The 111,209-nt window shown below is 67.1% G+C and carries 109 protein-coding genes and 1 riboswitch (2 of these 110 cut by a window edge); of the genes, 61 read left to right on the top strand and 48 right to left on the bottom strand.

What is annotated here, in order from left to right; genetic code table 11:
• Positions 1-136, bottom strand: partial view of a DNA helicase RecQ gene (gene recQ, locus IEX25_RS07220; protein ID WP_188714625.1) — the beginning only. 1,910 nt of this gene lie to the left of the window's left edge; only the first 136 of its 2,046 coding nucleotides appear in the window; its start codon is at positions 134-136; its stop codon lies beyond the left edge, outside the window.
• Positions 136-540, bottom strand: coding sequence for a YggT family protein (locus IEX25_RS07215; RefSeq protein WP_502243829.1), 405 nt, complete (start codon positions 538-540; stop codon positions 136-138). Before IEX25_RS07215 ends, recQ begins: the two co-directional genes overlap by 1 nt.
• A gap of 27 nt (positions 541-567) precedes the next feature.
• Between IEX25_RS07215 and IEX25_RS07210 the strand changes: the two genes are divergently transcribed.
• The 6 genes from IEX25_RS07210 to IEX25_RS07185 all read left to right on the top strand — a co-directional run bounded on the left by IEX25_RS07210 (position 568) and on the right by IEX25_RS07185 (position 6,186).
• Positions 568-1,128 (top strand): acyl-CoA thioesterase, encoded by a 561-nt coding sequence (locus IEX25_RS07210; RefSeq protein WP_188714624.1) that lies wholly within the window; start codon positions 568-570, stop codon positions 1,126-1,128.
• 44 nt (positions 1,129-1,172) lie between these two features.
• Positions 1,173-2,543 carry an MFS transporter gene (locus IEX25_RS07205; protein ID WP_188714623.1) on the top strand — a complete coding sequence of 457 codons (1,371 nt, stop codon included), beginning with the start codon at positions 1,173-1,175 and terminating at the stop codon, positions 2,541-2,543.
• The gene (gene mepA / locus IEX25_RS07200) at positions 2,540-3,403 is read left to right on the top strand and encodes a penicillin-insensitive murein endopeptidase (protein ID WP_103171943.1); all 864 of its coding nucleotides are present in this window, start codon (positions 2,540-2,542) and stop codon (positions 3,401-3,403) included. Before IEX25_RS07205 ends, mepA begins: the two co-directional genes overlap by 4 nt.
• The gene (locus tag IEX25_RS07195) at positions 3,376-4,269 is read left to right on the top strand and encodes an esterase-like activity of phytase family protein (RefSeq protein WP_188714622.1); all 894 of its coding nucleotides are present in this window, start codon (positions 3,376-3,378) and stop codon (positions 4,267-4,269) included. Before mepA ends, IEX25_RS07195 begins: the two co-directional genes overlap by 28 nt.
• 91 nt (positions 4,270-4,360) lie before the next feature.
• Entirely contained in the window at positions 4,361-4,963 is a 603-nt protein-coding gene (locus IEX25_RS07190; protein WP_188714621.1) for a queuosine precursor transporter, read from the top strand.
• Between the two features lie 320 nt (positions 4,964-5,283).
• Complete coding sequence (locus IEX25_RS07185; RefSeq protein ID WP_229665081.1) at positions 5,284-6,186, top strand: DMT family transporter; 903 nt, start codon at positions 5,284-5,286, stop codon at positions 6,184-6,186.
• Between the two features lies 1 nt (position 6,187).
• Here IEX25_RS07185 and IEX25_RS07180 read toward each other — a convergent pair whose 3' ends face one another.
• Positions 6,188-7,366 carry an acetyl-CoA C-acyltransferase family protein gene (locus IEX25_RS07180; protein WP_188714620.1) on the bottom strand — a complete coding sequence of 393 codons (1,179 nt, stop codon included), beginning with the start codon at positions 7,364-7,366 and terminating at the stop codon, positions 6,188-6,190.
• Between the two features lie 121 nt (positions 7,367-7,487).
• On the opposite strand from IEX25_RS07180, the gene IEX25_RS07175 reads away from it, so the two are divergent.
• The 4 genes from IEX25_RS07175 (at position 7,488) to IEX25_RS07160 (ending at position 10,438) form a co-directional block, all read left to right on the top strand.
• On the top strand, positions 7,488-7,847 hold the full coding sequence (locus IEX25_RS07175; RefSeq protein WP_188714619.1) for a winged helix-turn-helix domain-containing protein: 360 nt from the start codon (positions 7,488-7,490) through the stop codon (positions 7,845-7,847).
• Positions 7,844-9,319, top strand: a complete 1,476-nt coding sequence (gene glpK / locus IEX25_RS07170; RefSeq protein WP_188714618.1) for a glycerol kinase GlpK — start codon at positions 7,844-7,846, stop codon at positions 9,317-9,319. The genes IEX25_RS07175 and glpK overlap by 4 nt, the downstream gene beginning before the upstream one ends.
• Positions 9,320-9,389: 70 nt before the next feature.
• Positions 9,390-9,971 carry a transglycosylase SLT domain-containing protein gene (locus IEX25_RS07165; protein ID WP_103171949.1) on the top strand — a complete coding sequence of 194 codons (582 nt, stop codon included), beginning with the start codon at positions 9,390-9,392 and terminating at the stop codon, positions 9,969-9,971.
• A gap of 56 nt (positions 9,972-10,027) precedes the next feature.
• Positions 10,028-10,438 (top strand): PaaI family thioesterase, encoded by a 411-nt coding sequence (locus tag IEX25_RS07160; RefSeq protein ID WP_103171950.1) that lies wholly within the window; start codon positions 10,028-10,030, stop codon positions 10,436-10,438.
• Between the two features lie 6 nt (positions 10,439-10,444).
• Here the strand turns inward: IEX25_RS07160 and IEX25_RS07155 are convergent, their stop codons facing one another.
• The 6 genes from IEX25_RS07155 to IEX25_RS07130 all read right to left on the bottom strand — a co-directional run bounded on the left by IEX25_RS07155 (position 10,445) and on the right by IEX25_RS07130 (position 16,555).
• On the bottom strand, positions 10,445-10,663 hold the full coding sequence (locus tag IEX25_RS07155; RefSeq protein ID WP_188714617.1) for a hypothetical protein: 219 nt from the start codon (positions 10,661-10,663) through the stop codon (positions 10,445-10,447).
• A gap of 84 nt (positions 10,664-10,747) precedes the next feature.
• Complete coding sequence (locus IEX25_RS07150) at positions 10,748-11,956, bottom strand: BaiN/RdsA family NAD(P)/FAD-dependent oxidoreductase (RefSeq protein WP_188714616.1); 1,209 nt, start codon at positions 11,954-11,956, stop codon at positions 10,748-10,750.
• Positions 11,953-12,978 (bottom strand): DNA polymerase III subunit delta, encoded by a 1,026-nt coding sequence (gene holA / locus IEX25_RS07145; RefSeq protein WP_188714615.1) that lies wholly within the window; start codon positions 12,976-12,978, stop codon positions 11,953-11,955. The genes IEX25_RS07150 and holA overlap by 4 nt, the downstream gene beginning before the upstream one ends.
• Before the next feature lie 7 nt (positions 12,979-12,985).
• Entirely contained in the window at positions 12,986-13,477 is a 492-nt protein-coding gene (gene lptE, locus IEX25_RS07140) for an LPS assembly lipoprotein LptE (protein ID WP_188714614.1), read from the bottom strand.
• Entirely contained in the window at positions 13,464-16,001 is a 2,538-nt protein-coding gene (leuS, locus tag IEX25_RS07135; protein ID WP_188714613.1) for a leucine--tRNA ligase, read from the bottom strand. The genes lptE and leuS overlap by 14 nt, the downstream gene beginning before the upstream one ends.
• An 80-nt stretch (positions 16,002-16,081) precedes the next feature.
• Positions 16,082-16,555, bottom strand: a complete 474-nt coding sequence (locus IEX25_RS07130) for a DUF3576 domain-containing protein (protein WP_188714612.1) — start codon at positions 16,553-16,555, stop codon at positions 16,082-16,084.
• Positions 16,556-16,810: 255 nt separating this feature from the next.
• On the opposite strand from IEX25_RS07130, the gene IEX25_RS07125 reads away from it, so the two are divergent.
• The 7 genes from IEX25_RS07125 to hspQ all read left to right on the top strand — a co-directional run bounded on the left by IEX25_RS07125 (position 16,811) and on the right by hspQ (position 23,197).
• Positions 16,811-17,833 carry a porin gene (locus tag IEX25_RS07125; protein WP_188714611.1) on the top strand — a complete coding sequence of 341 codons (1,023 nt, stop codon included), beginning with the start codon at positions 16,811-16,813 and terminating at the stop codon, positions 17,831-17,833.
• 69 nt (positions 17,834-17,902) lie between these two features.
• Positions 17,903-18,556: a YggS family pyridoxal phosphate-dependent enzyme gene (locus IEX25_RS07120; RefSeq protein WP_188714610.1), complete on the top strand. Its 654-nt coding sequence runs from the start codon at positions 17,903-17,905 to the stop codon at positions 18,554-18,556.
• An 87-nt stretch (positions 18,557-18,643) separates the two neighbouring features.
• A complete protein-coding gene (locus tag IEX25_RS07115) occupies positions 18,644-19,792 on the top strand; it encodes a phosphoserine transaminase (protein ID WP_188714609.1) in 1,149 nt (382 codons plus the stop codon).
• A gap of 108 nt (positions 19,793-19,900) precedes the next feature.
• Positions 19,901-21,490 (top strand): phosphoglycerate dehydrogenase, encoded by a 1,590-nt coding sequence (gene serA, locus IEX25_RS07110; RefSeq protein ID WP_188714608.1) that lies wholly within the window; start codon positions 19,901-19,903, stop codon positions 21,488-21,490.
• Positions 21,491-21,547: 57 nt separating this feature from the next.
• Entirely contained in the window at positions 21,548-22,285 is a 738-nt protein-coding gene (locus IEX25_RS07105) for a metallophosphoesterase (protein WP_188714607.1), read from the top strand.
• A complete protein-coding gene (locus IEX25_RS07100) occupies positions 22,276-22,740 on the top strand; it encodes a CreA family protein (protein WP_188714606.1) in 465 nt (154 codons plus the stop codon). The genes IEX25_RS07105 and IEX25_RS07100 overlap by 10 nt, the downstream gene beginning before the upstream one ends.
• Before the next feature lie 124 nt (positions 22,741-22,864).
• A complete protein-coding gene (hspQ, locus tag IEX25_RS07095) occupies positions 22,865-23,197 on the top strand; it encodes a heat shock protein HspQ (protein WP_103171962.1) in 333 nt (110 codons plus the stop codon).
• Here hspQ and IEX25_RS07090 read toward each other — a convergent pair.
• Entirely contained in the window at positions 23,194-23,679 is a 486-nt protein-coding gene (locus IEX25_RS07090; protein WP_188714605.1) for an ATP-binding protein, read from the bottom strand. The genes hspQ and IEX25_RS07090 overlap by 4 nt on opposite strands.
• 7 nt (positions 23,680-23,686) lie before the next feature.
• Entirely contained in the window at positions 23,687-24,013 is a 327-nt protein-coding gene (locus tag IEX25_RS07085; protein WP_188714604.1) for an STAS domain-containing protein, read from the bottom strand.
• 274 nt (positions 24,014-24,287) lie between these two features.
• Between IEX25_RS07085 and IEX25_RS07080 the strand changes: the two genes are divergently transcribed.
• The 5 genes from IEX25_RS07080 (at position 24,288) to IEX25_RS07060 (ending at position 30,744) form a co-directional block, all read left to right on the top strand.
• Positions 24,288-25,697, top strand: coding sequence for a circularly permuted type 2 ATP-grasp protein (locus IEX25_RS07080; RefSeq protein WP_188714603.1), 1,410 nt, complete (start codon positions 24,288-24,290; stop codon positions 25,695-25,697).
• Positions 25,698-25,710: 13 nt separating this feature from the next.
• Entirely contained in the window at positions 25,711-26,667 is a 957-nt protein-coding gene (locus IEX25_RS07075; RefSeq protein WP_188714602.1) for an alpha-E domain-containing protein, read from the top strand.
• On the top strand, positions 26,667-27,509 hold the full coding sequence (locus IEX25_RS07070) for a transglutaminase family protein (RefSeq protein ID WP_188714601.1): 843 nt from the start codon (positions 26,667-26,669) through the stop codon (positions 27,507-27,509). The genes IEX25_RS07075 and IEX25_RS07070 overlap by 1 nt, the downstream gene beginning before the upstream one ends.
• A gap of 134 nt (positions 27,510-27,643) precedes the next feature.
• On the top strand, positions 27,644-28,369 hold the full coding sequence (locus tag IEX25_RS07065) for an Ntn hydrolase family protein (protein WP_103171968.1): 726 nt from the start codon (positions 27,644-27,646) through the stop codon (positions 28,367-28,369).
• Positions 28,370-28,464: 95 nt separating this feature from the next.
• A complete protein-coding gene (locus tag IEX25_RS07060; RefSeq protein ID WP_188714600.1) occupies positions 28,465-30,744 on the top strand; it encodes an NADP-dependent malic enzyme in 2,280 nt (759 codons plus the stop codon).
• Between the two features lie 6 nt (positions 30,745-30,750).
• On the opposite strand, the gene IEX25_RS07055 is transcribed toward IEX25_RS07060, so the two are convergent.
• Together IEX25_RS07055 and trhO are read right to left on the bottom strand one after the other, a co-directional pair.
• Entirely contained in the window at positions 30,751-31,899 is a 1,149-nt protein-coding gene (locus IEX25_RS07055; RefSeq protein ID WP_188714599.1) for a calcium-binding protein, read from the bottom strand.
• 42 nt (positions 31,900-31,941) lie between these two features.
• Positions 31,942-32,853 carry an oxygen-dependent tRNA uridine(34) hydroxylase TrhO gene (trhO, locus tag IEX25_RS07050; protein ID WP_188714598.1) on the bottom strand — a complete coding sequence of 304 codons (912 nt, stop codon included), beginning with the start codon at positions 32,851-32,853 and terminating at the stop codon, positions 31,942-31,944.
• Between the two features lie 97 nt (positions 32,854-32,950).
• Here trhO and pncA point away from each other — a divergent pair, with 97 nt between their 5' ends.
• Together pncA and pncB are read left to right on the top strand one after the other, a co-directional pair.
• The gene (gene pncA, locus IEX25_RS07045; protein ID WP_103171972.1) at positions 32,951-33,547 is read left to right on the top strand and encodes a bifunctional nicotinamidase/pyrazinamidase; all 597 of its coding nucleotides are present in this window, start codon (positions 32,951-32,953) and stop codon (positions 33,545-33,547) included.
• Between the two features lie 6 nt (positions 33,548-33,553).
• Positions 33,554-34,846, top strand: a complete 1,293-nt coding sequence (gene pncB, locus IEX25_RS07040) for a nicotinate phosphoribosyltransferase (RefSeq protein ID WP_188714597.1) — start codon at positions 33,554-33,556, stop codon at positions 34,844-34,846.
• A gap of 5 nt (positions 34,847-34,851) precedes the next feature.
• Here pncB and IEX25_RS07035 read toward each other — a convergent pair whose 3' ends face one another.
• From IEX25_RS07035 to IEX25_RS07010, 6 genes are all read right to left on the bottom strand, one after another.
• Positions 34,852-36,291, bottom strand: coding sequence for an inorganic phosphate transporter (locus IEX25_RS07035; protein WP_188714596.1), 1,440 nt, complete (start codon positions 36,289-36,291; stop codon positions 34,852-34,854).
• 10 nt (positions 36,292-36,301) lie between these two features.
• On the bottom strand, positions 36,302-36,754 hold the full coding sequence (locus IEX25_RS07030; RefSeq protein ID WP_229665080.1) for an NUDIX hydrolase: 453 nt from the start codon (positions 36,752-36,754) through the stop codon (positions 36,302-36,304).
• A complete protein-coding gene (gene arfB, locus IEX25_RS07025) occupies positions 36,751-37,173 on the bottom strand; it encodes an alternative ribosome rescue aminoacyl-tRNA hydrolase ArfB (protein WP_103172128.1) in 423 nt (140 codons plus the stop codon). The genes IEX25_RS07030 and arfB overlap by 4 nt, the downstream gene beginning before the upstream one ends.
• A 64-nt stretch (positions 37,174-37,237) precedes the next feature.
• Positions 37,238-38,095, bottom strand: a complete 858-nt coding sequence (locus IEX25_RS07020; protein WP_188714595.1) for a carbon-nitrogen hydrolase family protein — start codon at positions 38,093-38,095, stop codon at positions 37,238-37,240.
• Positions 38,092-38,676 carry a GNAT family N-acetyltransferase gene (locus tag IEX25_RS07015; protein WP_103171976.1) on the bottom strand — a complete coding sequence of 195 codons (585 nt, stop codon included), beginning with the start codon at positions 38,674-38,676 and terminating at the stop codon, positions 38,092-38,094. Before IEX25_RS07015 ends, IEX25_RS07020 begins: the two co-directional genes overlap by 4 nt.
• Positions 38,673-39,074, bottom strand: a complete 402-nt coding sequence (locus IEX25_RS07010; RefSeq protein ID WP_188714594.1) for a ketosteroid isomerase-related protein — start codon at positions 39,072-39,074, stop codon at positions 38,673-38,675. The genes IEX25_RS07015 and IEX25_RS07010 overlap by 4 nt, the downstream gene beginning before the upstream one ends.
• Before the next feature lie 139 nt (positions 39,075-39,213).
• On the opposite strand from IEX25_RS07010, the gene IEX25_RS07005 reads away from it, so the two are divergent.
• Positions 39,214-40,602: a phosphohexomutase domain-containing protein gene (locus tag IEX25_RS07005; protein WP_188714593.1), complete on the top strand. Its 1,389-nt coding sequence runs from the start codon at positions 39,214-39,216 to the stop codon at positions 40,600-40,602.
• On the opposite strand, the gene IEX25_RS07000 is transcribed toward IEX25_RS07005, so the two are convergent.
• The 8 genes from IEX25_RS07000 to cysQ all read right to left on the bottom strand — a co-directional run bounded on the left by IEX25_RS07000 (position 40,599) and on the right by cysQ (position 49,516).
• Positions 40,599-41,996 carry a hypothetical protein gene (locus tag IEX25_RS07000; RefSeq protein ID WP_188714592.1) on the bottom strand — a complete coding sequence of 466 codons (1,398 nt, stop codon included), beginning with the start codon at positions 41,994-41,996 and terminating at the stop codon, positions 40,599-40,601. The genes IEX25_RS07005 and IEX25_RS07000 overlap by 4 nt on opposite strands.
• Positions 41,993-43,681 (bottom strand): DUF5927 domain-containing protein, encoded by a 1,689-nt coding sequence (locus IEX25_RS06995; protein ID WP_188714591.1) that lies wholly within the window; start codon positions 43,679-43,681, stop codon positions 41,993-41,995. Before IEX25_RS06995 ends, IEX25_RS07000 begins: the two co-directional genes overlap by 4 nt.
• 53 nt (positions 43,682-43,734) lie before the next feature.
• A complete protein-coding gene (locus IEX25_RS06990; protein ID WP_370463838.1) occupies positions 43,735-44,727 on the bottom strand; it encodes a glycosyltransferase family 2 protein in 993 nt (330 codons plus the stop codon).
• Entirely contained in the window at positions 44,721-45,848 is a 1,128-nt protein-coding gene (locus IEX25_RS06985) for a glycosyltransferase family 2 protein (protein ID WP_188714590.1), read from the bottom strand. Before IEX25_RS06985 ends, IEX25_RS06990 begins: the two co-directional genes overlap by 7 nt.
• The gene (gene galE / locus IEX25_RS06980) at positions 45,845-46,831 is read right to left on the bottom strand and encodes a UDP-glucose 4-epimerase GalE (RefSeq protein ID WP_188714589.1); all 987 of its coding nucleotides are present in this window, start codon (positions 46,829-46,831) and stop codon (positions 45,845-45,847) included. The genes IEX25_RS06985 and galE overlap by 4 nt, the downstream gene beginning before the upstream one ends.
• Before the next feature lie 3 nt (positions 46,832-46,834).
• Entirely contained in the window at positions 46,835-47,731 is an 897-nt protein-coding gene (locus IEX25_RS06975; protein ID WP_103171983.1) for a UTP--glucose-1-phosphate uridylyltransferase, read from the bottom strand.
• 185 nt (positions 47,732-47,916) lie between these two features.
• Entirely contained in the window at positions 47,917-48,717 is an 801-nt protein-coding gene (locus IEX25_RS06970; protein WP_188714588.1) for a 3-deoxy-manno-octulosonate cytidylyltransferase, read from the bottom strand.
• 1 nt (position 48,718) lies between these two features.
• Positions 48,719-49,516: a 3'(2'),5'-bisphosphate nucleotidase CysQ gene (gene cysQ, locus IEX25_RS06965; protein WP_103171985.1), complete on the bottom strand. Its 798-nt coding sequence runs from the start codon at positions 49,514-49,516 to the stop codon at positions 48,719-48,721.
• A gap of 129 nt (positions 49,517-49,645) precedes the next feature.
• Here cysQ and IEX25_RS06960 point away from each other — a divergent pair, with 129 nt between their 5' ends.
• From IEX25_RS06960 to IEX25_RS06925, 8 genes are all read left to right on the top strand, one after another.
• Entirely contained in the window at positions 49,646-50,467 is an 822-nt protein-coding gene (locus tag IEX25_RS06960; protein WP_103171986.1) for an ABC transporter permease, read from the top strand.
• 166 nt (positions 50,468-50,633) lie between these two features.
• Positions 50,634-52,550: a molecular chaperone DnaK gene (gene dnaK / locus IEX25_RS06955; RefSeq protein WP_188714587.1), complete on the top strand. Its 1,917-nt coding sequence runs from the start codon at positions 50,634-50,636 to the stop codon at positions 52,548-52,550.
• Between the two features lie 80 nt (positions 52,551-52,630).
• Positions 52,631-53,788 (top strand): molecular chaperone DnaJ, encoded by a 1,158-nt coding sequence (gene dnaJ, locus IEX25_RS06950; protein ID WP_103171988.1) that lies wholly within the window; start codon positions 52,631-52,633, stop codon positions 53,786-53,788.
• Between the two features lie 48 nt (positions 53,789-53,836).
• Positions 53,837-54,604, top strand: coding sequence for a RadC family protein (radC, locus tag IEX25_RS06945; protein ID WP_188714586.1), 768 nt, complete (start codon positions 53,837-53,839; stop codon positions 54,602-54,604).
• A 274-nt stretch (positions 54,605-54,878) separates the two neighbouring features.
• Positions 54,879-55,439 carry a ubiquinol-cytochrome c reductase iron-sulfur subunit gene (gene petA / locus IEX25_RS06940; RefSeq protein ID WP_103171990.1) on the top strand — a complete coding sequence of 187 codons (561 nt, stop codon included), beginning with the start codon at positions 54,879-54,881 and terminating at the stop codon, positions 55,437-55,439.
• A gap of 12 nt (positions 55,440-55,451) precedes the next feature.
• Positions 55,452-56,774 (top strand): cytochrome b, encoded by a 1,323-nt coding sequence (petB, locus tag IEX25_RS06935; protein WP_103171991.1) that lies wholly within the window; start codon positions 55,452-55,454, stop codon positions 56,772-56,774.
• A gap of 667 nt (positions 56,775-57,441) precedes the next feature.
• The gene (locus tag IEX25_RS20070; RefSeq protein ID WP_229665092.1) at positions 57,442-58,203 is read left to right on the top strand and encodes a cytochrome c1; all 762 of its coding nucleotides are present in this window, start codon (positions 57,442-57,444) and stop codon (positions 58,201-58,203) included.
• A 109-nt stretch (positions 58,204-58,312) separates the two neighbouring features.
• Positions 58,313-59,188, top strand: coding sequence for a ribokinase (locus tag IEX25_RS06925; protein ID WP_188714584.1), 876 nt, complete (start codon positions 58,313-58,315; stop codon positions 59,186-59,188).
• On the opposite strand, the gene phoB is transcribed toward IEX25_RS06925, so the two are convergent.
• From phoB to mutS, 8 genes are all read right to left on the bottom strand, one after another.
• Entirely contained in the window at positions 59,185-59,874 is a 690-nt protein-coding gene (gene phoB / locus IEX25_RS06920; RefSeq protein WP_103171994.1) for a phosphate regulon transcriptional regulator PhoB, read from the bottom strand. The two genes, IEX25_RS06925 and phoB, sit on opposite strands and share 4 nt — an antisense overlap.
• A gap of 5 nt (positions 59,875-59,879) precedes the next feature.
• Complete coding sequence (gene phoU / locus IEX25_RS06915) at positions 59,880-60,602, bottom strand: phosphate signaling complex protein PhoU (RefSeq protein WP_103172129.1); 723 nt, start codon at positions 60,600-60,602, stop codon at positions 59,880-59,882.
• Between the two features lie 19 nt (positions 60,603-60,621).
• Complete coding sequence (pstB, locus tag IEX25_RS06910) at positions 60,622-61,419, bottom strand: phosphate ABC transporter ATP-binding protein PstB (RefSeq protein WP_188714583.1); 798 nt, start codon at positions 61,417-61,419, stop codon at positions 60,622-60,624.
• A 20-nt stretch (positions 61,420-61,439) separates the two neighbouring features.
• On the bottom strand, positions 61,440-62,798 hold the full coding sequence (gene pstA / locus IEX25_RS06905) for a phosphate ABC transporter permease PstA (RefSeq protein ID WP_103171996.1): 1,359 nt from the start codon (positions 62,796-62,798) through the stop codon (positions 61,440-61,442).
• Entirely contained in the window at positions 62,795-64,000 is a 1,206-nt protein-coding gene (gene pstC / locus IEX25_RS06900; RefSeq protein WP_188714582.1) for a phosphate ABC transporter permease subunit PstC, read from the bottom strand. Before pstC ends, pstA begins: the two co-directional genes overlap by 4 nt.
• A 69-nt stretch (positions 64,001-64,069) precedes the next feature.
• Entirely contained in the window at positions 64,070-65,098 is a 1,029-nt protein-coding gene (locus IEX25_RS06895) for a substrate-binding domain-containing protein (RefSeq protein ID WP_188714581.1), read from the bottom strand.
• 124 nt (positions 65,099-65,222) lie between these two features.
• On the bottom strand, positions 65,223-66,338 hold the full coding sequence (gene aroC, locus IEX25_RS06890) for a chorismate synthase (protein WP_188714580.1): 1,116 nt from the start codon (positions 66,336-66,338) through the stop codon (positions 65,223-65,225).
• Positions 66,335-68,971, bottom strand: coding sequence for a DNA mismatch repair protein MutS (mutS, locus tag IEX25_RS06885; protein ID WP_188714579.1), 2,637 nt, complete (start codon positions 68,969-68,971; stop codon positions 66,335-66,337). Before mutS ends, aroC begins: the two co-directional genes overlap by 4 nt.
• A gap of 59 nt (positions 68,972-69,030) precedes the next feature.
• A riboswitch (TPP riboswitch) is annotated at positions 69,031-69,127 on the top strand.
• Positions 69,128-69,158: 31 nt separating this feature from the next.
• Between mutS and IEX25_RS06880 the strand changes: the two genes are divergently transcribed.
• Genes IEX25_RS06880 through thiQ form a run of 3 tightly spaced genes read left to right on the top strand, consistent with a single transcriptional unit; the run spans position 69,159 to position 72,347 of the window.
• Positions 69,159-70,139, top strand: a complete 981-nt coding sequence (locus IEX25_RS06880) for a thiamine ABC transporter substrate-binding protein (RefSeq protein WP_188714578.1) — start codon at positions 69,159-69,161, stop codon at positions 70,137-70,139.
• Complete coding sequence (locus IEX25_RS06875) at positions 70,115-71,662, top strand: thiamine/thiamine pyrophosphate ABC transporter permease ThiP (RefSeq protein ID WP_188714577.1); 1,548 nt, start codon at positions 70,115-70,117, stop codon at positions 71,660-71,662. Before IEX25_RS06880 ends, IEX25_RS06875 begins: the two co-directional genes overlap by 25 nt.
• On the top strand, positions 71,655-72,347 hold the full coding sequence (gene thiQ, locus IEX25_RS06870; protein WP_188714576.1) for a thiamine ABC transporter ATP-binding protein: 693 nt from the start codon (positions 71,655-71,657) through the stop codon (positions 72,345-72,347). The genes IEX25_RS06875 and thiQ overlap by 8 nt, the downstream gene beginning before the upstream one ends.
• Here the strand turns inward: thiQ and truB are convergent.
• The 3 genes from truB to rbfA are packed head-to-tail and all read right to left on the bottom strand — an operon-like array spanning position 72,335 to position 74,449.
• Complete coding sequence (truB, locus tag IEX25_RS06865) at positions 72,335-73,237, bottom strand: tRNA pseudouridine(55) synthase TruB (RefSeq protein WP_188714575.1); 903 nt, start codon at positions 73,235-73,237, stop codon at positions 72,335-72,337. The two genes, thiQ and truB, sit on opposite strands and share 13 nt — an antisense overlap.
• A 53-nt stretch (positions 73,238-73,290) precedes the next feature.
• Entirely contained in the window at positions 73,291-74,046 is a 756-nt protein-coding gene (locus IEX25_RS06860) for a phosphodiester glycosidase family protein (protein WP_188714648.1), read from the bottom strand.
• Complete coding sequence (gene rbfA / locus IEX25_RS06855) at positions 74,036-74,449, bottom strand: 30S ribosome-binding factor RbfA (protein WP_188714574.1); 414 nt, start codon at positions 74,447-74,449, stop codon at positions 74,036-74,038. Before rbfA ends, IEX25_RS06860 begins: the two co-directional genes overlap by 11 nt.
• A gap of 70 nt (positions 74,450-74,519) precedes the next feature.
• Here rbfA and dapB point away from each other — a divergent pair, with 70 nt between their 5' ends.
• Positions 74,520-75,356, top strand: a complete 837-nt coding sequence (gene dapB, locus IEX25_RS06850; protein WP_188714573.1) for a 4-hydroxy-tetrahydrodipicolinate reductase — start codon at positions 74,520-74,522, stop codon at positions 75,354-75,356.
• Positions 75,357-75,383: 27 nt separating this feature from the next.
• On the opposite strand, the gene IEX25_RS06845 is transcribed toward dapB, so the two are convergent.
• The gene (locus tag IEX25_RS06845) at positions 75,384-75,986 is read right to left on the bottom strand and encodes a COG3650 family protein (RefSeq protein WP_188714572.1); all 603 of its coding nucleotides are present in this window, start codon (positions 75,984-75,986) and stop codon (positions 75,384-75,386) included.
• A gap of 102 nt (positions 75,987-76,088) precedes the next feature.
• Here IEX25_RS06845 and tsaE point away from each other — a divergent pair, with 102 nt between their 5' ends.
• The 6 genes from tsaE (at position 76,089) to hslV (ending at position 85,558) form a co-directional block, all read left to right on the top strand.
• Entirely contained in the window at positions 76,089-77,489 is a 1,401-nt protein-coding gene (gene tsaE / locus IEX25_RS06840) for a tRNA (adenosine(37)-N6)-threonylcarbamoyltransferase complex ATPase subunit type 1 TsaE (protein ID WP_188714571.1), read from the top strand.
• Positions 77,477-78,145 (top strand): nucleotidyltransferase family protein, encoded by a 669-nt coding sequence (locus tag IEX25_RS06835; protein WP_229665079.1) that lies wholly within the window; start codon positions 77,477-77,479, stop codon positions 78,143-78,145. The genes tsaE and IEX25_RS06835 overlap by 13 nt, the downstream gene beginning before the upstream one ends.
• Positions 78,138-81,086, top strand: a complete 2,949-nt coding sequence (addB, locus tag IEX25_RS06830; RefSeq protein ID WP_188714570.1) for a double-strand break repair protein AddB — start codon at positions 78,138-78,140, stop codon at positions 81,084-81,086. The genes IEX25_RS06835 and addB overlap by 8 nt, the downstream gene beginning before the upstream one ends.
• Positions 81,073-84,474, top strand: a complete 3,402-nt coding sequence (addA, locus tag IEX25_RS06825) for a double-strand break repair helicase AddA (RefSeq protein WP_188714569.1) — start codon at positions 81,073-81,075, stop codon at positions 84,472-84,474. The genes addB and addA overlap by 14 nt, the downstream gene beginning before the upstream one ends.
• A gap of 59 nt (positions 84,475-84,533) precedes the next feature.
• The gene (trxA, locus tag IEX25_RS06820) at positions 84,534-84,854 is read left to right on the top strand and encodes a thioredoxin (protein ID WP_103172010.1); all 321 of its coding nucleotides are present in this window, start codon (positions 84,534-84,536) and stop codon (positions 84,852-84,854) included.
• 146 nt (positions 84,855-85,000) lie between these two features.
• Positions 85,001-85,558, top strand: a complete 558-nt coding sequence (hslV, locus tag IEX25_RS06815; protein WP_188714568.1) for an ATP-dependent protease subunit HslV — start codon at positions 85,001-85,003, stop codon at positions 85,556-85,558.
• A 78-nt stretch (positions 85,559-85,636) separates the two neighbouring features.
• Here hslV and IEX25_RS06810 read toward each other — a convergent pair whose 3' ends face one another.
• Together IEX25_RS06810 and IEX25_RS06805 are read right to left on the bottom strand one after the other, a co-directional pair.
• On the bottom strand, positions 85,637-86,128 hold the full coding sequence (locus IEX25_RS06810) for a pyridoxamine 5'-phosphate oxidase family protein (RefSeq protein WP_103172012.1): 492 nt from the start codon (positions 86,126-86,128) through the stop codon (positions 85,637-85,639).
• Positions 86,129-86,200: 72 nt separating this feature from the next.
• Positions 86,201-86,731 carry a GNAT family N-acetyltransferase gene (locus tag IEX25_RS06805; protein WP_188714567.1) on the bottom strand — a complete coding sequence of 177 codons (531 nt, stop codon included), beginning with the start codon at positions 86,729-86,731 and terminating at the stop codon, positions 86,201-86,203.
• Positions 86,732-86,845: 114 nt separating this feature from the next.
• Here IEX25_RS06805 and hslU point away from each other — a divergent pair, with 114 nt between their 5' ends.
• The 3 genes from hslU (at position 86,846) to IEX25_RS06790 (ending at position 89,521) form a co-directional block, all read left to right on the top strand.
• Positions 86,846-88,153, top strand: coding sequence for an ATP-dependent protease ATPase subunit HslU (gene hslU / locus IEX25_RS06800; RefSeq protein WP_188714566.1), 1,308 nt, complete (start codon positions 86,846-86,848; stop codon positions 88,151-88,153).
• A 47-nt stretch (positions 88,154-88,200) separates the two neighbouring features.
• On the top strand, positions 88,201-88,386 hold the full coding sequence (locus IEX25_RS06795; protein WP_103172014.1) for a PLD nuclease N-terminal domain-containing protein: 186 nt from the start codon (positions 88,201-88,203) through the stop codon (positions 88,384-88,386).
• Between the two features lie 67 nt (positions 88,387-88,453).
• Positions 88,454-89,521: an alpha/beta hydrolase gene (locus IEX25_RS06790; protein WP_229665078.1), complete on the top strand. Its 1,068-nt coding sequence runs from the start codon at positions 88,454-88,456 to the stop codon at positions 89,519-89,521.
• Positions 89,522-89,541: 20 nt separating this feature from the next.
• On the opposite strand, the gene IEX25_RS06785 is transcribed toward IEX25_RS06790, so the two are convergent.
• Both IEX25_RS06785 and IEX25_RS06780 read right to left on the bottom strand, forming a co-directional pair.
• Positions 89,542-90,123: a Smr/MutS family protein gene (locus IEX25_RS06785; protein WP_188714565.1), complete on the bottom strand. Its 582-nt coding sequence runs from the start codon at positions 90,121-90,123 to the stop codon at positions 89,542-89,544.
• Entirely contained in the window at positions 90,123-90,779 is a 657-nt protein-coding gene (locus IEX25_RS06780; protein ID WP_188714564.1) for a Tim44/TimA family putative adaptor protein, read from the bottom strand. Before IEX25_RS06780 ends, IEX25_RS06785 begins: the two co-directional genes overlap by 1 nt.
• A 110-nt stretch (positions 90,780-90,889) precedes the next feature.
• Between IEX25_RS06780 and IEX25_RS06775 the strand changes: the two genes are divergently transcribed.
• From IEX25_RS06775 to IEX25_RS06765, 3 genes are read left to right on the top strand one after another with little or no spacing between them, the layout of a single operon-like run.
• Positions 90,890-91,426, top strand: coding sequence for an FxsA family protein (locus IEX25_RS06775; protein WP_188714563.1), 537 nt, complete (start codon positions 90,890-90,892; stop codon positions 91,424-91,426).
• Between the two features lie 56 nt (positions 91,427-91,482).
• Entirely contained in the window at positions 91,483-91,998 is a 516-nt protein-coding gene (gene secB / locus IEX25_RS06770) for a protein-export chaperone SecB (protein ID WP_188714562.1), read from the top strand.
• A gap of 6 nt (positions 91,999-92,004) precedes the next feature.
• Complete coding sequence (locus IEX25_RS06765; RefSeq protein WP_188714561.1) at positions 92,005-92,613, top strand: HD domain-containing protein; 609 nt, start codon at positions 92,005-92,007, stop codon at positions 92,611-92,613.
• A 42-nt stretch (positions 92,614-92,655) separates the two neighbouring features.
• Here IEX25_RS06765 and IEX25_RS06760 read toward each other — a convergent pair whose 3' ends face one another.
• The 3 genes from IEX25_RS06760 to IEX25_RS06750 all read right to left on the bottom strand — a co-directional run bounded on the left by IEX25_RS06760 (position 92,656) and on the right by IEX25_RS06750 (position 94,302).
• Complete coding sequence (locus IEX25_RS06760) at positions 92,656-92,967, bottom strand: H-NS histone family protein (RefSeq protein ID WP_188714560.1); 312 nt, start codon at positions 92,965-92,967, stop codon at positions 92,656-92,658.
• Between the two features lie 77 nt (positions 92,968-93,044).
• On the bottom strand, positions 93,045-93,605 hold the full coding sequence (locus IEX25_RS06755; protein ID WP_188714559.1) for an ActR/PrrA/RegA family redox response regulator transcription factor: 561 nt from the start codon (positions 93,603-93,605) through the stop codon (positions 93,045-93,047).
• Between the two features lie 67 nt (positions 93,606-93,672).
• Complete coding sequence (locus IEX25_RS06750) at positions 93,673-94,302, bottom strand: SCO family protein (RefSeq protein WP_188714558.1); 630 nt, start codon at positions 94,300-94,302, stop codon at positions 93,673-93,675.
• An 89-nt stretch (positions 94,303-94,391) separates the two neighbouring features.
• Between IEX25_RS06750 and IEX25_RS06745 the strand changes: the two genes are divergently transcribed.
• Together IEX25_RS06745 and IEX25_RS06740 are read left to right on the top strand one after the other, a co-directional pair.
• Positions 94,392-95,693, top strand: coding sequence for an ActS/PrrB/RegB family redox-sensitive histidine kinase (locus IEX25_RS06745; RefSeq protein ID WP_188714557.1), 1,302 nt, complete (start codon positions 94,392-94,394; stop codon positions 95,691-95,693).
• Positions 95,694-95,754: 61 nt separating this feature from the next.
• Positions 95,755-97,329, top strand: coding sequence for a PAS-domain containing protein (locus tag IEX25_RS06740; protein ID WP_188714556.1), 1,575 nt, complete (start codon positions 95,755-95,757; stop codon positions 97,327-97,329).
• Between the two features lie 3 nt (positions 97,330-97,332).
• Here IEX25_RS06740 and IEX25_RS06735 read toward each other — a convergent pair whose 3' ends face one another.
• Positions 97,333-97,980 carry a GntR family transcriptional regulator gene (locus tag IEX25_RS06735; protein WP_188714555.1) on the bottom strand — a complete coding sequence of 216 codons (648 nt, stop codon included), beginning with the start codon at positions 97,978-97,980 and terminating at the stop codon, positions 97,333-97,335.
• A gap of 267 nt (positions 97,981-98,247) precedes the next feature.
• On the opposite strand from IEX25_RS06735, the gene IEX25_RS06730 reads away from it, so the two are divergent.
• Genes IEX25_RS06730 through IEX25_RS06710 form a run of 5 tightly spaced genes read left to right on the top strand, consistent with a single transcriptional unit; the run spans position 98,248 to position 104,347 of the window.
• The gene (locus IEX25_RS06730) at positions 98,248-99,480 is read left to right on the top strand and encodes an NRAMP family divalent metal transporter (RefSeq protein WP_188714554.1); all 1,233 of its coding nucleotides are present in this window, start codon (positions 98,248-98,250) and stop codon (positions 99,478-99,480) included.
• Between the two features lie 13 nt (positions 99,481-99,493).
• Complete coding sequence (locus tag IEX25_RS06725; protein WP_188714553.1) at positions 99,494-100,261, top strand: LamB/YcsF family protein; 768 nt, start codon at positions 99,494-99,496, stop codon at positions 100,259-100,261.
• Complete coding sequence (locus tag IEX25_RS06720) at positions 100,261-101,043, top strand: putative hydro-lyase (protein WP_188714552.1); 783 nt, start codon at positions 100,261-100,263, stop codon at positions 101,041-101,043. Before IEX25_RS06725 ends, IEX25_RS06720 begins: the two co-directional genes overlap by 1 nt.
• 2 nt (positions 101,044-101,045) lie before the next feature.
• Complete coding sequence (locus tag IEX25_RS06715) at positions 101,046-102,587, top strand: 5-oxoprolinase subunit B/C family protein (protein WP_188714551.1); 1,542 nt, start codon at positions 101,046-101,048, stop codon at positions 102,585-102,587.
• The gene (locus IEX25_RS06710) at positions 102,584-104,347 is read left to right on the top strand and encodes an acetyl/propionyl/methylcrotonyl-CoA carboxylase subunit alpha (protein ID WP_229665077.1); all 1,764 of its coding nucleotides are present in this window, start codon (positions 102,584-102,586) and stop codon (positions 104,345-104,347) included. Before IEX25_RS06715 ends, IEX25_RS06710 begins: the two co-directional genes overlap by 4 nt.
• A 44-nt stretch (positions 104,348-104,391) precedes the next feature.
• Here the strand turns inward: IEX25_RS06710 and IEX25_RS06705 are convergent, their stop codons facing one another.
• Complete coding sequence (locus IEX25_RS06705) at positions 104,392-105,651, bottom strand: Nramp family divalent metal transporter (RefSeq protein ID WP_188714550.1); 1,260 nt, start codon at positions 105,649-105,651, stop codon at positions 104,392-104,394.
• Between the two features lie 279 nt (positions 105,652-105,930).
• Between IEX25_RS06705 and IEX25_RS06700 the strand changes: the two genes are divergently transcribed.
• The 5 genes in view from IEX25_RS06700 to IEX25_RS06680 are tightly spaced (at most 32 nt apart) and all read left to right on the top strand, a layout consistent with a single transcriptional unit that may run on beyond the window.
• Complete coding sequence (locus IEX25_RS06700; protein ID WP_188714549.1) at positions 105,931-107,805, top strand: TRAP transporter large permease; 1,875 nt, start codon at positions 105,931-105,933, stop codon at positions 107,803-107,805.
• 32 nt (positions 107,806-107,837) lie between these two features.
• Complete coding sequence (locus IEX25_RS06695; RefSeq protein WP_103172032.1) at positions 107,838-108,854, top strand: TRAP transporter substrate-binding protein; 1,017 nt, start codon at positions 107,838-107,840, stop codon at positions 108,852-108,854.
• On the top strand, positions 108,854-109,642 hold the full coding sequence (locus IEX25_RS06690; RefSeq protein WP_188714548.1) for an IclR family transcriptional regulator: 789 nt from the start codon (positions 108,854-108,856) through the stop codon (positions 109,640-109,642). The genes IEX25_RS06695 and IEX25_RS06690 overlap by 1 nt, the downstream gene beginning before the upstream one ends.
• Complete coding sequence (locus tag IEX25_RS06685; RefSeq protein ID WP_188714547.1) at positions 109,639-110,808, top strand: acetyl-CoA acetyltransferase; 1,170 nt, start codon at positions 109,639-109,641, stop codon at positions 110,806-110,808. The genes IEX25_RS06690 and IEX25_RS06685 overlap by 4 nt, the downstream gene beginning before the upstream one ends.
• A protein-coding gene (locus tag IEX25_RS06680; protein WP_188714546.1) for an acyl-CoA synthetase crosses the window boundary here: on the top strand, positions 110,805-111,209 show its beginning. 1,173 nt of this gene lie beyond the right edge of the window; only the first 405 of its 1,578 coding nucleotides appear in the window; it begins with the start codon at positions 110,805-110,807; its stop codon lies beyond the right edge, outside the window. The genes IEX25_RS06685 and IEX25_RS06680 overlap by 4 nt, the downstream gene beginning before the upstream one ends.

Raw genomic sequence — 111,209 nt, 5'->3', positions numbered from 1 at the left:
CGCCGCCCGTGGGCATGATCGCCAGCACGTCGCGGCCCTGGGCCACCGCCTCGACGATCTCTTGCTGGCCGGGGCGGAAGCCGTCGAAGCCCCAGACCTGTCGCAGCAGGTCGCCAGATGGATCAGGGGCGGTCATCAGAATCCGTAGAAGAAGCCCGCGTTGTTCGCCAGGGCGCGCTGCAGGATGATGATGATGATGAACAGGACCAGGGGCGCGAGATCCAGCCCGCCGGTGTTCGGCAGCACGCCCCGGATCGGGCGATAGATGGGTTCCAGAAGGCGGTTCAGGCCGTCCCACAGTTGCGCGACAAGCGGCTGGCGCAGGTTCAGCACCTGGAAATTGATCAGCCAGGACATGATGATATGGACGATCATCACGAACCACACCACCTGCAGGATCAGTTGCAAGGCCTCGTAAAGCGTTCCCATCACGTCCCTCTTTTCGTGTTCGGGCTTGTTATGGGGATGCGGGCGGTGCTTCGCAAGCAAGTTGCCGCAGCGTTCCCGGTTGACGATCGCGTGGGCCGGGGCCACGCCCATGGCCCAAGGCAACCCGAAGGATCCGCGATGTATCCCCTGTTCCGCTTCGCCAAGGAGATGGTCAAGTTCCGCAACGCCCCGAAGCTTGGGGTGACGGGGACGCATGTCTCGACCCATGTCTGCTGGCCCTGGGATCTGGACCCGTGGATCGAGCTGAACAACGGCCGCACCCTCACGCTGTTCGACCTGGGCCGCATTCCGATGGCGCAGCGCAGCGGGCTGATCCCGATCCTGCGCGACCGCAAATGGGGCATCACCGTGGCGGGCAGTTCGGTGCGCTATCGCCGCCGGATCCGCGCCTTCGAACGCTTCACGATGATCTCTCGCGTGGTGGGCTGGGACAGCCGCTTCATCTACATGGACCAGTCGATGTGGAAGGGCGGCGACTGCTGCAACCAGGTCCTGATCCGTTCGGCCATCACATCGGCCCAGGGGATCGTGCCCCCGGCCGAGGTCATGGCCGCGCTTGGCGCCCCGTCCGAAAGCCCGCCCCTGCCCGACTGGATCGGCGCCTGGATCGAGGCTGACGGACAGCGGCCCTGGCCGCCCGTGCTTCCCCCTGACGCAAAAGCCCACTTGCCAGCCTGACGCCGCTTCGGCCTTATGGCCGCGAACGGCGCGCGCGAGGGGGGATGGATCGCAAACGGATCTGGGGCTGGTGGTTTTTCGACTGGGCCAGCCAGCCTTTTCATACGCTTCTGCTGACCTTCGTCTTCTCGGTCTATTTCGCCGAGGTCGCGCAGCGCCATTTCCTGCACATCAGCGGCGACCTGCGGGTGGCGGGGGCGCAGGCGCAGGCGCTGTGGGGATACGGGCTTTCCGTCACCGGCATCATCATCGCGATCTGCGCGCCGGTCCTGGGGGCCGTCGCCGACACCTCGGGGCGGCGGATGCCCTGGATCTGGGTCTTCTCGATCCTTTATGTCGCAGGCTCCGCCGGGCTGTGGTTCCTGATGCCGCAGCAGCCGGCCCTGGTGCAGGCGGTGGTGCTGTTCGGCATCGGCCTGATCGGGGTCGAGTTCGCGACGATCTTCACCAACGCCCTTCTGCCCGGCCTTGCCCCGCGGGATGAGATCGGACGCCTGTCGGGATCGGGCTATGCCTTCGGATATCTGGGGGGCGTACTGTCGCTGGCCGTGATGCTGGCGCTGTTCCAGGAAACGCCGGGCGGCAGGACGCTGATCGGAATCAACCCGCTGTTCGGCCTGGACCCCGCGCAACGCGAGGGAACCCGCTTCGTCGGTCCCTTCGTGGCGATCTGGTATGCCCTGTTCATGATCCCCTTCTTCCTTTGGGTCCGCGAACCGCGCGGGCCGCGACAGCCGGTCCGCATCGGCGCCGCGATGGCGGATTTGTGGACGCTGATCCGCAGCCTGCGCCACCGCCACAGCCTGGCGGCCTGGCTGGCATCGTCGATGCTGTCGCGCGACGCGCTGAACGCGCTTTACGGCTTTGGCGGGGTTTATGCGGCGACCGTGCTGGGCTGGCCCGTGTTCCTGGCGGGCGTCTTCGGCGTGGTCAGCGCCATCGCGGCGGCCATCGTCAGCTGGGCGGGCGGGCAGGCCGACCGCGCCTGGGGTCCCAAGCCCGTCATCATCGGCACCATCCTGATCCTGACCGGCGTCTGCATCGTGGTGGTCGGCATGGACCGCCAGACCCTGTTCGGCCTGGCGGTTCCCTCGAACCCTGTCTTCGGGCGATTCTATGTCCCGGACTTGGTCTTCTTCGGATGCGGCGCGCTGATCGGCGGCGCGGGCGGCGCGCTGCAGGCCGCCAGCCGCACGATGATGGTCCGCCACACGACCGAGGCCCGCGCGACCGAAGGCTTCGGCCTTTACGCCCTGTCCGGCAAGGCCACCGCCTTCCTGGCGCCCCTGCTGATCGCCGTCGTCACTGACATCAGCGGGAACCAGCGTTTGGGCATCTCTCCGCTGATCGTGCTGTTTATCCTGTCGCTTGTTCTGCTAGTCTGGGTCAAACCCGAGGGAGAGGTAGAGCAGTGATCCGCAAGTTCCTGACCGCCGCCGCCATCGTGGCCGGCCTTGTCATGCCCGCATCGGCCGACCCGCTGGCCAAGGACGTCTTCGGCAGCTTCCGCAGCGCCTCGCAGGGGCCGGCCGTGTCGATCGGCTTCTATTCCAAAGGCTGCGGCCAGGGATTCGTGCAATTGCCCGAAAGCGGGCCAAGCTGGCAGGCCATGCGCCTGTCGCGCAATCGCAACTGGGGCCACCCTGACCTGGTGAATTTCCTGATCGGCCTGTCGCAGGCCGCCCAGCAGGCAGGCTGGCGCGGGCTTTACATCGGCGACATGAGCCAGCCGCGCGGCGGGCCGATGACATCGGGACATGCCAGCCACCAGCTGGGGCTGGACGCCGATATCTGGATGCTGCCCCCCTCGTCGCTGAATCTGTCGCCCGCGCAGCGCGAAAGCATCTCGTCGGTGTCCATCACCGACCGGCGGGGCGTGGGGCTGACGAATGTCTGGAACGGCGGGCACATGTCGATCATGCGGGCCGCCGCCCGTGATCCGCGCGTGGAACGCATTTTCGTCGATCCGGTCGCCAAGGTCGCCATGTGCCAGATGGAGCGCGGAGACCGGTCCTGGCTGCGCAAAGTGCGGCCCATCAATGCCCATAACTATCACTTCCACGTCCGGATGGCCTGCCCGCGCGGGTCGATCTGCGACCGCCAGGATCCGCCGCCCCCCGGCGACGGCTGCGCCGAGGCCGCCGAATGGATCAAGAACCGCATCGACCCCAGCCGGGTCCAGCCGACGCCGCCCGACCCGGACTATCGCCATCCCCGGACCTTCCGTCTTTCCGAATTGCCCAGCCAATGCCGAACCGTCGCCGGCGCGCCCTAGGCGGGCTGTTATCGCTGTTGCTGATCGCGGCCGGCGCCCCTGCGCCGGCCGCGTCGCTGGAATATGTCGGCACCTTCGTCTGGACCGGCGACGACGACAGCTTCGGCGGCTTTTCGGGAATCGAGATCAGCCCCGACGGCACGGGCTTTCACGCCCTGACCGACCGCGCCCATCTTTACTGGGGCAGCATCGACCGCGATTCGCAGGGCGTGATCCGCGCCATGAACATCGGCGGGCGGGCGCATCTGAAGGATCGCCAGGGCGTTCCCCTCCAGCCCGGCTATCACGGCGACAGCGAGGGGCTGGCCATCGGCGAAGACGGCCGGATCTGGATCAGCTTCGAAGGGCTGAACCGCATCGCGCTTTACGAAGACCCCGATGCGGTGCCCAGCCGCAGGCGCCTGCCGCCCGAACTGCCCTGGATGCGGCTCAATTCCGGGATGGAGGCCATCGCGATCCGCGGCGACACGGTTTTCGCCGTGCCCGAGCAATCCGGACAGGAAGGCGATCCCTTCCCGATCCTGACCTTCCGCGACAACCAGTGGGGACAGGCCGGGGAAATCCGGCGCGACCCGCGCTGGCTGGCGGTCGGGGCTGATTTCGGGCCGGACGGCTGGTTCTATCTTCTGGAACGCGACTTTCGCGGCATCCTGGGTTTCGCCTCGCGCGTGCGGCGGATGCAGTTGACCGACGACGGCCCCGTGAACGAGGAAATCCTGCTGACCACCCGCGCCCTGCAATACGACAACCTGGAAGGGCTGGCGGTCTGGCACGATGGGCAGGGGATCCGGCTGACCATGATCTCGGACGACAATTTCCTGGCCTTGCAGCGCACCGAACTGGTCGAATACCGGCTGCGCGATTGACAAGCCCCCAAGGCTGCGCCTAAGGCCCGCGCTGTCCCGCAAGGCGCGGGGCCGAGTTGTTCCGCGACCTTGTAAAACGGAAAAAGCATAAATGACCCGCTATCTGCCCGGCATCCTTGCCATGGCCATCATCGTCGTGGCCTCGAACATCCTTGTGCAATTCACGGTAGGCCTCTGGCTGACCTGGGGTGCCTTCACCTATCCCTTCGCCTTCCTTGTCACCGAGGTGATGAACCGCGTCTATGGTCCCGCCGCCGCCCGCCGGGTGGTGCTGGCGGGCTTCGTGGTGGGCGTGCTGTGTTCGGTCGTGGCCGCCGGCCTGGACAAGACCACGCTGCGAATCGCGGTGGCGTCGGGCGCGGCCTTCCTAGTCGCGCAGCTTGTCGACATCGTCGTCTTCAACCTGTTGCGCAAACGCCGCTGGTGGGTGGCGCCGCTGACCTCGTCATCGGTCGGATCGGTCCTGGACACCGCCATCTTCTTCACGGTCGCCTTTACCGCGGCCCTGCCCCATGACGCCAATACCGGCTGGGCGAACGAGGCCGTTCCGCTTCTTGGTCAGGGGCCGGTCACTGCCCTGTGGGTTTCCTTGGCAACTGCCGACTGGATGGTCAAGATGGGCCTGGCCATACTGACCCTTGTGCCCTTCCGCATCATCGTGCGCAATTTGTTGCGAAGTGAACGAACAATCTGATTGACTCGCCCCCGATCTGTGGCACGCTTTCCTTATACGGCAACCAATTGAAAGGAGGTGGTCCAGTGTCGAGAGTGATATTGGAGAGAGGTGTCGGAACAGTCAGGGGGGCCGTGGCCTGAGGGCAGCCCCAAGGGTCGTAAACCCTGGTTGGGACCGGATGCTTACCCATCCCTAACCGGACCATCTCCGTGGATCTCGCGGGCCGCCTTGATCTGGGGCGGCCCGTTCCTTTTGATGACCTCCTGCCGCCTCGGCTTGCCTTGGCGGTGCCGATGGGGGACTGCTTGGCCGGTTCGCCGCAGACAAGGTCCCTCCCCATGCCCCATCGCCATTCCCGCCTCGGGCCTGCCTACAACCTGCGGGGCGCCGTCTTCATGGTGCTGTCCATGGCCGGTTTCGCCGTCGAGGATTCGCTGCTGAAGCTTGCGGCCGTCAGCCTGCCGCCGGGGCAGGTGCTGATCACCTTCGGCATCCTGGGCACGGCAACCTTTGCCGCCCTGTCGGTCCTGGCAGGAGAGCCGCCCGTCACCCGCGCCATGCTGGGCCGCGCCATGGTGCTGCGGTCGCTGTCCGAGGTGACGGGCCGGCTGTTCTACATGCTGGCCATCGCGCTGACGCCGCTGTCCACGGCCTCGGCCATCCTGCAGGCGACGCCGCTGGTGGTGATGGTGGGCGCGGCGATGCTGTTCGGGGAACGGATCGGGCCCCGTCGCTGGCTGGCCGTTGTATTGGGTTTCGGGGGCGTGCTGCTGATCCTGCGGCCGGGGACCGAAGGCTTCGGGCCGCTGTCGCTGCTGGCGATCATGGCGATGCTGGGCTTTGCCGGGCGGGACCTGGCGACCCGCGCCGCGCCCGTGTCGCTGTCCTTCCGGCAACTGGGCGTCGCGGGCTTTTCCATGCTGATCGTGGCCGGGCTGATCGTCCTGCCTTTCGGCGGCCCGCCGGTCGCGCCGGATGCCGCCACCTGGGCGGGCCTTGCGGCGGCCTCCGTCACGGGGGTCTGCGCCTATACCTTCCTGACGGTGGCGATGCGGACGGGCCAGGTCGGCGCGGTGACGCCCTTCCGCTATACCCGGCTGATCTTCGCGATGGTGGCGGGGATCGCGCTGTTCGGCGAAAACCCCGACCGCTGGACGATCATCGGCAGCGCCGTGATCATCCTGGCCGGAATCGCCGCCCTGCGCCTGTCGCGGCAACCCGCGACAGTGCAGCCGGCCTAGGTCACATCAATTCGATCGCAAGGGCGATCCCCTGGCCGCCGCCGATGCACATGGTCACCAGCCCGCGCTTGCCGCCGATGCGCTCCAGTTCATACAGCGCCTTGACGGTGATGATCGCGCCGGTCGCGCCGACCGGATGGCCCAGCGCGATGGCGCCGCCGTTGGGATTGACCTTCGCGGGGTCCAGCCCAAGCCCCTTGTTCACCGCCAGCGCCTGGGCCGCAAAGGCCTCGTTCGATTCGATCACGTCGAAGTCGCCCGCCGACAGGCCGGTCCTTTCCAGCAGCTTCTGCACCGCCGGGATCGGGCCGATGCCCATCACCTCGGGCCGCACGCCCGCCACGGCCCAGCCCAGGATCCGCGCGCGGGGCGTCAGGCCCGCCGCCTGCGCCGCATCCGCCCGCGCCAGCACCAGGGCCGCCGCGCCGTCGTTGATGCCGCTGGCATTGCCCGCCGTGACGCTGCCCTCCTTCTTGAAGACCGCCTTCAGCCCCGCCAGCTTGTCCAGGCTGGTTTCCTTGGGATGTTCGTCCGTGTCAAAGGTGACCGGCCCCTTGCGGCCCTTTACTTCGACCGGAACGATCTGGTCGCGAAAATACCCGGCCGCGATGGCCGCCGCCGCGCGGCGCTGCGATTCCATCGCGAATTCGTCCTGCGCCTGCCTGCCGATGTCATGTTCGGCGGCGACGTTTTCCGCCGTGACGCCCATGTGGCCGGTTCCCATCGGGCAGGTCAGCGCGCCGGTCATCATGTCCATCATCTTCTGGTCGCCCATCTTGGCGCCGAACCGGGCCGAGCTGACGGCATAGGGCGAACGGCTCATGCTTTCGGCGCCGCCCGCCACGGCGAAATCGGCATCCCCCAGCATCAGCGCCTGCGCGGCCGACACGATGGCCTGCGCGCCCGAGCCGCAAAGCCGGTTCACGTTCATCGCGGGCGTGGTGTCGGGAATGCCAGCATCCAGCATCGCCACGCGCGACAGATACATGTCCCGGGGTTCGGTGTTGATGACATGGCCGAAGACCACCTGCCCGATCTTCTCGGGGGCGACGCCCGCCCGTTCCATCGCGGCGCGGGTCACGGTGGCGGCAAGCTGGATCGGCGGAATGGCGGCCAGGCTGCCGCCGAAGGTGCCGATCGCGGTGCGCGCGCCGGACAGGATGACGATATCGGTGGACATGACGAACCCTTCCCCTTGGTTGCCCGGACAGCATAGGCCCGGCCCGCCCCTTCGGCCAAGCGCGCCGTGGCGTCGCGCGGATGCTGCGGCTAACCTGCTGCAAAGACAGGAACCGAATCGGATGAACAGGGACGGACCCCGGATCAAGCTGCGGCTGGAATACGACGCGCCGCTGGTGCTGGGTCCGGGCAAGGCGCAGCTTCTGCGGCTGATCGGGCAGCACGGCTCGATCTCGGCCGCAGGGCGGCAGATGGGGATGAGCTACAAGCGCGCCTGGTCCCTGGTCGAGGAAATGAACGCGGCCTTTGTCGCGCCCCTGGTGGACAGCAGCCGGGGCGGGGCGGGCGGCGGCGGCGCGACGGTCACGCCCACCGGCCTTGCGGTGCTGCGCCATTACGAATCGCTGGAACGGCTGCTGACCGACAAGGGCGCGGCGGACCTGGCTGCCATCGGCGCCCTGATGAAAACGGAGGAACCATGACGATACTGGCGATGGATCAGGGGACGACCTCGTCCCGCGCGCTTGTCTTTCGCGACGACCTGACGGTGCAGGCCACGGCCCAGCACGAATTCCCGCAGCATTTCCCGCGCTCGGGCTGGGTGGAACACGAACCGGGCGACATCTGGACCAGCAGCGCCGGAACCGCCCGCGCCGCCATCGAAAAGGCCGGCGCCCCCCGCATCGACGCCATCGGCATCACCAATCAGCGCGAGACTGTGGTGATCTGGGACCGCAACACCGGCGAGCCGATCCACCGCGCCATCGTCTGGCAGGACCGCCGCACCGCCGAGATCTGCGACCGCCTGCGCGACGAAGGGGTCGAGGATCAGGTCACCGACACCACGGGCCTGCTGCTGGACCCCTATTTCAGCGCCACCAAGATCGGCTGGCTGCTGAATCATGTGGACGGCGCGCGGGACCGTGCGCGGGCGGGCGAGCTGGCCTTCGGCACCATCGACAGCTTCCTGATCTGGAAGCTGACCGGCGGACGGTCGCATGTGACGGATGCCACCAATGCCAGCCGCACCCTGCTTTACGACATCCGCAAGGGCGAATGGTCGGACGACATGTGCCGCCTGTTCGGCGTGCCCCGCGAACTGCTGCCCGAGGTCAGGGACAGCGCCGACGATTTCGGCACCACCCGCGCGGATCTGTTCGGCCGGGAAATCCCGATCCTGGGCGTGGCAGGCGACCAGCAGGCCGCGACCGTGGGCCAGGCCTGCTTCCAGCCGGGCATGATGAAATCCACCTATGGCACCGGCTGCTTCGCGCTGCTGAACACGGGCGACCAGGCGGTGCGGTCGCAGAACCGGCTGCTGACCACCATTGCCTACAGGTTGGACGGCAAGACCACCTATGCCCTGGAAGGGTCGATCTTCATCGCAGGCGCCGTGGTGCAATGGCTGCGCGACGGGCTGAAGCTGATCCGAGAGGCGAAGGAAACCCAGGCCCTGTCCGAACAGGCCGATGACAGCCAGCAGGTCGTCATGGTCCCGGCCTTCACCGGCCTTGGCGCGCCCCATTGGTCGCCCAATGCCCGGGGCGCGGTCTTCGGCCTGACCCGCAACACCGGCCCCGCCGAATTCGCCCGCGCCGCGCTGGAAAGCGTGGGTTTCCAGACCCGCGACCTGCTGGAGGCCATGCGGGCCGATTGGCCGCAGGCGGGCGATGCGGTGCTGCGCGTGGATGGCGGCATGACCGCCAGCGAACCGGCGATGCAGTTCCTGTCCGACATCCTGGGCGCCCCCGTGGACAGGCCGAAGAACACGGAAACGACGGCCCAGGGCGCGGCCTGGCTGGCAGGCTATCGCGCCGGTCTTTGTCCCGCGCCCGACGAATATGCCCGCGCCTGGCAGCTTGACCGGCGCTTCGAACCCGCGATGTCCGACAAGGACCGCGACCGGCGTTATTCCGCTTGGCAAAGGGCGGTCCAGGCGGTCCTGTCGGTCTGATCTTCCGGCTTTGTGATTTCACCCGGCCGTGATTTTCCGTAAGATCGCCCGAAAACGACAAGAGGGCAGGATGAGCAGGCTTCTGAAACTCGCGATTGTCGGGCTGGTCGCGTCATGCGGCGGCGGCAATTATTCCGCACCCCGGCAACTGGACAACGCCTGCGCCATCGTGGCGGAACGACCGGCCTATTACCGGGCGATGAAGGCGTCGGAGCGCAAGTGGGGCATCCCGATCCATGTGCAGATGGCCGCGATCCACCAGGAATCGAAGTTCATCGGCGATGCGCGCACACCCCATCAATACGCGCTTGGGGTGATCCCCATCGGCCGCCAGTCCAGCGCCTATGGCTATTCCCAGGCGCTCGACGGCACATGGGAGGAATACCAGAAGGAAACCGGCAACCGCCGCGCCAAGCGCGACAACATCCGCCATGCGACGGATTTCATGGGCTGGTACATGCACAATTCCTCGCGCCGCCTGGGCATCTCGAAATGGGACGCGACAGGGCAATACCTGGCCTATCACGAAGGCCGGTCGGGATTCGCGCGGCAATCCTATCTGGGCAAGCCCTGGCTGGTCCGGGTCGCCAACCAGGTCGGCCAGCGGGCGCAGATGTATCGCGCGCAACTGGTGTCCTGCCGCAAGGCATGACGCTTGCCCTTGCCCCCCTGCCTGGTTGATATGGCCGGGCAGCGGAAGGACATCCCATGGACGAACACATCAGGCGCGAGGCTGACGACCAACCCGAATTCGCCATCCATATCGGCGCCCGGCTGGTCAGCGCCACGCCTGAACGGGTCGAATTCGAAATGCCGGTCACCCAGGCCCTGGCCAACCGCAACGGCGTGCTGCATGGCGGCGCCATCATGGGCCTGGCCGACAATGCCGGCGGCACGGGCACCTTCCTGAACCTGCCCCAGGGCAAGACCACCACCACGCTGGAAAGCAAGACCAACTTCCTGCGCCCGATCCGCCTGGGCGACGTGGCCCGCGCGGTCAGCCTGCCCCTGCATATCGGGCGGACGACGCAGATCTGGCAGACCACGATCACCCGTGGCGACGGCAAGGCCGCGGCCATCGTCACGCAGACGCAGGTGGTGATCGACTGGAAGGACTAGGCCCGGTCAGATCCAGGGGGTGTCGCGGAACCCGGGCACCATGGTCCGGTCACGGATCAGGCCCATGCCAGTCAGTTCGGCCTCGGCCCTTGCCCCCAGCGCCTCGATCTGCGCGGATCGCGCCCGCGCTTCAAGGCAGGCGCTCACGCCTTGGCCACCGCGATTGAAGAAGGCGTCGATGCGGTCGCGCGTCTCGGGCGCGAAATGGGTGATCGTATAGGCCATCGGAAACCCTTTCCATGGCAACGCGTGGCTTCCCCCCTCCGCCAGCATGGATCAGGCGCCCTTGGCCATCCAGCGCCCGAGGGGTCAACCTGCCGACATCGCGGCCAGCCGCGCAGCCGCTGCCCGCCCGGCATGCAGCCCGCTGCCCAGACAGGCGGTCAGAAGATAACCGCCGGTCGGCGCCTCCCAATCCAGCATCTCTCCGGCGACGAAAACACCCGGTATCGCTTGCAGTTCCTGCGCCCCAGTCAGCGAATCCCAGGTCACCCCCCCGGCCGAGGAGATCGCCGTCGCGATCCCCATCGGTCCCTGGTGGCGCAGGGGCAGCGCCTTCGCCAATGCTGCCCAGCCTGCTGCATCCATGGGCAGCGGCCTGCCCCATTCCAGCAGCAAGGCCACCTTGACCGGATCGTCCAGCACGCGGCGCAGCCAATTGCCAAGCGACAGCTTGCCCTTGGGCCTTGCGAATCGTCCCGCCAGGGCACTGCGATCCAGATCCGGCGCCAGATCGACATGGCCTGCCGCGCCGTCCCGCAGCGGGGCCGAGATCTCGTAAACCCCGCCGCCCTCGATCCCGTGGCGGCCGATGATCCATTCGCCCCGGCTGGTCAGATCCCCCGCCCGCAACGCGGTGCCCTTGACCGCCGCGCCGAAATGCCGGGACATCTGCGTCGACCAAGCCACGCGAAACCCCATATTCGCAGGCCGGAACGGCGCGACGCCGACGCCCGCGCCTTCAAGCCACGGAACCCAGGCCGCATCCGATCCCAGGCGCGGCCAGCTTGCCCCGCCAAGCGCAAGAACCGTGACGCCTGGCCGGATCTCGCGCGGTCCTTCGGGGGTCTCGAACCGGAACCTCTCGCCGGTCCACCGCCAGCGGGTCCGCAACTCGACCCCGCCCGCGCGCAACCGCGCCAGCCAGGCTCGCAGCAGCGGAGAGGCCTTCATGCCCACCGGAAACACCCTCCCTGTGGATCCCGTGAACAACTTGATCCCCAAGCCCCGCGCCCAGGCCATGACCTCGGCAGGACCAAAGGCCGCTTCTCTGTTGCCCAAATACCCCGGGGTCCGGGGCAGCGCCCCGGTCCCAAGGCTGAACCTTTGCGCAAAGGCCTCGAACGGCTCGTCCTTGGTCAGGTTCAACCCCGACTTGCCCGCCATCAGGAACTTGCGCGCAGGCGTGGGCATCGCCTCGGCCACCACGACCCTGCGCCCCGGCGCCATCAGCGCCTCGGCCGCCATCAGCCCGGCCGGGCCTGCGCCGATGACCAAGGCCTCGACGGCCTCGCTCACCGCCGTCCCCGCGTCATCGCCAGGCGGATCAGCGCGCGTTCGACCAGCGCCATCTGCGGCGCGCGGGTAGAACTGCGCAGGTTCAGGTCGCAATCCAGCAGCGCGCGGACGGCTTCCTCCAGCGGGCCCATGCCCCAGGCCTGCGCCTGCCGCGCCATGCGGTCGCGCCGGGGACCGAAGACCGGGGGGCGCATCCGCGACAGGGCCACGCCCGGCCCGGCGGGATCGGCGGCAGCCAGGTGGAGGGCGCGGAAATGGCGCAGCGCGGCAATGCACAGCGTGACAGGGCTGACCCCCTGCCCTTCGATCCGGCGCATCATGGCGCCGAATTCGGCTTCGCGGCGTTCGGCGACGATGTGGATCAACTCGTCCAGGTCGGCCTCGATCGTGGCAGGGGCCATCAGCGCGATCTCGTCGCCGGTCAGGGGCGTGTCGTCGCCGTGCTTGTAAAGGCCGATCTTCTCGATCGTCTGGCGCAGGTCGCCCGGATCCAGGGCGCGGGCCAGGACCATCATCTCGCGCATCGCGGGCGGCGGGACTTGGCGCAGCCCGGCCTCGGCCAGCCAGCGCGCAACCTCGTCCTCGCCCGGCGGGTCATCATAGATGGGCGCGGTCACGGCGCTCGGATGCGGCTCGAACAGCTTGCGCAGCGCGGATGCCTTGCCCAGCGCGCCCGCCGTCACCACCATCGCCGCATCGCCTGGCCGCCATTCGGCCAGCGCGGCACGGATGGCATCGGCCGCCGTGTCGGGCGCATCCTCGACCAGCACGACCCGCTGGCCGGGAAAGAAGCCGACCTCCTTGACCGCGTCCAGCAGTTGCGCGGGATCCTTGCGCAGCCCTGCGCCCGACAGGCGGGTCAGGCGCATCTCCTCGTCGGCCTTTTCGCCCACCAGGGCCTTCACGGCCTCGGCCCGCTTCATCGCCACGCGCATGGCATCCTGCCCATAGATCAGCAGCGCCGGGCGCGAGGGATCGGGCCGCGCCAGATAGCGCGCGATTTCCGCGCCCTTGAGAATCATGGCAGGATCATCCGGGCAGTTGGCTTGACGCCGCCAGCAGCCGGGTGACGACCTGATCGGCCAGCATCTCGGCCAGACGGGTCCGGGCATCGCCCTCGGCGGCCAGCGTGGCGATGGTGGTGCCCGTGGTCGAATAGGAGGTGAAGTTGCTGACCCGCCCCTGCGCCAGCACCCGGCCCGCCCGGTCGGTCAGCACGAAATCGGCGGTGCCGTTCAGGGAATAGCGGTTCGTGACCTCGTCCGTGGTGATCGCCTGGGGGACGACGCCCACATTGATGCGATAGTCCAGATCGTAATCCGTCCCCTCGCCGCCCAGGCGTTCGCCAAGCCGGCGGTTGAAGGCGAAATCCTGATAGGTCCGGGGATCGCGCGGGCGGACCTTGCCGAACAGCCGCCGGCCCGCGCCGTTCGGGCCATAGACCGGCGTCAGCCCGCAAGCCCCCAGCGCCAGCAGCCCCAGAAGGGACGCCCGGCGGGAAAGGGGGTCAGGCGACCACATTGACGATCCGCCCCGGCACGACGATCAGCTTCCGGGGGGCTGCGCCTTCCAGGAAACGCTGCACGGTCTCGTCCGCCAGCACCAGGGCCTCGATCTGGTCCTTGGGCGTGTCCTTGGCCACGCTGATCTCAGCCCGGCGCTTGCCGTTGATCTGGATGGGCAGGGTGACGGTGTCATCCTCCAGCATGGCCGGATCTGCCTTGGGCCAGGGCGCATCGACCAGAAGGCCCTGCCCGCCCGCCATGGACCAGACATCCTCGGCCAGGTGCGGCACCATCGGCCCCATCAGCTGCGCCATGATCCGCAGCACCGCCCTGCGCGCTTCGCCCCCGGCCTTCGACTTGCCCACGGCATTCGCCAGTTCATAGATCTTGGCGACCGCCTTGTTGAAGGCGAAACCCTCGATGGCCTTGGTGACATCATTGATCGCGCGATGCGCCGCGCGGGTCAGGTCGGGATCGTCTGCGTCCGCGCCCGCTTCCTCGGCCAGGCGCCAGACGCGGGCCAGGAACTTGTTCGCGGCCTCGGCCCCGGCCGAGGTCCATTCCACGTCGCGTTCGGGCGGGCTGTCGGACAGCATGAACCAGCGCGCGGTATCGGCGCCGAAGGACTGCACAATATTGACCGGATCGACGACGTTCTTCTTGGACTTCGACATCTTGGCCGAGGGGATGACCTCGACCTCGGTGCCGTCGGCCAACCTGCCGTCGGTCACGTCCTCGGGCAGGTGATAGACCGGGCGGCCCCGGTCGTCGGTGGTCTTGTAGATCTCGTGCGTCACCATACCCTGCGTGAACAGCGCGTCGAAGGGTTCCTTGGCGCTTTCCGGCAGGTGCCCCGTCTTGACCATCGCGCGGGCGAAGAAGCGCGAATAAAGCAGGTGCAGGATCGCGTGCTCGATCCCGCCGATATACTGGTCCACATTCATCCAGTAATCGGCGTCGGCCCGGTCGGTGGGCGTCGGCGCATGGGGGCTGGTGAAGCGCGCGTAATACCAGGACGAATCGACGAATGTGTCCATCGTGTCCGTCTCGCGCCGCGCCGCGCCGCCGCATTGGGGGCAGGTCGCCTGCCGCCAGGTCGGGTGGCGGTCCAGCGGGTTGCCCGGCACGTCGAAGGTCACGTCCTGGGGCAGCAGGACAGGCAGGTTTTCCTTGGCCTCGGGGACGGTGCCGCAGGTGTCGCAATGCAGGACCGGGATCGGGCAGCCCCAATAGCGCTGGCGCGAGATGCCCCAGTCGCGCAGGCGGAACTTGGTCACGCCCTCGCCATAGCCATTGGCCTCGGCATGGGCGATGGCGGCGTCCACGGCGGCCTCTCCGGTCTGGTCCGCCGCGCCGCTGAAGCCGCGGACATAGGTGACGGTCTCGGATTTCAGCGGCACATAGGGCGCCTGGGCGACCATGGCATCGGCCTGTTCCAGCGACATGCCGTGTTCGCCAAAGGTCGCGCGGATCGGCAGCCCGTATTTCGTGGCGAATTCGTGGTCGCGCTCGTCATGGGCCGGGCTGCCGAAGATCGCGCCGGTGCCATAGTCCATCAGCACGAAATTGGCGATCCAGATCGGCAGGTGCCAACCTTCGTCCAGCGGATGCTTCACGGTCAGGCCCGTGTCGAAACCCAGCTTGGGCGCGGTCTCGATGGCTTCCTCGGTCGTGCCGATGCGGCGGCATTCCTCGACAAAGGCGGCGACCCTGGGATCGGCGGCGGCCAGATCCTTGATCAGCGGGTGATCGGGCGACAGCGCCACGAAGCTTGCGCCCATCAGCGTGTCGGGGCGGGTGGTATAGACCTCGATCGCGGCAAATTCCTCGGGGGCATCCACGGTTTCGAACCGGAACTGCAGCCCGCGCGACTTGCCGATCCAGTTCGACTGCATCAGCCGCACCTTCTCGGGCCAGCCGGTCAGCCCGTCCAGCGCCGAAAGCAACTCCTCGGAATAATCCGAGATGCGGAAGAACCATTGTGTCAGCTCGCGCCGTTCGACCGCGGCGCCCGACCGCCAGCCCTTACCGTCGATGACCTGTTCATTGGCAAGCACCGTCATGTCCACCGGGTCCCAGTTCACCTGGGCCGACTTGCGGGTGATGAGGCCCGCAGACAGCATGTCCAGGAACATCGCCTGCTGCTGGTGGACATAGTCGTCGTCGCAGGTCGCGAATTCGCGGGACCAGTCGATGGACAGGCCCAGCGGCTTCAGCTGCTCGCGCATGGTGGCGATATTGGCATAGGTCCAGTCGCGCGGATGGCCGCCCTGTTCCATCGCCGCGTTCTCGGCAGGCATCCCGAAGGCGTCCCAGCCCATCGGATGCAGGACGCTGAACCCCTGCGCACGCTTAAAGCGCGCCACCACGTCGCCCATCGTGTAGTTGCGCACATGGCCCATGTGGATGCGCCCCGATGGATAGGGGAACATTTCCAGCACATAGTATTTTGGCCGCTCGTCGCGGGTCGCGGTGAAGCTGCCGGCGTCGGCCCAGGCCTGCTGCCACCGGGATTCGCTGCTAGAGGGATCATAGGGCATGGTGCGGACCTTTGGCGTCATTCGTCGCCGCCGGGTTTATACGGCGCGACTTGGCGGGTCCAGTGGGCGCTGCCCGGCCCCTACAGCCGCCCGTCCTGGATTCGCAGCTGACGTGCGCGGGTCAGGATCGCGTCTTCTACGGCCCGCACGGTGCCCGGCTCGATTGCCGCGCCGCCGGGGCCTTGCAGCGACAGCTTCAGGCTGCGCGCGTCCAGTGCCGGATCGGCGATCTTGATTGTCGCGCGATAGGACCGCCCGCCGCCCGGCGGCGTGCCATATCCGGTCTGGATCACGCCGGTAAAGGGATCGACCGTCTGCACCGGCAGGAAGTTCAGCACTTCCAAGCTGGCGTTCCACAGGTACTTGTTCACGCCGACGGTGGTGTTCGGGTTCTCGGATCCTTCAAAGACATCCCAGATCGTCGTGCGCCGCACCTCGGGGCGCATGTCGGCGCTCTCTTGCGGTCCGGCATTTGGTCCGCCACCCCCACAGGCAGCTAATCCCCCGCAAAGAACCCCTGCGATCACCAGGCGCGCGGCGTGTGCGGTTTTCATGCGGTCCCTCGTTTTTCGCGTCGGGGCCAGCTTTAGCCCGGATCACCCCCGCCCCACAAGCGCCTTGGGCCGGATCCGGCCCGGGCCGCGTTCAGGGGATCACGTAAAGGTGTGGCCCTTGTGCATCACAGAAAGCGCCGTAGCCAGAGCAGGCGCGCGATTCCGTTGCATCATAGGGAAGGACAGGGGAAACAAGCAGCATACCCAAGGCGGTAATGCCGGTTTGGGCATCAGAGAGACAAGAGGGAACTTGACATGAAAAAGGCTCTTATCGCCTCCACCGCACTGGTCCTGACGGCCGGTGCCGCTGCTGCCGACGTGACCATCTCGGGTTACGGCCGGACCGGCATCCAATACTTTGAAAACACCGACGCGCAAGATGCGGCTGGCTTGAACGAAACGCAGATCATCTCGCGCCTGCGTATGAACCTCGACGCCAGCACCTCTTCCGAACAGGGTGTGGACTTCGGCGCTCGATTCCGGTTGCAGTGGGACCAGAACAGCGCCACTCGTGGCAACCAGGGCGAACTGAACGCCGGCAAGCTGTATGTCACCAGCAGCGGCCTGACCGTCGAGGTTGGCAACGTCGACACCGCTTTCGACTCGGTCAACCTGCTTTACGGTTCGGAACTGGGGTCGTATGACCGTGACCTCGTTCGTCGAGGCGCCTTCTTTGCCTATGACTCTGACCGGCTGGCTGGCCAGTTTGTCCAGGCGGACGTAGATGTGGACGGTGACGGCGACGTTGACGGGGACGACCTTGAAGAGCTGTCGACCTACAACGGCATCGCGGCCACCTACGCGATTGAAGGCCTGAAAGCTCGCGTCTCTTATATTGACCCCGACCAGTCTGGCCTGACTTCTGACGACGAAGAACTCGGTTTCTCGGTCGACTACACCTGGAACGAGCGTCTGGAACTGGCTGCGGCTTACGTCATGGACGGGGGCGCAATCGAAGACAACGACATCTTCTTTATCGGCGCCCGCTATGCCGTCATGGAGAACGCTCGCATCGGCCTGAACTATCTGAATGCTAGCAACGACAGCGCCGCTGACGTTGGTGATACCATCACCCTGTATGGTGACTATACTTTGGCCGATGGGCTGACCAACATCGAAGCCTATGTTGCCAACAACAACGACGACGACAACGAAACCGACAACGCGTTCGGTATTGGCGTCAACTACGACCTGGGCGGTGCCCGTCTGGGTGCCTCGCTGCAGCGCGGCAACGACGAGCGCGTGACCGCCGACATGGGCGTGCGCTTCGACTTCTGATCCCCGGATCAGCAGTCAAACTTGAGAGCGGGCCTTGCGCCCGCTCTTTTCTTTTTGTCTTGTCGCCTCATGGGACTGGATGACATCAAGCGCCGCATCAGCGCGGCAGAAGAAAAGGCAGGGCGCGCACCCGGCAGCGTCACGCTGATCGCGGTCAGCAAGGTGCAGCCGGAAGACCGCGTGACCGCCGTGCTGGACGCAGCGCACCGCGTCTTTGGCGAAAACTACGTGCAGGAAGCGCAGGGCAAATGGCCCGGCTGGCGCAGCCGCTGGCCCGGCGTGGATCTGCACATGATCGGGCCGCTTCAATCTAACAAGGCCCGCGCCGCGGTCGAACTGTTCGACGCCATCCACACGCTGGACCGCATGACCCTGGCCCGCAAGCTGGCCCAGCAGATCGAACAGCAGGGCCGCAGTCCGCAGCTGTTCATCCAGGTCAACACCGGGGACGAGCCGCAGAAGGCAGGCATCCTGGCCGACGAACTGCCGGTCTTCCTGTCATCCTGCCGCGACCTTGGCCTGTCGCCCCAGGGATTGATGTGCATCCCTCCCGAAGATCAGGATCCCCTGCCCCATTTCCGCCTGCTGCGCGACTTAGCCGCCGATCACGGGTTGCCGAACCTGTCTATGGGGATGAGCGCGGATTTCGAAACTGCCATTGCCGAGGGCGCCACCCATGTCCGCGTCGGTTCCGCCATCTTCGGCGCGCGCGACTACGGCTGATTTCGTCTTGCGAGATGCAAGTGTCCCGCGTATATCCGGCGGCGGGACACCCTTCCCCAACGAAGGGCTATTAGCTGGAAGGCTGACATGAAGGATCTGACGATCCCGGCTGCGCGCCCGGTCAATCCGCGCTTCTCCTCTGGCCCCTGCGCCAAGATCCCCCATTACACTCTGGACCTGCTGTCGGACGCCCCGCTGGGCCGCTCGCATCGTGCCGCCATCGGCAAGGCGAAGCTGGCGGAAGCCATTGACCTCACGCGCGAGGTCCTGGGCGTTCCTGCCGACTACCGCATCGGCATCGTCCCCGGTTCCGACACCGGCGCGGTCGAGATGGCGATGTGGTCCCTGCTGGGTGCCCGCCCGGTCGAGATGCTGGCCTGGGAAAGCTTTGGCGAAGGCTGGGTCACCGATGCCGTGAAGCAGCTGAAGCTGGACGCGACCGTCCGCAAGGCCGAATACGGCAGGATCGTGGATTTCGCGCAGGTCGATTTCGACAAGGATGTCGTCTTCACCTGGAACGGCACCACCAGCGGCGTGCGCGTCCCGAATGGCAACGCGATCCCGGCCGGTCGCGCGGGCCTGACCATCTGCGACGCGACCAGCGCCGCCTTTGCGATGGACCTGCCTTGGGACAAGCTGGATGTGGTGACCTTCAGCTGGCAGAAGGTGCTGGGCGGCGAGGGCGCGCATGGGATGCTGATCCTGTCGCCGCGCGCGGTCGAACGGCTTGAGAGCTACACCCCCGGCTGGCCCCTACCCAAGATCTTCCGTCTGACCAAGGGCGGCAAGCTGATCGAGGGCATCTTCAAGGGCGAGACGATCAACACCCCCTCGATGCTGGCGGTCGAGGATTATCTGGTCGCGCTGAAATGGGCGCGGTCGCTGGGCGGCGTGAAGGCGCTGATCGCGCGGGCCGATGCCAATGCCAAGGCCGTGCGGGACTTCATCGCCGACAAGGACTGGATTGCCGACCTGGCCGAGGATCCGGCCACGGCATCGAACACCAGTGTCTGCCTGCGCTTCACCGATCCGGCCATCAAGGACGGTGCGGCCTTTGCCAAGGCCGTTGCCAAGCGGCTGGAGAAAGAGGGCGTGGCCCTGGATGCCGGCGCCTATCGCGATGCCCCGGCGGGTCTGCGGATCTGGTGCGGATCGACTGTCGAGACCAGCGATGTCGCGGCGCTGATGCCCTGGATCGAATGGGCCTATCGCGCCGAACTGGCCGCGCAGGCGTAAGAGAAGCCAGGGGACTTTGCGTCCCCCGGACCCCCTGCAGGATATTTCCACACAGAAGATGAACAGCGCCCTGGGGTGAAGGGTGCCGCATGAGAAGGATGAACTGACATGCCGAAGGTTCTCGTGTCCGACAAGCTGTCGGAAACCGCCGTCCAGATCTTCCGCGACCGCGGGGTTGAGGTCGATTACTTGCCCGATCTGGGCAAGGACAAGGACAAGCTGGCCGCCGTGATCGGGCAATATGACGGCCTGGCGATCCGGTCCGCGACCAAGGTCACCGAAAAGCTGCTGCAGAATGCCGCCAACCTCAAGGTGATCGGCCGGGCCGGGATCGGGGTGGACAACGTGGACATTCCGGCCGCGTCGAAAAAGGGCGTGATCGTGATGAACACGCCCTTCGGCAACAGCGTGACCACCGCCGAACATGCCATCGCCATGATGTTCGCCGTGGCGCGCCAGCTGCCCGAGGCCAGTGCATCCACCCATGCTGGGAAGTGGGAAAAGAACCGCTTCATGGGGGTCGAACTGTTCAACAAGACCCTGGGCGTGATCGGCGCGGGCAATATCGGGTCGATCGTGATCGACCGCGCCCTGGGGCTGCACATGAAGGTGCTGGCCTATGATCCCTTCCTGTCGCCCGAGCGTGCCAAGGAGATCGGCGTCACCAAGGTGGAACTGGACGAGCTGCTGGGCCGCGCGGATTTCATCACCTTCCACGTGCCCCTGACCGAGAAGACGAAGAACATCCTGTCGCGCGAGGCCATCGCCAAGCTGAAACCGGGCGTGCGCATCATCAACTGCGCCCGCGGTGGGCTGGTCGATGAGGAAGCCTTGGCCGAGGCGCTGAAGGAAGGCCGCGTCGCGGGCGCCGCCTTTGACGTCTTCGCGGTCGAACCCGCCACCGAAAGCCCACTGTTCAACCTGCCCAACGTGGTCGTCACCCCGCATCTGGGCGCATCGACCACCGAGGCGCAGGAGAACGTGGCCCTGCAGGTGGCCGAGCAGATGTCGGATTACCTGCTGACGGGCGCGGTGCAGAACGCGCTGAACATGCCTTCGGTCACGGCCGAGGAGGCTGCGGTCATGGGGCCGTGGATCAAGCTGGCCGGCCATCTGGGCGCCTTCGTGGGCCAGATGACGGACGAGCCGATCAAGGCGATCAACGTGCTGTATGACGGCGTTGCCGCGACCATGAACCTGAACGCGTTGAACGCGGCGGTGATCGCGGGCGTGATGAAGGCCACCAACCCGGACGTGAACATGGTGTCCGCCCCGGTGATGGCCAAGGAACGCGGCGTGCAGGTGGCCACCACCACCCAGGACAAGGCCGGCGTCTTCGAGGGCTATATCAAGCTGACCGTTGTCACCGACACGCGCGAACGGTCCATCGCAGGCACCGTCTTCAGCGACGGCAAGCCGCGCTTCATCCAGATCCGCGGCATCAACATCGATGCCGAGGTCGGGCAGCACATGCTCTACACCCGCAACAAGGACGTGCCCGGCGTGATCGGGGCGCTTGGCATGACGCTGGGCGATCTGGGCGTGAACATCGCGAACTTCACCCTAGGCCGGTCGGCACAGGGGAACGACGCCATCGCGATCCTGTACCTGGACGAGCCGATCAGCGACGAGGCCTTGGCCACGCTGCAGAAGACCGGCAAGTTCCTGCAGGCCCGCCGCCTGCAGTTCGAGGTTTGACGATCCCGCCGCGTCCCCTTACGCAGGGGGCGCGGCTTTTCATGCAGCGGGGCGGTGATGCGGCTTTACGTCATTGGCGATGTCCATGGGCATCTGGACAAGCTGAAGGCCGCGCATGACCGCGTCTTTCGCGATGGTGGCCGGGATGCGGTCATCGCCCATGTGGGCGACCTGATCGACCGGGGACCGGATTCGCGCGGTGTCGTCGAATACCTGATGACCGGCCAGGCCCAGGGGCGGCCCTGGACGGTGACGCGGGGCAATCACGACCGCTTTCTGCCGCAATATGTGATGCAGCCCGACTGGGTCGATCCGGGCCTCAGTTCCAGGCTGCACTGGACATTGCATACCGCATTGGGTGCGCCCGAGACGCTGCGGTCCTATGGCGTCGATCCCACCCTGGCCCCGGATCGGATGCTGGCCGAGGCCAAGCGCGCGGTGCCGGGCGCCCATGTGGCCTATTTGGCATCGCTGCCGCTGTATTTCCTGCATCCGCTGGCCCTGGTCGTTCATGCGGGCGTCCGGCCGGGCGTCGATCTGCAAGACCAGGCCGAGGAGGATCTGGTCTGGATCCGGCAGGATTTCCTGAACAGCCCCCTGGATCACGGTCCGCTGGTCGTCCATGGCCATACCGCGATCCAGACTGCCACCCATTACGGCAACCGCCTGAATGTCGATGGCGGTGCGGCCTATGGGCGCCCCCTTTGCGCGGTCGTGATCGAACGGAATAGCGTGCATCTGCTGACCGACGACGGCCGCCTGCCCCTGGAACCGGAGAACCTGCCATGCGGCTGACCACCCTTGCCCTGCTGATGCTGCCCACCCTGGCCGGGGCCGAGGAGATCGCCCAGGTCGGTGTCGATTGGATCGGCAACGACATCGTCATCGAGGCGGTCGCCGATCCGGTCGTGGGCGGCGTCACCTGCCACCTGGCCTATTTCGAGCGCTCCGTTCTGGACCGTCTCAGCCAGGGCAACTGGTTCGAGGATCCCTCGAACAGCGCCATCCAATGCGCGATGACCGGCCCGGTCGATGTCGGCACGCTGCGGCCCGGCCGCCCCGAGGACGTGTTCAGCGAGGGCCGGTCGCTGCTGTTCAAGTCCTTGCGCGTCAAGCGGATCTATGACGACAAGAACCGGGTGCTGATCTATCTGGCCCATGCCAGCGAGTTGAGCGAGGGGTCCGCCAAGATGTCGATGTCCACGGTGGCCCTGCCGCCCGACGCCCTCGGCGGGCCAGGGGCGAATTAGGATCCGCTTCCAGTCGCCGCCGAAGCGCGGCAGCCGCGGAAATCGTGCAAATGCTGGTGATCTGGTGGACAGAATCGCGCTGCGGGATTAAAACAGCCGGCAGGCCCGAAGCAATGGAACATTCATGCAGCTGAACAATCGAATTGCCAAATTCAGCCTGGGTCAGGTCGTCCGCCATCGGAACCGTCCGTTTCGCGGCGTGATCTTCGATGTGGATCCCGAATTCGCCAACACCCAGGAATGGTACGACTCCATTCCTGAAGACGCGCGCCCTGCCAAGAATCAGCCCTTCTATCATCTGTATGCCGAAACAGAGGCAACCTATTACGTCGCCTATGTCTCGGAACAGAACCTGGTGCCGGACCAGTCCGGCGAACCCCTGGACCACCCCGACATGTTCGAGATGTTCGGCGACTTCGAAGACGGGCGCTATCCCCTGATGGGTCCGCTGAACTAGGCGTGATAGGGCACCGTGAATGCCAGGCAGTTGCGCTGGCCTTCGCGGTAATAGCACAGCGATTGCGTCAGCCCCTGGATCAGGCACCAGCCAAACCCCCCTTCCGGCAAGTCGAGCGGATCAAGCGCCGGCAGGGTGCGCGGCAGCAGGCAGTCGGCGGGCAGCTTGCCGCCATCGTCGGTGATGGCGCAGGACAACCCGTTGTCGTGCATGACCACGCACAGATGCATCGACCGGGCGTCCGCCGCGGGCATTGCCGTAGCGCTTGCATGTTCGGCCACGTTGTTCATCACCTCGGCCAGAACCAGTTCCAGCCGCCCCATCGCATCGGCGCTCACCTCCTTGGCGAAGCGGATGCGCAAATCCTCCAACGTCTGCCGCACGTCCTGGGGTTCGGCCTGCAGCACGCGGTGAAACATCGGCTGCGTCCGGATCGCTGGACGGGGCTTGGGTCCGGCATTCTGCCGTTCGCTGGAACTCATGAAACAACTACTCCTGTAAGGTGGTGGCCGGTCGTATGTCGAAGACGCTGTCCATCCGCGTCAGCCTGAAGACGCGTTCCACGTTGGGGGTCAGCCCTTCCAGGACCAGCGGAAGGGCTTCGGGCAGGGCCTTTCGCACCGCGATCATCGCGCCAAGGCCCGAACTGTCCATGAAATCGACACGCCGCATGTCCAGGCGGACAGGCTTGCGACCGCGCAGCACGATTTCCCGCAACCGGTCCTTGAACCGCGTGGCGATGGCGGCATCGATGCGCGCTTCCTCCACGACCACGATCAACTGGGTTTCGGTTTCGTTGACGATCAATGTCGGCATGTCGTTCCCCTGCGCTTCCTGAAACCAGCCTTAAGGGCAAAAGGTTACGATCCGGTAAGCGCCACGACATATCCCGAAGGACGGGGCCGGCGCCTTCACATTGCCCGAAATCACGGCAGCGGCCGCGTGGCGGATGCCCTGTTGCCCAAAACACGGCCCTCGCCTGCGGAACTTTCGCGCAACGACCGCTATTCCTCTGTGGACTTGGAAAAAACCGTCTCCGATCATCAGCGGAAGAAGGCCTGCGAAGGGTCCGGGGTCAGCGGGTGGACGAATGAGCTATTACAACGAGATGTACGAAGGATCGCGGGTCCGCGAACCCTATGCCCGGCTCAGCCAATGGGTCGAGACGATGCCCGCCGATTTCCGGCAGATGAAGCAGGCCGAGGCCGAGGCCCTGTTCCGGCGAATCGGCATCACCTTCGCCGTTTATGGCGAAGGCGGCGACCCCGACCGGCTGATCCCCTTCGACATGATGCCCCGCGTCTTCGAACAATCCGAATGGCGCAAGCTGGAACGCGGCATCAAGCAGCGGGCCCGCGCCCTGAACGCCTTTTTGCGCGACGTCTATGGCCGGGCCGAGATCGTGCGTGCGGGCCGCATTCCCGCCCGGCTGGTGTACCAGAACGACGCCTATGAGAAGGCCGTGGTGGGCGTCGTGCCCCCGCGCGGGGTTTATTCCCATATCATCGGCATCGACCTGGTGCGCACCTCCAAGGACGAGTTCTTCGTGCTGGAGGACAACTGCCGCACCCCGTCAGGCGTCAGCTACATGCTGGAAAACCGCGAGATCATGATGCGGATGTTCCCCGGCCTGTTTCGCGGCAACCGGATCGAGCCGGTGGACCAGTATCCCGACCTTCTGCGCCGCACGCTGGAATCCGTCGCCCCCGCCAAGTGCAACGACCGGCCGACCTGCGTGGTCCTGACGCCGGGCCATTTCAACAGCGCCTATTACGAGCACAGCTTCCTGGCCAACCTGATGGGCGTCGAACTGGTCGAGGGGGCCGATCTGTTCGTGGACGGCGAATTCGTCTTCATGCGCACGACCCAGGGACCGAAGCGCGTCGATGTCATCTATCGCCGGATCGACGACCCGTTCCTGGATCCGCTGTGCTTCCGCCCGGATTCGATGCTGGGCGTGCCGGGGCTAATGGATGTCTATCGGTCGGGGGGCGTGTCGATCTGTTCGGCGCCGGGCGCGGGCGTGGCGGACGACAAGGCGATCTATACCTTCGTGCCGGAAATGGTCCGCTTCTATCTGGGCGAGGAACCGATGTTGCAGAACGTCCAGACCTGGACGCTGTGGAAGGACGACGATTACCGATACGTCATGGAAAACCTGCCGGACCTGGTGGTGAAGGAAGTCCATGGATCGGGCGGCTATGGGATGCTGGTCGGCCCGAAGTCCACGAAAGAGGAGATCGAGATCTTCCGCAAGAAGATCGAGGCCGATCCCGGCAACTATATCGCCCAGCCGACGCTGGCCCTGTCCACCTGCCCCACCTTCGTCGCCGAGGGACTGGCGCCGCGCCATGTGGACCTGCGCCCCTATTGCCTGTGCGGCGACCGGATCGAACTGGTGCCGGGCGGGCTGACCCGCGTGGCGCTGCGCGAGGGCAGCCTTGTCGTGAACTCGTCGCAGGGCGGGGGCGTCAAGGACACCTGGGTCCTGTCGGAATAGGGAAGGGACGCATATGCTCAGCCGCACCGCCGCGAACCTGTTCTGGATGGGCCGCCACCTGGAACGCGCCGACACCGCCGCGCGCCTGCTGGACGTGGGCCAGCGGATCACGCTCTTGCCCAATACCGCCTCGGGCTATCAGAACGAATGGAATTCCCTGCTGCAGGCCTCGGGCACGGCCAGCCTGTTCGCCGACAAATACGGCGAGATCAGCCAGGAGAACATCGAGGAATTCATCTTCTTCGACCGGGACAACCCGTCATCCGTCATGTCCTGCATCGAACGCGCACGAGAGTCGGGCCGGATCGTGCGCACCGCGTTGACCAGCCAGGTCTGGGACGCGCTGAACATGGCCTATCAGGATCTGCGCCGGATCCAGAAGATGCCGCGCGACAAGATCGACACCGCGGCGCTGACCGATGTGACGACCAGCCACACCTCGACCGTCAGGGGCGCGATCAATGCGACCCAGCTTCGCAACGACGGCTGGCATTTCATGAACCTGGGCTATGGGCTGGAACGGGCGGACGCGACGGCGCGGCTTTTGGACGTGAAATACTATGTCCTGCTGCCCCGGATCGAATTCGTGGGATCGGGCCTGGACACCTATCAATGGCAGGTGATCCTGCGGGCGCTGTCGGCGCACCGGGCCTATCACTGGGCCTATGGGGGCGACATCACGGCGGGACGGGTCGCGGATTTCCTGATCCTGAACGGGGAAAGCCCGCGGTCGCTGATCACCTCGCTTTACGAGGCGGTGTGGAACCTGGAAGGGCTTGCCAAGCGATATGGCGAAACGGTGCCGACCAATGCCCGCGACAAGGCGCGCGAGGTCCTGAGCCGTTTGCAGGCCCATGACATCGACATGGTCTTCGACGAGGGGCTGCACGAATTCCTGACCTGGTTCATCGGGGAAATCGGCACGATCTCGACCCTGGTCCATGAGGATTACCTGCTGGGGGGATCGTGATGAAGCTGCGGATATTTCATCAGACCGTCTATCGCTATGACCGGCCGGTCCGAAACCTGGTGCAAAGCCTGCGCCTGACGCCTTCGGTGTTCGAAGGGCAGCGCACGCATGACTGGGCGATCACCGTGTCGGGGGGCACCCGCGGCCCCGGTTTCCGCGACGGGGCGGGCGACTGGATCGAAGGCTGGACCGTGCGCGGCCCGACCGAGGAGGTGACCGTCACCGTCACCGGCCGGATCGAGACGCGCGACACGGCGGGCGTCCTGCGCGGACATCGCGAACTGATCCATCCGCTTGCCTATCTGCGCGACACCGTGGCGACGGAACCGGAGGAAGGGCTGCGCGATCTGGCGGGTTCGGTGACGGACGCGGCCGATCCCCTGGCCTTGGCGCATCGGCTGTCGGCCAGCGTGTCGGACGCGATCGCCTATGCCCCAGGCCAGACGGAATTCCATACCACCGCCGCCGAGGCGCTGGCGCAGGGGCAAGGCGTCTGCCAGGACCATGCCCATGCGCTGATCGCCGCGGCACGGTTGCGCGACCTGCCCGCCCGCTATGTCTCGGGCTATCTGCGCAGCACCACGGAGGGAGAGCCGCACGAGGCAGCCCATGCCTGGGCCGAGATTCACGTGCAGGGCCTGGGCTGGGTCGGCTTCGACCCCGCCAACCGCTGCTGCCCGGACGAACGCTATGTCCGGCTGGGATCGGGACTGGACGCGTCGGACGCGGCCCCGATCCGGGGGATCGCGGCGGGCCAGGGGATCGAGACCCTGGATGTCGCCGTGAATGTCGAGGAGGTGGAACGCTTCCAGAACCAGAGCCAAAGCCAGACGAAAAGCTAGGGGTCTGCCGACCCCTCTTGGCCTTTGGCCAATTCACCCCGGCGGATATTTGAGCCAAAGTGAATGGAAAGGCCGATTGCGGCCTTACCCCGTCGCCTTTAGATTGCGGCCATCATGACGGGGAAGACGCAGCCATGACCTATTGCGTCGGCTTGAAGCTGAATGCCGGACTTGTGCTGCTGTCGGACACGCGCACCAATGCCGGGCTGGACAACATCGCCTGCTATCGCAAGATGTTCTTCTTCGAGGAACCGGGCGAACGCGCCATCGTGGTGATGACCGCCGGGTCGCTGTCGGTCACGCAGACCACGCTGGCCCGCCTGAACGAGGCCATCCATGACGAAATGGCGGACGAGACGACCTCGATCATGAAGGCCCAGACGATGCTGCAGGTCGCCACGATCATCGGCGACACGCTGTCGCGCACGCGCCGCGAGATCGCCGAACAATGCCGCGACCTGCGCCAGCAGGCATCCGCCAGCATGATCGTCGCGGGCCAGCGGCAGGGCGGCGACATGCGCATGTACCTGATCTATCCCGAAGGCAATTTCATCCAGGCGACCGACGACACCCCTTTCCTGCAGATCGGCGAACACAAATACGGCAAGCCGATCCTGGACCGCGTGGTGACGCCGGACACCAGCCTGGCCGATGCGCAGAAGGCCGTGCTGCTGTCGATGGATTCGACCCTGCGGTCGAACCTGTCGGTCGGCATGCCGCTGGATCTGGCGATCATCGAGGAAGGCGCCTGCGCCGTCACGCATCGCCGCCGGATCGAGGAAGGCGACGCCGATTTCGCCCGGATGAGCGCGGCCTGGTCCGCCGCCCTGCGCGACAGCTTCGTCAGGGTCACGATCTGAATTCCGCACCCTGCCGCAACACAGATTTGTCGCTGATCCATGTTGAGCCGGACGTGACGTAACGTTAAACGGGACCACCACCCCCGGAGGATCCCATGAGCGAAAAGACCAGCACCCGCGCCCGCATCACCCCCGAGGAGGCGCTGGCCTATCACATGGAGCCGCGTCCGGGGAAATTCGATATCGTCGCCTCCACCCCCATGACGACGCAGCGCGACCTGTCGCTGGCCTATTCGCCGGGCGTCGCGGTCCCCGTGCAGGCCATCGCCGACCGCCCGGAAACCGCCTACGACTATACCACCAAGGGCAACATGGTGGCCGTGATCACCAACGGCACGGCCATCCTGGGGATGGGCAACCTGGGCGCCCTGGCATCCAAGCCGGTGATGGAGGGCAAGGCGGTGCTGTTCAAGCGCTTCGCCGACGTGAACGCCATCGACATCGAACTGGATACCGAGGATGCGGACGAATTCATCAATGCCGTCAAGCTGATGGGGCCGACCTTCGGCGGCATCAACCTGGAGGACATCAAGGCGCCCGAATGCTTCATCATCGAGCAGCGCTTGAAGGAAATGATGGACATCCCGGTCTTTCACGACGACCAGCACGGCACGGCGGTGATCTGCGCCGCGGGGCTGCTGAACGCGCTGGAACTGTCGGGCAAGCGCATCGAGGACGTGAAGATCGTCCTGAACGGCGCGGGCGCCGCCGGGATCGCCTGCCTGGAACTGCTGAAGGCCATGGGCGCGCGGCATGAAAACTGCATCATGGCCGACACCAAGGGCGTCATCTACCAGGGCCGGACCGAGGGGATGAACCAGTGGAAATCGGCCCATGCGGTCGCGACCGATGCCCGCACGCTGGAGGAGGCGATGCGCGGCGCCGACGTCTTCCTGGGCGTCAGCGCCAAGGGCGCGGTGACGCAGGCGATGGTCGAAAGCATGGCCGACAACCCGGTCATCTTCGCCATGGCCAACCCCGATCCCGAGATCACCCCCGAGGATGCCCATGCCGTCCGTCCCGACGCCATCGTTGCCACGGGGCGCAGCGACTATCCCAATCAGGTGAACAACGTTCTGGGCTTTCCCTATCTGTTCCGCGGCGCGCTGGACATCCACGCCCGCGCCATCAATGACGAGATGAAGATCGCCTGCGCCGAGGCGCTTGCGAAACTGGCGCGCGAGGATGTCCCGGACGAGGTCGCCGTGGCCTATGGCCGCAAGCTGCAGTTCGGGCGCGACTATATCATCCCCACGCCCTTCGACCCGCGCCTGATCCATGTCGTGCCCCCTGCCGTGGCCCGCGCGGGCATGGACACCGGCGTCGCCCGCCGTCCGATCATCGACATGGAGGGTTACGTCCAGTCGCTGAAGAACCGCATGGACCCGACCGCCGCGATCCTGCAAGGCATCCATGCCCGCGCCCGCCAGAGCCAGGCCCGCATGATCTTCGCCGAGGGCGACGACCCCCGCGTGCTGCGCGCGGCCGTCGCCTGGCAGCGCGGCGGCATGGGCCAGGCCCTGGTCGTAGGCCGCGAGGCCGATGTGAAGGAAAAGCTGGAAGCCACGGGCCTGGGCGACGCCGTGCGCGAGCTGACGGTCGTCAACGCCGCCAATTCCCGGCATCTGGAAACCTATCACGAGTTTCTCTATGCCCGCCTGCAGCGCCGGGGCGTGGACCGCGAGGACGCGCACAAGCTTGCCAACCGCGACCGCCATGTCTTCGCCGCGCTGATGCTGGCCCATGGTCATGGCGACGGGCTGGTGACGGGTGCGACCCGCAAGAACGCCCCGGTCCTGGCGCAGCTTGGCAAGGTCTTCGACCTGCGCCCGCAGGACGGGGCCGTGGGCATCACCGCCGTGCTGCACAAGGGCCGGATCGTGCTGATCGGCGACACGCTGGTCCATGAATGGCCCGAGGCCGAGGATCTGGCCGACATCGCCACACGCGGCGCGGGCGTGGCGCGCGGCCTGGGGCTTGAACCCCGCGTGGCCTTTCTGTCCTTCTCGAACTTCGGCTATCCGGTCAGCGAACGGGCCGTGAAGATGGCGAAGGCCACCGAGGTCCTGGACCGGCGGGGCGTCGATTTCGAATACGAGGGAGAGATGACCGTGGACGTGGCGCTGAATCCCGAATCGGCCGCCCGCTATCCCTTCAGCCGGCTGACCGGGCCCGCCAACGTCCTGGTCGTGCCTGCGCGGCATTCGGCATCCATCAGCGTCAAGCTGCTGCAGGAAATGGCGGGGGCCACGGTGATCGGCCCGATCCTGACCGGCGTGCCGCAAGCGATCCAGATCTGCTCGACCACCTCGACGGTGAACGACATCCTGAACATGGCGGCGATTTCCGCCGGCGGGCTGGGGAACGCCCGCTGAGGGTCCTTATACGAAGATGAAATCCGCGACCCCCAGAAGGGCGTGATCGACATTGGACAGGATGACAGTCACGTCGCCGAAGGTGATGCGGGCATCCGCACCCAGGTCGGCGATCCTGACCTGGGCAAATGTCTCGGCCCCGCTGTCGATCACGATACGGTCGATGCGATCGGTGAAATCCATGATCCTGTCAGTGCCGCCGCCCTTGGAGAACAGGAACTGATCGGCCCCGTCCCCGCCGGTCAGAACATCGTTCCCTGCCCCGCCTTGCAGGCGGTCGTTGCCCGCCTGCCCTGACAGTCGGTCATTGCCCGCCATTGCGGACAGCACGTCATTGCCCGAACCCGCGACCAGGACGTTGACGAAGGCATTTCCCAGGATGCGGTCGTTCCCCGCGCCCGTGACCACGTTTTCCACATGGCGGATGATGTCTGTGCCCGCACCGGTGTTCTGCGCCAGAACCGTTCCCAGGTTGACGGAAATCGCGGTGTTGGTGGTGAACCTTGCCGTGTCCACCCCCTCGCCCCCGTCCAGGATGTCATTGCCCAACCCGCCGTCCAGCGTGTCCGCGCCCCCGCCGCCTTTCAGGATGTTGTTGCCCCCATTGCCGATGATCGCATTGGACAGCGCGTTCCCGGCGCCGTTGATCGATGCGCTTCCCATCAGGACCAGATGTTCCAGATTCGCGCCCAGGATCCAGTCCACCGTCGTCTTGACCTGATCGACGGGATTGGGATCGTTGTGATAACGGGGCCGATAATGTTCCACGATCACGTCGCGCCGATGATCGACGACATAGATGTCGCCGCCATCGCCGCCGGTCATGCTGTCCGCCCCGGTCCCGCCATCCAGAACCGCGCCGCCCCATCCCGCGGTGATCCTGTCGTTTCCGGCACCGCCGCGCAGGATCGAATGATCCCCCTGCCATGCATTCAGGACGTCGTTTCCGTCCCCGCCGTCCAGCAGGTTGGTGTCCGCGCCGCCATGAAGCGTATCATCCCCCGCCCCGCCGAAAATCCGGTTCGGGTTGAGAAAGCCGCCCGACAGTTCGTCATGCCCCCCATGACCCTGCATCTGGACGACGTCGCGATAGGGAAAGACGCTTTTAGCGGTCAGCCGGTCAGCCGCCGCAGTGCCGTTGTAGATAATCGCCATTGTGGACTCGGATTGACATATCGGTCCCTGGTTACGTCGGGGTCACCCTTCTGACGAGGGTGAATTTCCTTCGAATTTTAGCTCTCCGGCCGCGATCTGCCGCTGGCGTTCGCGGAAGCGGTTGCGGTCGGCCTCGTCATATTCGCCGAGGCAGCGGTGGCAACTGACGCCTTCCTCGTATTCGGGGCGGTCGCGATCCTCGGGCGCCAGGGGGCGGCGGCAGGCGTGGCAAAGGCCGTGGCGGCCGGGCTGCAGGCCATGGGTCAGGCTGACGCGGCCGTCGAAGACGAAGCATTCGCCCTGCCACAGGCTGTCGCTTTCGGGAACATCCTCAAGGTATTTCAGGATGCCGCCCTTCAGGTGGAACACATCGCTGACGCCCTGGGACAGCAGCCAGTTCGTCGATTTCTCGCAGCGGATGCCGCCGGTGCAGAACATCGCCACCCGCTTGCCCGCGAAGCGGTGGGCATTGGCCTGCCACCAGCCGGGGAAATCGCGAAAGCTGCGCGTGCCGGGATCGACCGCGCCGGCAAAGCTGCCGATGGCAACCTCGTAATCGTTGCGGGTGTCGATCACGGCCACGTCGGGGGCGCTGATCAGCGCGTTCCAGTCGCCCGGTTCGACGTAATGGCCGACGGAAGCGGTCGGATCGACATCGGGCTGGCCCATGGTGACGATTTCCCGCTTCAGCCGCACCTTCATCTTGCCGAAGGGCATCGTCTCGGCCGGGCTTTCCTTCCATTCCAGCCCGTCGCACCCCGGCAGGGACCGGATATGGGCCAGCACCGCGTCGATGCCCTGGCGCGTGCCGGCGATGGTGCCGTTGATCCCCTCGGGCGCAAGCAACAGCGTGCCGCGCACGCCATGGGCGCAAGCCAACCTGGCTAGCGGCGCTTTCAGCGCGGCGGGATCGGCAAAGCGGGTAAAGTGATACAGCGCGGCGACGGTCAGCATGGCGGCGGCCTTAGCCACCAATGCCCGGTCTTGCAAGCCATTGACCCGGCGCGCCGCAGTTTCTAGGCATGACTATCCTTGGAGGGGGAGGAAAACGATGCCGCGCGCCCTGATCGTCATCGACATGCAGGCCGATTTCTGTCCCGGCGGCGCCTTGGCCGTGGCGGGGGGCGACGGGATCGTGGGACCGATCAATGCCATGATGCGCGACTTCGACGCGGTGGTGCTGACCCAGGACTGGCATCCCGCCGATCATGCCAGCTTTGCCGCCAACCATCCGGGGGCGGAACCCTTCAGCCTGACCCGGATGCCTTATGGCCCGCAGGTGTTGTGGCCCAGCCATTGCGTCATCGGCACGCCGGGGGCGGATTTCCATCCCGGCCTTGATCTGTCCTGCGCCGACCTGGTGATCCGCAAGGGCTTCCGCCCGCAGATCGACAGCTATTCCGCGTTCTTCGAGAACGACCGTCGGACGCCCACCGGCCTTGCCGGATACCTGCGCGACCGGGGGCTTTCGGACCTGACCTTCGTGGGCCTGGCCCATGACTTCTGCGTCGCCTGGAGCGCGATCGACGCCGCGACCCTGGGCTTCACCGCCACCGTGGTCCAGTCCGCGACCCGCGCCATCGACCTGGACGGCAGTCTGGATCGCGCCCGCGCCGACATGCACGCCGCCGGCGTCAACCAGGAGTAAGGGCCGATGGTCGATATCGCCACCCGCGTTTACAACCACAAGTGGAAGATCGACCCGATCGTCCGGTCCCTGATCGACACCGACTTCTACAAGCTGTTGATGTGCCAGTCGATCTTTCGCAACCGGCCCGACACGCTGGTCCAGTTCCAGTTGATCAACCGTTCGACCGACATCCGGCTGGCCGACCTGATCGACGAAGGCGAATTGCGCGAACAGCTGGACCATGTGCGGGGACTGCGGCTGACGCGCGGCGAATCCACCTGGCTGCGCGGCAACACCTTCTATGGCAAGCGCCAGATGTTCCGCCCCGATTTCATGGAGTTCCTGGAGAACCTGCGCCTGCCTCCCTATCACCTGGAAAAGCGCGACGGACAGTACGAACTGACCTTCGAGGGCAAGTGGCCCGAGGTGATGCTGTGGGAAATTCCGGCGCTGGCGATCCTGATGGAACTGCGGTCGCGCGCCGTTCTGGAAACCCTGGGGCGGTTCGAACTGCAGGTTCTTTACGCCCGCGCCATGACCCGCCTGTGGGAAAAGATCGAGGTTCTGCGCACCCTGCCCGACCTGCTGATCGCCGATTTCGGCACGCGCCGCCGCCACAGCTTCCTGTGGCAGGATTGGGCCGTCCAGGCCATGATCGAGGGCTTGGGCGAACGCTTCACCGGCACCTCGAACTGCCTGATCGCCATGCGGCGCGACATCGAGGCCATCGGCACCAATGCTCATGAACTGCCGATGGTCTATGCCGCGCTGGCGAATACGGACAAGGAACTGCGCGAGGCCCCCTACGAGGTTCTGGCCGACTGGCACGAGGAACATGACGGCAACCTGCGCATGATCCTGCCCGACACCTATGGCACGGACGTCTTCCTGAAAGGCGCGCCCGACTGGCTGGCGGGCTGGACCGGCATCCGCATCGACAGCGGCGACCCCGCCCGGGGGGCCGAGACCGCGATCCGCTGGTGGCAGGACCGGGGCGAGGATCCGAAGAAGAAGCTGGTGATCTTTTCGGACGGGCTGGACGTCCAGAAGATCGTGGAACTGCATCACCAGTTCCACGGGCGCATCAAGGTCAGCTTCGGCTGGGGCACATTGCTGACCAACGATTTCCGCGGGCTTGTCGCAGGCGACGGGCTGGCGCCCTTCAGCCTGGTCTGCAAGGCCGTCTCGGCCGATGGCCGTCCCACGGTCAAGCTGTCCGACAACCCCGCCAAGGCGACCGGTCCGGCCGATGAGATCGCGCGCTATCGCCGGGTCTTCGACGTGGGCCAGCAATCCCGGATGGATGTGGTGGTCTGAGGGCCTTACACCCCCGTCACCCACAGCATCCCCAGGCAGCACAGCGCCCCCAGGGCGGCTGTGATCGGCACCGTGACCACCCAGGCCACCGTGATCGTGGCCACATGGCTGCGGCGGATCAGCATCCGGCGGCGGCGTTCCTCGGGCGGAAGGGGGGCGGCGCGCCGGGCGTTGCTGCGCCGGTCCAGCATCTCGCGCACGAAGCCCACGCCGAAGACGCCGCCCACGGCCACATGGGTCGATGACACCGGCAAGCCCAGGCCCGACGCGAACAGCACGATCATCGCGGTAGCCAGCGTGATGCAGAAGGCCCGCACCGCGTTCAGCCGGGTGATCCCCTCGCTGACCATGCCGACCAGGCGGCGGCCGAACAGCAGCGCGCCAAGCGCGATCGTCGCCCCCGCGACGGCCAGCATCAGCAGCGGCACCTGCAACGCCCCCTCCTGCGACGGCGTCAGGATCACCAGCAGCGGCCCGGCGACATTGCCCGCATCGCCCGCGCCATGGGCAAAGCCCATCATCACCGCGGCAAACAGCAGGGGCTGGCGCAGGATCCGCTTCATGCCGGGCTTTTCGCCCGCCTCGACCAGGGTCTGGATCAAGCGGCGGCGCATCATCAGCGCCACGGCAAGACCCGCCCCCACGCCGGGCAGCAGCGCCAGGGGCAGGCGCAGGGACAGGCCGGGCAGCAGGGTCGCGACATAGGCGACGAACAGACCGACCATTATGCCGATCAGCGGCGGCAGCCATGCCTTCGCGGCACGCGCGCGGTCCGGCGCCTCGGCCACGCGGATGCGCAGCAGGGCCAGAAGGGCGCCTGCCAGCACCGCCGCCGCAAAGGGCGTGACGACCCAGGCAAGCGCCATGGCCAGGATCCCGCCCCAGGACAGGGCCGATGCCCCCGCCGCGACCAGCCCCGCCCCCGCGATCGCCCCCACGATGGAATGAGAGGTCGAGACCGGCAGGCTGGCACCGGTGGCGACGGTGATCCAGGCCGCCGCCCCGATCAGCGCGGCCAGCATCATGACCTGGCCCCGCACCCCGTTTTCCAGGACGGCGACATGGACGATGCCGTCGGCCAGCCGATGCGTGACCGCGTGGCCTGCAAGCGCCGCCCCGGCGATTTCGGCCAATCCGATCAGGATCAGGCCCGGCCCGATGGCGATGGCCCCCGCCCCCACGGCCGGACCAAGCGAGTTGGCGATGTCGTTCGCCCCGATCGACAGGCCCAGCCAGCCCGCCACCACGAAGCCCACGCCGGTGGCGATCAGGCCGGGCTGTTGTCCGGTGACACCCAGGGCCAGAAAGATCAGCGCGACCCCCAGAAGGATCGCGGCACCCAGCCGCAGGACGGGACGTATGGCATGGAACTGGGCGGATTCCGCAACGGTGATCCGCCGCAAATCCTTGTCCAGAACGTCGTATTGGCGGTCGGGTGGCGTCATGCCCCCGATGTCAGCCGGACACCTCGGGCAATGCAAGCAGGATTTCCCGCAACCCCGGTTCGGCCACAAGGCGCGCGGCATCCTGGGGCGCGAACCAGCGGCGCCGGCGCTGCCTGGATTCAGGGAAATCGGCTCGTTCGCGGTCCGCATCCATCAGGAAGACCCGGACCTCGACCGGGACGGAATAGCCTCGGTCCTGTTCCTTGTCATAGCGATAGCGGCCCAGTTCGGCTTCATGCATCCGCCCCTCGACGCCCGCCTCCTCCCAGGCTTCGGTCGCGGCGGCGGCGGGCAGGGTCTTGCCCTCCATCGGCCAGCCTTTCGGGATCACCCAGCGGCCCGTGCCCCGGCTGGTGATCAGGACCACCTCGCCCGTCCTGACGCAGCGACAGACGGCGCCGACCTGCATGGCTGGGGGACGGCGCCCGAACAGCATGCCCAGGGAACGCAGCAGGGCGGTCATTCGCCTTCCCCCACCTTGCCGCGCATCGCCTTGACCTCGCCCCGAACGGTCTTGGCCTTCAGGCGGCGCAACTGGCTGCCCCAGGTCGGCTTGGTGGCGACCCGACGCTTGACGGGTTCGGCGGCACGGCCGATCAATTCGGCCAGCCGTTCGCGCGCGATTTCCCGGTTGCGGGCCTGGCTGCGGGTTTCCTGGGCCAGGATCACCACCGCGCCGTCGCGGGTCCAGCGCCGCCCCGCCAGCCGTTCCAGGCGACGCTTCACGGCATCGGGCAGGTTCGGGGACCGCGCGGCTTCGAACCGCAGTTCGACCGCGGTTTCGACCTTGTTGACGTTCTGCCCGCCCGGCCCCTGGGATCTGGTGAACTGTTCGGTCAGTTCCCACTCCTCGATGGTGATGGTGTCGTTGATATGCAGCATGGCCGCAGGATATGGCACGGAATGAGGCCGCGAACAGCCTTTGTCGTCCATAAAACGCAGGCGCTCAGGAAATGGTTTCTGCGCCTTCGCTTTCCGGCCAATGGGCAAAGGGCAGCACCGCGCCGTTCCGGCGGCTGTCCGCGACGCGGGACAGATCGACCTCGGCCATGACCCAGCCGGGCTGGTCCATCGTGCCTTCGGCGATGATCCCGGTTTCCGGCCAGAACCCGTCGGGCGGGCCATAGATCGCCGCCCGGCCCCGGTTCTCGTCCAGGGCGGGCATCCAGTCGCAGGCGCCGACGGTGGGCGACTGGACCACGACGCATTGGCTTTCCAGCGCGCGGGCCATGGCGCCGATGCGCACGCGGTTGAACCCCGCCACGGTGTCGGTGCAGCTTGGCACCAGCAGCAGTTCCACCCCGGCGCGCGCCAGTACCCGGCCAAGCAGGGGAAATTCGCTGTCATAGCAGATCAGGATGCCGATCCGGCCCAGGGCCGTATCGAAGACCCGCAAGCCGGGGGCACCGATCACGTTCCAGTCCTCGCGCTCGAACCGGGTCATGATCTGCTTGTCCTGGTGGCCGATGATGCCCTGGGGACCATAGAGGATCGCGCGATTGACCGGGCGCCGCCCGTCGAAGACGGGACCGGAGGCGCCAAGGATGTGGCAGCCATGCCTTGCCGCCAGGCGCTGATGCACGGCCTGGATCTGCGGCCAGTGCCGCGCGACCTCGTGCAGTGACGCCTCCAGATCGCCCGCGGCGTCGCGCCCGCCCAGCGAGGCAAGCTCCATCGCGCCATATTCGGGGAACACCAGCAGGTCGGCGCCCTGGGCGTCGGCGACCCATCGGTCAAGCTTGGCCTCGTAATCGGCGAAGCTGTCGAACCAATCGATCGGATAGGCGGCGGCGGCGATCTTCACAGGCTTCGCATCCAGAATTGCAGGTCTTTTTCGGTCTCGGCCTTGTCGCCCAGATCCTTCCAGGAAAACTGCGCGACGACGCCGGGCAGCGGCTGGTATCCCCGCTTGCGCCAGAAATCGTCCAGCGGACGGTAACCCGCAGGCCGCGCGGGGTGGTCGGCAGGGCGGATCACGCTGCAAAAGGCGCTGAAGGTCAGGCCAAGATCGCGGGCATGGGATTCGCGCGCGTCGAAGAAGGCATGACCGATGCCCTGGCCGCGATATTCCGGCAGCAGGACCGATTCCGCGCAATAGAAGATCTGGTCCAGCGGTTCGGGCCTGCCTTCGAAGGCGGCGGCGAAATCGGCGGCATGGTCGGCCATGGGCGCGCCGGTCGCCGCCCCCACGACCGCCGTGCCGTCAAGCGCCGCCACGACCACCGCGCCGGGCGACTGATAGGCGCGCAGGTAATCGCGTTCGTAATCGGCATCCCCATCGTAAAGATAGGGGAAATCTCGGAAGACCCGGATCCGCAGACGCGCGACGTCTTCCAGCGCGGCGGCCAGCGCCTCTCCGGTCAGGACGCGCGTCGTGACACTCATTGGCTGACCTGCCGCGTCCAGTCGGCCAGGTTGTAATAGGTGGTGACGCGCGCGATCTTGCCGTCGCGGATGGTGAAGAAGGTGCCGGCGGGCAGGCGATAGGTCTGGTCCTTCGCCTCGGGCAGGCCTTCGTCGGTCTTCAAATAGGTGCCGTTCACCACGAATTCCGCTGCCGCGCGGTCACCCGCTTCATTGGCGAAGATCACCATGTCGGTCAGCGTTTCCTTGTAGCTTTCCGTCATGTGCCGGTTGAAGTCGGCAAACAGCGCCTTGCCCTTGCGGATGCCGCCTTCGTTGACGTGATGCTCCACCTCGTCATGCAGCAGGGCCAGCATCTCGTCGGTGCGGCCCGCGTTGAAGGCGTCGTAATAGGCGGCGATCAGGGTCTTGGTGTCCATGGGCATCTCCTTCGTCGGGAACGTTCTATCGCCCTTCGCGTTGCGCGTCACCTAGACCAGAGGGACCAGATGCGCCTTGAATTTCCAAGGCGTCCTGTTAGCGCTTGGTCAATTCGACTGTTCAGCAAGGATCATGCCCATGAGCGACAAAGGCAATCTCGGCCATCGCGACATCACCTGCTTCAAGGCCTATGACGTTCGCGGCGAACTGGGCAAGAACCTGGACGCGGATGTCGCCTATCGCATCGGCCGCGCCTTTGCCCAGGCCCGCCAGGCCAAGCGCGTGGTCGTGGGCCGCGACAGCCGCGAATCCTCGCCCGAACTGGCCGCCGCGCTGATCGAGGGGCTGACGGATGGCGGCGCCGACGTGCTGGACCTGGGCCTGGCCGGGACCGAGGAGGTTTATTTCCACACCGGCTTCCACGACACCGATGGCGGGATCGAGGTCACGGCATCCCACAACCCCATCAACTACAACGGCATGAAGATCGTGGGGCGCGGGTCGGCCCCGCTGGATCCGGCGACCGAACTGCCGCCCATCGTGGAACTGGCGACCGGCGGCAGCTTTGCGCCCGCGACCAAGGGCAGCGTCACCGATTTCAGCGGTGCCCGTGCGGATTACGCGCGTGCCATGGCGGATTTCGTGGACGTGTCGGTCCTGAAGCCGATGAAGATCGTGGTGAACGCCGGCAACGGCACCGCCGGCCCGACCTTCGACGCCATCGCCGCCGAACTGGAAAAGCGCGGCGCGCCGCTGACCTTCGTGCGGATGCACCACGACGTGGACAGCAGTTTCCCCAACGGCATCCCCAACCCGCTTCTGGACGAGAACCAGCCCCCCACCGTGGAAAAGGTCAAGGCCGAGGATGCCGATCTGGGCGTGGCCTGGGACGGCGATTTCGACCGCTGCTTCTTCTTCGACGAAAACGGCCGCTTCATCCCCGGCGAATACATCGTGGGCCTGCTGGGCGCGGCCTTCCTGGAAAAATCGCCGGGCGAGAAGATCGTCCACGACCCCCGCGTCATCATGAACACCCGCGCCATGATCCAGGAAGCCGGAGGAGAGCCTGTGGTCAGCAAGACCGGCCATGCCTTCATCAAGCGCAAGATGCGCGACGTGGGCGCGATCTATGGCGGCGAGATGTCGGCGCATCATTACTTCCGCGACTTCTATTACTGCGACAGCGGCATGATCCCCTGGCTGCTGATGATCGAATTGCTGTCGCGCAAGGGCAAGACCCTTGCCGAACTGCTGGAGGAACGGATGCGGCTCTACCCGTCCTCGGGCGAGACGAACTATCACATCGACGACCCCGATGCGGCGATCGCCCGGCTGATCGAGAAATACGAACCCCAGGCGCACGGCCGCGACGACCTGGACGGGGTGTCGCTGGATTTCGGGAACTGGCGCTTCAACCTGCGCAAGTCGAACACCGAACCGGTGGTGCGGCTGAACCTGGAAGCGGATGGCGATATGGCCCTGGTCCGCGAAAAGCAGGCGGAACTGGCCGCCCTGCTGCAAGCCTAGGGCATCAGGTCGAAGCCGAAGGTGACATAGTCGCGCCCGTATGCCGCCTGCGCGGCCTCGGCCAGACCGGGGTCGCGCAAGGCGTCGGGCACCTGCGGTGGCTGAACCCCGTCCAGACGGGCGTTCTTGACCCCCGCCGCGCGGGCAAGATGGTCCAGATCCTCGGCCAGCCGATCCTCTCGCACCACCATGTCTGGCAGGGCAAAACGGGCAAAGCCCGCCAGAACCTCGTTCTGGCTGGCCCAGGCAGGCTGGGTGGGCAGCGATGTCTGCCCATTCAGGTTCCGGCGCAGGAAGGCCAGGAAATCGGCAAAGACGGCGATGCGCGCGTCCCCCGCCAGACCGGGCAGCGCGTCCTCGGGCGGCAGGGCGACCCGGTGCAGGCGGCGCAGGACCTCTCTCTGCTCGGAATTGCCGCGTGTCAGAAGGATGTCGAAGGCTGTCCAGGCCCGCAGCAACGGATGGCGCAGGACGGTAAAGCTGCGGTGGCCCGGCCTGGCACGCTTCCACTGGCGCAGGGTCGATTGGGTGAAATCCCCCTGGGTCGCCCCCAACCTGCCCAGCCAGTCCCGCACGGTCCGTTCCGATCCGCCCCTGACCGGCATGAACAGCAGCCCCCGCCCCCCGTCCGCCGCGACGAAGCTTGGCACCGCCGGTCCGCGCCGGGGTTCGAACAGCGGCAGGCGATGCAGCAGGAACGGGTCAATGTCCTGCAGATCGGCCTGCATGGCATCGAAATTCGCGACCTTTCGCGCCAGTTCCTGCGGGTTCTGGGGCACTTGGTCGCGGGCGGGTTCCACCCGGTCCAGATCGCTGCGGCCCAGCCAGTGCAGCAGCCCGGTCATCACGGCGGCATCGCGCAGGTCGTCATAGTCCAGGTGAAAGGCCACCTGGCCCGTCGCCTGCAGGCGGCCGACGACATGGCTGCGGAATTCGGCCATGGCCGACAGCATCTGCCGGAACTCGGCCCCGTCATAGGTGATGCGGGCGGGGATCGGCGTTTCCGTCTCGTTCAGCTTCCACTGGTTCGTTTCCCAGGCCAGCCGGGTCGAGACATAGCTGTCCAGCGGATTGCGCGTCAGGATGATCTTGGCGCAGCGGCGGTCCTGGATGATCGGCTCCAGCACCCGCGGATCGTGGTCGTGGAAATAGCGAAAGCCCGGCAGATGCCCCGGCCGGTCGGTCAGCTTGGCCAGCAGCGGCAGGGGGTCGGCCTCGCGCGCCTCGCGCGTGACGCCCAGCATCTCGTCCTTGTCGGGCCAGCCCATCATATAGGGGTTGAACGCCTCGCCAAAGCAGGTGACGCCCTTGACGGCGTTCAGCGTCGCTTCCAGCAGGTTGGACCCGGTGCGCATCTCGGCGAAGATCACGAAGCTGCGGAATCCTTCGGTCATTCGGCGGCCTCCCTTTCGGTGGTCAGAAGCTCGACAGGGGGCAGATCCTCGCCCGTCAGGCGCGGGCGCAGGCCGGAATTGCGCAGCCGCCGCAGCATCCCGTCCAGCCCGGTCAGGTCGCGCATGGCGGGCAGCGTGGTGATGGGCAGGGAATGAGGGTCGATCTGCAACAGGAAATCCTGAAGGATCGTCCGGGGGTTCAGCAGGAATTCACCCAGGTCGTGGTGGTGCAGCCTGGCCCGGACCCAAAGGGAATTCAGCACGTCCAGCTGTTCCAGTTCGATCCGCTGCAATTGCGCGAAGATGCGGCGCACGTCGTCGAAGGGCATCCCGGAATGCAGCAAGGGCAACTTCCACGCGCCGGACACGACCAGCATATGCGCATGGGGATCGGTCGCCATGAACCAGTTCAAAGCCTGATTGTCGCGCGGGCTGAACTGGAACACCTGCATCGGGTCCGCAATGCGGATCAGGGATGTCAGGAAGCCCTGCGGGTCGCGGTCGCGGATCAGCGGATCAGACGAGATCGCCCCCGGCCCGACGCGCGGGCGCCCGGCGAATTCGGCTCCCTCGGGGCTGAACAGGTGGCCATGGACATGGCAGGACAGATGCCCCCGCAGCCAGTCCTCGAAGCCGGGAAAGATGTCGGTCAGCCCCTGGATCACCGCATAGGGGGCCGAGGTCTTGCCGTTCTCCGCATCCTTGCGGGGAAAGCGGCTTTGCATGTAAAGCCCCGGCCTTCCCAGGACGCGCCGGCGCACGGTTTGGTTGATGATGCGGGAAATCCGCGCCGGCTGGGGCGGATCGACCTGCGGGCGCCCTTCGTCGGGCAGGGGAAAATGCGACAGCAGATGCGCGGCGCCTGGCCAGACCTTGCGTGCGACGAAGCAGCGCGATTCGGCCAGCATGGCGACATGGTCGTCGTAAAGGCAATAAGGCCGGCCGGCATGGTCGAACTTGGCCATGGTCAGCGACCAGCTTTCCACCGTTGTCGAATGCAGCCGCACCAGGGTCTGGAAATAGCTTTCGTCGGGTATCCAGACAAGGCGGAAGAACCGGTCGAACTCTGCCCGCCGCGGATCCTCCAGGATCGCGCGCAGGGTCCGCGCGGTCAGGCACCACCATTGCGACCCAAGATGCGGGGACAGCCCGGCCGGCATCCGGCGGCGGATGCCGCGCCTGCGCTGCCAGGCGACGAAGCGGTCGAACAGCCAGCGGTGCCGTTTCCAGTCGAAGGGAAAGAACAGGGTGAAGCGTTCGTGGTTCAGACCGCCGACGGTCCAGCCCACGTCGTGGGTGCTGACGCTTTCGATATGATCGCGATCGGGATCGGCCGCCAGATAGGCGGTCAGGTCCGATATGGGCCGCAGCGGCAGGCATGCCCCCGAGGCGAGATAGACATGGGTGGTGTCGGGGAACCGTTGCAACAGTTCGGCGGCGGCATCCTGGGTCGCGCGGACCAGGCTGAAGCGCCCCCAGGAACAGCGGTGGCGCCTGCTGAAGATGATCTGGTCGCAATCCTGCAACGACCGGCGAAGCCCGGCGACCTTGGCAGCCGACACCTTGGCATCGACATGAAGCGCCACCCGCGCCCCGCCGCTTGTCCAGATCCGCGCCAGCCGCGCCACCAGATCCAGATCGCCATGGCAAAGCAGCACCACGCCAAGGCGCACCGCCGCCTTCATGCCCAGTTCCCCCGGGAAATCAGGCCCAGATCCTCGAGCTGTTGCCAGTCGCGCTATTCGCGCGATTCGCTGCACCACAACTGGACGCCGCGATGCAGGCCGGCGTGATAGGCGCGGTATTCCTGGCTGCCGCCGTAATGCTGTCGGCGGTCCAACTCCTCGGCCGACTTGGCGGAAAAGCTGGACAGGAACTTGGCATGCAGCAGACAGCCCGAGATCAGTTCGCCCCCATCCTCGTCATAGACAAGGTTCAGCCCGCGCGGCAGCAGCATGTGCGTGGAACTGACATAGGCATAGCGCGCGCTCCACTTCACCAGCGGGATCTTGTTCAGCGCCGGTCCCGCCAGGGGATCGTGGGTAAAGAAAGCCCGCGTTCGCGGCCCGCCCTGGATCCACAGGTTGCCGAAATACTCGTTCTTCTGGATCGAGTAGTTGGCGGGGTCGAACCAGCGGGCCACGTCGAAAGGATCCTGGCCTTCGGCGCAGACCGCATCCTCGATCGCGCCCTTGGGATACATGTCCAGAAGCATCGCCGGAAAGGACCGGCGCCCGATCGCATCCAGCCAGCTGGTCAGCGCCGCCAGGGGACGCTGGTCATGATGCGGATAGACCAGGAACTCGTCGGGATCGACGGTCAGGCACCAGTGCCCCCGGCCATGCCTCAGCAACAGCCAGTTGATCCAGTCCATCCCGAAACGCGCAGCCTTGTAGCCGTGATCGGTCCACCACAGCGACACATCCGGCTGGGCACACAGATAATCGCCGCTGCCGTCTTGGCTGGCATTGTCCACGATCAGGAAATGCCGCACCCCCATGGCCCGATAATAGGACAGGAACCAGGGCAGCCGCGCCCTTTCGTCCCGCAGGGTGACGAAACACAGGATATCGCCGCGTTCGATCCGGCGCGTGCGGTCGGAGATCGCGCGCAAGGCGGTGCGGCTGCGCAGGCCCCGCGCGATCAGGCGCTGCCGTTCCGCGCGCCGGCGCAGGCGACCGATGATCGGAAGCGCCCCCAGCCTTCTTCGAATCCCCGCCCCTGTCACCACCTGTAATGCCTGCAGATCAAAAATACATTGCCGGGCCGGATACACGCCCCTGGTAAAAACACCATTAACAATTCAACCGTCACCGGGGAGCCATTGTCCCGCCCCATCAGCCCGAGGCCAAGAAGTTGCCCCCATCCCTCGTACCTGACCGAACCTTCGTGCCAGAGGGTCGGGGCCTCGGCGATGGCCGCGTGATAACCGCGATACTCCTGTGGGGCAACGAAATGTTGGCGCCGGACCAATTCCTCGGACGCACGGGCGGGGCTGTCGGGCAGGAACTTGCCATGAAGCAGCACTCCGGACAGGCGGGGGTCGCCGGGACCGTCATATTCGTCGTTCAGCCTGGGGGGCAGCAGCGAATGGGTCGAATTGACATAAACGTATCGCCGGTTCCAGCGCACCAGCGGCAGCTTGTTCAGCGTCGGACCCCGGTCGGGGTCGTGGGGAAAGAAGACCCGTTCCCGGACGCCGCCATGCAGGATGCGGTTGCGTTTCGGGGCGACCACGCGGCAGCGATAAGGGGACGGATCGAACCAGGGCAGCCGTTCGGTCAAGGTCGCCTGCGGACCCGCATCGGCTCGATCCAGCGGCCCGCGCGGATACAGATCCAGCATCATCGCACCCATCGCAGGGCGCCCGACCGCGTCCAGGTGGGCCGTCAGTTCCGGCAGCGGGCGGCGGTCCCAGTCGGGATAGACCAGCAGTTCATCGGCATCGACTGTCAGGCACCAGTGCCCATGCCCATACCGGAAAAGCAGCGCGCCCAGCCAGGTCATGCCGAACCGCGCCGCCCGATAACCGCCTGCCGCACGCCACACAGACACGTCCGGCTGATCCCTCAGGAAGCCGTCGGTGCCGTCGGTGCTGGCATTGTCCACGATCAGGAAGGCCGTGACGCCCAGGCGGCGGTAATGGTCCAGAAACTGCGGCAGGCGCAGCATTTCATTGCGGACAGTGGCAAGGCACAGGATGTCCCCCGGCCGGATCGCTGCCGTGCGGTCGGACAGCGGGGTCAGGTCGCGCGCGGCACGCAGGCAGCGCCACAACAGCTTTCGCCGCTTCCAGCGCAGCCGCCAGGCCGACCAGGCCCGGCGCCATGCGGGGGGCCTGTCGGCAGTCACGCCTGATAGGATCCGTTCTGATGCCACCGCCAGGCATCCCCGATCATCTGCTGCATGGTGGACCGCAGGGGTTGCCAGCCCAGTTCGGCCTTGGCCCGCGTGCTGCCGCAGACCAGCTTGACCGCATCGCCCCCCCGGCGCGGGCCATCGACCATCGGCACCGGGCGGTTGGTGACATGGCGGGTCGCGTCCACCACCTCGCGCACCGAAAAGCCGTCGCCGGTGCCCAGGCAGAAGACCCGGCTGCCCTTGCCGGCACGCAGCCATTCAAGGCCCCTCACATGCGCATCGACAAGATCCATGACATGGACGTAATCGCGAATGCAGGTGCCGTCGGGGGTGGGATAGTCGGTCCCGTGAACCGTCAGCGCCGCGCGCTTGCCATCGACCGCATCCAGGATCAGCGGGATCAGATGGGTTTCGGGGCGGTGATGTTCGCCGACCTCGCCTTCTGGATCAGCGCCTGCCACGTTGAAATAGCGGAAGATGACCGAGCGCAGCCCGTGCGAGGCGCCGAAATCGACCAGCATGTCCTCGATCGCGCGCTTGGAGGCGCCATAGGCGTTCAAAGGCGCCTGGGGGGTGTCCTCGTCCAGAACCTCTCCGTCACGGTCGCCATAGGTCGCGCAGGTGGAACTGAAGACGAAATCCAGGCAGCCCGCGTCGATGGCGGCCTCGATCAGGTTCAGCGATCCGCTGACATTGTTGCGCCAGTATTTGCCGGGTTCGGCCATCGCCTCGCCCACCTGGCTCAGCGCGGCGAAATGCAGCACGGCGGCGGGTCGGTGTTCGGCGAATGCCGCATCCAGGGCCGCCCGGTCCAGAAGGTCGGCCTGCACGAAGGGCCCGAACTTCACCGCATCGCGCCAGCCTGTCGAAAGGTTGTCCAGCGTCACCGGCACATAGCCAGCCGCACCCAGGGCCTTGCAGGCGTGCGAGCCGATATAGCCCGCACCCCCCGTCACCAATACCGTCCGGGACATGGATTATTCGGCCGCCCGGCGCATCGACATGATGTCGTGCAGGTATTCGGCGAATTCTTCCTTCAACTCGTCGCGTTCCAGGCCGAAGGCCACCGTCGCCTGCAGGAAGCCGGCCTTCGATCCGCAGTCGAACCGCTGGCCGCGGAAGCGCAGGCCGAAGACGTCGCGCCCTGCGGCGATGTCGTCGGCGATGGCGTCGGTCAGCTGGATTTCCCCGCCCGACCCGGCTTTCAGCTTGTTGAGGTTCTGCATGACCGTCGGCGCCAGGATATAGCGCCCGATCACCGCCAGGTTCGACGGTGCCGTGCCCAGCGGGGGCTTTTCGACCATGCCGCGCACCTTGACGATGGCGCCCATGTCCTCGGCCACGTCCAGCACGCCATAGGCCTGGGCCTTTTCGGGCGCGACCTCCATGGTGGCGACCATGCTGCCGCCGGTTTCGCCATAAGCCTCGATCATCTGCTGCAGGCAGGGCGGGTCGCCCATGATCACGTCGTCCGTCAGCACCACCGCAAAAGGTTCGTCATCGGCCACCAGGCGGCGCGCGCACCAGACCGCGTGACCCAGGCCCAGGGCCTTGTGCTGGCGGATATAGGCGATGGCGCCGGATTCCATGTTGGTGGTGCGCAGGACTTCCAGCAGGTCGTTCTTGCCGGATTTCTTCAGGCTGCTTTCCAGTTCATGCGCATGGTCGAAATAATCTTCCAAGGCACCCTTGCCGCGCGAGGTGACGAAGATGAATTCGGTGATGCCCGCCGCCCGCGCCTCGTCGATGGCGTATTGGATCAGGGGCCGGTCAACCAGCGTCATGATCTCTTTCGGGATGCTTTTCGTGGCGGGAAGAAAGCGTGTCCCCAGACCAGCTACGGGGAAGATGGCCTTGGTTACTTTACGAGTCATGTGCTGACACCTTTTTCGATCTTTCGGGGCCATCGAGGGCCGAACGCAGCTTAACGCAAAGTCACCCGCAAAGGCTGCATTGTTCAAGCGCAATCATAGCGTCCTCGGCAGTTTGGCGCCAATGCAATTGCAGAAAAACACGCCCGATTTTCGGCAAATGCTCTTTATCGGCGGTTGCGGAGACTTCAGTCCAGGTTCATGGCCCGCATCATCTCCTCCAGTCGGGGCACATCCTGGGGGTTGTTCAGTTCCCAGAACAGTCGGCCGCGCGACTCGACCTCGACGCACAGGATGCGGCGGCCGCGTTCCAGGAACCGCAACTGTTCAAGCCCTTCCAGCCCTTCCAGGCGGCCTTCGCCCCAGGTCGCATAATCCGCAAGCGCCCCGGGGCGATAGGCATAGACGCCCACATGATGAAAGACCGGGCTGGGGTCTTCATTGCCGAAATCGCCCGCAGCGAAGGGGATGACTTCCTTGGAAAAATACAGCGCCTGTCCGTCATGACCGAAGACCGCCGTGGTGCCGCCCACGCGGCCTGCATGGCGGTCCGCGACAAGATCCGCGCGCATCCGGCCCGTGCAGCGCAGGACCGGCGTCGCCACGTCGAAGCCGGGGCCGGCGCGCAGGCCCGCCACCAGATCCTCGACGAACCAGGCAGGGGTCAGGGGCGCGTCGCCCTGCAGGTTCACCACGATCTCGGGCGTCAGGCCCAGGTTCGCCACCGCCTCGGCGCAGCGTTCGGTGCCATTGCGGCACAAGGCCGAGGTCATCACCACCTCGGCCCCGAACCCTTCCGCGTGCTCGCGGATCCGGTCGTCGTCGGTGGCCACCACCACCCGCTCCACGCCCGAGACCGCCATGGCCGCGTCCCAGCTGCGCCGGATCAGGCTTCGCGCCTGGCCCGACGCGCCGCGCAGATCGACCAGCGGCTTGCCCGGATAGCGGGTCGAGGCATGGCGGGCGGGAATGACGATCACGACCGACATGTCAGGCCCGAACCAGCAGCACGCCCGGCGCGAAGGCGATGAAGAACGGGTTTTCGAACCCCGGCTTGCCATAGGTCAGGGGGGTATGGTCGTCGAACCGGACCACTTCGCCGCCGGCGCCACGCAGCACGGCATCGCCCGCCGCCGTGTCCCATTCCATCGTGCGCCCCAGCCGGGGGTAAAGATCGGCCTCGCCCGTCGCCACAAGGCAGAACTTCAGCGACGACCCGGCACTGGTCATGTCGCGCACCGCGTATTGGGCGATATAGTCGTCGGTCGCGGCGTCGCGATGGGATTTCGACGCCACCACCATCAACCCGCGGTTGTCGGGGATCGGGTTCACGCCGATGGGAACGGTTTCGCCCGGAACCTCGCCGAAGGGGCCGTGCTCCTCGACCGAGCGCCCGTCGGCGGTGGTATAGAACAGCCGTCCCTTGGCCGGGGCATAGACCACGCCATGCAGCGGCACCCCGTCCTGGACATAGGCGATGTTGACCGTGAAATCGCCGCGCCGCTGCACGAATTCCTTGGTGCCGTCCAGCGGATCGACGATCAGGAAGGTTTGCGCGGCCTGGCCATGGCTCGCGGCCTGCTCCTCGGTGATCAGGGGGATGTCCGGGAAGGCCTCGCGCAGCCCGGCCGAGATCAGCGCATCGGCGGCCTCGTCCGCGGCGGTGACGGGCGAATCGTCGGATTTCGCCCGGATTTCGAAATCATCGGCCTGATAGATTTCCATGATCCGTGCCCCCGCCTGCAGGGCCAGTGTCCGCATCAGGGCGGTCAGTCGTTCAAATTCCATCTAGTTTCCTTCCCTGACGGCCCTTTCGGCACGGCCCTGTCGATTGTGAGGAGGGCCGGACACTCTTATGATCGCGGCGGACGGCTTGGGCAAGCGCCCGTCGGACAAGGCAGCAGGCGGGCAGGGACTTTGTTCAACCAGCGAAAGAACAGCACGATCATCCAGGCGGGCGGAACGACGCTTGGCCTGATCTATCACCAGACCGTCTACAACCTGCGCAACGATCATCGCAACGCGGTCATGGGCCTGCTGCTGACGATCCTGCAATCCGCGATCTTCATGATGGCGTTCCTGCTGATCTACCTGGTCATGGGGGTGCGCAACTCGCCCATTCGCGGCGATTTCATGCTGTATCTGATGTCGGGCATCTTCATGTTCATGGTCCATGTCCAGGCCTCGGGCGCGGTGGCGGGCAGCCATTCGGTCTCGGGCGGGCTGGTCAAGCACGAACCGCTCAACCCTGCGATCCTGATCGCCTCGGCGGCCCTGGCGGTGCTTTACCGCCAGACGGTCAGCTGCATCGCGATCCTGTGGCTGTATCATGTGGTGATCGCGCCGATCCGGTTCGACTTCTGGCCGGGATCCCTGGGAATGTATCTGCTGTCGTGGTTTTCGGGGGCCTGCATCGGACTGGTGTTCCTAGGGATCCGGCCCTGGTCGCCGCGCGGGTCCAAGCTGCTCACCACAGCCTATCAGCGGATCAACATGTTCGCCTCGGGCAAGATGTTCGTGGGCAACCTGGTGCCCAATGCCCTGCTGCCCTGGTTCATCTGGAACCCGCTGTTCCACATCATCGACCAGCAGCGCGGCTTTCTGTTCATCAACTACACGCCCCTGAAGACCGATCCGCTTTACGCGCTCTGGTTCTCGCTGGCGGCCATGATGATCGGGCTGCTGATCAACTTCACCACCCGCAAATACGAATCCATCAGCTGGAGCGCGGCTGATTGAGCAGGCGCAAATTGCCCGCATCCGGCGCTTGCGGGGCTTCAAACCATCCCTATATACACCCCCGAAGCGTCCGGGTTCCCGGACCTGAAGAGTGTTTTTGGGATCGGGCCTCGGGGGCCGTAACGGACCCGAAGTCCAGTGTAATCGCCGCAAGAAGGAAACAAGCATGTCAAAAGTCATCGGCATCGACCTCGGCACCACGAACAGCTGCGTCGCGATCATGGACGGCAGCCAGCCCAAGGTCATCGAGAACAGCGAAGGCGCGCGCACCACGCCCTCGATCGTGGGCTTCACGGAAAGCGAGCGTCTGGTTGGCCAGCCTGCCAAGCGCCAGGCGGTCACGAACCCCACCAACACCGTCTTTGCCGTCAAGCGCCTGATCGGCCGCCGCATCGGCGACGAGGCGGTTGAAAAAGACAAGAAGCTTGTCCCCTACAACATCGTGGATGCCGGCAACGGCGACGCCTGGGTCGAGGTGCGGGGCGAGAAGTATTCCCCCGCCCAGGTCAGCGCGATGATCCTTCAGAAGATGAAGGAAACCGCCGAATCCTATCTGGGCGAGACGGTGACGCAGGCCGTCATCACGGTTCCCGCCTATTTCAACGACGCGCAGCGTCAGGCGACCAAGGACGCGGGCAAGATCGCGGGCCTGGAAGTCCTGCGCATCATCAACGAGCCGACCGCGGCCGCCCTGGCCTATGGCCTGGACAAGAAGGACAGCAAGACCATCGCGGTCTATGACCTTGGCGGCGGTACCTTCGACATCACCATCCTGGAAATCGACGACGGGTTGTTCGAGGTGAAATCGACCAACGGGGACACGTTCCTGGGCGGCGAAGACTTCGACATGCGCATCGTCAACTATCTGGCGGACGAGTTCAAAAAGGAACACGGCGTCGATCTGACCAAGGACAAGATGGCCCTTCAGCGCCTGAAGGAAGCCGCCGAGAAGGCCAAGATCGAACTGTCCTCGGCCAGCCAGACGGAAATCAACCAGCCGTTCATCAGCATGGACAAGAACAGCGGCACCCCGCTGCACCTGGTCATCAAGCTGACGCGCGCCAAGCTGGAAAGCCTGGTGGGCGACCTCATCAAGCGCACCATGAAGCCGGTGGCCGACGCCATCAAGGACGCGGGCGTGTCGAAATCCGACATCGACGAGATCGTCCTGGTCGGCGGCATGACCCGGATGCCCAAGGTGATCGAGGCCGTGACCGAGTTCTTCGGCAAGGAGCCCCACAAGGGCGTCAACCCCGACGAGGTCGTGGCCCTGGGCGCGGCCATCCAGGCCGGCGTGCTGCAAGGCGACGTCAAGGACGTGGTCCTGCTGGACGTGACGCCGCTGTCGCTGGGCATCGAAACCCTGGGCGGCGTGTTCACGCGCCTGATCGACCGCAACACCACGATCCCGACCAAGAAGTCGCAGATCTTCTCGACCGCCGAGGACAACCAGAACGCCGTGACGATCCGGGTGTTCCAGGGCGAACGCGAAATGGCCGCGGACAACAAGCTTCTGGGCCAGTTCAACCTTGAGGACATCCCGCCCGCGCCGCGCGGGTTGCCGCAGATCGAGGTGACCTTCGACATCGACGCCAACGGCATCGTGTCCGTCAGCGCCAAGGACAAGGGCACCGGCAAGACGCAGAACATCACCATCCAGGCCTCGGGCGGCCTGACCGACGAGGATATCGAGCGGATGGTGAAGGACGCGGAAGCCAATGCCGATGCCGACAAGCAGCGCCGCGAACTGGTCGAGGCCAAGAACCAGGCCGAAAGCCTGATCCATTCGACCAGGAAGTCGCTGGAAGAACACGGCGACAAGGTCGATGGCTCGACCGTCGAGGCGATCGAGCTGGCCGTGGGCGCCCTGGAAGAAGCGGTCAAGTCGGACGACGCGGGCAAGATCCGCGGCGGCATCCAGAACGTGATGGATGCGTCCATGAAGCTGGGCGAGGCGATCTACAAGTCGCAGCAGGCGTCGCCGGATGCCGGTGACGACGACGGCGACCGCGCGCGCAACGTGGACGACGACATCGTGGATGCCGATTTCGAGGATCTCGGCGAAGACAAGAAGCGCGGCTGATCCGGGCCGCACCCTTTCGGGGCCGGTCCGCGGGATGACGCGGGCCGGCCGTTTCGTTGGGGAACCAGACAGGACAAAAGATGGCCAAGCGTTGCTATTACGAGGTTCTGGGCGTGACGCGCGGGGCATCGGCCGAGGAAATCAAGAAGGCCTATCGCCAGAAGGCGAAGGAACTTCATCCCGACCGCAACAAGGACAACCCTCAGGCCGAAGCCCATTTCAAGGAAGCCAACGAGGCGTATGACTGCCTCAAGGACGACCAGAAGAAGGCGGCCTATGACCGCTTCGGCCATGCGGCCTTTGACGGCGGCATGGGCGGCTTCAACGGACGCGGCGCGCATCCGGGCGATTTCGGCAGCGCCTTCGCCGATGTGTTCGAGGATCTGTTCGGCGACATGATGGGCCGCCGGGGCGGCGGCGGGGGCCGTTCGCGGGCACAACGGGGCCAGGATCTGCGCTATAACTTGCGGGTCAGCCTGGAAGACGCCTATGCCGGGCTGAAGAAGTCGATCACCGTTCCCGGCTCCATCGCCTGCGAGGAATGCCAGGGCACCGGCGCCGAAGGCGCGACCCAGCCCGCCGCCTGCCCGACCTGCGCGGGCATGGGCAAGGTCCGGGCTCAGCAGGGCTTCTTCACCGTCGAACGCACCTGCCCCACCTGTGGCGGCCAGGGCCAGATCGTCAAGAACCCCTGCAAGGCCTGCCATGGCGCGGGCCGCATCGAACGCGAACGCACGCTGTCGGTGAACATCCCCGCCGGCGTGGAAACCGGCACCCGCATCCGCCTGGCCGGCGAGGGCGAGGCAGGCCTGCGCGGCGGCCCGGCGGGCGATCTTTATATCTTCATCGAGGTGCAGGACCACGCGATCTTCCTGCGCGACGGCAAGGTCCTGGCCTGCCAGGTGCCGGTCAGCATGGCCACCGCCGCCCTGGGCGGAGAGGTCGAGGTGCCGACCATCGACGGCGGCCGCGCCCGCGTCAAGGTTCCGGCCGGCAGCCAGTCGGGCCGGCAGATGCGCCTGCGCGGCAAGGGGATGCCGCCCCTGCGCCACGGCCCTGGCGCCGCGGGCGAGCCAGGGGACATGCTGATCGAACTGGTCGTGGAAACCCCCGTGAACCTGACCGCCCGCCAGCGCGAATTGCTGCGCGAGTTCGAGGCCGAACAGGCCGACAACAGCCCGCAATCCGACAGCTTCTTCAACAAGGTCAAGAACTTCTGGGAGGGGATGCGCGGCTGATCCCGCGCGTTAACCTTTCCTTCACCGCTGCGGGTCCATGCTGGCGCCATGGACCCGAATCGCACCTTTGGCGAAATGCCCCCGCCCTTGTTCCAGCCCGCCCCCGACGAGGCGGCCCTGATCGCGGTTCCCGGCGGCAAGGCGCTGTCCTATCTGGCCGATCACCGCGCCCGGCTGCGCGACCGCTTCATGAAGGGCGGCGCCAGCGCCATGCCGGATTACGAGATGCTGGAACTGGTCCTGTTCCGCGCCATTCCCCGCCAGGACGTGAAACCCCTCGCCCGCCGCCTGATCGAGACCTTCGGCGACTTCAACCGCGTGCTGACGGCCCCCGCTACCCGGCTGGAACAGGTTGCGGGCGTCGGCCCGGCCGTTGTCACCGAACTCAAGATCGTCGAGGCTGCGGCGCAGCGCATGGCGCGGGCCAAGGTCATGCACCGCCCCGTGCTGTCAGGATGGGACGCGCTTCTGGATTATTGCCACACCGCCATGGCGCATCGCGAGATCGAACAGTTCCGCGTCCTCTATCTCGACCGCAAGAACGTCCTGATCGCGGACGAGGAACAGGCGCGCGGCACCGTCGATCATGTCCCCGTCTATCCGCGCGAAATCATCCGGCGGGCCCTGGAACTGAATGCCTCGGCCCTGATCCTGGTCCACAACCACCCTTCGGGCGATCCCACGCCCTCGGATGCCGACATCACCATGACGGCCCGGATCGCCCAGGCCGCCGACAGCATGGGAATCACCATCCACGACCACCTGATCATCGGCAAGTCGCGCGAACTCAGCTTCCGCAGCCAGGGCCTTTTGTGAGATTCTTCTTCCTTCACATATCCTCGGGGGTGAAGGCCGCTTGCGGCCAAGGGGGCTGAAAGCCCCCTGTCTTGCCCGGCCCTTGCCCCAGAACCTGCGACGAAATGCCCGCGACAAATTTCCAACATCGGCTGGGCATCCGGGCCGCCTGCAGAGGCTTACCCGCTGGACTGACAGATAATTGAAGGCTAGAACCGCCCCCGCGAAGGCTGCGACAATGCGCGGCCCGGATTGTCGTATCGGCCGGTCCCCGGCCCGAATTGGAGAATGACCCGTGTCCCACGCAGATGACCACGTAGGCACCCGGAGGGATTTCCTCTATTATGCCACGGCGGGCGCAGGCACGGTGGCCGCCGGTGCCGCCGCCTGGACGCTTGTGAACCAGATGAACCCCTCGGCCGATGTCCAGGCGCTCGCCTCGATCCAGGTCGATGTCAGCGGGGTCGCGGAAGGCACCCAGCTGACCGTCAAGTGGCTGGGCAAGCCCGTGTTCATCCGCCGCCGCACCGCCGAGGAGATCGAGGCCGCCCGCGCGGTCGATGTCAGCGAACTGATCGACCCCAGCGCGCAGAACGCAAACGACCCCACCGCCCCCGCCACGGACGAGAACCGCACCCTGGACGAGGCCGGCGAATGGCTGGTCCAGATCGGCGTCTGCACCCACCTGGGCTGCGTTCCCATCGGGGACGGCGCGGGCGATTTCGGCGGCTGGTTCTGCCCCTGCCACGGTTCGCATTATGACACCGCCGGACGCATCCGCCGCGGCCCCGCGCCGCAGAACCTGCACATTCCCGTCGCCGAATTCCTCGACGACACCACCATCAAGCTGGGCTGAGGAGGGATCTCGATGGCCGGAATTCCGCACGACCATTACGAGCCCAAGACGGGCTTTGAAAAGTGGCTTTACCGCCGCTTGCCGATCGCAGGCGTGATCTATGACACGATCATGATCCCCACGCCGAAGAACCTGAACTGGATGTGGATCTGGGGCATCGTCTTGATGTTCTGCCTGGTCCTGCAGATCGTCACCGGCATCGTCCTGGTGATGCATTACACGCCGCATGTGGACATGGCCTTCGCATCGGTCGAACACATCATGCGCAACGTGAACGGCGGCTACATGCTGCGCTATCTGCACGCGAACGGCGCCTCGCTGTTCTTCGTGGCCGTGTATCTGCACATGTTCCGCAACCTTTACTACGGCAACTACAAGGCCCCGCGCGAGGTGACCTATATCATCGGGATGCTGATCTATATCCTGATGATGGCCACCGCCTTCATGGGCTATGTGCTGCCCTGGGGCCAGATGTCCTTCTGGGGCGCGACCGTGATCACCGGCCTGTTCGGCGCGGTCCCGGGCGTCGGCGGCGCGATCCAGCAATGGCTGCTGGGCGGACCGGCCGTGGATAATGCCACGCTGAACCGCTTCTTCTCGCTGCACTACCTGCTGCCCTTCGTCATCCTGGGCCTTGTGATCGTCCATATCTGGGCCTTCCACACCACCGGCAACAACAACCCCACCGGGGTCGAGGTGCGCCGCACCAGCAAGGAAGACGCGCAGAAGGACACCCTGCCCTTCTGGCCCTATTTCGTGATGAAGGACCTGTTCGCGCTTGGCGTCGTGCTGGTCGTGTTCTTCGCGGTCGTGGGCTTCATGCCGAACTATCTGGGCCACCCCGACAACTATATCGAGGCGAACCCGCTGGTGACCCCGGCCCATATCGTGCCGGAATGGTACTTCCTGCCCTTCTACGCGATCCTGCGCGCCTTCACGGCCGATGTCTGGATCGTGCAGATCGTCCAGTTCCTGTCCTTCGGCATCATCGACGCCAAGTTCTTCGGCGTGCTGGCGATGTTCGGCGCGATCCTGGTCATGGCGCTTGTGCCGTGGCTGGACACCAGCCGGGTACGCTCGGGCCGCTATCGCCCGCAGTTCAAGTGGTGGTACTGGCTTCTGGCCCTGGACTTCGTGCTGCTGATGTGGTGCGGCGCCATGCCGGCCGAGGAACCCTATGCCACGATCTCGCTGATCGCCTCGGCCTATTGGTTCGCCTATTTCCTGGTCATCCTGCCGCTGCTGGGCGTGATCGAGAAGCCCGAGCCGATGCCCGCCACGATCGAGGAAGACTACCTTGCGCATTACGAATCGCCCACGCGCATGGCCGAGTAAGGAGAGCCAGACGATGACCCTGAGAACCAAGACGCTCACGGCCGCGCTGGCCCTGGCCATCTCTGCGGGCGGCGTCGCCCTTGCGCAGGATGCGGCCACTCCGGTTCCCGCCCCCCAGGGGGGAACCGGTGCGCAGCAGTCGTCCGAACCCGCCGCCACACCGGCGGAAACCCCTGCCGAGGCGCCCGCCGCCCCGGTCGAGGCCGGATCAGGAGAAACCCCGGCTGGGGAAAGCGCAACCGCGCCGGCCCAGTCGTCCGAGCCGTCAACAGCCCCCGCCGGGGCCGAGCAGACGCCGATGGAGGCACCGGAAACGCCTTCGGTGACCGCGACGGACGGCGAAACCCCGGCGGAACCCCAGGCAGAGGACGCGGCTGAACAGCCCGCCGCCCCGGCCGAGCCTGCGGCGGAACCCGCTGCCGAGGAACCCGCTGCCGCGCCCGCCGAAGATGCGGCGGAACCGGCTGCGGCGGAACCCGCCACCGACGCGCCCGCCGAAGGCGCCAGCGATGCTGGCGAACCGGCTGCGGACGCGGTCCAGGTCACGGAAGGCGACGAAGCCGCCGCCCCGGCGGAAACCACCGGCACGGTGGTGGCCGAGGAAGGCCATGACGACATCGAGGGCACGCCCGAGGATGACGCCAGCGAAGCCGAGGGTCACACCGCGATCGAGGGCGAGGAAGAGCATGCCGACAGCCACGGCGCCGTCCATATCGAGGACATCGCCTTCAGCTTCGAGGGTCCCTTCGGCAAGTTCGACCAGTTCCAGCTTCAGCGCGGCCTTCAGGTCTATACCGAGGTCTGCGCGGCCTGCCACGGCCTGAAGTTCGTGCCGATCCGCACGCTGCATGACGACGGCGGCCCCGGCCTGCCCGAGGACCAGGTCCGCGCCTATGCCGCGAACCTGACCCCGATCCTGGACCCCGAAACCGGCGAGGAACGTGCCCGTCTTCCGACGGACCACTTCCCCACGGTCACGGGTGACGGCATGGGACCGGATCTGTCGTTGATGGCCAAGGCCCGCGCGGCGTTCCACGGCCCCTACGGGACGGGCATCAGCCAGCTGGTCAACGGCATCGGCGGCCCGGAATACATCCATGCGCTTCTGGTCAGCTATACCGGCGAGGAAGTCGAACAGGCGGGCACGGTGCTCTACGAAAACACCGCCTTCGCCAGCGGCAACATCGCCATGCCGCCGCCCCTGTCGGACGATCTGGTCACCTATGAGGACGGCACCCCCGCCACGGTCGACCAGATGGCCCGCGACGTTTCGGCCTTCCTGATGTGGACCGCCGAACCCAAGCTGACCGACCGCAAGCAGGTCGGCCTGGTGTCGGTGCTGTTCTTGATCGTGCTGACCTCGCTGCTGTATCTGACGAACAAGCGGCTGTGGGCGCCGCACAAGCGGAAGCTTCACAAGAAGCACTGATCCACGATCCCACGATCTTGGCGCGCCCCCCTGCGGGGCGCGTTTTTCGTTACTGGACAATCCCCGCGCGCCCGCCACCATGTCCAGAAGGCATATCGAAAGGAAGCTCATGGCGATCTGGAACCTGGGGTCGATCAATATCGACCACGTTTATCGGCTGGATCACCTGCCCAGGCCGGGCGAAACGCTGGCCTCCCGCAGCTATGCGCAGGGTCTGGGCGGCAAAGGCGCGAACCAGTCGATCGCGGCCGCGCGTGCGGGCGCGATCACCCACCATGTCGGGGCCATGGGCACCGGCGACGACTGGGTGATCGCCCGCCTGCGCGACCGGGGCGTCTGCACCGCCGATATCCTGCGCCTGTCCGGCCAGGCGACGGGCCATGCCATCATCCTGCTGGACCAAGAGGCCGAGAATTCCATCGTCATCCATCCCGGCGCCAACCGGGCGATCACCCCGGCGATGCTGGAAAAGCCGCTATCGGCCATGAAGGTGCAGGATACGCTGCTGATCCAGAACGAAACCTCGGGCCAGACCGAGGCGGCCCGGATCGCGCGGCGGGTGGGCGCGCGTGTCGTCTATTCCGCGGCGCCCTTCGATATCGAGGCGGTTCGGCCGATGCTGCCCCATGCGACGATCCTGGCCATGAACGCGGGCGAGGCCGAGGCCCTGTTCGCGGCCATGCCGGGGAACCTGCCGGTCCAAGGCCTGCTGATCACGCGCGGGGGCGACGGCGCGGAATACCGGGATCTGATGACGGGCGAGGTTCACCGCCAGGCCGCGTTCCCGGTCAATCCGGTCGATACGACCGGGGCGGGCGACACCTTCACGGGCTATTTCGCCGCCGCCCTGGATCGGGGCGACACGATCCCTGCGGCACTGCGCCTGGCGGCGGGCGCGGCGGCGCTGAAGGTGACGATCCCCGGTGCGGGCGATGCCATTCCCGGGATCGAGGAGGTGATCTCCTTCATCGCCAACCGGGCCTAGCCCAGCGAATATCCCGTGCCGCGCACCGTGCGCACCGGGTTGTCGCCGCCGTTCTGCATCAGCGCCTTGCGCAACCGGCCCACATGCACGTCGATGGTGCGCGTATCGACATAGATGTCGCGCCCCCAGACCCGGTCCAGCAGCTGTTCGCGCGTCCAGACCCGGCCCGGCTTTTCCATCAGCGTGGACAACAGCCGGAATTCGGTCGGGCCCAGATGCAGCGGCTGGCCCGCGCGGAACACGCGATGTTCGGCGGCGTCCAGAATGATGTCGCCGAAGGACAGCCGTTCGCCCATGCTGGCGGGCCGGGTGCGGCGCAACTGCGTGCGCAGCCGGGCCATCAGCTCGACCACGGAATAGGGCTTCACGACATAATCATCGGCCCCGGTTTCCAGGCCCCGCACGCGGTCGCTTTCCTCGCTGCGGGCGGACAGCATGATGATGGGGATCGACCGGGTGGCGGGGTCCGCCTTGACCTGGCGGCAGACCTCGATCCCCGAGACCTTGGGCAGCATCCAGTCCAGCACCATCAGGTCCGGCTGTTCTTCCTGGACCAGCAGCAGCGCGTCCTCGCCATTGTCGGCCACCACGACGGCGAAGCCCTCGGCCTCCAGGTTGTATTGCAGCACCTCGCGCTGCGCGCCCTCGTCCTCGACCACCAGGACGCAGGGGGATTGCCGCGCCATCGCCGTCAGGCCTCTGCCGCGCCGGAACCCAGGCCCGGCACGTTGTTGTCCTTGGGGCGGCTTTCCTCGGGCATCTCTCCGGTCACAAGATAGATCACCTGTTCGGCGACGGCGGTGGCAAGATCGCCCATCCGTTCGACGTTCTTGGCGATGAAATGCAGGTGCATGCAGGCGGTGATGTTGCGCGGGTCTTCCATCATGTGCGTCAGGAACTCGCGGAACAGCGCGTTGTACATCTGGTCCACCTCCAGGTCGCGCTGGCGCACATCCTCGGCCAGGCCGGCGTCCCGGCGGATATAGCTGTCAAGCGCGTCCTGGACCATCTTGCCCACCGCCGTGCTCATCCGGCGCAGGGCCAGGCCCGCGCCGTCGATGGGCGGCATCTGCGACAGCACATGGGTGCGCTTGGCCATGTTCTTGGCGTAATCGCCCACTCGTTCCAGCGAATGGGCGATCTTCATCACCGCGAGCACCATGCGCAGGTCGGTGGCCGTGGGCGCGCGCAGCGCGATCAGGCGGGCCGCGTCCTCGTTGATCTGCATCTCCAGCGCGTCGATGGCCTTGTCGCGGCGGCGCACCTGTTCGGCCAGTTCCACGTCGCTGGTTTCCAGGGCGGTGGCGGCATCCGAGATGGCGGCCTCGACCATGCCGCCCATCTTGACGGCCAGGGCCTGGATCGTTTCCAGATCGCGGTCGAAGGCCGACGAGATATGCTTTTCGCGGTTCATCATTCCTGCCCTTGTCCTGTCAGCCGATCCGGCCCGAGATATAGGCCTCGGTCCGGCTGTCCCTCGGCCTGGTGAAGATGTCGTCGGTGTCGCCGTATTCGACCAGGTTGCCCAGGTGGAAGAAGGCGGTCTTCTGGCTGACGCGCGCGGCCTGCTGCATCGAATGGGTGACGATCACCACCGAGAACTGGCTGCGCAGTTCTTCGATCAGTTCCTCGACCTGGGCGGTGGCGATGGGGTCAAGCGCCGAACAGGGTTCGTCCATCAGCAGGACCTCGGGACTGGTGGCCACCGCGCGGGCGATGCACAGCCGCTGCTGCTGGCCGCCCGACAGGCCCGTGCCGGGTTCGGACAGCCGGTCCTTGACCTCGTTCCACAGCGCCGCGCCGCGCAGGGCCTTTTCGACGATGCCGTCCAGTTCGGCGCGGTTGCGGGCAAGCCCGTGGATGCGGGGACCGTAAGCCACGTTGTCATAGATCGACTTCGGGAAGGGGTTCGGCTTCTGGAAGACCATGCCCACCTTGGCGCGAAGCTGCACCGGATCGACGCGGCGGTCATAGACGTCCTCGTTGTCCAGCAGGATCTGACCTTCGACCCGGGCGATGGGGATGGTGTCGTTCATGCGGTTGATGCAGCGCAGGAAGGTGGACTTGCCGCAGCCCGACGGGCCGATGAAGGCGGTCACGGTCTTGTCCAGGATGTCCACGTCCACATCCTTCAGGGCGTGCTTGTCGCCGTAATAGACCTGCACCTTGCGGGCGGAAATCTTGGTCTCTGTCTGGGACACGGCTTTCTCCGGGCGGTTCATATCGTACATATTGGCCTCCAACGGACCGATTACCAACGGCGTTCGAACTTGCGGCGCAGCCAGATGGCCAGCACGTTCATGCAGAGCAGGAAGATCAGCAGCACGATGATCGCGCCCGAGGCCCGTTCGATGAAGGCCGGGTCCGACCGCTGCGTCCAGTTATAGACCTGTACCGGCAGGGCAGAGGCCGGGTCGAACAGGCCGCCGGGCAGCCCGTCGGGGTGGTCGCGGATAAAGGCCACCATGCCGATCAGCAGAAGCGGCGCCGTTTCCCCCAGGGCCTGGGCCAGACCCAGGATCACCCCGGTCAGGATGCCGGGGGTCGCCAGTGGCAGGACATGGTGAAAGACCGACTGCATCTTGGACGCGCCCACGCCCAGGGCCGCGTCGCGGATCGACGGCGGCACGGCCTTCAGCGCGGCGCGGGTGGGAATGATGATGCGCGGCAGCGTCATCAGGGTCAGCACCAGCCCGCCCACGATGGGCGCCGATTGCGGCAGACCCGCGAAGTTGATGAAGGCTGCCAGCCCCAGGATGCCGAAGACGATCGACGGCACGGCGGCCAGGTTCGAGATATTGACCTCGATGATGTCGGTGATGCGGTTCTTGGGGGCGAATTCCTCAAGATAGATGCTGGCAGCGATGCCGATGGGCACCGCAAGCGCCAGCACCACCAGCATCATGTAGAACGACCCCAGGATCGCCACGCCCACGCCCGCCGCCTCGGGGCGCTGATCGGATGCGTCGGCGTTGGTCAGGAAGTTCCAGTTGAAGCGGGTGACCATCTCCCCGCGATCCGCCAGTTCCTGCGCAAGAAGAAGCTGCTGGGGCGAGGTGTTGCTGTCGCGTTCCGCGCTTTCCATCGTCACGCGGCCCTTGAAGTATCCGTCGATGCGCCCGCCGGTCAGCACGTCGAATTCGACCGTCTGGCCGACCAGATCCGGGTTGGCCAGCACGCGGTCGCGCACCTGGGCCGAGGCCTCCTTCGAGATCAGGCCGTCGATGTCCTTTTCCGTCAAGCCCTCGATCTGGATGCCGTGGCGGGCGACCGTCGCCTCGACTGCGGCGTCCAGGACCCGGCCATAGGACAGGGTCAGCACCTTGGCCATCTCGGCCGGGTCGCGGTTGCCCTTGGGGTCCAGCACGGCGGCGTCAAGCGTCACGGGGATGTTCAGATAGGTCTGGCGAAAGGCGCCCGCCCCGCCCGTCAGGATCGTCGCCAGCAGCACCACAAGCGCGATCATGGAAATCGCGATGGCGGCGACGCCATACAGGCGAAAACGCTTCTCGGCGGCGTTGCGGGCCTTGGTGCGCGCATCCTGTTCCAGAAGCGAGGCTGGCTTGCGGTCCGGCAGGGCGGCCGACGAGGACAGCGGCATATCGGTCATTCGTATTGCTCGCGATATTTGCGCACGATGTAGAGCGCGACCACGTTCAGGGCCAGGGTGATGACGAACAGCGTCAGCCCCAGGGCAAAGGCCACCAGCGTTTCGGGCGAATTGAAGTCGCTGTCGCCGGTCAGCTGGCTGACGATCTTGACGGTGATGGTGGTCATCGCCTCCAGCGGGTTGAGGCTCATCTGGGCCGCAGCGCCCGCGCCCAGCACCACGATCATCGTCTCGCCGATGGCGCGGCTGGCGGCCAGCAGGACCGCGCCCACGATCCCCGGCAGGGCCGCGGGCAGGACCACCTGGCGCACGGTTTCCGAAGGCGTCGATCCCAGGCCCAGGGCGCCGTCGCGCAAGCTTTGCGGCACGGCGTTGATGATGTCGTCCGACAGCGAACTGACAAAGGGGATCAGCATGATCCCCATGACCAGCCCGGCGGTCAGGACCGAGGTGCCCGAATTGCCCAGGCCCAGCGGCTGCGCAAAGTAATCGCGCAAAAGCGGTCCCACGGTGATCAGGGCGAACAGGCCATAGACGATGGTGGGGATGCCGGCCAGAACCTCGATCGCGGGCTTGACGAAGCCGCGCACCCGGCGCGACGCGTATTCCGACATATAGACGGCGGCGAACAGCCCGATGGGCACCGCCACCAGAAGCGCGATGGCCGACACATACATCGTGCCCCACAGCAGCGGCACGATCCCCAGTTGCGAATTGCCCTGGAAGCGCGGCGTCCATTCGGTGCCGAAGAAGAAGGTCTTCCAGTCATAGACCCGGAAGAAATGCCCCGTCTCGAAGACCAGGGACAGCACGATCCCGGCGGTCGTCACGATGGCGATCAGCGAACACAGCATCAGCAGGCCCAGCACCATGTGTTCGACCACGTTGCGGGCCTGGTATTCCCGGCCGATGCGCATCACGCCGAAGCCCAGCCCCGCGATGGCCGCGATCAGGGCGACGATGCCGATGATCGGGCCGGTGTCGCTTGACAGGACGCCGGCCAGGCGCAGGATCGCCCCCGCAGCCAACACCGCCAGCGCGGGCAGCAAGGCCGCCAGCCCGACGCTGGCCCCGTGATAGGCGGGGCGGCTGTGCAGCTTGCGGACATCGGGGCCGGCCGTGGCGAAGGCGCGGCTGCGGCCGACGATGTAACCGGCCGCGGCCAACAGGAAATTTGCAAACAACGCCCATGACAGCGGCATAAAGGGCAATCCTTCAGGGAAGAACGAAAGGGTCGGGACGGGGCGCAAGACGCGCACCGTCCCCCGGCATTACTGCATCGTGGTGCCGGCGGCGACGGCTTCCTGGGTCGCGGCCAGTTCGGGATCGGACACCAGCCCGTATTCGGCCAAGGGACCGTCGGGACCTGCGATCTCATCGGCCACGAAGAATTCCACGAATTCCTGCAGGCCCTGGATTTCGCCCAGATGGGCCTTCTTCACATAGAAGAACAGCGGGCGCGATACCGGGTATTCGCCCGAGGCGATGGTCTCGGTGGAGGGCGTGACGCCACTGATGGTGCCCACCTTCAGCTTGTCGGTGTTGTTTTCATAAAAGGACAGGCCGAAGACGCCGATCCCGTTGGGCGAGGATTCGATGCGGGCCAGCGTTTCGGTGTAGTCGCCGTCGATATCGACCGCGCGGCCATCGGTGCGCAGCGTCATGCAGGCCTGCTCGGCCGCGTCCTCGTCCATGCCCGAGGCGACGAAGGCCTCCATGGCGCCCGATTCCTCGCAGCCGGCCAGGATGACCTTCTCCTCGAAGACCTCGCGGGTGCCGTGCTTGGTGCCGGGCACGAAGGCCAGGATTTCCTGCTCGGGCAGGTCCGGGTTCACCTCGTTCCAGTTGGCGGCCGTGTTGTCCACGACCTGGCCGTCGCGGACCACCTTGGCGGACAGGGCGTTGAACCAGTCGGCGGGGGTATAGGCGAAGTCCGGGCCATTGGCGGAATTGGCGAAGACGATCCCGTCATAGCCGATGCGGACCTCGATGATGTCGGTGACGCCATTGGCGGTGCAGGTCTCGCGTTCGCCGTCGCGGATCGGGCGGCTGGCATTGGCGATGTCGATGGTGTTCGCGCCCACGCCCTCGCAGAACTTCTGCAGCCCGCCGCCGGTGCCGCCGGATTCCACGACCGGAACGGGGAAGTCCATGTTCTCGCCGAACAGTTCGGCCACGATGGTGGAATAGGGCAGCACGGTGGACGAACCCGACACCTGGATCTGGTCGCGGGCGGCCGCAGTTGTGGCCGAAGCGGCGATCACGGCCAGGGCCGAGACGGTGAATTTCACGGTGGACATGGATCTCTCCTGTTTTCTTCACGCCCAGTGCGGGGCTGTGCGTGACCTAAGCGCCCGTGGTGACGCTTGTGCGAAAGAAGCATGACCCTTTTATGACAGACAGGGGTTTTTTGAACCTTTCGCGTCAGTTTTGCGGCAATTCGCCGATCCGGCCGCGCCGTCCGCCGGTCTGCGCCCGGTCCATCAGCAGATGGTCCAGGATCACGCAGGCCGCCATCGCCTCGGCCACGGGAACCGCGCGAATCCCTACGCAGGGGTCGTGGCGGCCCTTGGTGATCAGGTCGATTTCGTTGCCGTGACGGTCGATGGCGCGGCGCGGCGTGGTGATCGAACTGGTCGGCTTGACCGAGAAGCGGACCACGATCGGCTGGCCGGTGCTGATGCCGCCCAGGATGCCGCCCGCGTGGTTGGACAGATAGACCGGCCCGTCCCGGCCCATGCGGATCTCGTCGGCATTGTCGGTTCCGGTCAGGGCGGCGGCCGCCATCCCCTCGCCGATCTCGACGCCCTTCACCGCGTTGATCGACATCATCGCGGCGGCAAGATCGGTGTCCAGTTTCGCATAGATCGGCGCGCCGAGGCCCGGCGGGCAGCCTTCGACCAGAACCTCGATGGCGGCGCCGACGCTGTTCTGGTCCTTGCGGATCCCGTCGAGGTAGTCGGACCACTGGTCCACGGCCGTCGCATCGGGCAGGAAGAAGGGGTTGTCGTCGATCGCCGTTACGTCGAATTTCGCGCGGTCCAGATGCAGCGCGCCCATCTGCACCATGTATCCGGTGATCCGCAGGTCGGGCAGCAACTCGCACAGCACCGCCTGCGCCACGCCCCCGGCGGCAACCCGTGCCGCCGTTTCGCGCGCGCTTGACCTGCCGCCGCCGCGATAGTCGCGATGGCCGTATTTCAGGTGATAGGTGATGTCGGCATGGCCGGGGCGGAAGGCCTGCGCGATCTCTCCGTAATCCTTGGACCGCTGGTCGGTGTTCTCGATCATCAGCTGGATCGGCGTGCCGGTGGTGCGGCCCTCGAAGACGCCTGACAGGATGCGGACCTGGTCGGGTTCGCGCCGCTGGGTGGTGTGCTTCGAGGTGCCGGGACGGCGGCGGTCCAGGAATTGCTGGATAAACCCCTCGTCCAGGGCCACGCTGGGCGGGACGCCATCGACGGTGGCGCCAAGCGCGGGTCCGTGGCTTTCGCCCCAGGTGGTGAACCGGAACACGCGGCCGAAGGTGTTGAAGCTCATGCGGTTTCCTTGCTCAGGGCTTTCAGTTCATAGATCAGGTCCAGCGCCTCGCGCGGGGACAGGGCGTCGGGATGGATGTCCTTCATCCGCGCCTCAAGCGGGCTTTCCTTGGGCCTTGGCGCAACAGGCGCGGGCGGCACGGCGCGGAACAGGGGCAGGTCGTCGATCAGCGCGGCGGGGCGGGCCGCGCCCTCGCGTTCGCCCGATTCCAGCGCGTCCAGCACGGCGCGGGCGCGTTCGACCACGGATGCGGGCAGCCCCGCCAGCCGCGCCACCTGCACGCCATAGCTGCGGTCGGCGGCGCCCTTCCTGACCTCATGCAGGAAGATCACCTCGCCTTCCCATTCGCGCACCGCGACGGTGGCGTTTTCCACGCCGTTCAGCTTGGCGGAAAGCGCCGTCATTTCGTGGTAATGGGTGGCGAACAGCGCGCGGCAGCGGTTCATCTCGTGCAGATGCTCCATCACCGCCCAGGCGATGGACAGCCCATCCCAGGTCGCGGTGCCGCGCCCGATCTCGTCCAGGATCACCAGGGCGCGGTCGTCGGCCTGGTTCAGGATCGCGGCGGTTTCCACCATCTCGACCATGAAAGTGGACCGGCCCCGCGCCAGGTCGTCGGCGGCGCCCACGCGGGAAAACAACTGGCTGACCAGGCCGATATGGGCGCGGCGGGCGGGCACGAAGGCCCCGGCCTGGGCCAGCACGGCGATCAGCGCGTTCTGGCGCAGGAAGGTGGACTTTCCCGCCATGTTCGGGCCGGTCAGCAGCCAGATCGCCGGGGTCTGGCCCTCGGTCAGCGCGCAGTCATTGGCGACAAAGCTTTCCGCCTTGCGCTTCAGCGCGCGTTCCACGACCGGGTGGCGGCCGCCCTCGATGACAAAGGCGCGGCTGTCATCGACCACCGGACGCGTCCAGCCCTCGCCCGTGGCGATGTCGGCGAAAGCGGCGGCCAGGTCGATCTCGGCCAGGGCGCGGGCGGCCTGGGCGATGGCTGCAGCCCGGTCCAGCACGGCGGCGCGCAGGCGGTCGAAGATGCCCCGCTCGATCTCCAGCGCGCGGTCGCGGGCGTTCAGGATGCGCGTTTCCAGTTCCGACAGTTCGACCGTGGTGAAGCGGATCTGGTTGGCCGTGGTCTGGCGGTGGATGAAGGTCGCGTTCAGGGGCGGGGCCATCATGCGTTCGGCATGGGTGGCGGTCGTCTCGATGAAATAGCCCAGCACGTTGTTGTGCTTGATCTTCAGGCTTTGCACGCCCGCAAGCGCCGCATAATCGGCCTGCATCCCGGCGATCACGCCCCGACCCTCGTCGCGCAACCGGCGGGTCTGGTCCAGATCCGCGTCAAAGCCCGCCGCCACGAAACCGCCGTCGCGGGCCAGCAGCGGGGGTTCGGCCACCAGCGCATCGTCCAGCAGGCCGATCAGCGCGTCATGGCCGGTCAGGTCGCGCGCGGCATCCGCCAGCACCGGCGCGGCATCGACGGGCAGCCGCGCCGCGATGGCCGCGCCCTGCGCCAGTCCCGCCCGGATCGCGGCCAGATCGCGCGGCCCGCCTCGGTCCAGCGCCAGCCGCGACAGCGCCCGGTCCATGTCGGGCACCCGCGACAGCGCCGTTCGCAGATCGCCCGTCAGGCGGGGATCATCGACCAGCATCGCCACCGCGTCATGGCGCGCGTGGATCAGCGCCAGATCGCGCGATGGGGCGCCGATGCGTCGTTCCAGCAGCCGCGCGCCCGCCGCCGTCACCGTCCGGTCGATGGCCGACAGCAGCGATCCCTCGCGCCCGCCCGACAGGGCCTGGGTCAATTCCAGGTTGCGCCGGGTGGCGGCGTCGATCCCCATCGCCCCGCCCGCGCGTTCGCGCACCGGCGGGCGCAGCAGGGGCAGCTTCCCTTTCTGCGTCAGGTCCAGATAATCGACGATGGCCCCCATGGCCGACAGTTCCGCGCGGCTGAACGACCCGAAGCCGTCCAGCGTCTCTACGCCATAAAGCGCGCAAAGCCGCCGCTGCCCCGCCGCGCTGTCAAAGGCACTGGCGTGCAGGTCGGTCAGCGCCGCCCCGGCATCCGCCGCCAGATCGCCCAGGCCCGATCCGTCGCAGGCCAGCAATTCGCGGGGCGCAAGGCGCGCCAATTCGGGCGCAAGGCGCGGCAGCGGGCATTCCATCACCTGGAAGGCGCCGGTGGAGATATCCACCCAGGCCAGCGCGCAATCATCCCGCACCTGCGCCCATGCCGCCAGATAGTTGTGGCGCCGCGCTTCCAGCAGCGACTCCTCGGTCAGGGTGCCGGGCGTCACCAGCCGCACCACGTCGCGGGCGACCACGGATTTCGACCCCCGTTTCCTGGCCTCGGCCGGATCCTCCATCTGCTCGGCGATGGCGACGCGGAAGCCCTTGCGGATCAGCGTCAGCAGATAGCCCTCGGCGGCATGGACGGGCACGCCGCACATCGGGATGGGTTCGCCCCCATGGGTGCCGCGCTTCGTCAGCGCGATGTCCAGGGCGCTTGCGGCGGCCACGGCGTCGTCGAAGAACATCTCGTAGAAATCGCCCATGCGATAGAACAGCAGGGCGCCGGGATTGGCCTCGCGGATCGCCAGGTATTGCGCCATCATCGGCGTGGGCTGATCGGTCATGTCCTTCGTCATGGCGGCGTTTCTAGCCGCTTGCGGGCTGCTGCGAAATCCCTACATTCAAAGGCACCTCGGGGGGCCATGTGGCTGAGACGCGAAAGCGGACCCGTTGAACCTGATCCGGCTAACACCGGCGGAGGGAAGGTGACGCTGTCCTTTCTTTCGAACCACTTGTGGAAAGGAGACAGCGATGAAACTGCCCGTGATGCTTGCCCTTCTGGCCGCCACCCCCGCCATGGCGCAGGACAAGCCCGTCCTGACCGTCTATGCGGGCGAATCCATCACCAGCGAATGGGGCCCGGGCCCCAAGATCGAGGAAGGGTTCGAGGCCTTCTGCAACTGCGACCTGCGCTTCGTCACCGGGGACGAGTTGTCCCGCGTGCTGATGGAGGGCGAACGGACCGAGGCCGACATCGTCTTCGGCCTCAACACCGACGTGACCGCCCGCGCCCGCGCATCCGGCCTTTTCGCGCCGCATGGGCAGGATACGTCCGGCTTGTCGCTGCCGGTCGAATGGACCGACGACATCTTCCTGCCCTATAATTGGGGCGAGACGGCCTTCGTCTATGACGAAACCCGGCTGCAGAACCCGCCCGCCAGCTTCGCCGAACTGCTGGAGGCGCCCGACGACCTGAAGATCGTGATCCAGGATCCGCGCTCGTCCGTCAGCGGCCTGGCGCTGCTCTTGTGGGTGAAGTCGGTCTATGGCGACCAGGCGCCCGACGCCTGGGCCAAGCTGGCGCCCAAGGTGCTGACCGTGACCAAGGGCTGGTCGGAATCCTATGGGATGTTCACCGAGGGCGAGGCCGACATGGTCCTGTCCTACACCACCTCGCCCGCCTATCATATCGAGGCCGAGGGCGACGCCACCAAGAAGGCCGCGATCTTTCCAGAAGGCCATTACCTGATGGCCGAGGTCGCAGCCCAGCTTCGCACCACCGACCAGCCGGAACTGGCGCAAGCCTTCATGGACTGGATCCTGACGCCCGAGTTCCAGGCCACCATCCCGCTGGCCAACTGGTCGCTGCCTGCCAAGCTGCCGCAGGACGACTGGCCCCAGGTCATGCGCGACCTGCCCCGGCCCGAAAAGACCCTGTTCTATTCTGAGACCGAGGCCGAGGCGCTGCGTCAGCCCGCGTTGGACGAATGGCTGCGGGCCTTTTCCGGCTGACGCGGGCCGAGGCCGGGGGGGCCATCGCCGCCGGCGGCCTGGCCCTGCTGATCCTGGGGACGCTGGCGGCCGTCGCCTGGGTTGCCCAAGGCCTGTCCGGGCTTGGCCCTTGGGACTGGCGCGCCGTCCGGTTCACGCTGTGGCAGGCCGCGCTGTCCGCCACGCTGTCGGCCCTGCTGGCGGTGCCCGTCGCCCGTGCCCTGGCCCGGCGGCGCTTTCCGGGGCGTGCGGCCCTGGTCACCCTGCTGGGGGCACCCTTCATCCTGCCGGTGATCGTGGCGATCATGGGGCTGATCGCGGTCTTTGGCCGCAACGGCGCGGTCAATGACGCCCTGCGCCTGGCGGGCCTGCCCGAGGTCAGCATCTATGGCTGGCAGGGCGTGATCCTGGCGCATGTGTTCTTCAACCTGCCCTTGTCGGTGCGGCTGATCCTGCAAGGCTGGCAGGCGATCCCCGCCGAACGCTTCCGGCTGGCCGCATCGCTGGGCTTCGGCCCCCGCGACGTGGCGCGGCATCTGGAACGACCGATGCTGCGGGCGGTGCTGCCCGGCGTCTGGCTGGCGGTATTCCTGGTCTGCCTGACCAGCTTCACCGTGGCCCTGGCGCTGGGCGGCGGCCCGCGCGCGACCACGGTGGAACTGGCGATCTATCAGGCCTTCCGCTTCGACTTCGACCTGGGCCGGGCGGCAAGCCTGGGGCTGATCCAGATCGGGCTTTGCCTGGCCGCGATGGCGCTGGCGCGCTGGATCGCCATCCCCGCCGCCTTTGGGGCCGGTCTGGATGCGGACCACATGCCCGCCGCGCCCGGCGGATGGCACCGGATCAGCGACGCGCTTGTGATCACAGGGGCGGCGGGCGTCCTGATCTGGCCCATGGCCGCCGTGATCGCACGCGGCCTGCCGCAGATCCCCGACCTGCCGCCCGAGGTCTGGCAGGCGGCAGGGCGGTCGGTGGTCATGGCGCTGATCTCGGCCCTGCTGGCGCTGGCCTTGTCGCTGACCCTGGCCCTGTCGCTGGCGCGCGGGCGGATGCGCTGGGTGGAAACGGCGGGGATGCTGCCGCTGATCGCCTCTCCCTTGGTGCTGGGAACGGGGCTGTTCATCCTGCTGCGCGGCTGGTTCCTGCCGCAGACGCTGGCGCTGCCGGTGACGGTGGCGATCAATGCGGTGATGGCCCTGCCCTTCGGATTGCGGGCGCTGATCCCCGCCGCGCGGACGCTGCATCGGGATTACGGGCGGCTGGCCGATTCGCTGGACCTGCACGGGCTTGCCCGGCTGCGCTATCTGATCCTGCCCCGGCTGGCCCGGCCGCTGGGCTTTGCGGGCGGGCTGGCGGCGGCCCTGGCGATGGGGGACTTGGGCGTGATCACATTGTTTGCAAGCGACCGGCCGACCCTGCCCTTGCAACTGTTCCAGCTGATGAACTCTTATCGCATGGACGATGCCTCGGCCTGCGCGGTGCTGCTGATGGCGATCAGCTTTGGCCTGTTCTGGATTTTCGACCGTGGGGGTCGCCTTGCTTGAATTCGACGGCATCCATGTCACGCGCGGCAGCTTCACCCTGTCCGCCGACCTGACTGTTCCCAAGGGCGCGCGGGTGGCGGTGATCGGGCCCTCGGGGTCGGGCAAGTCCACGCTGCTGTCGCTGGTCGGGGGGTTTCTGGCCCCGGACCGGGGGCGCATCCGCCTGGGCGGGCAGGACATCACCGCCCTGCCGCCGGGCCAGCGGCCGGTGTCGATGCTGTTCCAGGACCAGAATCTGTTCCCGCACCTGACCGTCGCGCAGAACGTGGGGCTTGGCCTGCGCCCGGACCTGCGCCTGTCGGACCCGCAGCGCGCCCGCGTGACCCAGGTGCTGGCCGAGGTCGGCCTGGACGGGATGGAAACCCGCCGCCCCGCCAACCTGTCGGGCGGCCAGCAAAGCCGCGTGGCCCTGGCGCGCGTCCTGCTGCGGGCGCGGCCCGTGCTGCTGCTGGACGAACCCTTCGCCGCGCTTGGACCCGCCTTGAAGGGGGACATGCTGGCCCTGCTGGCCCGCATCGCCGAGCAGACCGATGCCACGGTGCTGATGGTCACGCATGATCCCGACGACGCCCGCAGCTTCGCGCCCCGGACAATCCTGGTCGATGGCGGCGTGGCCCATCCGCCGGTGCCGACCGGGCCGCTGCTGGACAATCCGCCGCCGGGGCTGCGGGCCTATCTGGGCTGAAGGTTGAAGACCCGTTCCGGCTGCACCAGCCCGCCCTGGTAACGGCCGATGCAGACCGGTCCCGTGGCATCCGCGACCCAGACCAGATCGCCCCATTCCGCCGTGCCCGTCACCTGGCCGGGATTGCCATTGCGGATGCGGACCGCGCCTTCGGGCGTGGCGCGCAGCATGGGCAGGTCGGCCAGCGCGACCTCCAGCGGCAGAAGCTGCGTATCCAGCCAGTTCTGCGCCGCGCGGTCGATCCTGTCGAAGGCCACGCCTTCGCCGGCCTCGAACGGCCCGGACCAGGTACGGCGCAGATGCGCCACATGGCCCAGGCAGCCCAGCGCGCGGCCCAGGTCGCGGGCGATGGAACGGACATAGCCGCCCTTGCCGCAGACCATCTCCAGCCGGGCGGTGCCGGCATCGCAGTCCAGAAGCGTCAGGCTTTCCACCCACAGGGGACGGGCGGCCAAGTCCAGTTCCTCGCCCTCTCGCGCCAGGTCATAGGCGCGTTCGCCATCGACCTTGACGGCGGAAAAGGCCGGGGGAACCTGCATGATGTCGCCGGTGAATGCGGGCAGCGCGGCCTGGATGGCGGCCGCGTCCGGGCGAATGTCCGAGGTCCGCACCACCTCGCCCGAGGCATCGTCGGTCGTCGTCTCGGCCCCCCAGTTGACCGTGAAGTCATAGCATTTCAGCGCGTCGGTGACGGTGGCGACGGTCTTCGTGGCCTCGCCCAGGGCCACGGCCAGCACGCCCGTCGCGTCGGGGTCCAGCGTGCCCGCATGGCCCGCCTTCCTGGCGTCCAGCGCCCAGCGCACCTTGGCGACGACGGCGGTCGAGGTGACGCCCGCGGGCTTGTCCACGATCAGCCATCCATTGACGTCGCGGCCCTTCTTGCGTGCCATCGGCAACCCCCTTGAAATCGAAGGCGGCGGCATAGCCAGCCGCCCGCGCAAGGTCAACCGGCGCTTTCGACCAGTCCGATGATCGGCCCCAGCGAACGCCCGAAATCCGCCCGGTTCATGCCCGGCGCGTAAAGCCGGCTGATCGAGCCGTCGAAATACAGCGCGTCGCGCACCCCCAGCCCGTCGCGGAACAGGCGCCCGAATTCGTGGAAGGTGACCGCCCGGTCGGAAATCGCGAACCAGGCCGTCTGCCCGTCGGGCGAGACGCCGACGCCGTTCCTGACATAGCGGCTGTCGGAATCGACCAGGAAGCGCGGATGCAGGTCGCCGTCGATCACCAGCATCGGCCCCGATTGCGTGGCAAGGCGGCAATCGGGCCGCGCCTGCGCAAAGGCGCGGCTTTCGATCACCTGGAAGGGACGCGCCCCGCCGGTGCAGAAGACGCCGTTCGGCAGCATCCCGAAATTGTCGCGGCTGGCCCCGGTCACGATGGGCTGCAGTTCCACCCCGTCGATGACCAGAAGGCCGACGGGCCGGTAATCGGCGTGATACATGCCCGCGTTCATGGCAAAGGCCAGGCTTTCGCCCGCTCCCAGCGTGGCGCGGACATTGGCGAAGTTGCGCAGCGGCTGGCCGTTCGCATCGTCCTGCCACAACCGCAGCGCGGCTTCGCGGTCGGCCGAAACCTCGCAGACGACATAGCCCTGGCCGTCATGGCTCATGCGGCTGCATCCATCCGCCGCAGCCGGGATGGTCATCGCCACCAGCATCCCCAGGGCCACGCCCAGGGGGCGCAGGTCAATCCTCATCGTCATCCGCGCCTTCCACGTCGCGGCGGACGCGTTCGTCGGCGAACATGCGGCGGGTGTCGTCCAGGCGGTCGAAGGTCTCGTCCAGCTGGAAACGCAGTTGCGGCGCGTATTTCAGCGTCATGGCCTTGGCGACCAGATGGCGCAGCTCGGCCGAATTGCGGCGCAGGGCGGCCAAGGCCTCCTCGGCGTTGTTGCCGCCCAGGGGCAGCACATAGGCGGTCGCCACCTTCAGGTCGGGCGAGGTGCGCACCTCGCCCACGGTGATGGAATGGCGGTTCAGGTCCGGGTCATGCACGTCGGCGCGCAGCAGCACGTCGGACAGGGTGCGGCGGATCAGTTCGCCCACGCGAAGCTGGCGCTGCGAGGGACCGGAGCCATGGGAAAAGCGGTTCTGTGCCATGCGTCCCGATGTAGGGGGTCGCGAGGCGCGCCGCAACGGGATAAGAGGCGGGAAAACATCGGAGGCACCCATGAGCGACTTGCAGAACACCGACACTCCCGTCCTGCCGGGGATCGTGGTCACCGGCGCCTCGGGGCGGATGGGACAGATGCTGGTCCGGCTGATCGCCGAGAACCCCGAGGTGCGGCTGGTGGGCGCGTTGGAACGGGCGGGACACCCCTGGATCGGCCGCGACGTGGGGGAAGCCATGGGCGGCGCGGGTCTGGGCGTGACGGTCAGCGACGACGCGGTGTCGGTGATTGCGCAGGCGCAGGCGGTGATCGACTTCACCGCCCCCGCCGCGACCGTGGCATTCGCCGAACTGACCGCTCAGGCCCGCGCGGTCCATGTGATCGGCACCACGGGCCTGGAACAGGCGCATCTGGATTATCTCAAGGCCGCCGCCCGCCACGCGCCCATCATCCGCGCCGGCAACATGAGCCTGGGCGTGAACCTGCTGACGGGCCTGACCCGCAAGGTCGCCGCCGCCTTGGGCGAGGATTGGGACATCGAGGTGGTCGAGGCCCATCACCGCATGAAGGTCGATGCGCCCTCGGGCACCGCGCTGATGCTGGGCGAGGCCGCCGCCGAAGGGCGCGGCAGGACGCTTGCCGAACTGCGCACGCCCGCGCGCGAAGGCATCACCGGCGCGCGCGAGCCCGGCAGCATCGGCTTTGCCGCGATCCGGGGCGGCGACGTGGTGGGCGAACATGACGTGATCTTCGCGGGTGCGGGCGAACGGATCGTGCTGCGGCACCTGGCCACCGACCGGGCGATCTTCGCGCGCGGCGCCATCCGCGCGGCGATCTGGGGCCAGGACAAGGGGCCGGGCGAATACGACATGCAGGATGTGCTGGGGTTGAACTGACCGACAGTGGCGGCGCGAACCCTGGCCCTAGGGCTGGATCGTGCAGCAGCCCGACAGCATCGACGGCTGTTCCCCATGCAGCACCAGCATGGCCGAAAGCCCGAACAGCCGGTCCGACATGCCGTCCGAACAGATCTGCGGATGCGAGAACAGCGTCATGTCCTGCGCCACGACCACGCGCGACGGATCGCGGAAGACGCCGGTGTCCAGCACAGCCTGGACCGCGCGACGGTCGCCACCCTGGTTTTCGGGACTGCGCAGAACCAGGTCGCCGCCGTCCACCCTGGCGTCCCAGAAGGGCTCGGTCCCCAGGCAGCGGAAGGCGGGCGGCAGTTGCCCCGGCTGCCAGACATCGACCCGATAGGACAGGTATCGCGCCGAGACCCAGCCGGTCCCTTCGCCCGTATTGACCCGCGCCCAGCCGCGGCGTTCCTCGACCACCTCGATCCGGGTGGCATCGGGGGCCAGGGTGCCGATGATGGCGGCCCTGGCATTCGGCTCGGCCCGGATGTTCAGCACGTCGTCGGGCGCGACCCCCGACACGTCGAACAGGGTGGGCAGGATGTATTCCTGCGTGGCCGATGCGGGACCGGCAAGGGCAAGGATCAGGGCAAGGGCTGTGCGGAACATGGCAATCCTCCTGCATCCCAGTCTAGCGGCTTTGGCGCCACATGCCACCGCATCCGTTCACGGATGGTTCCCCCCGCCCGCCGAAGCCGCTAGAACGAAGCCATGACCATGCGCCTGACCGCAGACCAAGACCTGACCGCCGCCTTGGCGCGGATGCTGGCCGCCACGGCGCGGCCCGGCCAGACGATCCTGCTGGACGGGCCGGTGGGCGCCGGCAAGACCCATTTCGCCCGCGCCTTCATCCGCGCCCGCCAGGGCGATGCGGCCGAGGACGTGCCCAGCCCCACCTTCACCCTGGTCCAGACCTATGACGACCCGCTGGGGTCGGAAATCTGGCACGCCGACCTGTATCGCCTGACCGATCCCTCGGAACTGGACGAGCTTGGCCTGGACGAGGCCTTGGCGAACGCCATCTGCCTGATCGAATGGCCCGACCGGCTGGACCGCCTGCCGGGTGGCGCGATCACGCTGGCGATTGCCCCTCAGGCCGATCCAGACCTGCGCGACATCGCCCTGATCGCCCCCGACGGCCCCCGCATCGCTCAGCGCGCGGCTTTCGTGGCGGGGGCGGGTTGGGCGGATGCGCGGGTGCTGCCGCTGGCGGGCGATGCCTCGGCCCGGCGCTATTTTCGGTTGGTCGGGCCGCAGGGCCGCGCGGTGCTGATGGACGATCCCTCGGGCGCCTGCGCGCCCTTCGTGGCGATGACGGAGTGGCTGCGCGGCCACGGCCTTGGCGCGCCCGCGATCCTGGCGCAGGACCAGGCGGCGGGACTGCTGCTGGTCGAGGATCTGGGCGACGACCTTGTGGCCCGTGTGCTGGAACACGATCCCGCCATGGCGCCCGCGATCTATGACCGGATCACCGACCTGCTGGTGGACCTGCACCGCCATCCGGTGCCCGGTTTCGTGGCCCCGCTGGACGGCCCGACCCTGGCCCAGCAGGTGGGCCTGTTCGCCGAATGGTATCCGCAGGCGGCGGGTGCCAATGGCGGAGAGGAGATCGCCCCCCTGATCGCCCGCCTTCACGCCGATCTTGCCGCCGATGTGCCGCCGGTCCTGTCGCTGCGCGATTTCCATGCGGAAAACCTGATCTGGCGGGGCGATGCCCCCTTGGGCCTGATCGACTATCAGGACGCGGTAACCTGCCATCCGGCCTATGACCTCGTGTCCGCGCTGCAGGACGCGCGCCGCGACGTGGACCCGGCGATCGAAGCCGCCTGCATCGCGCGCTATCTGGCCGCCACCGCCATGGACGAGGCCCGCTTCCGCGCCGCCTATGCCCTGCTGGGGGCGCAGCGGAACCTGCGGATCCTGGGCATCTTCACCCGGCTGTGCATCCGCGACGGCAAGCCGCGATACCTGGATTTCATGCCGCGCGTCTGGGGATATGTCCGGCGCAACCTGGCCCATCCGGCGCTTGCGCCCCTGGCCGATGCGGTCGCCGCCCTGCCTGCGCCCGATGCCGCCGTCATCGAAAGGATCCGCGACCGATGCGCCCGCTGATGATCTTTGCCGCGGGGCATGGCACGCGGATGCGGCCCTTGACGGACAGCCTGCCGAAACCGCTGATCCCGGTCGCGGGCCGGACCCTGCTGGACCGCGCGCTTGACCTGGGCCGGGCTGCGGGCGCGGGGCCGGTTGTGGTGAACACGCATTACCTGGGCCCCCAGATCGCCGACCACCTGGCCGGGCAGGACGTGGCGATCAGCGACGAACCGGAAACGATCCTGGATACAGGCGGCGGGCTGCGCCAGGCCCTGCCGCTGCTGGGAACAGGGCCGGTGATGACGCTGAACCCGGACGTGGTCTGGACCGGGCCGAACCCGCTGGCTGCGCTGGATGCCGCATGGCGCGACGACATGGACGCGCTGCTGATGCTGGTGCCGCTGGACCGCGCGGCGGCGCGGCAGGGGACGGGGGACTTCTCACGGGACGCGGAAGGCCGCATCGCCCGCCGGGGCGATTACGTCTATGGCGGGGCGCAGATCATCCGGCCCGATCGGCTGGCCGAGATCCCCGACCGGGTGTTTTCCCTCAACCGCTTGTGGGATCTGCTGATTGCCGAAGGGCGCGCCTTCGGCATCGTCCATGCAGGCGGCTGGTGCGACGTGGGCTATCCCGAAGCCATCCCCCTGGCGGAAAGGATGCTGCATGGCTGAACCCGTCCTCCGCGGCCTTTACGCCCTGCCGCCCGGCACCGACTTTGCCCGCGAATTCGTGGAAGGCTTTCTGGACCGCATGGCGGGCCAGCCGCCCGAGGCCATGGCCCGCGTCACCATCTATGCCAATGCCTCGCGCACCCTGGCCGAGATGAAATGCGCCTTTGACAAGCGCGGACCCCTGCTGCTGCCGCGCCTTTTGCCGGTCACGAACCTGGAAACGCCCACGATGCTGGGCCAGGCCGAGGCCGCGCCCCTGGTCCGGCGGTTGCAACTGGCCCGGCTGGTGGCCCGGCTTCTGGATGCGCGGCGCGATCTTGCGGCCGGCCATTCCATCGCCAGCCTGGCACGGTCGCTGGCCGGCTTGATGCAGGAAATGCAATACGAGGGGCTGGGGCCTGACGCGCTGGAAGGGATCGACACCGGCGATCACGCGCGCCACTGGCAGAACGCCCTGGCCTTCCTGCGCATCGCCGCGCAGTTCCACCTGGAGGGTGCGCCGGTGGACCGGGCGGCGCGCCAAAGGCTTGCGGCGGAACTTATCGCCCAGGACTGGGCGCAGGGGATCAACCTGCCCCCGGGCCCGGTGATCGTCGCCGGATCGACCGGATCGCACGGCGCCACCCGCCTGTTCATGGAGGCCGTGGCAAGGCTGCCCGAAGGCGCGGTGGTGCTGCCCGGCTTCGATTTCGAACAGCCGCAATCGGTCTGGGACAGCCTGGACCAGGGGACCGAGGATCACCCCCAGTCCCGCTTCGCGCCCCTGATCCGCAGCCTGGGCCGCCCGGCGCGATGGACCGGCACAACCCCGCCGGTGCCGCAGCGCAACCGCCTGATCTCGCTGGCGCTGCGGCCCGCGCCGGTGACCGACCAGTGGATCGCCGAAGGCCCTCGCCTGCCCGACCTGATGGCGCCCACCGAAGGCCTGACCCTGATCGAGGCCGACCAGCCGGGGGCCGAGGCCGAGGTGATCGCCCTGATCCTGCGCGACGCGGCCGAACGCCACGAGGCGGCCACCCTGATCGCGGCGGACGGCAACCTGATCCGGCGCGTGAACGCCGCCCTGGACCGCTGGCACCTGCGGCCCGACGAAAGCGCGGGCCAGCCCCTGACGCTGACCGCGCCCGGCCTGTTCCTGCGTCAGGTCGCGGCGCTGTTCGGCCAACCGCTGACCATCGACCGGCTGCTGGTGCTGCTGAAGCATCCAATGACGATCACCGCATCTCCCAGGGTCGGCGTGAACGAGGCGCGGCTGCTGGCGCGGCAACTGGAACTGGAACTGCGCCACAACGGACCGGCCTTTCCCGACGGCAAATGCCTGCGCGACTGGGCCAGCCGGGGCGACGGGCTGCGCAAGGTCTGGGCCGAATGGCTGGCCGATCTGCTGGACCGCATCACGCCCCTGGCCCGCGACCGCGCGCCCCGCCCCCTGCCTGACCGCCTGCGCGACCTGCTGTCGCTGGCCGATGCGCTGGCTGCGGGCCCGGACGGGAATGCGGCGGCGTCCCGGCTGTGGACCGACCGGGGGGGGCCGCTTCTGCGGGCGACCATCGACCACCTGGCCGAACATGCGGGCCACGGCCCAAGCCTGAGCGCCATCGAATTCTGCGCCCTGCTGCTGGACGAGATGGGCCAACAATCCGTCCGCGTCGAAGGCGACGCCCATTACCTGCATATCCGCGGCCCGCGCGAAGCGCGGATCGTGGGCGACGGCCTGGTGATCCTGTCCGGCCTGAACGAGGGCGGCTGGCCGCAGGCGCTGAAGCCCGATCCCTGGCTGTCGCGGCAGATGCGGTCGGCGGCGGGCCTGCCCTTGCCGGAAACCCTGATCGGTCTGGCGGCCCACGATTTCCAGCAGGTGATGGGCCTGCCCCAGGTGATCCTGACCCGCGCCCGCCGCGATGCCGAGGCGGAGACCATCCCCTCGCGCTGGCTGAACCGGCTGACGAACCTGATGGGCGGCCTGCCCGAACGGCGCGGCCCGCAAGCCCTGGCGGCAATGCGCGCGCGGGGCGACCTGTGGCTGGCGCGTGCCCGCGCCGTGTCCCATCCCGCGGGCGCGGTCAGGCCGGCGCCCCGCCCCTCGCCCGTGCCGCCTGCGCTGCCGTTCCGGGAACTGCCGGTCACGGACGTGTCGCTGCTGATCCGCGATCCTTATGCCGTCTATGCCAAGCGCGTCCTTGGCCTGCGCCCGCTGCCGCCCTTGCGCCCCGAACCCGACGCGTCCCTGCGCGGCCAGACGCTCCATTCCATCGTCCAGGCCCTGCTTGAGGCGAAGCCCGCGCCCGATACCCCGCATGCCGTCTTGAAGGCTCAGTTCCTGCGGCTGACGGAAACCGTGCTGGCGCGCGACGTGCCCTGGCCCGCCGCCCGCGCCTTCTGGGCCGCGCGCATGGAACGCATCGCCGACCGGATCGTCGCGGACGAGTTGGACCGGCTGTCCCAGGGGCGCCCGGTCGTGGTGGAAAAGCGCGGCCGGGTGACGCTGTCGGGGATGGATTTCACCCTGACCGCCCGTCCCGACCGGATCGACCTTCTGCATGACGGGCGGGTGGTGATCTATGACTACAAGTCCGGCAAGCCGCCCACGGACAAGCAGATCGCGGCCTTCGACAAGCAGCTGATCCTGGAGGCCGCGATGGCCCGGCGGGGCGGCTTCGATTCGCTTGGCCCGGTGGATGTGGCGGGCATCAGCTATATCCAGCTTGGCGGCGAGGGAGAGACCCATCCCCGCGACTATTCCCCCCAGCTTGAAGCCGAGAACTGGGACGGCTTCCTGCGCCTGGTCGCGGCCTATCTGGCGGGGGGGATCGGATTTGCCTCCATGCGGGCGCCCGAACAGACCAGCTATGCGGGCGATTACGATCATCTGGCGCGATACGGCGAATGGTCGCTGGCCGACGCGCCGCATCTGACGAAGGTGGGCGATGGGCATGGATGAAGCCTCTCTCAACCAGATCGCGGCGGCCGATCCCGCCCGCTCCACCTGGCTGACGGCCAATGCCGGATCGGGCAAGACGCGCGTGCTGACCGACCGGGTGGCGCGCCTGCTGCTGGCGGGGACCGCGCCCGAACGCATCCTGTGCCTGACCTATACCAAGGCCGCCGCGACCGAGATGCAGAACCGCCTTCTGCGCCGCCTGGGCCAATGGGCCATGCTGCCCGAACCCGACCTGCGGCGCGAACTGGCCGAACTGGGCGAGGACGAGACCTCCGGGCCGGGGCCGGATCTTGCCCAGGCGCGGCGCCTGTTCGCCCGCGCCATCGAGACGCCGGGCGGGCTGAAGGTCCAGACCATCCACAGCTTCTGCGCCTCGCTTCTGCGCCGCTTTCCGCTGGAGGCAGGCGTGCCCATGGGGTTCATGGAACTGGACGACCGGTCCGCCCGCGCGCTGCGCGCCGATATCGTCGAAGGAATGGCGGCCGAAGGCGCGCCCTCGATCCGCGACCTGACCGCCCTGGTCACGGGCGACAACCTGGACGCCTTCCTGGCCGGCCTGTCCGAAGCGGATTTCCCGCGCGAACCCCAGGCCGCGCCGATCTGGCGGTCGATGGGCCTGCCGCCCGACCTGGACCAGGCCACCTTGCTGTCGCGCACCTTCCTGGGCGACGAGGGCGATCTGGTGACGGCCCTGGTGCCGATCCTGCGGGGCGGCGGGGCGACGGATGCCAAGCTGGCCGAACAGCTGGCGCGCTGCAACTGGCGCAGCCCCGGCCTGCCCGATCTGCATCTGTTGTGCAAATGCCTGCTGTTCGGCGCGACCGCGCGCGTGCCCTTCGGTCCCAAGATCGGGTCGATTCCCACCAAGGCGCTTCGCGAAGGCCCCTGCGCGGCCTTCATGGCCGATCTCGAGGCGCTGATGAGCCGCGTGGCCGATGCCCGGCCCCTGTCCATGGGCCTGGCCTTGGCGGAAAAGACGCTGGCCTTGCACCGCTTCGCGCATGATTTCACGCGCCGCCTTGCCATCGAGAAGGCCACCCATGGCTGGCTGGATTTCGACGACCTGATCCGCCGCACCGCCGACCTGCTGGACGAATCCAGCATGGCGCAATGGGTCCTGTACCGGCTGGACGGCGGCATCGACCACATCCTGGTCGATGAGGCGCAGGACACCAGCCCCGAACAATGGCGCGTGATCCGGCGGCTGACGGATGAATTCACCAGCGGCCAAGGGGCGCATGACCGGCCCCGCACGCTGTTCGTGGTGGGCGATCCCAAGCAGTCGATCTATTCCTTCCAGGGGGCCGACATCGCCGTCTTCGAATCCGTGCGCGACAGCTTCCGCCAGGATTTCGAGGCCGTGCGCCAGCCCATGCAGCAGCGCGGGCTGGCCCATTCCTTCCGGTCCTCGCCCGCGATCCTGTCGCTGGTCGATACGGTGTTCCAGGGCGACGCGGCCCAGGGCCTGGGCGATCCGCCCCGCCACATCGCCTTTCGCGCGGCGATGCCCGGCCGCGTCGATGTCTGGCCGCCCCTGCCCGAACCCGAAAAGCCCGACCACGGCGACTGGACCACGCCGGTCGATGCCCCGGCGGAAAACGCGGCCGATACCCAACTGGCCCGCGCCGTGGCGCGCGAGGTCAAGGCGATCATCGGCACGCCCATCACCGATGCCAGGACAGGCCAGGTCCGCGCCATCGGGCCGGGCGACATCCAGATCCTCGTCCAGCGGCGGGCGGGGCTGTTCGACGACCTGATCCGCGAGTTGAAGGCGGCGGGCCTGCCCGTGGCGGGGGCCGACCGGCTGAAGCTGGCCGCCGAACTGGCGGTGCGCGACATCACCGCGACGCTGTCGGTCGCCTCGACCCCCGAAGACGACCTGTGCCTGGCGGCGGTGCTGAAATCGCCCCTGTTCGGGCTGTCCGAGGATGATCTTTACCGCCTCGCCGCGGGCCGGGGGCGAGAGCATCTTTGGCAAAGGCTGCGGAATTCGCGGCACCGCGAGGCCTATGAAGTTCTGAACGACCTGCTGACCCAGGCCGACGTGCTGCGCCCCTATGACCTGATCTCGCGGCTTCTGGTGCGGCATGGTGGGCGCGCCGCCCTGCTGGCCCGCCTGGGACCGGAAGCCGAGGACGGCATCGACGAGCTTCTGTCCCAGGCGCTTGCCTATGACAGCGTGGAAACGCCGTCGCTGACGGGCTTCCTGGTCTGGCTGGGCAGCGACGACGTGCAGATCAAGCGGCAGATGCCGGGCGGCGCGAACGGGCTGATCCGGGTGATGACCGTGCATGGGTCCAAGGGCCTGGAAAGCCCGGTGGTGATCCTGCCCGAAACCCGCAAGCGCAGGCCGGGCCGGGGCCAGCCCCTGATCCGGCTGGGAGACATTCCCGCCTGGCGCGGCCTGTCCGTGGACCGTCCCGACCCCGTGGCCCTGGCCGTGGCCGATCTTGAGCAGCGGCAGGAAGAAGAACGGCGCCGCCTGCTTTATGTGGCGATGACGCGGGCGGAAAGCTGGCTGATCGTGGCGGCGGCGGGCGATTGCGGATCGGGGCTGGAATCCTGGCACTCGATGATCTCGGTCGGCGTCGAACGCTGCACCCTGGACCGCTGCACGATCGAGATCGACGGGATCGGCAGCGCGCAACGGCTGTCCTTCGGCACCTGGCCCGAGGGGCCGGTCGCGTCCGAGGTGACGCTGGCCTCGACCGCGCAGGCCCCGGAATGGGCGGGCCGCCGCGCCCCCCCGGCCCCGCCGCGCGAATTGGCGATCGCCGCCACCGCCCTGGGCGGGGCCAAGGTGATCGGCGCGCCCGCGCCCGGCGCCGACCCCGATGCCGCCATGCTGCGCGGCACGCGGCTGCACCTTTTGCTGGAACATCTGCCCCACCATCCCGCCGCCGACTGGCCGCGTGTTGCGCGCGCCCTGCTGGCCGGGGCCGAGGGGGGCCTGCCCGACGCGGCCGAACTGGCGGACCTGCTGGCCGAGGCCGCGGGCGTCATCACCGCCCCCGACCTGGCCGAGATCATGACCCCCGACCCTGCCGCGCAGGTCTTGTCCGAAGTGGAACTGACCGCGCCCCTGCCGGGCATCGGCACCGTCCACGGCAGCATCGACCGGCTGATCGTGACCGATGCGCGGATCCTGGCCGTGGACTACAAGTCGAACGCGGTCGTCCCCAATCGCCCCGAGGACACGCCCGAAGGCATTTTGCGGCAGATGGGGGCCTATCGCGCGGCGCTGCGGATGATCTGGCCGGACCGCCCTGTCGAGCTGGCGATCCTGTGGACCGCCGCGCGCAGCCTGATGGCGATCCCCGATCCGGTGCTGGACCGGACGATGGCCGCGCTTGACCCGGCCCTTGACCGGGGGGCCATGGCTTCATAGCTGTTGGGTGACAGTTTTCGCCGCATCCCGTCGGCGCCATCCCTGAAGGAGCGTTTCCCATGGCCACCCAGCCCGTCACCGACAGCCAGTTCGACGCCGAAGTCCGGCAGTCCGATACCCCCGTGATCGTGGATTTCTGGGCGGAATGGTGCGGACCCTGCAAGCAGATCGGCCCCGCGCTGGAGGAATTGTCCGAGGAATATGCGGGCAAGGTCAAGATCGTGAAGGTCAACATCGACGAGAACCAGGAACAGGCCGCAGCCCTTGGCGTGCGCGGCATCCCGGCCCTGTTCATGTTCAAGGGCGGCGAGGTCGTGTCGAACCGCATGGGCGCCGCCCCCAAGGCTGCGCTGAAAAGCTGGATCGACGAATCGATCTGATCGCGTCCCGACAGCCGAGGGGCGGCGGCCTGCGGGCCGCCGCCCTTTTTCATGGCTTGAAGCGGTCGCAGGCAGGGCAATGGGGCCATGGGTTGCAAGGCGGTGGCCCTGCCCATATCTGCAAGCCGAAATGGAAGGAACTTCTTATGGCGGATGACAGGTTTCCCGGCTGGCACGGCACCACGATCCTGGCGGTGCGGCGCGGCGGCAAGGTGGTGGTCGCGGGCGACGGTCAGGTCAGCGTCGGACAGACGGTGATGAAGGGCACGGCCCGCAAGGTGCGTCGCCTGTCGCCGGGCGGGCGCGACGTGGTGGTGGGCTTCGCCGGATCGACCGCCGATGCCTTCACCCTGCTGGAACGGCTGGAAAAGAAGCTGGAATCCGCGCCGGGCCAGTTGCAGCGCGCCTGCGTCGATCTGGCCAAGGACTGGCGCATGGACAAATACCTGCGCAACCTGGAAGCCATGCTGATCGTCACCGACGGGCAGGGCCTGTATGTCGTGACGGGCGCGGGCGACGTGCTGGAACCCGAACATGACGTGGCCGCCATCGGATCGGGCGGGAACTTCGCCCTGGCCGCCGCGCGGGGGCTTATGGAAACGGATCTGGATGCGGAAGACGTGGCCCGCCGGGCCATGGCGATCGCCGCGGACATCTGCGTCTATACCAACGGCAAGCTGACGGTCGAAACCCTGGCGGGCTAGGCTGCGGCAGAACGGCAAAAGACCGCGCCGAAGCGCGGTCTTGGTTCTGCGGGTTGGCGCGGGCCGTTCAGGCGGATGTCACAACCGCACGGTCGCCACGTTGTCCTTGTAGCTTTCCTTGGGATCGCTGATGCCAAGCGCCACCATGGCGCCCGCGACGATGCTTGACGCATCCAGCCAAATCTCGGCTTTTTGCGGATCGAAGCGCAGCAGGACCAGCTTGGGGTCGTCCTTGCCTTCCTCGTACCAGGCGGCGACATGGCTGTTCCACAGCCGATCCACCACCGCCCGGTCGGTATCCTCGGTCAGCGACCCTTCGATCGAGGCCCAAAGATCGTGGCCCTTGGACACGAAATGCGCCGCCGCGTCCTGCGCGCCACCCGCCAGCTTTTCCACCAGGGCATTGTCGCGCGACGTGAAGAACCACAGCGGCCCGTTGTCCCCTTCCTCGATCTGCGAGGTCATGGGCCGGGTATGGCCATGTTCGCCGCCGACCAGGCCCAGCATCACGGTCATGTCAGAGCGAAGGGCCTTCCACAGGCGGGCTTTCAGTTCGTCAGGCGTAGGCATGTCTTGTCCTCCGGTGTTCGGGTGCCGGGGGCAACGTGGCGCCCCGCCGATTGTTCCCCGGGACAATGGCGCCTAGGATTCCTCGTGACGCATCAGAAGACAGTCGCCCATCCGGCCGGCCAGGGCCGCGATGGGGCGAAACCCGGCCTTCCAATAAGCCCGGATCGCCCGCAGGTTCGTCTCGTCCGGGTCTATGATGATGGTGCCATGCCCTTCCGACCGCAGCAGCGCCACGAAGGCCCGCAAGACACGCGACCCCAGGCCCCGCGACAGAAGATCGGGCGGACCGATGGACAGATCGACGCCCACCGCATCGTCGGGCAGGTCCATCACCCAGGGCGCCTCGGACAACCAGGGCTCCACCCGCGCGTCAGCGATCCGCCAGACCTGGATATAGCCGGTGGGCTGCCCGTCCAGACGGAACAGGAAGGCCCGGGTGCTGTCGCGCCCTTCGACGATGTCGCGAAGATAGCCAAGCTCGGTCTCGACATCGCTGCTCCACCATTCGCGCCAATGGGGCTGGTCCATCCAGCGCGCGATCAGGGGAAGATCCGCGGCGGTGACGGGGCTGAAGGACAAGGCGGGCGGGGTCGTCGGCGTCATGATCGCCATCATGCCGACGGGCGGACCCGCCAATCAAGCACAGTCTGTCGGCGCCCTCCCTTCAAATTGCGTGTCCAAGCCTATATCTGCCGCTTCAAACCGAAAGGCAGACCCATGACCGACCTGACCCCGCGCGAAATCGTGTCCGAACTGGACCGCTTCATCATCGGCCAGAAGGACGCCAAGCGCGCCGTGGCGGTGGCGCTGCGCAACCGCTGGCGCCGCAAGCAACTGGGCGACGACCTGCGCGACGAGGTGTATCCCAAGAACATCCTGATGATCGGGCCGACCGGCGTCGGCAAGACCGAGATCAGCCGCCGCCTGGCCAAGCTTGCCAACGCCCCCTTCATCAAGGTCGAGGCGACCAAGTTCACCGAGGTGGGCTATGTCGGCCGCGACGTGGAACAGATCATCCGCGACCTGACCGATGCCGCGATGATCGACACCCGCGAACGGATGCGCGAGGCGGTCAAGGCCCGCGCCCACAAGTCGGCCGAGGATCGCGTGATCGAGGCCCTGGCCGGCAAGGACGCGCGCGACGGCACCCGGCAGATGTTCCGCGACAAGCTGAAGCGGGGCGAGCTGGACGACACCGTGATCGAGCTTGAGGTGCAGGACCATTCGAACCCGCTGGGCACGATGGAGATTCCGGGCCAGCCGGGCGCCAGCCTGGGCGGGATGATGGATCTGTCGGGGCTGATGAAGGCCTTTGGTGGACGTCGCGTGCGGCGCAAGCTGACGGTCGCCGAAAGCTATGACCTGCTGATTGCGGAAGAAGCCGACAAGCTGCTGGAGGACGACGCCGTCAAGGCCGCCGCCCTGGACGCGGTGCAGCAGAACGGCATCGTCTTCATCGACGAGATCGACAAGGTCTGCGCGCGCGCCGATGCACGCGGCGGCGATGTCAGCCGCGAGGGCGTGCAGCGCGACCTGCTGCCGCTGATCGAGGGCACGACGGTTTCCACAAAATACGGCCCGGTGAAGACCGATCACATCCTGTTCATCGCCTCGGGCGCCTTCCATGTCGCCAAGCCCAGCGATCTGTTGCCGGAACTGCAGGGCCGACTGCCGATCCGGGTCGAACTGCGCGCCCTGACCGAGGAAGACTTCATCCGCATCCTGACCGAGACCGACAATGCCCTGACGCGCCAATACACCGCCCTGATGGCGACCGAGGGCGTGACCGTGGGCTTTGCCGATGACGGGATCGCCGCCCTGGCCCGCATCGCGGCCGAGGTGAATGCATCGGTCGAAAACATCGGCGCCCGCCGCCTTTACACCGTGATCGAGCGGGTCTTCGAGGAACTGTCCTTCAGCGCCCCCGACAAGGGCGGCGAGACGGTCGAGGTCGATGCGGCCTATGTCGAACGCCACCTGGGCGATCTGGCGCGGTCCACCGATCTGTCGCGTTACGTCCTGTAAGGAACCGCCCGGCGCGGTTGGGGGTTGGCACCGAAAGGGGGACTGGCATGGGTTACGTTTTCGGAATCATCATCTTCGTGCTGGATGTCTGGGCCATCGCGTCCGTCATCAACACGAATGTCAGCATGGGCACCAAGATCCTGTGGATCGCCCTGATCGCGATTCTGCCCGTGGTCGGGTTGATCCTGTGGTACTTCATGGGCCCGAAGGCGAATTACGGCGGTCCCGCATGATGCCGGGACTGGCCTGACGCCGGTTTCTCTGACAGGTTCGCCGCAACCGTTTCCCTGAAGGTGACGCTTGCGGCGTTTTCTTTTGTGTCTTGTGCTGATCCTGGCTGCCTGCGCCCCGCGCGGCACCCTTGTCATGGCGCCCGAAGGATACCGGCCTTCGATCCTGGAAACCGTCTGGATCGCATCCCAGCGCACCCCTGACGGGCAGCATGTGCCGCAGCCGTGGTTCTCGCGCATCGACGTTTCGGTTCCCCCCGAACGGGCCGCCGGAGATCTGGCCTATCCCCGGCCCGACGGCGACCCCGCCGCGCAGTTTCTGGTCAGCGGCGGCGGGCGCCTGGCAGGCGCCGACGCCTTTCGCCGCGCCATCGAAGCCGACCTGGCCGGCCGCGCGCCCGACGACCGGGACATCATCCTGTTCGTGCATGGATACAACTACAGCTTCGCCGAAGGCGTCTATCGCACCGCGCAACTGGCCCATGACCTGCGCCTGCCGGGGGTCCACGCGCATTTCTCCTGGCCCTCGCGGATGAAGCCCTATGCCTATTCGGGCGATCGGGATGGCGCGCTTTATTCGCGCGACGGATTGGTGCAGACGATCGACCTGCTGGCCCGGACGCGCGGCCGCGGCAAGATCGTGCTGATGGCCCATTCGATGGGCAGCCAGTTGCTGATGGAAGGATTGCGCCAGATGGCCCTGTCGGGACGGCGCGACCTGATCGAGCAGGTGGACGGCGTGGTCCTGATCTCGCCGGACCTGGATCTGCGGCTGTTCCGGTCGCAGGTCCGCGCCATCGGGCCGCTGCCCCGGCCTTTCGTGATCCTCACCTCGCCCAGGGACCGGGCGCTGCAGCTGGCGGCGCTGATCTCGGACGAGCCGGTGCGGCTGGGCAACATCCCCGACGCGCGCCCGGTGGCCGATCTGGACGTGATCGTGGTGGATACCGGCGCGTTCGACACGGGATATGGCCATTTCAACCTGGCCGATTCACCCACCTTGCAGCAGATCCTGCGCCGTGCAGGGGATCTGGACAACATCCTGCCCCAGGAAGGCGGCGTCGCGCCGGGCCTGATCGGCGGGGCGGTCAGCCGGGTGGAACAGGCGGTCCAGGTGGTGCTGTCGCCGGCCTTCTAGCGGCGATGCGGCAGCGTCTTCTAACCCCTGCGGCGCAGATAGACGTAATAGGCCCCCTCGCCCCCGTGGCGGTAATGCGCGGCCGTGACCTGCTGGACCACGCCCGACAAGGGCGGCATGTGCAGCCAGTGCGGCACCTGATGGCGCAGCGCGCCGGACCGCGTGGGCAGGGGACCGTGATCCCCCTTGCCCTTGCCGGTGATGACCAGCACCAGCCGCCGCCCCTGGGCGTGGCAGGACAGGATGAAGCCGATCAGTTCGGGATGCGCGGCCGCCAGCGTGAGCCCATGCAGATCCAGCCGCGCCTCGGGCACCAGCTTGCCCTGGGCCATGCGGCGGTGGGTCTTGGGGTCCATGCGCAGAGGTTGCTGGGACAGGCGCTGCGCAGGGCTGGGGGAATGGGAAACGGAAAGGGGCCGCGACGGGACCATCTGGCCGATCTGGAAATCCGGCACGGCCGCCCGCAGTGGGGCGGGCTTGGGCGCCGGGCGCATTTCGGGATCGGCGGCCTTGGGCCGTTCGGGGTGCAGGGGCACGGCGCTGCGGGCGACGCGCGCCCACAGATCCTTGTCTTCAGGGGTCAGACCCCGGCGACGGGCCATCAGCCGGTCGCGACCAGCTGCCAGTTCGGATCGTCCTGCCCCATGCGCCGGGCAAAGGTCCAGGTGTCGCGCTGCTTGCGCGGGGCCTTGGGATCGCCTTCGACCACATTGCCCGCCGCATCGCGGGTGGCCGCGATCAGTTCGCCCACGAAGCGGACCGTTACCATGCCCATGCCTGTGGCCGGATCGTATTCCGCCCCTGCCAGCGCGGTTTCGCGCGTGCCGATATACTGCGCCGTGACCGTATGGCCATGGGCGGCGCGGGCGTCGATCACCGACTGGAACGCCTCGGCCACCGGCTCGGACAGGAAGGGCCGCACATCGGACAGGTCGCCGCGCTCAAAGGCCATCAGGATCATCTCATAGGCCGATTTCGAACCGTTGAGGAAATCCATCACGCCGAAGGACGGCTCGGCCGACTTCATCGCGGCCAGGGCATGGGCGGTCGGGCTGCCGGCCTCGGCATGGTCCAGGATGTCGTGATCGGCCTCCTCGGCCGTGCCCTCGATCACGTCGAAGCGCGGACGGGGGGTGCTGGGAGCCTCGACCTGCGGAGGTTCGTAGCCGTCGCGCGTCCCAAGGACATTGCGCAGCCGCAGGATCAGGAAAATCGCGATCCCGGCCAGGACAAGCAACTGCAACAGCGGGTTGTTCATGCGATTTGGCCTCTTATCCGACTTGGCTGGTATCTGCGATCTGGGCCATTATGTAGGGATTGGACCGGGGCAAGTCCAGTTATCCCCTGGTCCGCAAGGAGGGATTCCCCATGCGGCTGTTGTGGCTGTTCATCGTGCTGCCGATCGTCGAGATCGCGCTGTTCATCCAGGTCGGCGGGCTGATCGGGGTCTGGGCCACGCTGGGGCTGGTGGTCCTGGCCGCGGTGCTGGGCGTGGCGGTGATCCGTTCGCAGGGGACGCAGGCCTGGATGCAGGCGCAGCGCAGCCTGGCCGAATTGCGCGATCCGTCCCGGCCGCTGGCCCATGGCATGATGCAGATCCTGGCGGGCGCGCTGCTGATCGTGCCCGGCTTCCTGACCGACATGGTCGCCCTGCTGCTGCTGATCCCGCCGGTGCGCGACCTGATCATGCGGCGTGCCGTGCGCCGGATGGGGGTCAGGACCGTGCAGATGAACACGGCCCGGCGCGAAACCTATCGCCCGCCCTATGCCGACGGGGTGATCGACGCGGATTACGTGGTCGAGGACGTGCCCCCCGCGCGCAATGCCCGCCCGCCCCTGGACCTGCCCGAGGATCTGGGGGACGACCCCGCCCGGCGCGGCAATTCCGGCTGGACACGCCATTGAGGCACCGCCCCGCGCCTGCTAGAACCGGCGAAACGATGATCCGACAAGGAAAACCCATGGCCGACGAAACCACCCCCAACGGCACGGCACCCGCAGCCCCGCAGGTGCGGATGCAAATCCTGGCGCAGTATATCCGCGACCTGTCCTTTGAAAATGCCGTCGCCACCAAGGGCGCCCCGCAGGGCGAGGTGCAGCCCGAGATCACCGTCCAGGTCAGCCTGGATGCCCGCAAGCGCGCGGGCGATCATCAATACGAGGTGATTTCAAAATTTCGTGTCACCTCGACCAACAAGGCCGACAATTCGACCCTGTTTCTGGCGGAACTGGATTACGGCGGGGTCTTCATGATCGAAGGCGTGCCGGAAGAACAGTTGCACGCCTTCCTGATGATCGAATGCCCGCGGATGCTGTTTCCCTTCGTGCGGCGCATCATCGCTGACGTGACGCGCGACGGGGGCTTCCCGCCCTTCAACATGGATCCGGTGGATTTCGTGGCGCTGTATCGCCAGGAACTGGCGCGGCGCGCGCAGGCCCAGCAGGCGGGCGCACCCGCGGATCAGCGGCTGTCCTGAAACCTCATGGCCGCCCGACAGCGCCGCGCCTGGCAGCGGATGCTGTCGGGCCGGCGTCTGGATCTTCTGGATCCGACGCCGCTGGACATCGAGATCACCGATATCGCCCATGGACTGGCCTTCGTGGCCCGGTGGAACGGCCAGACCCAAGGGGACTGGCCCTATTCCGTGGCCGAGCATTCCTTGCTGGTGGAAGATATCCTGACCCGCCTTCATCCCGGCATCGAAATCCGCTGGCGGCTGGCCGCGCTTTTGCACGATGCGCCGGAATATGTGATCGGCGACATGATTTCGCCCGTCAAGGCGGCGCTTGGATCCGAATATGGCCGCATGGACGAACGCCTGACCGCCGCGATCCATCTTCGTTTCGGGCTGCCGGCTGTTTTACCGGCGGCGATCAAGTCGAAAATCAAGGTCGCGGACCGGATTTCAGCCCGGCTGGAAGCCGTTCAAATCGCGGGATTTACGGAATCCGAGGCAAGGCGCCTGTTTCCCATGCAGAACAACGCCATTTTGTCTGTATTGCATATTGAATTACGGCCGCCTGCCCAGGTACGCGCGGCCTTTCTGGACCGTTTCCAGATGCTGATGCGTTCCCCGGACGGCACGGCCTGACAAAAGGCCGCCCCAGGGGACGGCCTTTCCGTAAAAACGCGGTCAGATCAGCAGATCGTCCAACTGCTTGCCGCCTTCCAGGTTTTCCCGCACCCAGCGAGGCTTGCGGCCCCGTCCGGTCCAGGTCATCGTCGGATCTTCGGGATTTGCGTATTTTGGGGGGACGGAACCCGACTTGCGCGGCTTGGCGCCAGTCAGGTCGGTCAGGTTGAAACCATGTTCACGCGCCGCTTCCTCGATCGCAGCCAAGGCCTCGCGCCGTTTCCGGTCTTCATAGGAATTAATCGCCCGGTCCAATTTTGCCCGAAGATCACGCAGTTCCTTGAGCGTCATCTTGTCGAGATCGAAGTTCATTTCTTTTGTATCCACATTGAATTGCTAATTAGCAATTTGATACAAGACGATCCCAATTACAAGATAGCTCGAATATGTTAACGCGGTCCTCTTTTGGCGAGAATTCGCTGAAGTGTCCGGCGATGCATATGCAGCCGTCTTGCCGTTTCACTGACATTGCGGTCGCATTGTTCATAAACACGCTGAATATGTTCCCATCTCACGCGGTCTGCGGACATCGGATTGTCGGACGGCGGGGGAAGGGATTCCCGGCTGGACAGTAACGCAGACGTTACGTCATTTGCATCTGCGGGCTTTGCCAGATAATCGGTCGCGCCCATCTTCACGGCGGCGACGGCGGTGGCGATGGCGCCATAGCCGGTCAGCACGATGATGCGGGCATCGTCCCGAAGCTCGCGCAGCGCCTCGACCACATCAAGGCCGTTGCCGTCCTCCAGCCGCAGATCGACCACGGCATAGGCGGGCGGCGCCTCTCGGATCATGGCCAGGGCATCGGCCACGCTGATGGCGGTGCGGGCGGCAAAGCCGCGCTTTTCCATGGCGCGGGCCAGCCGGGTCACGAAGATCTCGTCGTCATCGACCAGCAACAGCGACGGATCGGGTCCGGGATTCATCCGGGAAAGGGTATCGTCTTCCATGACGCGCGTATCCCACCTTGGGTAAACAGCAACACTGCCGCAAGGATGGAACGGGGGCAATCACTTCTCAGCCAAGGGCATCCACGAAACATCCGACCCGTTCGGCCATCACCTCGGGCGGGGTGTCGCGTCCGAAGAAGGCCACCGTCCGGTTGCCGGGCATGACCAGATAGGTGTTGGTCATGTGATCGACCAGATAGTATTCCTGGTCTTCCTCGTCATTGGCCTTGTAATAGTTTCGCCAGCCCTTGTTGACGGCGGCGATCTCCTCCTCGGAGCCGGTCAGGCCGATCATGTCGTCGGAAAACAGGCTGGTGAAGTCGGCCACCACCTCGGGCGTGTCGCGCTTGGGATCGACGGTGACGAAGACCGTCTGCACGTCCTTGCCCTGTTCCTGCAACAGGGTCGCGGCCTCGGCGTTGCGGGCGCTGTCCATGGGGCAGACATCGGGGCAGAAGGTATAGCCGAAATAAAGCAGGGAGGGCTTGTCAAAGACCTGCTCGGCCGTGACGCGCTGCCCGTCCTGGCGGGTCAGGGTGAAATCGGTGCCGAAGCTGTCCATGCCGCCTGCAACGGCGCTGCCCTGGCATTCGGCAAAGGGATCGCCGGACTGGCGCGCCGCCAGCCAGGCCCCGCCCGTCCCCAGAAGGGCCAGGGCTGCCACGCTTCCAATCAGCAGGATCCTGCGGTCGGCCATGATCGATCTCCTTCGTTGCGGCAAGGCGGCGCATTGATCGCCCATCCCGCCCCGCGTATCAAGGTCCGCATCGTCGCACCCTGGTGGCCATGTCCGATCCCTTCCTTTCCCCCGCCACCCCAGCCGAGCCGATCCGGCTGCGCACGCTGGTCCTGTTGCGGTGGTTCGCCATCGCGGGCCAGTTGGCCGCCGTGGTTGTCGCCAAGCTGATGGGCATCGCCTTTCCGGTCATACCGGTCCTGGCGCTGATCGCGGCGGCCATCGCCATGAACCTGTGGCAGGGCCTGGGGCCGATGCGCCGCACCTCGGCGCGGATGGCGGTGGTGCACCTGACCTTCGACGTGATCCAGATTTCCGCCCTGATGGCGCTGACGGGGGGGCTGGCCAATCCCTTTGCGCTGCTGGTGCTGGCGCCGGTGACGGTGGCCGCGACATCGCTGGACACCCGGCAGACGGTGACCCTGGGTGCCGCGACGATGATCCTGATCTCGCTTGTCTCGCTGTTCGGGCTGCCGCTGCACGACAGCACGGGGCGGCAACTGGCGCTGGCGCCGGTCCTGACGCTGGGACACTGGACGGCGCTGATGATCGGCGTGGTGTTCTTCGCGGGATACGCGCACCGAGTCACGGCCGAGTTGCAGGCCACATCGAACGCACTGTTCGCGACCCAGATGGCGCTGGCGCGCGAACAGCGGCTGCAACATCTGGGAGGCGTGGTCGCGGCCGCCGCCCACGAGATGGGCACCCCCCTGGCCACCATCAAGCTGATCGCGGCGGAACTGGCGGACGAGTTGGACGACCGCCCCGAATTGCAGGCCGATGCCATGGCCCTGCGCGATTCGGCGGTGCGCTGCGCGGAAATCCTGCGCAGCATGGGCCGGGCGGGCAAGGACGACCTGCACCTGCGCATGGCCCCGCTGCGCACCGTGCTGGAGGATGCGGCCGAACCCCATGCCGGGCGCGGCCCCGCCGTCGAGATCCGCGCGGACGGTCCCGATATCCGCCGCGATCCCGCCATCATCCATGCCCTGCGCAACCTGATCCAGAATGCCGTCGATTTCGCGGCCAGCCGCGTGGTGATCGAGGCGGAAACTGATGAAAGCTGCCTGACGGTATCCATCCGCGACGACGGGCCCGGCTATCCCCCCGCCCTTCTGGCCCGGATCGGCGATCCCTACCTGACCAGCAAGCGCGGCGGCGCGCAACGGGCCGGTTACGACGGCATGGGACTGGGGCTGTTCATCGCCAAGACCCTGCTGGAACGGTCGGGCGCGCGGCTGGGCTTTGACAATGGCGGGCCGGGCGCGGTCGTGACCGTCCGCTGGCCGCTGGACCGGATCGCCACTGACGCGCGCGCGCCACTGGGCGCCAATCCCCAGCACCGTTTCTGAGGTTTTAACTGTTCGTTAAGCCTGCTCCCGCTATGGTTGTCCAAACGCGAAGGAGCTTGGGATGTCTCTCCACGGTATCGGCCTGGTCTTGCTGGCGGTCCTGACGGGCACCCTCTCGGTCCTGCTGGCGGTGGGGCTGATCCGCTGGTGGGATCGCGGTCCCGGACGGCGCGGGCCGCGCCTGCCGCAGGGCGTGGACGGCAGCCTGAAGCCGATGGTGCTGCTGTTCCGCAACCAGGTCCTGGTGGACGCCACACCCTCGGCCCGGGCCTTGCTGGACCGCATTTCCGCGCCCGAAGGCGAATGGGCGCGGCTGCTGCAATGGATCGGGCCGCGCTTTCCCGACGCGATCGAAGGAATGTCGCGCATCGACCGCACGGGCCGGTTCGAATGCCTGGGCCAGTCCGGCACCGGCAGCGCCGCCTTGCGCCTGCTGGCCGAACAGGTCGATTCGGGCCTGCTGCGGATCACCCTGACCGACCCGCAGGCGGAACATGCGGGCATCGTGGTCGATTCGATGTCCCAGCAGGCGATGGAGGAGGAACTGGACCTGCTGCGCCGGTCACTGGACCAGACGCCCATGCTGGTCTGGCGCCAGGACGCCGAGGACCGCGTGACCTGGGCCAACGCCGCCTATCTTCGCAAGGCCGAGGCGCAGGCCGACGAACCCATCGGCTGGCCGCTGCCGCGCCTGCTGGATTCGCCGCGCCCCGTTCCGGGCGCCGGAACCCGGACGCGCCGCGCCTCGCTGAACCAGAACGGCGCGGTCTTCTGGTATGACTGTCACAGCCACCAGATCGGCGACCAGGTGATGATGTTCGCCCTGCCCGCCGATGCCGCCGTGCGGGCCGAACGGTCCTTGCGCGAATTCGTCCAGACCCTGACCAAGACCTTCGCCGACCTGCCCATCGGCCTGGCGATCTTCGACCGGCAGCGGCATCTGCAACTGTTCAATCCGGCGCTGATCGACCTGACCAACCTGCCCACAGGCTTCCTGACCGCACGGCCCACGCTGTTCGACCTTCTGGACAAGCTGCGCGAATTGCGGATGGTCCCCGAACCCAAGGATTTCCGAAGCTGGCGCCAGCAGATGAGCAATCTGGAAAGCTCGGCCGCCACCGGACACCATGTCGAGGAATGGTCCCTGCCCGGCGGGCAGACCTATCGCGTCACCGGCCGCCCCCATCCCGACGGCGCCGTGGCCTTCCTGTTCGAGGACATCACCTCGGAAATGACCCTGACCCGCAAGTTCCGGGCCGAACTGACGCTGGGCCATTCGATCCTGGACAACCTGGGCGAGGCGGTGGCGGTCTTTGCGCCCGGCGGGCAGGTGGTCATGTCCAACCGCGCCTATCGCGACCTGTGGCCCGGCGCCGACAGCCTGGGCGATGCGATGGCCTGCTGGAACGCCCATGCCGATGCCGGGCCCGGGGTCGAGGCGCTTGCCGCCCGGCTGATCCAGCCCGGTGAAGGACTGCGCGACAGCGGGCTGATGGTCGGGCCGCAGGGGCAGTTGCTGGGATGGGCCGTGGCGAAGCTGCCGGCCGGCCGGCAGATGGTCCGGTTCCGCCTTCCCGATGCCGCCAGCCCTTCGCAGGCGGGGGACCAGCCCCTGCTGGCGAACGCCGCCGGCTAGCCCTCAGCCCAGCCGGGCAAAGGCCTCCAGCACCACCCGTTCGGAATTGTCCAGATACGCCGCCAGAACCTCTGCCGCCCTGGCCTGCTGGCCTGCCGCCAGAAGGTCCAGGATCTCGCCGTTGCGGTCGATATAGGGTTCGTGCAGCCGTTCGGGGCTGTCCAGCAGCCCGAAGGCCAGCCGCAGTTCCGCGATGACCTGGGCAAAGAAGCCCTGCAGCCTCGTGCTGTCGGTCAGGGCCACGATGGCCGCGTGAAATTCCATGTTGGCGCTGCCGACGCTGCGCCAGTCCTGCTCCTCGCGCGCGGCACGGGCCTTGGACACGGCCGCCTGCATCCGCGTCACCGCCTCGTGCCGGGGCCAGGCATGGGCAAGGGCCGGCACCTCGATCAGCCGGCGGACGCGGTAGATGTCCACGATCGTCGCCATCGAGGGCACGGCCACGAAGACCCCCCGGTTCGGCTCGTGTCGCAGCAGCCCTTCGCGGGTCAGCAACCGGAACACCTCGCGCAGGGTATTGCGCGACACGCCCAGATCGGCGGCCAGCCGGGTTTCCGACAGCCGATGCCCCGGCGGCAGGCTGCCGCCGATGATGTCGTTGCGCAGGCGCGATGCCGTTTCCTCGGCCAGGCCCGGAGGTTCGATGACCATGTGATGCCCTTGTCTTGCCGCCGGAGAATGGCCCCGGCCCCGGTCAGAGGCAAGCCGACAGGTGCGAATCGGTCTTCAGAACTGCCCGTTGATCAGACAAGCCCCCGTCCTTCCGCCCGTCAAAACAGCAGATGATCCGGCTGCAATCCCCTTGTTGTTCAACAATCAATGCCTTTGTGTCAAATAATCGTTGACAGGTTGTCGCCCTGCCGCCACGTTTCGACCATTCGAAAAGCGTCAACCACCCTTGCAGCAGGAGCATGACGGATGAGCGCATCCCCCACTGCCACGGCCGCCAATGCCACCCTGCGGGGCGGATTTCTGGCGGCGATCTTCCTGATGGCCACTTCGGCCATCGGGCCGGGCTTCATCACCCAGACCGCCACCTTCACCGCCAAGCTGGGCGCGGCCTTCGCCTTTGCGATCCTGGCCTCGATCCTGATCGACTTCGTGGTGCAGCTGAACATCTGGCGCATCACCGCGCTGACCCGGCGCAATGCCTCGGAAACCGCCAATGCCGCCATTCCCGGCGCGGGCTATCTGCTGGCGGTGCTGGTGATGGTGGGCGGGCTGGCCTTCAACGTGGGCAATATCGCGGGCGCGGGCCTGGGCATGAACGCCATGTTCGGCCTTGATCCCAAGATCGGCGGGGCGATCTCGGCGCTGCTGGCGATCGGGGTGTTCCTGTCGAAACGCGCAGGCCTGCTGCTGGACCGGTCGCTGATCGGCCTGGGCATCCTGATGATCGTGATGACGCTGATCGTGGCCGTCACCTCCAACCCGCCGGTGGGCGATGCGCTGCGCCAGACGATCTTGCCGGACGTGATCGACTTTCCGACCATCACCACCATCGTCGGCGGCACGGTCGGCGGATACATCACCTATTCGGGCGCCCACCGGCTTCTGGACAAGGGCCTGGTCGGCGAACAGCACCTGGCCGCCGTCACCCGCGCCTCGCTGACCGGGATCGCGGTGACGGGCGTGATGCGCTTCGTGCTGTTCCTGGCGATCCTGGGCGTGGTCGCCTCCGGCGTCACCCTGGATCTGTCCAGCCAGGCCGCGAACCCGGCGGCGCAGGCCTTTGCCTTCGCGCTTGGCGACTGGGGGATGCGGATCTTTGGCGTGGTGCTGTGGGCCGCGGCCATCACCTCGGTCATCGGGGCGGCCTATACCTCGGTCAGCTTCCTGGTGGCCTTCATGGCCATGACCGACCGCAGCCGCAACATCGCCACCGTGATCTTCATCACCGTGTCGCTGGCCGTCTTCATCACCATCGGCACCGCGCCCGCCGCGCTTCTGGTCTTCGTGGGCGGCTTCAACGGCTTGATCCTGCCCATCGGCCTGACGATCTTCACCTATGTGGGCTTTGCGCGCTCCGACCTGATGGGCGGCCACCATTACAACCGGCCGCTGCTGATCCTCAGCGCGATCGTCTGCGCGCTGACCTGGTACATGGGCTATCGCTCCATCGGCCCGATCTTCGCCTTCCTGGGCCTGTAAAAGGGGAAAACACATGCGCACCATCGACCTGAACAGCGACCTGGGCGAGGGCTATGGCGCCTGGACCATGGGCGACGACGACGCCATGCTGGGCATCGTCAGTTCCGCCAACATCGCCTGCGGCTTTCACGCGGGCGATCCGCTGACCATCCGCGCGACGGTGGACGGGGCGGCCGCGCGGGGCGTGGCGGTGGGTGCGCATGTGTCATACCCTGACCGCGTAGGGTTCGGGCGCAGGCCCATGGACGTGACCCCGGCGGAACTGACCGCCGATGTCATCTACCAGATCGGCGCCTTGCAGGGGATCGCGAAGGCGGCTGGCACGCGCGTCACCTATGTCAAACCGCATGGCGCGCTGTACAACACCATCGCCAATGACGCGCGCCAGGCGGATGCCGTGATCGCGGCGATCCGGGAAATCGACCCTTCGCTGGTGCTGATGGGCCTTGCCGGGACGCGGATCCTGGACCGCGCCGCCGATGCGGGCCTTGCCACCGTGGCCGAGGCTTTCGGCGACCGCGCCTATACGCCCGATGGCCAGCTTGTGTCGCGCCGGGAAAAGGGCGCGGTGCTGCATGACGCCGATGCCGTGGCTGCCCGGATGCTGCGGCTTGCCACCGAAGGCGTGATCGAGGCCATTGACGGATCGGTCCTGCGCCTGCAGGCAGACAGCATCTGCGTGCATGGCGACAGCGCCGGCGCGGTCGAGATGGCCCGCCGCATCCGCGAGGAACTGGTTTCGGGCGGCGTGACCATCGCCCCCTTTGCGGGGACCGCCTGATGCGCCCGGACGTGGAAACCGCCCGCGCCGCCCGGCTGGCCTGCCGCGGCACGGTCGCGCCGACGGCGGGCATGGCGCCGGGCTTCACCCAATGCAACATGATCTCGCTGCCGCGCGACTGGGCTTGGGATTTCCTGCTGTTCGCGCAGCGCAATCCCAAGCCCTGCCCGGTCCTGGACGTGACCGACCCCGGCAGCTTTGAAACCGCGCTTGCGCCCGGCGCCGACCTGCGGACCGACATTCCGCTCTACCGGATCTGGCGCGACGGGGTCCTGGCCGAGGAGGTCGCCGATGCGACCCAGGCCTGGGCCGAACATCCCGACCTCGTGACCTTCCTCATCGGCTGTTCCTTCACCTTCGAGACGCCCTTGCAGGCCGCCGGGATCGAGGTGCGCCACATCGCCCAGGGCTGCAACGTGCCGATGTTCCTGACGGACCGCGCCTGCCGCCCCGCCGGACGGCTGCACGGGCAGATGGTGGTGTCGATGCGCCCCATCCCTGCCGACCGTGTGGCCGAGGCCGCGATGATCACCGGCCGCTTCCCGGCGGTCCATGGCGCCCCCGTCCATATCGGCGCGCCCGAGGCGCTTGGCATCGCCGATCTGTCGCGCCCCGATTTCGGCGACCCGGTGGACATCCGCGACGGCGAGGTGCCGGTCTTCTGGGCCTGCGGTGTGACGCCCCAGGCCGCCGTCATGGCCTCGAAGCCGCCCTTCGCGATCACCCATGCGCCGGGCCACATGTTCGTCACCGACATTCCCGACAGCCGGTGGCAGCTGTGACGATGCGCTTTCTTCCCGTCGGCCCGCGCACGCTGCTGGTGGAACTGGCCGATCTGGACGCGACGCTGGCGCTGTTCGACGCGCTGCTGGCCGATCCGGTGGACGGCCTGGCCGAGATCATCCCGGCCGCCCGCACGCTGATGATCCGCGTGGGCCCCGGCTTTGCCGCCGATGGCGCGCTTGCGGCGCAGATCATGGCGCGCCAGCCCGCGCCAGGGACAGTCCGTCGGGAAACCCAGGTCGAAACGGTCGAGATCCCCATGGCCTATGACGGCCAGGATCTGGCGGATGTGGCGGCCCACATGGACCTGACCGTGGCCGAGGTGATCGCCGCCCATCAGGCCGCAACTTGGGCCGTGGCTTTTTGCGGCTTCGCGCCGGGCTTCGCCTATATGACGGGCGACGACCCGCGCTTTGACCTGCCCCGCCGCCCCGCGCCGCGCACGCGGATCCCGGCGGGATCGGTGGCGCTTGCGGCGCGGTTCTGCGGCATCTATCCGCAGGACACGCCAGGTGGTTGGCAGTTGATCGGCACGACAAGGGTGCCGATGTGGGATCTGTCCCGCGACCCGCCTGCCCTGCTGCGTCCCGGCGTTCGGGCGCGTTTCGTGGAGGGCGTGGCAACGGTTCATCCTTCGGCGGCGATCCCCCAACCGCAGGGCCAGGCCGCGCTGACCGTGGTCCAGACCGCCTTTCCCATCGTCTTCCAGGACGAAGGCCGTCCCGGCCAGGGCGGGCAGGGTGTCTCGGCATCCGGCGCGCTGGACATTGCCGCAATGCGGCGGGCCAACCGTGCGGTCGGCAACCCCTCCGATGCGCCGGTGCTGGAAATCACCCTTGGCCCGGTGCGGCTGCGGGCGGACCAACCGGTGACGCTGGCGCTGACCGGCGCGGGACGGGCGATGGTGGAGGGGCAGGCGATGCCCGCCGCCTTTGCCCTCGATGCAGGCGATGAGGTCACGATCCCGCCCCCGCCTGCCGGGATGCGCAGCTATCTGGCGCTGCGAGGCGGTTTCGACGTGGCCCCGGTGCTGGGGTCCGCCGCGACCGACACGCTGGCCTTTGTCGGACCCCAGGCGCTGACCAATGGCGCGCGCCTTTACGCCGCGAACAATCCCGCCACGGCCATCGCCGTGCCGGAGGATCAGCCCCCGCTGCCCAAACCGGGCGAGGTGGTGGAACTGCCCGTGACGCTTGGCCCCCGTGCCGACTGGTTCACGGACGACATGATCGCACGGTTCCTGGGACAGGACTGGCTGGTGACGCCGCAATCCTCGCGCGTGGGCATCCGGCTGGAGGGCGATGCCATCACGCGCGACGATGCCCGCGAACTGCCGTCCGAGGGCACGGAAACCGGCGCCATCCAGATCCCCCATTCCGGCCAGCCGGTGCTGTTTCTGGCCGACCATCCGCTGACCGGCGGCTATCCGGTGATCGCGACCCTGCTGCCGTCCGCGCTGGATCTGGCGGGCCAGATCCCGCCCGGCGCGCGCATCCGCTTTACCGCCGCCGCCCCCTTTCACGACATGAAGGTCCAGCCATGACCCTTTTCGCCACCGGCCCGACCCTGCCCCTGCGCCGCCTGCTGATCGCCAACCGGGGCGAGATCGCCGTCCGCATCATCCGCGCCTGCCGCGACGAGGGCATCGAAACCGTTGCCGTCCATGCCGATGCCGACCGCGACGCGCCCTTCGTGGCCATGGCCGACCAGGCTTTCGCGCTTGGCGGCGACAAGCCGGCTGAAACCTATCTGGACGGCGGCAAGATCATCGCCATTGCGCAGCGCGCGGGCGCCGATGCCATCCATCCGGGCTATGGCTTCCTGTCCGAAAACGCCGCTTTCGCGCAGGCTGTGCAGGACGCGGGCCTGATCTGGATCGGCCCCGACCCCGCCGTCATCACCGCCCTTGGCGACAAGATCGAGGCCCGCCGCATCGCCGAGGCCGTCGGCGCCCCCCTGGTCGCGGGCACGCCCGGCCCGGTCGAGACGCCGGCCGACGCCCTGGCCTTCGCCCGCCAGCACGGCCTTCCCATCGCCATCAAGGCGGCCTTTGGCGGCGGCGGGCGCGGCATGAAGGTCGCCTGGCGCCTGGAGGAGGTCGAGGAGCTGTTCCAATCCGCCACCCGCGAGGCGCTGACCGCCTTCGGGCGCGGCGAATGCTTCATCGAGCAGTTCCTGGACCGCCCCCGCCATATCGAGGCGCAGGTGCTGGCCGACCGCCACGGCACCGTCAAGGTGATCGGCACCCGCGACTGTTCCCTGCAACGCCGCAACCAGAAGCTGGTCGAGGAAGCGCCCGCGCCCTTCCTGACCGACGAACAGCGCCAGCGCATCCACGACAGCGCGCGGGCGATCTGCGCCCATGCGGGCTACAGCGGCGCAGGCACGGTGGAATACCTGCTGTCGGCCAATGGCACGATTTCCTTCCTCGAGGTGAACACGCGCCTTCAGGTCGAACACCCGGTGACCGAGGAAACGACCGGCATCGACCTGGTGCGCGGCATGATCGCGGTCGCGCGCGGCGCAAGGCTGGCCGACGACGCGGTGCCCGCCCCGCGCGGCCATTCCATCGAATTCCGCATCAATGCCGAAGATGTGGGCCGCGGCTTCCTGCCCACGCCCGGCCCTATCGACGTATTCGCCGCCCCGTCCGGGCCCGGCATCCGGCTGGACAGCGGCGTGGTCGCGGGATCGACGGTCCCCGGCAGCTTCGATTCCATGATGGCCAAGCTGATCGTGACCGGCAGCACGCGCACCGAAGCCATCGCCCGCGCCCGCCGTGCCCTGGCCGAATTCCGCATCGAAGGCGTGGCAAGCGTCCTGCCCTTCCACCGCGCGGTGCTGGAACAGCCCGAATTCCGGGCCGAGGATGGCAGCTTCGGCGTCCATACCCGCTGGATCGAGACCGACTTCGCCGACCGGCTGGCCCAGGCCACCGCCCCCCATGCCCGCGTGGCCCCGGCGGGCGGCCCGCCCCTGCTGCGCCTTGCCATCGAGATCGACGGCAAGCGCCACGAACTGGGCCTGCCCGCGAACCTGATGGCGATGGCCCCCAGCGCCCCCGCGCCCGAGGCCGCCCCACAGGCGGACGATGCCACCGTGACCGCCCCCGTTCCCGGCACCCTGACCGCCTGGCAGGTCGAGGACGGCGCCCAGGTCGAGGCCGGTCAGGTGATCGCGGTGATGGAGGCGATGAAGATGGAAACCCGCGTCGAGGCCCATCGCGCAGGCCGCATCAGCCAGACCGCCAAGGCGGGCGAGGTGCTGGGCTTTGGCGCCCCCCTGGCCCGGATCGAGGGCTGAGCAAACCGGCGCGCGGTGTTGGTGCCGCGCGCCGTGCCGGTCTTTTACAGTACCCGCATGATGGCGCCGCGCAGTTGGTCCGCCGCCAGCGCGGCGAAGGCCAGCGTGCAAAGCCCCATCATGATGTTGGTCAGCGTCCCGTTGCGCCATTCGGCGGGCGTGCGGGCGGTGTTCAGGATCCACAGCAGCGTCACCGACATGAAGGGCATGAACAGCGCGCCCAGCACGCCATAGGCCAGGATCAGATAGACCGGCTGGCCCAGGAACAGCATGATCATCGGCGGAAAGGTCAGCCAGAAGATATAGAACTTGTAATAGCGCCCGCCCGACAGCCGGTCGGGATGGTCATGCGGCTTGCCCTGCACATGGCCGAAGAAATCCGCGAACATCAGGCTGACGCCGTTCCAGACGCCCACCAGCGACGACATGGACGCCGCCCAGAAGCCCACCAGGAACAGCTTGCCCATCCAGTCGCCATAGCGATCCGCCAGCACGCCCGCCAGATCCACCATCCCCTGATCGCCGCTGCCGATGGCGATCTGGGCGGAAAACAGCAGCTCGGCCCCGACGATCAGCGTGGCGATCACGAAGATGCCCGTGACAAGATAGGCGATGCCGTTGTCCAGCCGCATCACCTTCATGAAGCGCGGCGTGTGCCAGCCCTTCTCGCGCAGCCAATAGCCGTAGGCCGCCAGCGTGATCGTGCCGCCGACGCCGCCCGCCACCGACAGCACGTTGATCATCGCGCCCTCGGGGATGACGGGCACCAGGCCCGCGGCGATTTCCCCAAGATTGGGCAGGGTCAGCGCGGCCGCCAGAACCATGGTGACGAACATCAGGATCACCATGGCCGTCAGGACCTTCTCGAACAGGTCATAGCGGCCGGACCAGACCAGCGCCATGCCCAGCAGGCCCGAAACGATCCCCCAGGCCGCCACGCTGCCGAAGGGCAGCAGCGAATAAAGCGCCAGTCCCGTGCCCGCCATCCCGGCCGCGCCATAGACGAAGCCCCAGATCACGATATAGGGGCCGAAATACCAGTGGGTCCACCGGCCCAGGCTGGACCAGCCCTCGAAGATGGTGTTGCCGGTCGCCAGGCTATAGCGGCCCGCCCCCTCGACCAGGATCACCTTCATGATGCAGCCCGCGACCACCGCCCACAGCAGCGCATAGCCGTATTTGCTGCCCGCCACGGTGGTGGCGATCAGATCCGCCGCGCCCACGCCCGTCGCCGCCACGACAAGGCCGGGGCCGACCAGGTTCCATTTCGGCTCGGCCGGGGAAATGTCGGGTCGCTGTGTCATCTGTGTCTCCTTGAGGTTCCTTCCGGTTTGACGGGCGAAGCGGGGGATGGCAACCTTTGCAGGCCGAATTTCCGGTTCTGCGGGGCTTTCATTCCATATTGCGGAACGATTTCCGCGCCAGTCGATCAGGCGGATTGCCGAAAAATCGTTTGCGATGCGAATTTCCAATTGCCAGACCCTATCCCTTGGCCCTATCCCCTTTTCCAAAGGGCAATCCGCGTCCACATGGTGAACACGGACCCGGCGGGGAGGCCGGGCTGCCCCGACGGGGGACAAAGGATGCACCACACGGATGTGCAGGACGCCGAGCTGGCGCTTGGCGGGATCGAGGCACTGGCCGAGCCGAAGCGCGCCGAGGCGTGGATGCGCCCCGTGGAAATCGCGGCGGCGGGCCTTTTGGTGGTGATGATCGTCACCGTCCTTGCCAACGTCTTCTTCCGCTATGTCCTGGCCAAGCCCTTGATCTGGGGGGACGAGGTCGCGTCCCTCAGCTTCATCTGGATGGCGATGCTGGGCGCGGCCCTGGCCGTGGACCGGCACGAACACATGCGCCTGACCGTCTTCCTGCCGCTGCTGCCCGAACGCCTGGCCCGCGTGGCCGAGATCGCGGGCAGCGTGCTGGTCTGCGTGCTGCTGGTCCGGCTGTTCCCGGTGGCGCTGGAATACGCCTATGAGGAATCCTTCGTCACCTCGCCCGCGCTGCAACTGCCCATGTCCTGGCGCGCATCCGCCCTGCCTGCGGGGATCGGGCTGATGGCCGCGCTGATGGTGCTGTCGGTGATCCGCACGCGCGAATGGGGCGTGATCCTGGGCACGCTGGTTTTGGCGGGGCTGCTGGTGGCGTTGCTGTGGTATGCCAAGCCGACGGTCCTGTCCTTGGGCAACTGGAACCTGCCGCTGTTTCTGGGCCTGTTCGCGGGTTTCCTGCTGATCATCGGCGTGCCCATTGCCTTCTGCTTCGCGCTGGCGACGCTGGGATACCTGACCTTCGCCACCAATGCCCCGGTCTTCGTGATGATGGGCCGCATCGACGAGGGCATGTCCTCGCTGATCCTGCTGTCGGTGCCGGTCTTCGTGCTGCTGGGCTGCATCCTGGACGCGACCGGCATGGGCCGGGCCATCGTGGGCTTTCTCGCCTCGCTCTTCGGCCATGTGAAGGCGGGGATGAGCTATGTGTTGCTGGGCTCCATGTTCCTGGTGTCCGGGATTTCCGGGTCCAAGGTGTCGGACATGGCGACCGTGGCCCCCGCCCTGTTCCCCGAGATGCGCCGCCGGGGCCATTCCGCGCCGGAAATGACCGCCCTGCTGGCGACGGGGGCGGCGATGGCGGATACCGTGCCGCCATCCATCGTGCTGATCGTGCTGGGCTCGGTCGCGGGCGTCTCCATCGCCGGGCTGTTCACCAGCGGCTTCGCCATCGCCATGGTGCTGCTGGTGGTCCTGGCCGTGCTGGCCCGCTGGAAGGCGCGGGCCGAGCGGATGGAAGGCGTGCGCCGCGCGCCCCTGTCCGTGATCGGCAAGACAGCCCTGATCGCCGCGCCCGCCCTGGTGCTGCCCTTCATGATCCGCAGCCTGGTGGGCGGCGGCGTCGCCACCGCGACCGAGGTTTCGACCATCGCCACGCTTTATGCCTTCATCATTGGCGCGGTTCTGTATGGCGGCATCCCCCTGCGCCGCACCGGCACGATGCTGGTTGAAACCGCCGCCATGTCTGGGGCGATCCTGCTGATCCTGGGGGCGGCGTCTTCGATGGCCTGGGCGCTGACGCAATCGGGCTTCGCGCGCGACCTGATGACCCTGGTCACCGGCCTGCCGGGCGGCTGGGTCGTCTTCATGCTGGCATCTATCGCGATCTTCCTGATCCTCGGCTGCGTGCTGGAGGGCCTGCCCGCCATCGTGCTGCTGGCGCCGATCATGTTCCCCATCGCCCGCGGCCTGGGCATCCACGACATCCATTACGCTATGGTCATCGTCACGGCCATGAACATCGGGCTGATGGCCCCGCCCATCGGCATCGGCTTCTATATCGCCTGCAAGATCGCCAATGTCCCCGCCGAACAGGTCATGGCGAAGATCTGGCCCTATCTGGCCGCGCTGATGGTGGGCCTGCTGGCCATCGCCGCCGTGCCCTGGTTCTCGACCGCATTGCTGTAACCGTTTCTGATACCTCAGGGAGGAGGAGTTTCATGAGCATCACCCGCCGCACCATCCTGCTGGGCGCCGCCGCAGGCGCGCTTGCCACGCCGTTCATCCGGGTCCGCCCGGCCATGGCCGCCGAGTTCAGCTACAAGGTGGCCAACAACCAGCCCCTGGACCATCCCAGCAACGTCCGCCTGGCCGAGGCGCAGAAGGCGATCCTGGAAGCCACGTCCGGGCGCTTCGACCTGCAGATCTTCCCGTCGAACCAGTTGGGCGCGGATACCGACGTGCTGGGCCAGCTGCGGTCGGGCGGGGTGGAGTTCTTCCAGCTGTCGCCGGTGATCCTGTCCACGCTGGTCCCCAATGCCTCGATCAACGGCGTGGGCTTCGCCTTCCCGGATTACGACACCGTCTGGAAGGCCATGGACGGCGAGTTGGGCGCCTATGCGCGCGGCCAGATCGAGGGCGCGGGCCTGGTGGTGATGGAAAAGATCTGGGACAACGGCTTCCGCCAGATCACGTCCTCCACCAAGCCCATCACGACGCCCGCCGACCTGGAAGGCTTCAAGATCCGCGTTCCCGTCTCGCCGCTCTGGACCTCGCTGTTCACGGCCTTCGGATCGGCCCCGGCCTCCATCAACTTCGCCGAGGTCTATACCGCGCTGCAGACCGGCATCGTGGACGGGCAGGAAAACCCGCTGGCGATCATGAAGGTCGCAAAATTGTGGGAGGTGCAGAAATACTGTTCCATGACCAACCACATGTGGGACGGCTTCTGGATGCTGGGCAACCGCCGCGCCTGGAACGCCCTGCCCGAGGACGTGCAGCAGGCCGTGGCCGACAACTTCAACGCCGCCGCCGTGAAGCAGCGCGAGGACATCGCCCAGATGAACGCCACGCTGAAGACCGACCTGGAAGCCCAGGGCTTCGTCTTCAACGACGTCGATCCCAAGGCCTTCGAGGACAAGCTGCGCGAGGCGGGCTTCTATCAGGAATGGAAGACCACCTATGGAGACGAGGCCTGGGCCATCCTGGAAGCCGCCATCGGCAGGACGCTGGCCTGATGAAGGACGGCGCCGCCCCCCTGGATACCGGCGGCACGCAGGCGGTGGCGCGTGCGCTGTCGCTGCTGTCGCTGGTGGGGCGGGGCGGCGCGCAGGGCATGGGGCTGGCGCAGCTTGCCGCCGCCTCGGGCCTGGCGCGGCCCACGGTGCGGCGGCTGCTGCTGGCCCTGGGCGCGGCGCGGATGGTCGAACAGGACCGCGTGACGCGCCGATACCACCTGGGGCCGGAAACCTATCTGCTGGCGGGATTCGCGACCGAACGCCACGGCATCCTGCACCATGCCCGCGACAGCATGGTCCGGCTGGCGGCCGAGACCGGCGACACGCTGCTGCTGACGGTGCCGCAGGACGACCATACCCTGTGCCTGGAACGGATCGAGGGCGATTTCCCGGTGCGGACTCATGCGCTGATGCGCGGCGACCGCAAGCCCGCGGGCGTCGGCGCGGGCGCCTTGGCGATCCTTGCCGCCCTGCCCGAGGCCGAGGCGGCGGCGCTGCTGGACCGCGTGGCGCCCTTGGTGGGCGAGTGGATGGCCGGCCTGCAGGAGGATCTGGCCCATGCCCGCGCCCAGGGCCATGCCCTGAATCCCGGCCGCATCGTGGCGGGTTCCTGGGGCCTGGGGGTTGCGATACTCTGGCCCGACGGGCGGCCTGCGGGGGCACTCTCCATCGCCGCCATCGAGAACCGCATGACCCCGGCGCGGCAGGCCGAGCTTGCCGCCGCGCTGCACCGCGAGGCCAGGGCCATCGCCGCCCGCCTTGCCGAACTTGAAAGGACTACCGCATGACCGATCCCCTGATCGTCGGCTGGGCGCATACCAAATTCGGCAAGGCCGAGGCGCCCGACACCATGGCCCTGATGGCCGAGGTGGCCCTGCCCGCCCTGGAACACGCGGGCATCGCGCCCGATGCCGTGGATGGCATCTTCACCGGCGTCTACAACAACGGCTTCCAGCGCCAGGACTTCCAGGGCGCATTGGTCGCCATGGGCAGCCCGGAACTGGCGGGCGTGCCCTTCATGCGCACGGAAAACGCCTGCGCCACTGGATCGGCGGCGCTTTATGCGGCAGCCGACTTCATCGCGTCCGGGCGCGGCAAGGTGGCCCTGGTGATCGGGGCCGAGAAGATGACCGCCATTCCCATCGCCGATGTGGGCGGCGTGCTGCTGTCGGCCAGTTACGTAGCCGAGGAGGGCGACACGCCCGGCGGCTTCGCGGGCGTCTTCGGGCGGATCACCGACAGCTACTTCCAGCGGAACGGCGACCGGTCCGAGGAACTGGCCATGATCGCCGCCAAGAACCACGACAACGGCACCCGCAACCCTTACGCGCATATGCAGAAGGCGTTTGATCTGGCCTTCTGCAACACGCCCTCGGACAAGAACCCGCTGGTTGCGGGGCCGCTGCGGCGCACGGACTGCTCGCTGGTGTCGGACGGGGCGGCGGCCATCGTTCTGGCCGCACCCGAAGTGGCCGAGACGCTGACCCGCGCCATCCGCTTCCGCGCCCGCGCGCAGGTGGGCGACATGCTGGCCCTGTCGCGCCGCGACCCGACCGAATTCGCGGGCGCTCATCGCGTCTGGGGCAAGGCCCTGGACCATGCGGGACTGGCGATCACCGACCTGTCGCTGGTGGAAACCCATGACTGCTTCACCACCGCCGAGATGATCGAATACGAGGCGATGGGCCTTGCCCCGCGCGGCCAGGGCTGGCGCGTCATCCGCGAAGGCACGACCCGCATGGATGGCAAGCTGCCCGTGAACCCCTCGGGCGGACTGAAATCGCGCGGCCATCCCATCGGCGCGACGGGCGTGTCCCAGCATGTGATGGCGGCGATGCAGCTGACCGGCGATGCGGGCGCGATGCAGGTGCCGGGCGCCACGCTGGCCGGGGTCTTCAACATGGGCGGCACGGCCGTCGCCAACTACTGCTCGATCCTGGAACGAGAGAAATGACCGATCCCGCTGGCGGGCTGGCCCCTGTGTCCACCCGCGTGATGAACCTTGCCACCTTCCTGGCCCAGACCGCCCGGCGCGATCCCGACGGGGTAGCCCTGGTCATGGGCGATGCCCGCTGGACCTGGGCGGAATGGAATGCCCGCACCGACGCCCTGGCCCATGCGCTGCAAACCCGCTTTGGCCTGCAAAAGGGCGACCGGGTGATGTGCCAGTCGCAGAACTGCACCGAGATGATGCAGGCGATGTTCGCCGTCTGGCGCGCGGGCGGCGTCTGGGTGCCCGCCAACTTCCGCCAGACGCCGGATGAGGTCGCCTATCTGACCCAGGCATCCGGCGCCACGCTGATGTTCTGCAACGCGGGCTTCCCGGATCACGCGGCGGCCTGCGGCGTCACGACC

Origin of the sequence: Paracoccus acridae (assembly GCF_014642735.1) — a bacterium.
GTDB classification, from domain to species: Bacteria; Pseudomonadota; Alphaproteobacteria; order Rhodobacterales; family Rhodobacteraceae; genus Paracoccus; species Paracoccus acridae.
Note: the sequence above shows the minus strand (reverse complement) of the source record. Positions and strands in the feature narration are given on the sequence as shown.

Excerpts from the sequence above, each read along its gene's own strand:
- glpK (WP_188714618.1), top strand. The coding sequence starts at position 7,844 with ATGACGATACTGGCGATGGATCAGGGGACGACCTCGTCCCGCGCGCTT.
- phoU (WP_103172129.1), bottom strand. The coding sequence starts at position 60,602 with ATGAACCGCGAAAAGCATATCTCGTCGGCCTTCGACCGCGATCTGGAA.
- IEX25_RS06810 (WP_103172012.1), bottom strand. The coding sequence starts at position 86,128 with ATGCCTACGCCTGACGAACTGAAAGCCCGCCTGTGGAAGGCCCTTCGC.
- IEX25_RS07125 (WP_188714611.1), top strand. The coding sequence starts at position 16,811 with ATGAAAAAGGCTCTTATCGCCTCCACCGCACTGGTCCTGACGGCCGGT.
- hspQ (WP_103171962.1), top strand. The coding sequence starts at position 22,865 with ATGCAGCTGAACAATCGAATTGCCAAATTCAGCCTGGGTCAGGTCGTC.
- IEX25_RS06695 (WP_103172032.1), top strand. The coding sequence starts at position 107,838 with ATGAGCATCACCCGCCGCACCATCCTGCTGGGCGCCGCCGCAGGCGCG.
- IEX25_RS07115 (WP_188714609.1), top strand. The coding sequence starts at position 18,644 with ATGAAGGATCTGACGATCCCGGCTGCGCGCCCGGTCAATCCGCGCTTC.
- pstC (WP_188714582.1), bottom strand. The coding sequence starts at position 64,000 with ATGCCGCTGTCATGGGCGTTGTTTGCAAATTTCCTGTTGGCCGCGGCC.
- IEX25_RS06995 (WP_188714591.1), bottom strand. The coding sequence starts at position 43,681 with ATGAAGGCGGCGGTGCGCCTTGGCGTGGTGCTGCTTTGCCATGGCGAT.
- phoB (WP_103171994.1), bottom strand. The coding sequence starts at position 59,874 with ATGGCGCGGCAATCCCCCTGCGTCCTGGTGGTCGAGGACGAGGGCGCG.
- holA (WP_188714615.1), bottom strand. The coding sequence starts at position 12,978 with ATGATTCTCAAGGGCGCGGAAATCGCGCGCTATCTGGCGCGGCCCGAT.
- IEX25_RS06725 (WP_188714553.1), top strand. The coding sequence starts at position 99,494 with ATGCGCACCATCGACCTGAACAGCGACCTGGGCGAGGGCTATGGCGCC.
- IEX25_RS06730 (WP_188714554.1), top strand. The coding sequence starts at position 98,248 with ATGAGCGCATCCCCCACTGCCACGGCCGCCAATGCCACCCTGCGGGGC.
- IEX25_RS06755 (WP_188714559.1), bottom strand. The coding sequence starts at position 93,605 with ATGGAAGACGATACCCTTTCCCGGATGAATCCCGGACCCGATCCGTCG.
- hslV (WP_188714568.1), top strand. The coding sequence starts at position 85,001 with ATGGCGGATGACAGGTTTCCCGGCTGGCACGGCACCACGATCCTGGCG.
- truB (WP_188714575.1), bottom strand. The coding sequence starts at position 73,237 with ATGGCACGCAAGAAGGGCCGCGACGTCAATGGATGGCTGATCGTGGAC.
- IEX25_RS06845 (WP_188714572.1), bottom strand. The coding sequence starts at position 75,986 with ATGTTCCGCACAGCCCTTGCCCTGATCCTTGCCCTTGCCGGTCCCGCA.
- IEX25_RS07010 (WP_188714594.1), bottom strand. The coding sequence starts at position 39,074 with ATGGACACCAAGACCCTGATCGCCGCCTATTACGACGCCTTCAACGCG.
- galE (WP_188714589.1), bottom strand. The coding sequence starts at position 46,831 with ATGTCCCGGACGGTATTGGTGACGGGGGGTGCGGGCTATATCGGCTCG.
- pncB (WP_188714597.1), top strand. The coding sequence starts at position 33,554 with ATGGTCGATATCGCCACCCGCGTTTACAACCACAAGTGGAAGATCGAC.
- IEX25_RS07060 (WP_188714600.1), top strand. The coding sequence starts at position 28,465 with ATGAGCGAAAAGACCAGCACCCGCGCCCGCATCACCCCCGAGGAGGCG.
- trxA (WP_103172010.1), top strand. The coding sequence starts at position 84,534 with ATGGCCACCCAGCCCGTCACCGACAGCCAGTTCGACGCCGAAGTCCGG.
- IEX25_RS06705 (WP_188714550.1), bottom strand. The coding sequence starts at position 105,651 with ATGACACAGCGACCCGACATTTCCCCGGCCGAGCCGAAATGGAACCTG.
- IEX25_RS07005 (WP_188714593.1), top strand. The coding sequence starts at position 39,214 with ATGAGCGACAAAGGCAATCTCGGCCATCGCGACATCACCTGCTTCAAG.
- IEX25_RS07155 (WP_188714617.1), bottom strand. The coding sequence starts at position 10,663 with ATGGCCTATACGATCACCCATTTCGCGCCCGAGACGCGCGACCGCATC.
- IEX25_RS07130 (WP_188714612.1), bottom strand. The coding sequence starts at position 16,555 with ATGAAAACCGCACACGCCGCGCGCCTGGTGATCGCAGGGGTTCTTTGC.
- pstA (WP_103171996.1), bottom strand. The coding sequence starts at position 62,798 with ATGACCGATATGCCGCTGTCCTCGTCGGCCGCCCTGCCGGACCGCAAG.
- IEX25_RS07105 (WP_188714607.1), top strand. The coding sequence starts at position 21,548 with ATGCGGCTTTACGTCATTGGCGATGTCCATGGGCATCTGGACAAGCTG.
- IEX25_RS07100 (WP_188714606.1), top strand. The coding sequence starts at position 22,276 with ATGCGGCTGACCACCCTTGCCCTGCTGATGCTGCCCACCCTGGCCGGG.
- dnaJ (WP_103171988.1), top strand. The coding sequence starts at position 52,631 with ATGGCCAAGCGTTGCTATTACGAGGTTCTGGGCGTGACGCGCGGGGCA.
- lptE (WP_188714614.1), bottom strand. The coding sequence starts at position 13,477 with ATGTGGTCGCCTGACCCCCTTTCCCGCCGGGCGTCCCTTCTGGGGCTG.
- IEX25_RS07000 (WP_188714592.1), bottom strand. The coding sequence starts at position 41,996 with ATGACCGAAGGATTCCGCAGCTTCGTGATCTTCGCCGAGATGCGCACC.
- IEX25_RS06765 (WP_188714561.1), top strand. The coding sequence starts at position 92,005 with ATGGCCGCCCGACAGCGCCGCGCCTGGCAGCGGATGCTGTCGGGCCGG.
- IEX25_RS06720 (WP_188714552.1), top strand. The coding sequence starts at position 100,261 with ATGCGCCCGGACGTGGAAACCGCCCGCGCCGCCCGGCTGGCCTGCCGC.
- IEX25_RS06975 (WP_103171983.1), bottom strand. The coding sequence starts at position 47,731 with ATGACTCGTAAAGTAACCAAGGCCATCTTCCCCGTAGCTGGTCTGGGG.
- IEX25_RS06715 (WP_188714551.1), top strand. The coding sequence starts at position 101,046 with ATGCGCTTTCTTCCCGTCGGCCCGCGCACGCTGCTGGTGGAACTGGCC.
- IEX25_RS06785 (WP_188714565.1), bottom strand. The coding sequence starts at position 90,123 with ATGGCCCGTCGCCGGGGTCTGACCCCTGAAGACAAGGATCTGTGGGCG.
- leuS (WP_188714613.1), bottom strand. The coding sequence starts at position 16,001 with ATGCCCTATGATCCCTCTAGCAGCGAATCCCGGTGGCAGCAGGCCTGG.
- IEX25_RS07175 (WP_188714619.1), top strand. The coding sequence starts at position 7,488 with ATGAACAGGGACGGACCCCGGATCAAGCTGCGGCTGGAATACGACGCG.
- IEX25_RS07160 (WP_103171950.1), top strand. The coding sequence starts at position 10,028 with ATGGACGAACACATCAGGCGCGAGGCTGACGACCAACCCGAATTCGCC.
- IEX25_RS06880 (WP_188714578.1), top strand. The coding sequence starts at position 69,159 with ATGAAACTGCCCGTGATGCTTGCCCTTCTGGCCGCCACCCCCGCCATG.
- IEX25_RS06970 (WP_188714588.1), bottom strand. The coding sequence starts at position 48,717 with ATGTCGGTCGTGATCGTCATTCCCGCCCGCCATGCCTCGACCCGCTAT.
- IEX25_RS06690 (WP_188714548.1), top strand. The coding sequence starts at position 108,854 with ATGAAGGACGGCGCCGCCCCCCTGGATACCGGCGGCACGCAGGCGGTG.
- addB (WP_188714570.1), top strand. The coding sequence starts at position 78,138 with ATGGCTGAACCCGTCCTCCGCGGCCTTTACGCCCTGCCGCCCGGCACC.
- IEX25_RS07210 (WP_188714624.1), top strand. The coding sequence starts at position 568 with ATGTATCCCCTGTTCCGCTTCGCCAAGGAGATGGTCAAGTTCCGCAAC.
- rbfA (WP_188714574.1), bottom strand. The coding sequence starts at position 74,449 with ATGGCACAGAACCGCTTTTCCCATGGCTCCGGTCCCTCGCAGCGCCAG.
- IEX25_RS07015 (WP_103171976.1), bottom strand. The coding sequence starts at position 38,676 with ATGAGTGTCACGACGCGCGTCCTGACCGGAGAGGCGCTGGCCGCCGCG.
- trhO (WP_188714598.1), bottom strand. The coding sequence starts at position 32,853 with ATGCTGACCGTCGCCGCGCTGTATCACTTTACCCGCTTTGCCGATCCC.
- IEX25_RS07090 (WP_188714605.1), bottom strand. The coding sequence starts at position 23,679 with ATGAGTTCCAGCGAACGGCAGAATGCCGGACCCAAGCCCCGTCCAGCG.
- IEX25_RS07080 (WP_188714603.1), top strand. The coding sequence starts at position 24,288 with ATGAGCTATTACAACGAGATGTACGAAGGATCGCGGGTCCGCGAACCC.
- IEX25_RS07205 (WP_188714623.1), top strand. The coding sequence starts at position 1,173 with ATGGATCGCAAACGGATCTGGGGCTGGTGGTTTTTCGACTGGGCCAGC.
- pstB (WP_188714583.1), bottom strand. The coding sequence starts at position 61,419 with ATGTACGATATGAACCGCCCGGAGAAAGCCGTGTCCCAGACAGAGACC.
- IEX25_RS06795 (WP_103172014.1), top strand. The coding sequence starts at position 88,201 with ATGGGTTACGTTTTCGGAATCATCATCTTCGTGCTGGATGTCTGGGCC.
- IEX25_RS06775 (WP_188714563.1), top strand. The coding sequence starts at position 90,890 with ATGCGGCTGTTGTGGCTGTTCATCGTGCTGCCGATCGTCGAGATCGCG.
- IEX25_RS06780 (WP_188714564.1), bottom strand. The coding sequence starts at position 90,779 with ATGAACAACCCGCTGTTGCAGTTGCTTGTCCTGGCCGGGATCGCGATT.
- IEX25_RS06710 (WP_229665077.1), top strand. The coding sequence starts at position 102,584 with ATGACCCTTTTCGCCACCGGCCCGACCCTGCCCCTGCGCCGCCTGCTG.
- hslU (WP_188714566.1), top strand. The coding sequence starts at position 86,846 with ATGACCGACCTGACCCCGCGCGAAATCGTGTCCGAACTGGACCGCTTC.
- IEX25_RS06750 (WP_188714558.1), bottom strand. The coding sequence starts at position 94,302 with ATGGCCGACCGCAGGATCCTGCTGATTGGAAGCGTGGCAGCCCTGGCC.
- IEX25_RS07030 (WP_229665080.1), bottom strand. The coding sequence starts at position 36,754 with ATGACCGCCCTGCTGCGTTCCCTGGGCATGCTGTTCGGGCGCCGTCCC.
- IEX25_RS06895 (WP_188714581.1), bottom strand. The coding sequence starts at position 65,098 with ATGTCCACCGTGAAATTCACCGTCTCGGCCCTGGCCGTGATCGCCGCT.
- IEX25_RS06760 (WP_188714560.1), bottom strand. The coding sequence starts at position 92,967 with ATGAACTTCGATCTCGACAAGATGACGCTCAAGGAACTGCGTGATCTT.
- IEX25_RS07065 (WP_103171968.1), top strand. The coding sequence starts at position 27,644 with ATGACCTATTGCGTCGGCTTGAAGCTGAATGCCGGACTTGTGCTGCTG.
- IEX25_RS06875 (WP_188714577.1), top strand. The coding sequence starts at position 70,115 with ATGGCTGCGGGCCTTTTCCGGCTGACGCGGGCCGAGGCCGGGGGGGCC.
- IEX25_RS07085 (WP_188714604.1), bottom strand. The coding sequence starts at position 24,013 with ATGCCGACATTGATCGTCAACGAAACCGAAACCCAGTTGATCGTGGTC.
- tsaE (WP_188714571.1), top strand. The coding sequence starts at position 76,089 with ATGACCATGCGCCTGACCGCAGACCAAGACCTGACCGCCGCCTTGGCG.
- IEX25_RS07075 (WP_188714602.1), top strand. The coding sequence starts at position 25,711 with ATGCTCAGCCGCACCGCCGCGAACCTGTTCTGGATGGGCCGCCACCTG.
- aroC (WP_188714580.1), bottom strand. The coding sequence starts at position 66,338 with ATGAGCTTCAACACCTTCGGCCGCGTGTTCCGGTTCACCACCTGGGGC.
- IEX25_RS06860 (WP_188714648.1), bottom strand. The coding sequence starts at position 74,046 with ATGAGGATTGACCTGCGCCCCCTGGGCGTGGCCCTGGGGATGCTGGTG.
- radC (WP_188714586.1), top strand. The coding sequence starts at position 53,837 with ATGGACCCGAATCGCACCTTTGGCGAAATGCCCCCGCCCTTGTTCCAG.
- IEX25_RS06745 (WP_188714557.1), top strand. The coding sequence starts at position 94,392 with ATGTCCGATCCCTTCCTTTCCCCCGCCACCCCAGCCGAGCCGATCCGG.
- petB (WP_103171991.1), top strand. The coding sequence starts at position 55,452 with ATGGCCGGAATTCCGCACGACCATTACGAGCCCAAGACGGGCTTTGAA.
- IEX25_RS06700 (WP_188714549.1), top strand. The coding sequence starts at position 105,931 with ATGCACCACACGGATGTGCAGGACGCCGAGCTGGCGCTTGGCGGGATC.
- secB (WP_188714562.1), top strand. The coding sequence starts at position 91,483 with ATGGCCGACGAAACCACCCCCAACGGCACGGCACCCGCAGCCCCGCAG.
- IEX25_RS07055 (WP_188714599.1), bottom strand. The coding sequence starts at position 31,899 with ATGGCGATTATCTACAACGGCACTGCGGCGGCTGACCGGCTGACCGCT.
- IEX25_RS07185 (WP_229665081.1), top strand. The coding sequence starts at position 5,284 with ATGCCCCATCGCCATTCCCGCCTCGGGCCTGCCTACAACCTGCGGGGC.
- dapB (WP_188714573.1), top strand. The coding sequence starts at position 74,520 with ATGAGCGACTTGCAGAACACCGACACTCCCGTCCTGCCGGGGATCGTG.
- IEX25_RS06685 (WP_188714547.1), top strand. The coding sequence starts at position 109,639 with ATGACCGATCCCCTGATCGTCGGCTGGGCGCATACCAAATTCGGCAAG.
- arfB (WP_103172128.1), bottom strand. The coding sequence starts at position 37,173 with ATGCTGCATATCAACGACACCATCACCATCGAGGAGTGGGAACTGACC.
- IEX25_RS07070 (WP_188714601.1), top strand. The coding sequence starts at position 26,667 with ATGAAGCTGCGGATATTTCATCAGACCGTCTATCGCTATGACCGGCCG.
- IEX25_RS07190 (WP_188714621.1), top strand. The coding sequence starts at position 4,361 with ATGACCCGCTATCTGCCCGGCATCCTTGCCATGGCCATCATCGTCGTG.
- IEX25_RS07120 (WP_188714610.1), top strand. The coding sequence starts at position 17,903 with ATGGGACTGGATGACATCAAGCGCCGCATCAGCGCGGCAGAAGAAAAG.
- IEX25_RS06740 (WP_188714556.1), top strand. The coding sequence starts at position 95,755 with ATGTCTCTCCACGGTATCGGCCTGGTCTTGCTGGCGGTCCTGACGGGC.
- IEX25_RS06805 (WP_188714567.1), bottom strand. The coding sequence starts at position 86,731 with ATGACGCCGACGACCCCGCCCGCCTTGTCCTTCAGCCCCGTCACCGCC.
- dnaK (WP_188714587.1), top strand. The coding sequence starts at position 50,634 with ATGTCAAAAGTCATCGGCATCGACCTCGGCACCACGAACAGCTGCGTC.
- pncA (WP_103171972.1), top strand. The coding sequence starts at position 32,951 with ATGCCGCGCGCCCTGATCGTCATCGACATGCAGGCCGATTTCTGTCCC.
- IEX25_RS07215 (WP_502243829.1), bottom strand. The coding sequence starts at position 540 with ATGGGCGTGGCCCCGGCCCACGCGATCGTCAACCGGGAACGCTGCGGC.
- IEX25_RS07180 (WP_188714620.1), bottom strand. The coding sequence starts at position 7,366 with ATGTCCACCGATATCGTCATCCTGTCCGGCGCGCGCACCGCGATCGGC.
- cysQ (WP_103171985.1), bottom strand. The coding sequence starts at position 49,516 with ATGGAATTTGAACGACTGACCGCCCTGATGCGGACACTGGCCCTGCAG.
- IEX25_RS07165 (WP_103171949.1), top strand. The coding sequence starts at position 9,390 with ATGAGCAGGCTTCTGAAACTCGCGATTGTCGGGCTGGTCGCGTCATGC.
- IEX25_RS06735 (WP_188714555.1), bottom strand. The coding sequence starts at position 97,980 with ATGGTCATCGAACCTCCGGGCCTGGCCGAGGAAACGGCATCGCGCCTG.
- mutS (WP_188714579.1), bottom strand. The coding sequence starts at position 68,971 with ATGACCGATCAGCCCACGCCGATGATGGCGCAATACCTGGCGATCCGC.
- IEX25_RS07035 (WP_188714596.1), bottom strand. The coding sequence starts at position 36,291 with ATGACGCCACCCGACCGCCAATACGACGTTCTGGACAAGGATTTGCGG.
- IEX25_RS07195 (WP_188714622.1), top strand. The coding sequence starts at position 3,376 with ATGCCGAACCGTCGCCGGCGCGCCCTAGGCGGGCTGTTATCGCTGTTG.
- addA (WP_188714569.1), top strand. The coding sequence starts at position 81,073 with ATGGGCATGGATGAAGCCTCTCTCAACCAGATCGCGGCGGCCGATCCC.
- IEX25_RS06835 (WP_229665079.1), top strand. The coding sequence starts at position 77,477 with ATGCGCCCGCTGATGATCTTTGCCGCGGGGCATGGCACGCGGATGCGG.
- IEX25_RS06925 (WP_188714584.1), top strand. The coding sequence starts at position 58,313 with ATGGCGATCTGGAACCTGGGGTCGATCAATATCGACCACGTTTATCGG.
- serA (WP_188714608.1), top strand. The coding sequence starts at position 19,901 with ATGCCGAAGGTTCTCGTGTCCGACAAGCTGTCGGAAACCGCCGTCCAG.